Source organism: Rhodococcus sp. B50, from assembly GCF_013602415.1.
Lineage (GTDB): Bacteria > Actinomycetota > Actinomycetes > Mycobacteriales > Mycobacteriaceae > Rhodococcus.
Map to the genome: position 1 here is coordinate 2,985,531 of NZ_WPAG02000002.1, position 115,343 is coordinate 3,100,873.

98 protein-coding genes, 1 tRNA gene and 1 riboswitch (2 of these 100 cut by a window edge) are annotated in these 115,343 nt (G+C 68.5%); of the genes, 37 read left to right on the forward strand and 62 right to left on the reverse strand.

What is annotated here, in order from left to right; translation table 11 throughout:
- The 13 genes from GON09_RS14145 to GON09_RS14205 all read right to left on the reverse strand — a co-directional run.
- Positions 1 to 1,621, reverse strand: the 5' portion of a protein-coding gene (locus GON09_RS14145; protein ID WP_213932329.1) for an alpha/beta hydrolase. Its footprint begins 155 nt before the window's first position; only the first 1,621 of its 1,776 coding nucleotides appear in the window; its start codon is at positions 1,619 to 1,621; its stop codon lies beyond the left edge, outside the window.
- Positions 1,622 to 1,623: 2 nt separating this feature from the next.
- Positions 1,624 to 3,903 carry a phosphoribosylformylglycinamidine synthase subunit PurL gene (gene purL / locus GON09_RS14150; protein ID WP_213932330.1) on the reverse strand — a complete coding sequence of 760 codons (2,280 nt, stop codon included), beginning with the start codon at positions 3,901 to 3,903 and terminating at the stop codon, positions 1,624 to 1,626.
- A 67-nt stretch (positions 3,904 to 3,970) separates the two neighbouring features.
- Entirely contained in the window at positions 3,971 to 4,645 is a 675-nt protein-coding gene (locus GON09_RS14155) for a Uma2 family endonuclease (protein WP_307854377.1), read from the reverse strand.
- The gene (locus GON09_RS14160) at positions 4,642 to 5,937 is read right to left on the reverse strand and encodes a M18 family aminopeptidase (RefSeq protein WP_213932331.1); all 1,296 of its coding nucleotides are present in this window, start codon (positions 5,935 to 5,937) and stop codon (positions 4,642 to 4,644) included. Before GON09_RS14160 ends, GON09_RS14155 begins: the two co-directional genes overlap by 4 nt.
- 68 nt (positions 5,938 to 6,005) lie before the next feature.
- Entirely contained in the window at positions 6,006 to 6,356 is a 351-nt protein-coding gene (locus GON09_RS14165; RefSeq protein WP_213932332.1) for a VOC family protein, read from the reverse strand.
- A 240-nt stretch (positions 6,357 to 6,596) separates the two neighbouring features.
- Positions 6,597 to 7,193 (reverse strand): TetR/AcrR family transcriptional regulator, encoded by a 597-nt coding sequence (locus GON09_RS14170; RefSeq protein WP_213932333.1) that lies wholly within the window; start codon positions 7,191 to 7,193, stop codon positions 6,597 to 6,599.
- 73 nt (positions 7,194 to 7,266) lie between these two features.
- Positions 7,267 to 9,513: a cytochrome P450 gene (locus GON09_RS14175; RefSeq protein ID WP_213932334.1), complete on the reverse strand. Its 2,247-nt coding sequence runs from the start codon at positions 9,511 to 9,513 to the stop codon at positions 7,267 to 7,269.
- A gap of 49 nt (positions 9,514 to 9,562) precedes the next feature.
- Entirely contained in the window at positions 9,563 to 10,735 is a 1,173-nt protein-coding gene (locus tag GON09_RS14180) for a serine hydrolase domain-containing protein (protein WP_213932335.1), read from the reverse strand.
- Positions 10,736 to 10,784: 49 nt separating this feature from the next.
- Positions 10,785 to 11,594: an SDR family NAD(P)-dependent oxidoreductase gene (locus GON09_RS14185; RefSeq protein WP_213932336.1), complete on the reverse strand. Its 810-nt coding sequence runs from the start codon at positions 11,592 to 11,594 to the stop codon at positions 10,785 to 10,787.
- Between the two features lie 255 nt (positions 11,595 to 11,849).
- Entirely contained in the window at positions 11,850 to 12,527 is a 678-nt protein-coding gene (purQ, locus tag GON09_RS14190; RefSeq protein ID WP_213932337.1) for a phosphoribosylformylglycinamidine synthase subunit PurQ, read from the reverse strand.
- Positions 12,524 to 12,769, reverse strand: a complete 246-nt coding sequence (purS, locus tag GON09_RS14195) for a phosphoribosylformylglycinamidine synthase subunit PurS (RefSeq protein ID WP_006551824.1) — start codon at positions 12,767 to 12,769, stop codon at positions 12,524 to 12,526. Before purS ends, purQ begins: the two co-directional genes overlap by 4 nt.
- Positions 12,770 to 12,966: 197 nt before the next feature.
- The gene (locus GON09_RS14200) at positions 12,967 to 13,446 is read right to left on the reverse strand and encodes a carboxymuconolactone decarboxylase family protein (RefSeq protein ID WP_213932338.1); all 480 of its coding nucleotides are present in this window, start codon (positions 13,444 to 13,446) and stop codon (positions 12,967 to 12,969) included.
- Positions 13,443 to 13,796, reverse strand: coding sequence for a GNAT family N-acetyltransferase (locus tag GON09_RS14205; protein WP_307854378.1), 354 nt, complete (start codon positions 13,794 to 13,796; stop codon positions 13,443 to 13,445). Before GON09_RS14205 ends, GON09_RS14200 begins: the two co-directional genes overlap by 4 nt.
- A 118-nt stretch (positions 13,797 to 13,914) precedes the next feature.
- On the opposite strand from GON09_RS14205, the gene GON09_RS14210 reads away from it, so the two are divergent.
- A complete protein-coding gene (locus GON09_RS14210; RefSeq protein ID WP_213932340.1) occupies positions 13,915 to 14,559 on the forward strand; it encodes an MBL fold metallo-hydrolase in 645 nt (214 codons plus the stop codon).
- 13 nt (positions 14,560 to 14,572) lie between these two features.
- Here the strand turns inward: GON09_RS14210 and GON09_RS14215 are convergent, their stop codons facing one another.
- A complete protein-coding gene (locus GON09_RS14215) occupies positions 14,573 to 16,216 on the reverse strand; it encodes an FAD-binding dehydrogenase (protein WP_213932341.1) in 1,644 nt (547 codons plus the stop codon).
- Between the two features lie 58 nt (positions 16,217 to 16,274).
- Positions 16,275 to 16,979 carry a DUF2334 domain-containing protein gene (locus GON09_RS14220; RefSeq protein WP_213932342.1) on the reverse strand — a complete coding sequence of 235 codons (705 nt, stop codon included), beginning with the start codon at positions 16,977 to 16,979 and terminating at the stop codon, positions 16,275 to 16,277.
- 133 nt (positions 16,980 to 17,112) lie between these two features.
- Between GON09_RS14220 and GON09_RS14225 the strand changes: the two genes are divergently transcribed.
- Together GON09_RS14225 and GON09_RS14230 are read left to right on the forward strand one after the other, a co-directional pair.
- On the forward strand, positions 17,113 to 18,261 hold the full coding sequence (locus GON09_RS14225) for a cytochrome P450 (protein ID WP_213932343.1): 1,149 nt from the start codon (positions 17,113 to 17,115) through the stop codon (positions 18,259 to 18,261).
- A gap of 68 nt (positions 18,262 to 18,329) precedes the next feature.
- A complete protein-coding gene (locus GON09_RS14230; RefSeq protein WP_213932344.1) occupies positions 18,330 to 20,456 on the forward strand; it encodes an oxidoreductase in 2,127 nt (708 codons plus the stop codon).
- 52 nt (positions 20,457 to 20,508) lie between these two features.
- On the opposite strand, the gene bluB is transcribed toward GON09_RS14230, so the two are convergent.
- The 4 genes from bluB to GON09_RS14255 all read right to left on the reverse strand — a co-directional run bounded on the left by bluB (position 20,509) and on the right by GON09_RS14255 (position 24,003).
- Entirely contained in the window at positions 20,509 to 21,168 is a 660-nt protein-coding gene (gene bluB / locus GON09_RS14235; RefSeq protein ID WP_213932345.1) for a 5,6-dimethylbenzimidazole synthase, read from the reverse strand.
- 5 nt (positions 21,169 to 21,173) lie between these two features.
- The gene (locus GON09_RS14240; RefSeq protein WP_213932346.1) at positions 21,174 to 21,668 is read right to left on the reverse strand and encodes a glutathione peroxidase; all 495 of its coding nucleotides are present in this window, start codon (positions 21,666 to 21,668) and stop codon (positions 21,174 to 21,176) included.
- Positions 21,669 to 21,943: 275 nt separating this feature from the next.
- The gene (locus tag GON09_RS14250; RefSeq protein ID WP_244865511.1) at positions 21,944 to 22,531 is read right to left on the reverse strand and encodes an SRPBCC family protein; all 588 of its coding nucleotides are present in this window, start codon (positions 22,529 to 22,531) and stop codon (positions 21,944 to 21,946) included.
- A 107-nt stretch (positions 22,532 to 22,638) separates the two neighbouring features.
- Positions 22,639 to 24,003, reverse strand: coding sequence for a cation:dicarboxylate symporter family transporter (locus tag GON09_RS14255; RefSeq protein WP_213932348.1), 1,365 nt, complete (start codon positions 24,001 to 24,003; stop codon positions 22,639 to 22,641).
- Between the two features lie 261 nt (positions 24,004 to 24,264).
- On the opposite strand from GON09_RS14255, the gene GON09_RS14260 reads away from it, so the two are divergent.
- Entirely contained in the window at positions 24,265 to 25,821 is a 1,557-nt protein-coding gene (locus tag GON09_RS14260) for a sensor histidine kinase (RefSeq protein WP_213932349.1), read from the forward strand.
- Entirely contained in the window at positions 25,818 to 26,510 is a 693-nt protein-coding gene (locus GON09_RS14265) for a response regulator (protein ID WP_213932350.1), read from the forward strand. The genes GON09_RS14260 and GON09_RS14265 overlap by 4 nt, the downstream gene beginning before the upstream one ends.
- 93 nt (positions 26,511 to 26,603) lie before the next feature.
- Here GON09_RS14265 and GON09_RS14270 read toward each other — a convergent pair whose 3' ends face one another.
- The 3 genes from GON09_RS14270 to GON09_RS14280 form a co-directional block, all read right to left on the reverse strand.
- Positions 26,604 to 26,996, reverse strand: a complete 393-nt coding sequence (locus GON09_RS14270; protein ID WP_244866402.1) for a hypothetical protein — start codon at positions 26,994 to 26,996, stop codon at positions 26,604 to 26,606.
- A 100-nt stretch (positions 26,997 to 27,096) separates the two neighbouring features.
- Positions 27,097 to 29,244 carry a S9 family peptidase gene (locus GON09_RS14275; RefSeq protein ID WP_213932351.1) on the reverse strand — a complete coding sequence of 716 codons (2,148 nt, stop codon included), beginning with the start codon at positions 29,242 to 29,244 and terminating at the stop codon, positions 27,097 to 27,099.
- A 6-nt stretch (positions 29,245 to 29,250) separates the two neighbouring features.
- The gene (locus tag GON09_RS14280) at positions 29,251 to 30,138 is read right to left on the reverse strand and encodes a phosphoribosylaminoimidazolesuccinocarboxamide synthase (protein WP_213932352.1); all 888 of its coding nucleotides are present in this window, start codon (positions 30,136 to 30,138) and stop codon (positions 29,251 to 29,253) included.
- A gap of 107 nt (positions 30,139 to 30,245) precedes the next feature.
- Between GON09_RS14280 and GON09_RS14285 the strand changes: the two genes are divergently transcribed.
- Both GON09_RS14285 and GON09_RS14290 read left to right on the forward strand, forming a co-directional pair.
- Entirely contained in the window at positions 30,246 to 31,679 is a 1,434-nt protein-coding gene (locus GON09_RS14285; RefSeq protein WP_213932353.1) for an MDR family MFS transporter, read from the forward strand.
- A 74-nt stretch (positions 31,680 to 31,753) separates the two neighbouring features.
- On the forward strand, positions 31,754 to 32,152 hold the full coding sequence (locus GON09_RS14290; protein ID WP_213932354.1) for a hypothetical protein: 399 nt from the start codon (positions 31,754 to 31,756) through the stop codon (positions 32,150 to 32,152).
- A gap of 61 nt (positions 32,153 to 32,213) precedes the next feature.
- Here the strand turns inward: GON09_RS14290 and entS are convergent, their stop codons facing one another.
- From entS to GON09_RS14315, 5 genes are all read right to left on the reverse strand, one after another.
- Positions 32,214 to 33,464: an enterobactin transporter EntS gene (gene entS, locus GON09_RS14295; protein WP_213934448.1), complete on the reverse strand. Its 1,251-nt coding sequence runs from the start codon at positions 33,462 to 33,464 to the stop codon at positions 32,214 to 32,216.
- Positions 33,465 to 33,474: 10 nt separating this feature from the next.
- Complete coding sequence (locus GON09_RS14300; RefSeq protein WP_213932355.1) at positions 33,475 to 33,696, reverse strand: phosphopantetheine-binding protein; 222 nt, start codon at positions 33,694 to 33,696, stop codon at positions 33,475 to 33,477.
- 38 nt (positions 33,697 to 33,734) lie between these two features.
- Positions 33,735 to 43,010, reverse strand: coding sequence for a non-ribosomal peptide synthetase (locus tag GON09_RS14305; RefSeq protein WP_213932356.1), 9,276 nt, complete (start codon positions 43,008 to 43,010; stop codon positions 33,735 to 33,737).
- 110 nt (positions 43,011 to 43,120) lie between these two features.
- Positions 43,121 to 44,146: an ABC transporter substrate-binding protein gene (locus GON09_RS14310; protein WP_213932357.1), complete on the reverse strand. Its 1,026-nt coding sequence runs from the start codon at positions 44,144 to 44,146 to the stop codon at positions 43,121 to 43,123.
- 93 nt (positions 44,147 to 44,239) lie between these two features.
- Complete coding sequence (locus GON09_RS14315; RefSeq protein ID WP_213932358.1) at positions 44,240 to 52,015, reverse strand: non-ribosomal peptide synthetase; 7,776 nt, start codon at positions 52,013 to 52,015, stop codon at positions 44,240 to 44,242.
- Between the two features lie 177 nt (positions 52,016 to 52,192).
- On the opposite strand from GON09_RS14315, the gene GON09_RS14320 reads away from it, so the two are divergent.
- From GON09_RS14320 to GON09_RS14335, 4 genes are read left to right on the forward strand one after another with little or no spacing between them, the layout of a single operon-like run.
- Entirely contained in the window at positions 52,193 to 53,335 is a 1,143-nt protein-coding gene (locus tag GON09_RS14320) for an isochorismate synthase (protein ID WP_213932359.1), read from the forward strand.
- On the forward strand, positions 53,332 to 54,117 hold the full coding sequence (locus GON09_RS14325) for a 2,3-dihydro-2,3-dihydroxybenzoate dehydrogenase (protein WP_213932360.1): 786 nt from the start codon (positions 53,332 to 53,334) through the stop codon (positions 54,115 to 54,117). Before GON09_RS14320 ends, GON09_RS14325 begins: the two co-directional genes overlap by 4 nt.
- 39 nt (positions 54,118 to 54,156) lie before the next feature.
- A complete protein-coding gene (locus GON09_RS14330; RefSeq protein ID WP_213932361.1) occupies positions 54,157 to 55,803 on the forward strand; it encodes a (2,3-dihydroxybenzoyl)adenylate synthase in 1,647 nt (548 codons plus the stop codon).
- A 34-nt stretch (positions 55,804 to 55,837) separates the two neighbouring features.
- Positions 55,838 to 56,638, forward strand: coding sequence for a HugZ family pyridoxamine 5'-phosphate oxidase (locus GON09_RS14335; RefSeq protein ID WP_213932362.1), 801 nt, complete (start codon positions 55,838 to 55,840; stop codon positions 56,636 to 56,638).
- A 55-nt stretch (positions 56,639 to 56,693) separates the two neighbouring features.
- Here the strand turns inward: GON09_RS14335 and GON09_RS14340 are convergent, their stop codons facing one another.
- Entirely contained in the window at positions 56,694 to 58,526 is a 1,833-nt protein-coding gene (locus GON09_RS14340; RefSeq protein WP_213932363.1) for an ABC transporter ATP-binding protein, read from the reverse strand.
- Between the two features lie 89 nt (positions 58,527 to 58,615).
- On the opposite strand from GON09_RS14340, the gene GON09_RS14345 reads away from it, so the two are divergent.
- Entirely contained in the window at positions 58,616 to 59,044 is a 429-nt protein-coding gene (locus GON09_RS14345; protein WP_213932364.1) for a MarR family winged helix-turn-helix transcriptional regulator, read from the forward strand.
- 97 nt (positions 59,045 to 59,141) lie between these two features.
- Complete coding sequence (locus GON09_RS14350) at positions 59,142 to 59,858, forward strand: 2OG-Fe(II) oxygenase (RefSeq protein ID WP_213932365.1); 717 nt, start codon at positions 59,142 to 59,144, stop codon at positions 59,856 to 59,858.
- Positions 59,859 to 59,864: 6 nt separating this feature from the next.
- On the opposite strand, the gene GON09_RS14355 is transcribed toward GON09_RS14350, so the two are convergent.
- Together GON09_RS14355 and GON09_RS14360 are read right to left on the reverse strand one after the other, a co-directional pair.
- The gene (locus GON09_RS14355; protein WP_213932366.1) at positions 59,865 to 60,836 is read right to left on the reverse strand and encodes a phosphotriesterase family protein; all 972 of its coding nucleotides are present in this window, start codon (positions 60,834 to 60,836) and stop codon (positions 59,865 to 59,867) included.
- Between the two features lie 43 nt (positions 60,837 to 60,879).
- Entirely contained in the window at positions 60,880 to 61,710 is an 831-nt protein-coding gene (locus GON09_RS14360; protein ID WP_213932367.1) for an SDR family oxidoreductase, read from the reverse strand.
- Positions 61,711 to 61,813: 103 nt separating this feature from the next.
- Here GON09_RS14360 and GON09_RS14365 point away from each other — a divergent pair, with 103 nt between their 5' ends.
- Both GON09_RS14365 and GON09_RS14370 read left to right on the forward strand, forming a co-directional pair.
- A complete protein-coding gene (locus GON09_RS14365) occupies positions 61,814 to 62,476 on the forward strand; it encodes an alpha-ketoglutarate-dependent dioxygenase AlkB family protein (RefSeq protein WP_213932368.1) in 663 nt (220 codons plus the stop codon).
- 102 nt (positions 62,477 to 62,578) lie between these two features.
- Positions 62,579 to 63,058, forward strand: coding sequence for a MarR family winged helix-turn-helix transcriptional regulator (locus GON09_RS14370; RefSeq protein WP_213932369.1), 480 nt, complete (start codon positions 62,579 to 62,581; stop codon positions 63,056 to 63,058).
- Between the two features lie 54 nt (positions 63,059 to 63,112).
- Here the strand turns inward: GON09_RS14370 and GON09_RS14375 are convergent, their stop codons facing one another.
- The 9 genes from GON09_RS14375 to GON09_RS14415 all read right to left on the reverse strand — a co-directional run bounded on the left by GON09_RS14375 (position 63,113) and on the right by GON09_RS14415 (position 70,384).
- Positions 63,113 to 63,391, reverse strand: a complete 279-nt coding sequence (locus GON09_RS14375) for a type II toxin-antitoxin system RelE family toxin (protein ID WP_244865512.1) — start codon at positions 63,389 to 63,391, stop codon at positions 63,113 to 63,115.
- On the reverse strand, positions 63,388 to 63,657 hold the full coding sequence (locus tag GON09_RS14380; RefSeq protein ID WP_213932370.1) for a type II toxin-antitoxin system Phd/YefM family antitoxin: 270 nt from the start codon (positions 63,655 to 63,657) through the stop codon (positions 63,388 to 63,390). The genes GON09_RS14375 and GON09_RS14380 overlap by 4 nt, the downstream gene beginning before the upstream one ends.
- Before the next feature lie 16 nt (positions 63,658 to 63,673).
- Positions 63,674 to 64,492 (reverse strand): family 1 encapsulin nanocompartment shell protein, encoded by an 819-nt coding sequence (locus tag GON09_RS14385; protein WP_213932371.1) that lies wholly within the window; start codon positions 64,490 to 64,492, stop codon positions 63,674 to 63,676.
- A complete protein-coding gene (locus tag GON09_RS14390) occupies positions 64,489 to 65,517 on the reverse strand; it encodes a Dyp-type peroxidase (protein WP_307854379.1) in 1,029 nt (342 codons plus the stop codon). The genes GON09_RS14385 and GON09_RS14390 overlap by 4 nt, the downstream gene beginning before the upstream one ends.
- Positions 65,518 to 65,572: 55 nt before the next feature.
- The gene (locus GON09_RS14395) at positions 65,573 to 67,174 is read right to left on the reverse strand and encodes an L-lactate permease (RefSeq protein ID WP_213932373.1); all 1,602 of its coding nucleotides are present in this window, start codon (positions 67,172 to 67,174) and stop codon (positions 65,573 to 65,575) included.
- Between the two features lie 4 nt (positions 67,175 to 67,178).
- Entirely contained in the window at positions 67,179 to 67,607 is a 429-nt protein-coding gene (locus GON09_RS14400; protein ID WP_213932374.1) for an HIT family protein, read from the reverse strand.
- The gene (locus GON09_RS14405) at positions 67,604 to 68,206 is read right to left on the reverse strand and encodes a TetR/AcrR family transcriptional regulator (protein WP_213934450.1); all 603 of its coding nucleotides are present in this window, start codon (positions 68,204 to 68,206) and stop codon (positions 67,604 to 67,606) included. Before GON09_RS14405 ends, GON09_RS14400 begins: the two co-directional genes overlap by 4 nt.
- Before the next feature lie 97 nt (positions 68,207 to 68,303).
- On the reverse strand, positions 68,304 to 69,725 hold the full coding sequence (gene purB / locus GON09_RS14410; RefSeq protein ID WP_213932375.1) for an adenylosuccinate lyase: 1,422 nt from the start codon (positions 69,723 to 69,725) through the stop codon (positions 68,304 to 68,306).
- 44 nt (positions 69,726 to 69,769) lie between these two features.
- A complete protein-coding gene (locus GON09_RS14415; RefSeq protein WP_213932376.1) occupies positions 69,770 to 70,384 on the reverse strand; it encodes a TetR/AcrR family transcriptional regulator in 615 nt (204 codons plus the stop codon).
- 143 nt (positions 70,385 to 70,527) lie between these two features.
- Here GON09_RS14415 and GON09_RS14420 point away from each other — a divergent pair, with 143 nt between their 5' ends.
- Positions 70,528 to 72,180, forward strand: a complete 1,653-nt coding sequence (locus tag GON09_RS14420; RefSeq protein ID WP_213932377.1) for a GMC oxidoreductase — start codon at positions 70,528 to 70,530, stop codon at positions 72,178 to 72,180.
- Here GON09_RS14420 and GON09_RS14425 read toward each other — a convergent pair whose 3' ends face one another.
- The 4 genes from GON09_RS14425 to GON09_RS14440 all read right to left on the reverse strand — a co-directional run bounded on the left by GON09_RS14425 (position 72,181) and on the right by GON09_RS14440 (position 77,183).
- On the reverse strand, positions 72,181 to 73,356 hold the full coding sequence (locus tag GON09_RS14425) for a pyridoxal phosphate-dependent aminotransferase (RefSeq protein WP_213932378.1): 1,176 nt from the start codon (positions 73,354 to 73,356) through the stop codon (positions 72,181 to 72,183).
- Between the two features lie 31 nt (positions 73,357 to 73,387).
- On the reverse strand, positions 73,388 to 75,106 hold the full coding sequence (locus GON09_RS14430) for a CocE/NonD family hydrolase (RefSeq protein WP_213932379.1): 1,719 nt from the start codon (positions 75,104 to 75,106) through the stop codon (positions 73,388 to 73,390).
- Positions 75,107 to 75,253: 147 nt separating this feature from the next.
- Positions 75,254 to 76,507 carry a phosphoribosylamine--glycine ligase gene (gene purD, locus GON09_RS14435; protein ID WP_213932380.1) on the reverse strand — a complete coding sequence of 418 codons (1,254 nt, stop codon included), beginning with the start codon at positions 76,505 to 76,507 and terminating at the stop codon, positions 75,254 to 75,256.
- Between the two features lie 10 nt (positions 76,508 to 76,517).
- Complete coding sequence (locus GON09_RS14440) at positions 76,518 to 77,183, reverse strand: nucleoside/nucleotide kinase family protein (RefSeq protein WP_213932381.1); 666 nt, start codon at positions 77,181 to 77,183, stop codon at positions 76,518 to 76,520.
- Between the two features lie 40 nt (positions 77,184 to 77,223).
- On the opposite strand from GON09_RS14440, the gene GON09_RS14445 reads away from it, so the two are divergent.
- Both GON09_RS14445 and GON09_RS14450 read left to right on the forward strand, forming a co-directional pair.
- Complete coding sequence (locus GON09_RS14445) at positions 77,224 to 77,649, forward strand: HIT family protein (protein ID WP_213932382.1); 426 nt, start codon at positions 77,224 to 77,226, stop codon at positions 77,647 to 77,649.
- Between the two features lie 59 nt (positions 77,650 to 77,708).
- A complete protein-coding gene (locus tag GON09_RS14450; RefSeq protein WP_213932383.1) occupies positions 77,709 to 79,208 on the forward strand; it encodes an MDR family MFS transporter in 1,500 nt (499 codons plus the stop codon).
- 21 nt (positions 79,209 to 79,229) lie between these two features.
- Here the strand turns inward: GON09_RS14450 and GON09_RS14455 are convergent, their stop codons facing one another.
- On the reverse strand, positions 79,230 to 80,330 hold the full coding sequence (locus tag GON09_RS14455; protein WP_213932384.1) for an alpha/beta fold hydrolase: 1,101 nt from the start codon (positions 80,328 to 80,330) through the stop codon (positions 79,230 to 79,232).
- 147 nt (positions 80,331 to 80,477) lie between these two features.
- On the opposite strand from GON09_RS14455, the gene GON09_RS14460 reads away from it, so the two are divergent.
- The 3 genes from GON09_RS14460 to GON09_RS14470 all read left to right on the forward strand — a co-directional run bounded on the left by GON09_RS14460 (position 80,478) and on the right by GON09_RS14470 (position 81,982).
- Positions 80,478 to 80,684 carry a hypothetical protein gene (locus GON09_RS14460; protein WP_213932385.1) on the forward strand — a complete coding sequence of 69 codons (207 nt, stop codon included), beginning with the start codon at positions 80,478 to 80,480 and terminating at the stop codon, positions 80,682 to 80,684.
- Between the two features lie 40 nt (positions 80,685 to 80,724).
- A riboswitch (guanidine-III (ykkC-III) riboswitch) is annotated at positions 80,725 to 80,789 on the forward strand.
- Positions 80,790 to 80,802: 13 nt separating this feature from the next.
- Complete coding sequence (locus GON09_RS14465; protein ID WP_213932386.1) at positions 80,803 to 81,117, forward strand: DMT family transporter; 315 nt, start codon at positions 80,803 to 80,805, stop codon at positions 81,115 to 81,117.
- 34 nt (positions 81,118 to 81,151) lie between these two features.
- A complete protein-coding gene (locus GON09_RS14470) occupies positions 81,152 to 81,982 on the forward strand; it encodes an ABC transporter (protein WP_213932387.1) in 831 nt (276 codons plus the stop codon).
- Positions 81,983 to 82,003: 21 nt separating this feature from the next.
- Here the strand turns inward: GON09_RS14470 and GON09_RS14475 are convergent, their stop codons facing one another.
- Positions 82,004 to 82,873, reverse strand: coding sequence for a ribokinase (locus GON09_RS14475; protein WP_213932388.1), 870 nt, complete (start codon positions 82,871 to 82,873; stop codon positions 82,004 to 82,006).
- A 10-nt stretch (positions 82,874 to 82,883) separates the two neighbouring features.
- Positions 82,884 to 83,501, reverse strand: coding sequence for a TetR/AcrR family transcriptional regulator (locus GON09_RS14480; RefSeq protein WP_213932389.1), 618 nt, complete (start codon positions 83,499 to 83,501; stop codon positions 82,884 to 82,886).
- Between the two features lie 134 nt (positions 83,502 to 83,635).
- Between GON09_RS14480 and GON09_RS14485 the strand changes: the two genes are divergently transcribed.
- The 5 genes from GON09_RS14485 (at position 83,636) to efeB (ending at position 88,080) form a co-directional block, all read left to right on the forward strand.
- Positions 83,636 to 84,109 (forward strand): general stress protein, encoded by a 474-nt coding sequence (locus tag GON09_RS14485; protein WP_213932390.1) that lies wholly within the window; start codon positions 83,636 to 83,638, stop codon positions 84,107 to 84,109.
- Positions 84,110 to 84,286: 177 nt separating this feature from the next.
- A complete protein-coding gene (locus tag GON09_RS14490) occupies positions 84,287 to 84,529 on the forward strand; it encodes a hypothetical protein (protein WP_213932391.1) in 243 nt (80 codons plus the stop codon).
- Positions 84,530 to 84,757: 228 nt separating this feature from the next.
- Positions 84,758 to 85,639 carry an iron uptake transporter permease EfeU gene (gene efeU / locus GON09_RS14495; RefSeq protein WP_213932392.1) on the forward strand — a complete coding sequence of 294 codons (882 nt, stop codon included), beginning with the start codon at positions 84,758 to 84,760 and terminating at the stop codon, positions 85,637 to 85,639.
- 48 nt (positions 85,640 to 85,687) lie between these two features.
- Positions 85,688 to 86,827 carry an iron uptake system protein EfeO gene (efeO, locus tag GON09_RS14500; RefSeq protein ID WP_213932393.1) on the forward strand — a complete coding sequence of 380 codons (1,140 nt, stop codon included), beginning with the start codon at positions 85,688 to 85,690 and terminating at the stop codon, positions 86,825 to 86,827.
- Positions 86,824 to 88,080, forward strand: coding sequence for an iron uptake transporter deferrochelatase/peroxidase subunit (efeB, locus tag GON09_RS14505; RefSeq protein WP_213932394.1), 1,257 nt, complete (start codon positions 86,824 to 86,826; stop codon positions 88,078 to 88,080). Before efeO ends, efeB begins: the two co-directional genes overlap by 4 nt.
- Positions 88,081 to 88,186: 106 nt before the next feature.
- Here efeB and GON09_RS14510 read toward each other — a convergent pair.
- A tRNA-Thr gene (locus tag GON09_RS14510) sits at positions 88,187 to 88,261 on the reverse strand.
- Positions 88,262 to 88,405: 144 nt separating this feature from the next.
- Here GON09_RS14510 and GON09_RS14515 point away from each other — a divergent pair.
- Positions 88,406 to 90,112: a threonine/serine ThrE exporter family protein gene (locus GON09_RS14515; protein WP_213932395.1), complete on the forward strand. Its 1,707-nt coding sequence runs from the start codon at positions 88,406 to 88,408 to the stop codon at positions 90,110 to 90,112.
- Between the two features lie 9 nt (positions 90,113 to 90,121).
- Here GON09_RS14515 and GON09_RS14520 read toward each other — a convergent pair whose 3' ends face one another.
- From GON09_RS14520 to GON09_RS14530, 3 genes are all read right to left on the reverse strand, one after another.
- Complete coding sequence (locus tag GON09_RS14520) at positions 90,122 to 90,358, reverse strand: MbtH family protein (protein ID WP_006551884.1); 237 nt, start codon at positions 90,356 to 90,358, stop codon at positions 90,122 to 90,124.
- Complete coding sequence (locus tag GON09_RS14525) at positions 90,355 to 91,746, reverse strand: lysine N(6)-hydroxylase/L-ornithine N(5)-oxygenase family protein (RefSeq protein ID WP_213932396.1); 1,392 nt, start codon at positions 91,744 to 91,746, stop codon at positions 90,355 to 90,357. Before GON09_RS14525 ends, GON09_RS14520 begins: the two co-directional genes overlap by 4 nt.
- Positions 91,747 to 91,994: 248 nt before the next feature.
- Complete coding sequence (locus GON09_RS14530) at positions 91,995 to 92,795, reverse strand: alpha/beta fold hydrolase (RefSeq protein ID WP_213932397.1); 801 nt, start codon at positions 92,793 to 92,795, stop codon at positions 91,995 to 91,997.
- Positions 92,796 to 93,006: 211 nt separating this feature from the next.
- Here GON09_RS14530 and GON09_RS14535 point away from each other — a divergent pair, with 211 nt between their 5' ends.
- Positions 93,007 to 93,216 (forward strand): hypothetical protein, encoded by a 210-nt coding sequence (locus GON09_RS14535; protein WP_213934633.1) that lies wholly within the window; start codon positions 93,007 to 93,009, stop codon positions 93,214 to 93,216.
- Between the two features lie 38 nt (positions 93,217 to 93,254).
- On the forward strand, positions 93,255 to 94,766 hold the full coding sequence (locus tag GON09_RS14540; protein ID WP_213932398.1) for an alpha,alpha-trehalose-phosphate synthase (UDP-forming): 1,512 nt from the start codon (positions 93,255 to 93,257) through the stop codon (positions 94,764 to 94,766).
- A gap of 13 nt (positions 94,767 to 94,779) precedes the next feature.
- Here GON09_RS14540 and GON09_RS14545 read toward each other — a convergent pair whose 3' ends face one another.
- The 12 genes from GON09_RS14545 to GON09_RS14600 form a co-directional block, all read right to left on the reverse strand.
- The gene (locus GON09_RS14545; RefSeq protein ID WP_213932399.1) at positions 94,780 to 95,412 is read right to left on the reverse strand and encodes a twin-arginine translocation pathway signal; all 633 of its coding nucleotides are present in this window, start codon (positions 95,410 to 95,412) and stop codon (positions 94,780 to 94,782) included.
- Positions 95,409 to 95,918: a hypothetical protein gene (locus GON09_RS14550; RefSeq protein WP_213932400.1), complete on the reverse strand. Its 510-nt coding sequence runs from the start codon at positions 95,916 to 95,918 to the stop codon at positions 95,409 to 95,411. The genes GON09_RS14545 and GON09_RS14550 overlap by 4 nt, the downstream gene beginning before the upstream one ends.
- Positions 95,918 to 97,330 carry an MCE family protein gene (locus tag GON09_RS14555; RefSeq protein WP_213932401.1) on the reverse strand — a complete coding sequence of 471 codons (1,413 nt, stop codon included), beginning with the start codon at positions 97,328 to 97,330 and terminating at the stop codon, positions 95,918 to 95,920. Before GON09_RS14555 ends, GON09_RS14550 begins: the two co-directional genes overlap by 1 nt.
- Positions 97,327 to 98,544 (reverse strand): MCE family protein, encoded by a 1,218-nt coding sequence (locus GON09_RS14560; protein WP_213932402.1) that lies wholly within the window; start codon positions 98,542 to 98,544, stop codon positions 97,327 to 97,329. The genes GON09_RS14555 and GON09_RS14560 overlap by 4 nt, the downstream gene beginning before the upstream one ends.
- The gene (locus tag GON09_RS14565; protein WP_213932403.1) at positions 98,541 to 99,866 is read right to left on the reverse strand and encodes an MCE family protein; all 1,326 of its coding nucleotides are present in this window, start codon (positions 99,864 to 99,866) and stop codon (positions 98,541 to 98,543) included. The genes GON09_RS14560 and GON09_RS14565 overlap by 4 nt, the downstream gene beginning before the upstream one ends.
- A complete protein-coding gene (locus GON09_RS14570; RefSeq protein WP_213932404.1) occupies positions 99,863 to 100,921 on the reverse strand; it encodes an MCE family protein in 1,059 nt (352 codons plus the stop codon). The genes GON09_RS14565 and GON09_RS14570 overlap by 4 nt, the downstream gene beginning before the upstream one ends.
- Entirely contained in the window at positions 100,918 to 101,937 is a 1,020-nt protein-coding gene (locus GON09_RS14575; protein ID WP_213932405.1) for an MCE family protein, read from the reverse strand. The genes GON09_RS14570 and GON09_RS14575 overlap by 4 nt, the downstream gene beginning before the upstream one ends.
- A gap of 2 nt (positions 101,938 to 101,939) precedes the next feature.
- On the reverse strand, positions 101,940 to 103,118 hold the full coding sequence (locus GON09_RS14580) for an MCE family protein (protein WP_213932406.1): 1,179 nt from the start codon (positions 103,116 to 103,118) through the stop codon (positions 101,940 to 101,942).
- A gap of 10 nt (positions 103,119 to 103,128) precedes the next feature.
- Positions 103,129 to 103,977, reverse strand: coding sequence for an MlaE family ABC transporter permease (locus tag GON09_RS14585; protein ID WP_213932407.1), 849 nt, complete (start codon positions 103,975 to 103,977; stop codon positions 103,129 to 103,131).
- Between the two features lie 16 nt (positions 103,978 to 103,993).
- Positions 103,994 to 104,758, reverse strand: coding sequence for an MlaE family ABC transporter permease (locus GON09_RS14590; protein WP_016933360.1), 765 nt, complete (start codon positions 104,756 to 104,758; stop codon positions 103,994 to 103,996).
- A 469-nt stretch (positions 104,759 to 105,227) separates the two neighbouring features.
- Positions 105,228 to 106,154 carry a 3-oxoacyl-ACP reductase gene (locus GON09_RS14595; RefSeq protein WP_213932408.1) on the reverse strand — a complete coding sequence of 309 codons (927 nt, stop codon included), beginning with the start codon at positions 106,152 to 106,154 and terminating at the stop codon, positions 105,228 to 105,230.
- Between the two features lie 132 nt (positions 106,155 to 106,286).
- Complete coding sequence (locus GON09_RS14600) at positions 106,287 to 106,472, reverse strand: ferredoxin (protein ID WP_064063480.1); 186 nt, start codon at positions 106,470 to 106,472, stop codon at positions 106,287 to 106,289.
- Between the two features lie 132 nt (positions 106,473 to 106,604).
- Here GON09_RS14600 and GON09_RS14605 point away from each other — a divergent pair, with 132 nt between their 5' ends.
- The 8 genes from GON09_RS14605 to GON09_RS14640 form a co-directional block, all read left to right on the forward strand.
- On the forward strand, positions 106,605 to 107,789 hold the full coding sequence (locus tag GON09_RS14605) for an acyl-CoA dehydrogenase family protein (protein ID WP_213932409.1): 1,185 nt from the start codon (positions 106,605 to 106,607) through the stop codon (positions 107,787 to 107,789).
- 15 nt (positions 107,790 to 107,804) lie between these two features.
- The gene (locus GON09_RS14610) at positions 107,805 to 108,920 is read left to right on the forward strand and encodes an acyl-CoA dehydrogenase family protein (RefSeq protein WP_213932410.1); all 1,116 of its coding nucleotides are present in this window, start codon (positions 107,805 to 107,807) and stop codon (positions 108,918 to 108,920) included.
- A gap of 4 nt (positions 108,921 to 108,924) precedes the next feature.
- Complete coding sequence (locus GON09_RS14615) at positions 108,925 to 110,559, forward strand: long-chain-fatty-acid--CoA ligase (protein WP_213932411.1); 1,635 nt, start codon at positions 108,925 to 108,927, stop codon at positions 110,557 to 110,559.
- Between the two features lie 119 nt (positions 110,560 to 110,678).
- Positions 110,679 to 111,443 carry an MlaE family ABC transporter permease gene (locus GON09_RS14620; RefSeq protein ID WP_213932412.1) on the forward strand — a complete coding sequence of 255 codons (765 nt, stop codon included), beginning with the start codon at positions 110,679 to 110,681 and terminating at the stop codon, positions 111,441 to 111,443.
- Positions 111,440 to 112,300 (forward strand): MlaE family ABC transporter permease, encoded by an 861-nt coding sequence (locus GON09_RS14625; protein ID WP_244865514.1) that lies wholly within the window; start codon positions 111,440 to 111,442, stop codon positions 112,298 to 112,300. The genes GON09_RS14620 and GON09_RS14625 overlap by 4 nt, the downstream gene beginning before the upstream one ends.
- 5 nt (positions 112,301 to 112,305) lie before the next feature.
- Positions 112,306 to 113,463: an MCE family protein gene (locus tag GON09_RS14630; protein ID WP_307854381.1), complete on the forward strand. Its 1,158-nt coding sequence runs from the start codon at positions 112,306 to 112,308 to the stop codon at positions 113,461 to 113,463.
- Positions 113,460 to 114,476, forward strand: a complete 1,017-nt coding sequence (locus tag GON09_RS14635) for an MCE family protein (RefSeq protein ID WP_213932414.1) — start codon at positions 113,460 to 113,462, stop codon at positions 114,474 to 114,476. Before GON09_RS14630 ends, GON09_RS14635 begins: the two co-directional genes overlap by 4 nt.
- On the forward strand, positions 114,473 to 115,343 hold the 5' portion of the coding sequence (locus tag GON09_RS14640; protein ID WP_244865515.1) for an MCE family protein. The gene runs 149 nt beyond the window's last position; 871 of the gene's 1,020 nt are visible here — the first part of the coding sequence; it begins with the start codon at positions 114,473 to 114,475; the stop codon falls past the right edge of the window. The genes GON09_RS14635 and GON09_RS14640 overlap by 4 nt, the downstream gene beginning before the upstream one ends.

Consider the following 115,343-nt stretch of genomic DNA (forward strand, 5'->3'; position numbering starts at 1 on the left):
CAGCGTTGGTGAGATCGGCGGAGACCTGCCAGAAGGTGACGAAGGGGAACCACCGCATCTGCGGCAACCGGTCGTGTCCGGGCGGCTCCGACAGCCAGTCGGGGCGGGAGAACAGCAGGTCGGGCGACCACCAGACGACGGGATCGGAGGCGTGCTGGATGTACAGCACGCGAGGCGACAACCACGGTGTATCCGGTTCGTGAACCGCCTGGCGGCTGTCGGCGAAACGCACGACGAGTCCGTCCGCGTAGACCGGCCGCACCTCGGTCGTGCCGGGATCGCGGCGCTCGACGAGCTGCCGCCACAGTCGGTTGGAGTTGGGCGGGCCGACCCACAGCACCCCGTCCATCTGGGCGCGGATCTCGGCGAGACTGTCGAAGGCGCCCTCCCCGGACTGCGTCCCGAGGCTTTCGCCGTAGAGGAACAGGTCGGGGCGATCGTCCTCGGGCAGTTGCGACCAGCGCTCGTACACCCGCTCGACCAGCATCTTGCCTGCGGCAGCGGCCTTCTCGCGGTCGGCAAGGAACGAGATCCAGCTCGGGAGGTACGAATACTGCCAGGCCACCATCGCCAGGTCGCCGTTGTGGACGAGTTCCATCGCACGGGCCGCGGTGGGGTTGACCCAGCCGGTGCCGGTGGTGGGTACGAGCACGAGTGTCGAGCGGTCGAACGCGCCGGTCCGCTCGAGTTCGTCGAGGACGAGGTCGATGCGTTCTTCCGGCGTGGGGGCGGTGTCGAGACCGACGTACACCCGGATCGGTTCCGGGGCGGGGCTACCGTTGACCGCGGTCAGTTCATCGGCGTCCAGTCCACGCGCGACGAAGTTACGGCCCTCGAATCCGAGGGTCTCCCAGGCCGCGAGGGATTCGGGGCTGCCGGACTTGGCGGGATCGACCGGCTGGACGGCGCCGGGACGTGTGGTGTCGTCCTGCAGGCCGAACGCCTGATTGACGATGGCGTAGGTGCCGCGGATGAGCACACCGTCGATGAGCATGAACGTGGCGAGCACCACGACGAGCACGCCCAGTGTGCGGGCGAGACCGAGCGGCATCCGGGTACGCCGCATCAACAGCATCGACACCCAGCGGACGATGTCGCGCAACCCGCGCCACAGGGCGATGAGCGCGGCGGCCACCGCGACGCTCAGCACGATGGTGCGCAGATACCCGGAGGTCGTGGTGCCCTCGACACCCATCAGTGCCGCGAGCTGGCGTTGTTCACCGGCGGAGAGCACGAGCGCGACGAGGGACGCGAGAACGGCAGCGACCGGCACCGCGACCTTGATCGCGCGCAGCACCGGGAGCGGTGGCGGCCACCACCGCCGCCCGGGGAGCACGAACCGCGCCACGGCCCAGCCGGCGACGCACCCGACGCCGTAACCGACAGCGGCGTTGATGCCGCCGATGAGTCCCTGGAACAGCCAGTCGCGCGGCAGCAGAGAGGGCGTCAGCGACCAACAGAAGAACAGACCCGCGAACGCGATGCCGGCGAAATCCAGGCTCAGCCACCCCCACACCCGCGCGGTGAGGGGGTGACGGTCACCGAAGTCGGTGACCGCGGCGATGATCCGGCCCTGCCGGGCCTCGAACGCCGCCAGCCGATCGACCTGGGTGGTCGGCACGGTTATCCGAACAGGGCAGGCAGGGTCCCTTCCCACACCTCGCGCAGCTCGGTCATGGGGATCGAGAACTGTCCCTGGATCTCGACGGAGTCGGATCCCTCGTCGACGACACCGATGCGCACCCACGGCATGTTGCGGGCGGTGCACATGCCGGTGAACCGCGACTCCTCGGTGCGGGGAACCGCGACCAGCACGCGACCGGCCGACTCGGAGAACAGCGTCACGAACGGATCGGCGCCCTCGGGAAGGAGGATGCGGCAACCGGTCTCGCCCGCGAGCGCGGCCTCGACGACGGCCTGTGCGAGGCCACCCTCGGACAGATCGTGCGCGGCCGAGATCAGGCCGTCGCGCGAACCGGCGGTGAGGATCTCCGACAGCAGCCGCTCGCGATCGAGGTCGACCTGCGGCGGCACGCCACCGAGGTGGTCGTGCTCGACCTGCGCCCAAATGGAGCCGTCGAGCTCGTCGCGGGTCTCACCGAGCAGGATCAGCGTCTCGCCCGGCTCGAGGCCGATGCCGGTGGGGATGCGGCGGTGCACATCGTCGATCACGCCGAGCACCGCGACGACCGGGGTCGGCAGGATCGCCGTGGCACCGGTCTGGTTGTAGAAGCTGACGTTGCCGCCGGTGACCGGGATGCCGAGCTTCGCGCAGCCGTCGGCGAGGCCGCGCACGGCCTGCTGGAACTGCCACATCACGCCGGGATCCTCGGGCGAACCGAAGTTCAGGCAGTTCGAGACGGCCTTCGGCGTCGCGCCGGTGACGGCGACGTTGCGGTACGCCTCGGCGAGGGCGAGCTGGGCGCCCGCGTACGGATCGAGCTGCGTGTAGCGGCCCGAAGCGTCGGTCGCGAGCGCGATGCCGCGCCCGGTCTCCTCATCGATGCGGACCACACCGCCGTCGGCGTTCTCCGCAAGCACGGTGTTGCCGCGCACGTAACGGTCGTACTGCTCGGTGATCCACTTGCGGCTGCACAGCGCCGGCGACGCCAGCATCTTCAGCAGCGTCTCGCGCAGCTCGTCGGCGGTCTCGGGCCGCTTCAGGCCGGCCGTAGTGTTCGCGATCAGCGCGTCCTGCGAGGACGGGCGTTCCACGGGACGCTCGTAGACCGGGCCCTCGTGGGCGACCGTGCGGGGCGGCACGTCGACGACGGTCTCGCCGTGCCAGTCGATGACGAGGTGATCGCCGTCGGTGACCTCACCGATGACGGTCGCCAGGACGTCCCACCTCTTGCAGACGGCCATGAAGGCGTCGACGTTGTCGGGCGTGACGACCGCGCACATGCGTTCCTGAGACTCCGAGGACAGCACCTCGGCAGGGGTCATGCCCTTCGCGCGCGTCGGGACGCGCTCGAGGTTGATGTGCATGCCACCGTCACCGGCGGCGGCGAGCTCGGAGGTCGCGCAGGACAGTCCGGCACCGCCGAGGTCCTGGATGCCGACGACGAGCTTCTCGCGGTAGAGATCGAGGCAGCACTCGATGAGCACCTTCTCGGTGAAGGGATCGCCCACCTGCACGCTCGGGAGCTTCTTGGGACGGCCGCCCGCGCTGTCGTCGAACGTCTCGGACGCGAGGACGGACACGCCGCCGATGCCGTCGAGGCCGGTGCGGGCGCCGAACAGGATGACCTTGTTGCCGGTGCCGGAGGCGTGGGCGAGGTGCAGGTCCTCCACGCGCATCGCTCCGGCGCACAGCGCGTTCACGAGCGGATTGCCCTGGTAGGAGGCGTCGAAGACGGTCTCACCGCCGACGTTGGGCAGGCCGAGCGAGTTGCCGTAGCCGCCGACACCGCGCACGACACCGTCGACGACGCGACGGGTGTCGGGGTGGTCGGCCGCACCGAAGCGGAGCTGGTCCATCACGGCGATCGGACGGGCACCCATGGCCATGATGTCGCGGACGATGCCGCCCACGCCGGTCGCGGCGCCCTGATACGGCTCGATGTACGAGGGGTGGTTGTGCGACTCGACCTTGAAGGTGACGGCCCAGCCGTCGCCGATGTCGACGACACCGGCGTTCTCGCCGATACCGGCGAGCATCGACTCGCGCATCTCGTCGGTGGTGGTCTCGCCGAAGTAGCGCAGGTGCACCTTCGACGACTTGTACGAGCAGTGCTCGGACCACATCACCGAGTACATGGCGAGCTCGGCGTCGGTGGGGCGCCGGCCCAGGATCTCCTTGATCCGGGTGTACTCGTCTTCCTTCAGACCCAGCTCCCGATAGGGCTGAGCGGCATCGGGGGTTTCGGCGGCGTGGGAGACGGTATCCACGTGCGGTGACACTGGGCGTCGGGTCCCTTCACTCTGGGATCGAAAACGGCAGGCCGGGCGGGAGCTGCCGCGGATCAGTCTATCGCTGCGCAGGTGCGACGGGGTTCACCGGTGCGGGCACGAGGTCCGACGGTGTGACGGCCACCTCGGTTCCCAGCGCATCGAGGGTGACGGTGCCCGAGTGTTCGCCGTCGAATCGGTACCACCCGTCGACGAGAGTGAAGACGGCGATCACGGGCGGCCCGCCGAGATCGACGATCCAGTACTGCTCGATTCCGGCCTCCGCATACTCGGAGAACTTCGTGACCCGGTCGGTCCGGGCCGTGCCGTCGACAGTGACCTCCACGACCAGCTTCACCTCGGCGATCGGGGCCCGATCGGGATCGGCGTCGACGAGGGACCGTCCCACGACGATCACGTCGGGGCACCGCACCGTCAGCGGGTTCTCCGCGACCAGCACCTCGACGCCTCCGATCGCGCACCATTCGTCGGGCAGCTTCTCGTCGAGGAGCAACGCCAAGGTCACCGCGGCATGATCGTGTGCCGTCCCCGGCCGGGGCGCAGCGATCAGCACGCCTTCGCACACCTCGACGTGGTGCCCGTCGGATTCGGGGAGGGCCGACCACTCGTCGAGGGACAGCAGATGATCGGGGTAGGACGGGACGTCCACTGCATTCCCCCCTTCTCGCCGACCGGACACGACCGTCTTCAGTGTGTCACCGGTGGGCGTGGCGGGACGGGCGAACGCGGTCACGACGCCGGGGTCAGGAAGGCGGTCAAGGCCTGCGCGTAGCTCGTCACGTCGTCCGCGCCCATGAACTCGCGCGCCGAGTGCATGGCGAGTTGCGGGGCGCCGACGTCGACGGTCGTGATGCCGGTCCTCGACGCGGTGATGGGGCCGATCGTGGAACCGCACGGCAGGTCGGCGCGGTGCACGTACCGCTGCAGTGGGACCCCGGCCTGCTCGCAGGCCAGCGCGAAGGCGCCGGCGCCGGTCGCGTCGCTCGCGTAGCGCAGGTTCTGGTTCACCTTCAGGACCGGTCCGCCGTTCACGGCGATCCGGTGGGCGGGTTCGTGCCGTTCGGGATAGTTCGGGTGAGTGGCGTGCGCCATGTCGCCCGACCCGACGATCGAGCCGGCGCGGGAGCGGAGGAACTCCTCGCGTCCGCCGCCCCGGAGCAGGACGATCCGTTCGAGGACGGTGTTCAGCAGTTCCGAGAAGGCGCCGCGGTCGGACATGCTGCCGACCTCCTCGTGGTCGAACAATGCGAGCAACGGCATGGGGCCGCCGTGCGCAGCGACGTGGTCCGCGGCGTCGAGCAGCGCGTGCAGTCCGGCATAACAGGTGCCCTGGTTGTCGAGGCGTGGTGCGCTGACCAGGTCGCGGCCCGGCCCGACGACCGCGCTCGGAGCGAGGTCGTGGGTCATCAGTTCCCAGCCGAGCACCGAGCCCGGGTCGATACCGTGCTGCTCGGCGACCCACGCGATGAACGAGCGCGGTTCGGTGCCGACACCCCAGACGCCGTTGACGTGGCGCTGCGGGTCGAGTTGCACGCCCTTGCGGTCCTCGGACAGGTGGATGGCGAGCTGCGGAACCCGCAGGATCGGCGCGTCGACGCGGACGAGGACGTCCTCGGTGGTCTCACCCGAGCGCACCGTGAAGCGGCCGGAGATCCCGAGGTCGCGGTCGAGCCACGAGTTGAGCCACGCACCGCCGTAGGGTTCGAGACCCACGAGCCGCCAGCCCGCCGAGGTGAGGTCGGGATGCTGCTTGACGCGCAGATTGGGGCTGTCGGTGTGCCCACCGACGATGCGGAACGGCGCGGCCGGATCGTCGGCGACGCCCTCGTTGCTCCACGCCAGCAGCGACCCGCCGCGCACCAGGAAGAAGCGTCCCGGCTCGGAGGGCCAGGCCTGCTGCTCGTGCAGTTCGACGAATCCCGCCTCGGTCAGCGCCGCGGCGACGGTGGCGCAGACGTGGAACGGCGACGGCGACAGGTCGACGAAATTACAGAGACCCCGAGCATCGGCACGCGTGGAAGACATGACTGCATCTTCGCATCACGGACAGTGGGAGTGCCGACCGAAAGCGCCGGACCTCGGCCGAGACGGGCTCAGTGCCCTCCGGCGACGCAGAACAGGTTGCCCTCCGGATCGGCGAGCGTCACCCAGCGGAAGTCGTCGCCCATGTCCTCGCGGTGGACCTCCTTCGCGCCGGCCTGCACGAAGCGCTCGACCTCGGCATCGAGATCGGGCGCCGTGAGATCGAGGTGCACGCGGTTCTTCCCCGGTGTCGGATCGGACACCTTCTGGAAGCCCAGCCTGATGCCTTGCGGCAGAGCGACGATGAAGAACCAACCGTCGTTCTCCTGCTCGATACGCCCGTCCGTGCGATCGGCCCACCATCTCGCGAGCGGACCCGGGTCGGACGTGTCGAAGGTGATCATCGCGATGGTCGCTGTCATGGCGCGACGGTACCGCCGGGGACCGACAGGCGGTATCCGTCGTCGAGCGCGCCGATTTGGGTAGTCCTACTCAGGACATGCCGACGCGCCTCGGGCAGACTGATCCGCGATGTCGCGCATGGGGGATGACGACATCACGCCCGGGACTTGATCGGGGGGTCGAGCTCCGGGTTGCAGGACGAGGGATCTCGCAGCCGATCGGGACGGCCGCGGGGTCCCTCGTTCGTTCTCCGGACGACGTCAGCCCGCCCGCCGCAGGCAGAACAACCACTGCTCGGCGAGCACCGAGACGAGTTCCCGGAAGTTCTCGTCGTGCCCCTGCACGAGGGCGAAATGAAAGTTCCGGTCCGTCGACATCAGCATCGACGTCACGTGGAGCCGAGCGCGTCGCCGCGCATCCGGATCGGATTGCCGCCCGAGCAGATTCCGCATTCCCTCCGCGACGCGTCTCAACATCGCGAACCACTCGTCCGACACGAGCGCTTCGTGCGACAGCGCCTGCTCCATGCTCGCGAACTCCGGGCGGTGCTCACGCCAGAACCCGGCGTGTTCTTCGAGCCACGCGACGACGTCGTCGAGTGTCGGATCGACGATCGCGTCGAGTCGTGCGTAGGCCTCTGCGATGGGATCCTCGAGCGCCGCCATGTGCGACTGCACGATCTCGGCCTTCGACCGGAAGTGCAGATAGAAGGTCGCGCGGGAGACCCCGGCCGCCTTGGCGATCGCCTCGGCCGTCGTGGCCGTGTACCCCGACTCGACGAAGAGCACCCGTGCTGCTTCGACGAGCGCGTCACGAGTGGCCTGCTTCTGCTCGGCCCTCGTCAGCTTGACCCGCACCCGCACCTCCTGCGCCTCGCCCGACCGGGGAACCCTACCGTGAGTCGAGCACACGGCAGGGTCCCACCGCAGGTCAGGCGTCGAGTACGAGCTTCGGGCACCCCTGCTCCGCGCGCGACACGCAGATCATCATCGTCTCGTTCGCCTCCTGCTCGGTGGCGGTGAGGATCGAGTCCCGGTGATCGGCGCGACCGGCGACGATCCGTGTCTCGCACGTTCCGCAGGTGCCTTCGAGGCACGACGAGAGCGCGCGGACGCCCTGGTCTTCTGCGACCTCGAGGACGGTCCTGTCGGCCGGCACCGTCGCCGTGATCCCGGAGGCCGCGAACTCGACCTCGAACGCGACGTCGGGTTCGGTCCGGACGATCTGCTTGGCGGCGAATCGTTCGGTGACCAGCGACCCGACGGGCCAGTGCGCGCTCGCCGCCTCGATCGCCTGCAGCAGCGGTTCGGGACCGCAGCAGTAGATCAGGGTGTCGTCGGTGGGTTCGGCGAGCAGACCCGTGAGGTCGAGCAGCCCGTGCTCGTCCTGCGGACGCACTGTGACCTTGTCGCCGTACCGGTCGAGTTCGCCGAGGAACGCCATGGACTCACGGGTACGACCGCCGTACAGCAGCGACCACTGCGCTCCCTGCGCCTCGACCTGTTCGATCATGGGGAGGATCGGGGTGATGCCGATGCCACCGGCGACGAAGACGTACCGCTTCGCGGGCCGCAGCGGGAAGTTGTTGCGCGGCAGGCCGAGCGTGACGTCCGAACCCTCGTGCAGGTGGTCGTGGACGAACGTCGACCCGCCCCGCGAGGAGGGCTCGCGCAGCACACCGATCCGCCACCGCGTCGGATCCTGCGGCGACGAGCACAGCGAGTACTGGCGCACGAGGGCATCCGAGCCCTCGCCCAGGTGGATCTCGGCGTGCGCCCCCGGCTTCCACTGCGGCAGGGCCTGCCCGTCGGCGTGACCGAGGGTCAGCGAGACGACACCCTCCGCCTCGTCGCGCCGTTCGAGGACGGTGAGCGAGACCTGCCGTACGACGGTCTTCTTCGCGCGTTCGACGTCGGCGACGTCCCACATGACCGGGAGTGTGCGGCGCACCGGGAGCAGTGCGATCGGGAGGAAGTCGAGCGGCACCTCGTCGGCGGGCCGCAGCGAGGGCAGCCGTTCGAACAGCACCTTCAGCGCCGTCGCACCCTGGACGCGGGCGAGCGCCTGCCCGAGACAGGTGTGCCGGCCCTGGGTGAAGGCGAGGTGGTCCTCCGGATCGGGACGATGGATGTCGAAGTCGAACGGACGCGCCGTCCGGGCCGGATCGGTGTTGGCACTGGCGAGCGCCATCCACACCATGTCGCCCTTCTTGATCTGCGCGCCACCGAGTTCGATGTCCTGCTCGGCCTGCCGCGCCGCGAAGGTCGACGACGGACGTCGGCGCACGGTCTCCTCGAACACCCGCGACCACAGTTCCGGATCGGCGGTCGCTTCCTCGAGTACGTCCGGGTTCTGCGCGAGGAACAGCACCGCGTTCGACACCGCCTGCGTCGTCGAATCGACGCCGGCCATCGCGAATTCCGTGAGGTGCACGGCGATCTGGGCCGACGACAGCATCGGCTCGCCGTCCTTGCCGGTGACGATCGCCATGTCGGAGATGAGATCCGTGCCCGGGTTCTCGCGGCGCTCGTCGATGATGCCGCGCAGCACGAGCGTGGCGTCGACGTAGCGCTGCCACACCTGGGTGCGCATCGGCTCGGCCATCGGTTCGGCGGCCGAGGCGAGGATCATGGCGAAGTCGTCGCGGAGCTGCCGCATCATGGCGTCGTGCTCGTAGCCGAGTCCCATGTGCGCCATGATCGTTCCGGTGGTGAGCTCGAGGGCGTACTCGGTGACCAGGTTGGCCGAACCGTTCGCCTCGAACCGGTCGATGATGCGGTGCGCGCGGGCCTCGATCTCGGGCTGCAGCGCCTCCATGCGCGCCTTGGTGAAGCCGCGCTGCGCGACGAAGCGGTGGTCGGTGTGGCCCGGCGGGTCGGAACCGACCAGCATCTGGGTGATCAGGTCCGGCGGGACGATCGCGCGGAACTGTTCGGGCACGTCGATCGTGCCGGAGTTTCCACCGGAGGTGAACTTCTGCCAGTCGGCGAGCACGGTCTCGACGTCGTCGCGGCGGGTGACGATCCATGCGTTCAGGTGCGGGTAGAAGAAGACCGGCGTCTCGTCGCGGAACTTCGCGAAATGTGCTGCGGGATCGACGAAGTAGTCGTCACCGAGAGCATCGAAGCCGTGTGCCACCGGGCAGCGTGCCGCCGGGGCTTCAGGGGTCAGGGTCATGACGGGCTCCCATCCCGGCCGCAGCCGGAACGTTGCAGGGTCGTGTGGTTCAGACGGCCGCGGCGGCAGCCATGGTGGACAACTTCTGGAACCGGGCGACGTTGTCGCCCTCGTCCATGCAGCCGGCCGAGAGGAAGACGAAGGTCATGTCGAGTTCGGGATCGACCCAGAACAACGAGGAGCCGGCACCGTAGTTGCCGAAGGTGCGCGGGGAGGTGAACGGGCCGAAGAAGGACGCGTGGGATCCGGTGCCGGACAGGGAGAATCCGAGCCCGAAGTTTCCGGGCGGGGTCTCCCATCCACGAGCGGCGGCGATGCCCGCGTACAGATCGTTCGGCATCGCCCCGGTCTGCAGGGTGGTGGCCTGGTCCACGACGACGGGAGCGATGAGGTACTCGCCGTTCACCTCACCCTTGCGGCGGAACATCTCGGCGTACGCGAAGATGTCGTCGACGGTGCTCACCGCACCGACCCAGGGGATCTCCGATTCCTCGCTGATCGCGTCGTTGAGGTCCTCGATATCGGCGGGCGAGAGCCATCCGTTGTCGGGGACGTACGCCTTGAGCGGCACGGCGTCGGTGCGCCAGGCCTCGGGCAGGCCGAAGGCGGTGCGGGTCATGCCGATGGGTTCGAAGATCAGATCCCGCGCCAGATCCCGGAAGCGGTCGTATCCGTAGACGCGCCGGACCATCTCGCCCATGAGCGCGTGGTTGATCGACGGCGCATAGTTGAGATCGGTGCCGGGTTCGTTGACCACGTCCACCGAGCACAGTGCCTCGATGGCGTCCGCGAGCACACCGAAGCGGTCGGGACCGAGGCCGGGGTTCGGCGTGGCGGGCATGCCGGATCGGTGGGTCAGCAGGTGGTGCAGGTTGATCCGGTCCTTGCGCACGGAGCGGAAGACGTCGGTGCCGAAGAACTCGGGGATGATGTCGACCACGCGGGTCGACAGGGCCAGCTTGCCTTCGCCGAGCGCCCGATAGGCCAGTGCGTTGGTGAACGACTTCGTCATCGACAGGATGCGGAAGACGTTGTCGGGACGCATCGGGGTGTTCGTCGCGCGTTCGGCGTAGCCGATGGTCTCGTTCACGGCGATGTCGCCGTGGCGGGCGACGATGATGTTGACGCCGTCGTAGTCCCCGCGATCGATGTCGCGGCGGATCTCGTCGGTCAGGCGGGCGAGGACCTTACGGTCCAGGGCGGAGTGGGCGAGGGCGGTCATCGTCGACGTTCCTGTTCTCGGAGTACTGGCAGGACAACGGGTACGGATGTCACATGACGAGGCCGCCGGACGGCGAGAACGTCTGTCCGGTGTAGTACGCGCCTTCTTCACCGGCGAGGAACAGCACAGTCCGCGCGACCTCCTCGGGGGTCGCGGGCCGCTTGATCGGCTGCAGGGACACGAGGAACTCGTTGAACTCGGGATCGGTCTGCCGGAAGAGCGGGGTGTCGACGGCGCCGGGCGCGAGCGCGTTCACACGGATGCCGAATGGAGCGAGTTCGGTGGCGGTCTCGCGGGTGAGGCCGAGGACGCCGGCCTTCGATGCGGGGTAGTAGGCGGGCATCGCGACGGACATCAGCGCGGCCGCGGACGAGAAGTTGACGATCGCTCCCCCACCGGCCTTCTTCATCAGCGGCACGGCAGCGCGGGTGGTGTAGAACGGGCCGTACAGGTTGATCTTGAGGACGCGGTCGAAGTCCTCGTCGGTGACCGACTCGATGAACTCGGGGTGATGCGGCCGGCCTTCCTTGGCCGCGGTGAAGCCCTTGTAGTTCTCCTCGTTGAGCGCCTCGGCGGCGGCGCGGTTCGGGGTGTTGACCCCCGCGGCGTTCACGAGCACGTCGAGACGTCCCTGCTCGTCGGCGACCTTGGCGAAGGCTGCCCGCACGGCATCGGGATCGGCGATGTCGAGGGGAACGGGACGAGCTCCGGGCAGCGCCGTGAAGTCGCGCTCGAGATTCTCGGCGGAGATGTCCGCTCCGTACACGACGGCGCCCTGCGCGACGAACGCCGCAGCGGTGGCCAGACCCATGCCCGACGCCGCGCCGGTGACGAAGACGATCTTGTCCTGGAACTGCATTCGATACTCCTCGACGATCGCGGGCCCATGTGCGGCTGCCCGACGGGTCGAAGCATGGCATTTCGCTAGACGCATGTCTAGCGAAACTATATCCGAAAATCGTCAGCCCAGTTCGCGGCGGGTATTTTGCATATGAAATACCTGTAATTCACCTGTGAGGCATCACGATTGGAGCGTTGCTCACCCCTCTGGAACGAGCGAAGCCCCCACCGACCCGAGGTCGATGGGGGCTTGCCGGAAGGTCCGGTCGGGCGGTCAGGCGTTGACGACCGCGTCCAGCACGCTGTAGAACATGCCGAGTCCGTCGTCGCTGGGGCCGGTGAGCGCCTCGGTGGCGTGCTCGGGGTGCGGCATGAGACCGACGACCCGGCCGTTCGCCGACGAGATGCCGGCGATGCCACGCTGCGAACCGTTCGGGTTGTCGCCCGCGAAACGGAACACGACGCGACCCTCACCCTCGAGTTCGTCGAGCACCTTCTCCGATGCCTGGTAACGACCCTCACCCGACTTGAGCGGGATGAGGATCTCGGCGCCGGCCTCGTAACGCGAGGTCCACGAGGTGGTGTTCGACTCGACCTTCAGCCACTCGTCGCGGCAGATGAAGTGCAGTCCGGCATTGCGGGTGAGCGCGCCGGGCAGCAGACCCGCCTCGCACAGCACCTGGAAGCCGTTGCAGATGCCGAGGACGGGCATGCCCTTCTGGGCAGCCTCGACGACCTTGCCCATCACGGGCGAGAAACGGGCGATGGCACCGCAGCGCAGGTAGTCGCCGTAGGAGAAACCGCCGGGCACGATCACCGCGTCGACGTTCTTCAGGTCGGCGTCCCCGTGCCACAGGCTCACGGCCTCACCACCGGCGAGCTTCACCGCGCGGGAGGCGTCGACGTCGTCGAGCGTGCCCGGGAAGGTGATGACTCCGATGCGTGCGCTCATGCGTCACCGTCGATCCGCCGGATGGCCCAGTCCTCGATCACCGTGTTGGCGAGCAACGACTCGGCGATCTTCTCGAGCTCCTCGTCGCCGACGCTGCCGTCGACCTCGAGCTCGAAACGCTTGCCTTGACGGACGTCGGTCACGCCCGCGAAGCCCAGCCGCGACAGCGCCCCGGTGATGGCCTGACCCTGGGGGTCGAGAATCTCGGCTTTGGGCATGACTTCGACGACGACACGCGCCACGTGCTGCTCCTCGGTAGTAGTGCTGGCGCCCGGGGACGGACACCGGACATCCAGCAGTTTACCGGCCGTGGCCACCGGGACGGGCATCGGCCGAGGCCCCGCTCGTGCGAGACCTGCCACGCCCCTTCAACACCGCTCGGCAGCAACGAGTTCGCGCGGGGAGCGACCTCGGCAGTTCCTGCCCTCAGGCGGTCACCTCAGGAACCTTCGCGTGCCGGTCGCGGGCGATGACGGCTGACGATCGAGATGCGATTGAACGAGTTCATCGCGATGGCGACCCACACGACGGCCGACAACTGGTCGTCGTCGAGGTGTTGACGCGCTTCGGCGTAGTCGCGGTCCTGTTCGTAGGTGGACGGCAACAGTGTGACCGACTCGGCGAGCGTCAGTGCCGCCCGTTCCTGCTCGGTGAACAGGTCCGTCTCGCGCCACGCCGACAGCACCGCGAGCCGCTGCGTCGTCTCGCCACCCTTCAGGGCGTCGCGGACGTGGACGTCGAGACAGTACGCGCAGCCATTGATCTGCGAGACGCGGACGTTGAGAAGTTCGACGAGAGTGCGATCGAGGCCGGCCTTCTCCACCGCATCCCGGACGGCGACAGCCACCGCGACCTGCGCCCGGTAGACGGCCCGACTCTGCTTGTCGACGAGAACGCGCGGTGCGTCGGAGGTCGTCACTTCTGCTCCTCGGTCGACGAAGTCGCATGCGACGCGTCGGGCCAGTCGACGATCGCGTCGAATTCGGGGTGCTTGCGCACGTATTTCGCCACGTAGGGGCACACAGGGACGATCCGCTCACCGGATTCGGCAACGTCGGCGAGGGCGAATCCGACGAGACGACCTGCGAGTCCCAGGCCCCCGTAACCGGGGTCGACCTCGGTGTGGACGAAGACGCGTCGGGCACCGGACGGGCGGTACCGCGTGAATCCCACGACGGTGTCTCCGTCGAGGATCTCGTAGCGTCGCCGCTGCGGCGCGTGCACGACGGAGATGTTCTCGAGCCGCGGATCGGAGATGTCGGAATCCACCAGGCGCCCCTTTCGGACCGTTCCCAATTTAGTTGACGATGCAACGATATCAGTGTGCCCCGCTTCCGACCGGGAAACGGCCGCGCCGCTCACCCGGGGCAGCGGCATACTCGACGGTATGCAACTGACCCATTTCGGCCATTCCTGCATCCTCGTCGAGCACCTCGGCGTCAAGCTCCTTTTCGACCCCGGAAATTTCTCCCACGGGTTCGAGGGCATCACCGGCCTCGACGCGATCCTCGTGACCCACCAGCATCCCGACCACGCAGATACGAACCGGCTGCCCGCACTCCTCGAGGCCAATCCCGGCGCGCAGCTGTTCTCCGATCCGCAGTCGGCGACGCTGCTCGACGGTGCCTGGACTGCGGTGCGTCCCGGCGACTCGTTCTCCGTCGGATCGCTCACCGTACGCGGTACCGGTGGGCGGCACGCGGTGATCCACCCCGACATGCCGGTCATCGACAACACGGCCTTCCTCGTCGGCGACGACGAGAATCCGTCGCGCCTGCTGCACCCCGGCGACTCGCTGTACATCCCGCACGAACGCGTCGACGTGCTGGCCCTGCCGTCGACCGCGCCGTGGCTGAAGATCTGGGAGGCGATCGACTACCTGCGCGCCGTGAATCCGCGGGTCGCGGTGCCGATCCACCAGGGCATCGTCAACGACAACGGTCGCGGCATCTTCTACGGCCGGTACAGCGAGATGGCGCCGGAGGGCACCGAGTTCCGCGTGCTTCCACACGAGGACGGCGTCGAGGTCTGATCTCCCGGGAGCTTCAGCGGGCGGCGGCGCGACCGGCCGCCCGCCCCGAGAAGATGCATCCGCCGAGGAAGGTGCCCTCGAGCGACCGGTAGCCGTGCACGCCGCCACCACCGAATCCGGCGACCTCACCGGCGGCGAAGAGACCCTCGAAGACCGATCCGTCCGACCGCAGGACGCGCGACGACAGATCGGTCTCGAGCCCGCCGAGCGTCTTGCGGGTGAGCAGGTGCAGCTTGACGGCGATGAGCGGTCCGGCCTTCGGGTCGAGGATCCGGTGCGGCGCGGCGATGCGGACGACGCGGTCGGGGGCGTACGCCCGTGCCGCGCGCACCGCCGCGACCTGAAGATCCTTCGTGTACTTGTTGTCCATCTCGCGGTCGCGGGCCTCGACCACCGAACGCACCTGCTCGTAGTCGAGCGGTGCTTCGGGGGTGAGCTCGTTCATACCCGCGACGAGATCGGCGAGCGTGTCGCGGACTACGAAGTCGACGCCGTGCTGCTTGAAGGCCTCGACCGGCCCGGGTGCACCCGCCTTGACGCGCTGCAGCAGCAGCCGGACGCTGCGTCCGGTGAGATCGGGGTTCTGTTCGGAGCCGGACAGTCCGAACTCCTTCTCGATGATCTTCTGGTCGAGCACGAACCAGGTGTGGTCGTAGCCGGTGCTCACGATGTGCTCGAGGGTGCCGAGCGTGTCGAACCCGGGAAACAGCGGCACCGGCAGCCGCTTGCCCGTGGCGTCGAGCCACAGTGAGGAGGGACCGGGCAGGATGCGGATGCCGTGATCGGGCCACACCGGGTCGTAGTTGGTGATGCCCTCGGTGTAGTGCCACATGCGGTCGCGGTTGACGATGTTCCCGCCGGCCTTCTCGGTGATCTCGAGCATCCGGCCGTCGACGTGCGCGGGCACGCCGCAGAGCATGTGCTTCGGCGGCTCCCCCATCCGCTTCGGCCAGTTCTTCTTCACGAGGTCGTAGTTCCCGCCGATGCCACCGGAGGTGACGATCACGGCTCCGGCGGAGAACTCGAAGTCCCCGACGACGGTGCGGGAGGACGCCACGCCTCGCGCCGCGTCGGTGGGTTCGAGGATCGCCCCGCGCACGCCGGTGGCCGCACCGTCGGTGACGACGAGTTCGTCGACCCGGTGCCGGTGCTTCAACGTCACGAGTCCGCGTTCGACTCCCTCGCGGACCTTCTTCTCGAAGATCTCGACGAGTCCCGGACCGGTGCCCCAGGTGATGTGGAATCGCGGTACCGAGTTGCCGTGCCCCGCAGCATCGTAACCACCGCGTTCGGCCCAGTTGACCATCGGGAAGATCTTCAGGCCGCGCTGCTTCAGCCAGGCGTGCTTCTCCCCCGCCGCGAACTCGACGTAGGCCTGGGCCCACCGCCTCGGCCACCGGTCCTCGATCTCACGGTCGAAGCCGGCCGTGCCCATCCAGTCCTGAAGGGCGAGTTCGTAGGAATCCTTGATCCCGAGCCGCCGCTGTTCGGGACTGTCGACGAAGAACAGACCACCGAACGACCAGAAGGCTTGTCCGCCCAAGTTGTTCGAGTTCTCTTGGTCGACCAGGAGAACCTTGCGGCCGGCATCGATCAGTTCACCGACCGCCACGAGTCCCGCGAGTCCCGCCCCCACCACGATCACGTCAGCGTCCATGGCCGCAAACACTACCGAGCGGAAGTGACGACCGGGAGACCCGCCGAGGTCGACGGGATCACGCCGCGACGATGCTCGCGGAACGCCGCTGCCAGCTGTAGACGGTCGGTTCCGCACCGTGGTGCAGCGCGACGTCCACGGCGTCGAGGATCGCCTGCCGGGGTCCGGACTCGGCGAGCCGAGGAGCCGCGATCGCCAACCGGAGCAACTCGCCCCGCCGTGCCACCCGCGACGCGCCGATCACCATCGCCCGGCACCACCACGGCTCCGACTTCGCACCGTCACCGATGCCGTACACCCGCGACTTCGTCACGGTGCCCGCCGCGAGATCGCGGATCCCGGCGATGTCCGCCATCATCCGGAAACCGACCTGCGGAAGTGCGGCCACCGCTCCGGACGAGGCGAGCCATCGCGGAGGTGCGAACAGCCGCGTGCGGAGGCCCGTCTCCTCGAGCACGCGGTCGGCCGCGAGCAGGCGCAGTCGCGCCTCGTGCTCGGGCAGTGTGGCGAACTCGGCGCGACGACGCTTCGTCGCCGCCTGGTCGTATCCGTGCAACACGATCGCGTCGCCGGCCTCGCGTCGTTCGAGCAGCCATTCCTGCGTCGCCGGATCCCGCACGAGACGGTAATGGTCCTTCAGGCGGGGAGCGACGAGCAGCGACAACGGCACACCGCGCGCATCCATCTCTCGCGCGAAGCCGTCCACGACGTCGCGCGTGACATCCCGGATACCCGATACCGACACGATCATCCGTCCGTTCATGACTGCAAGCGTCCGGCATGCGGATGAACAGGAACCTGCCGAGTGGGCGAAGTCCCGGTGAAACCTTACGAGGACCGGTCCCGATCGGCACACTGGGACACACCCCCGCACCCTGCCCCTGACGAGGAGCGCCATGCCTGCCGACCCGCGTGTCGACTGGGACCCTCGCTCGCCGGCCGTTCAGGACGATCAGATCGCCGCCTACGACGACATGCGCCGCAGGTGCCCCGTCGCCCACAGTCGGTACGGCAACTGGACCGTGTTCCGTCACGCGGACGTCGTGCGCATCCTCGATAACCCTGCGACCTTCAGCAATCGGGTCTCTCGGCATCTGTCGGTCCCGAACGGCATGGATCCGCCCGAACACACGCCGTACCGGGCGGTCAACGACCGATACTTCACGCCCGAGCGGATGCGCGCCTTCGAACCACACTGCCGCGATGTGGCACGCGGACTGGTCGAGGAGCTCGGCGCCGGGGAGATCGAGATCATGTCCGCTCTCGCCGAGCCGTTCGCGAACCGGATCCAGTGCCGTTTCATGGGCTGGCCCGAGACGTTGCACGAACCGTTACGCAGGTGGGCACGCAAGAACCGGGAGGCCTCCCTCGCGCTCGACCGGGAGGCGATGGCTGCGGTCGCCATCGAGTTCGACACCTACATCCGCGAACAGCTCGCCGAGCGCCGCGTGGCCCCCACGCACGACGTCACGTCCGAACTGCTCGCCGAGCAGGTCGACGGAAGGACGTTGTCCGACGAAGAACTCGTCTCCCTGATCCGCAATTGGACGGTCGGTGAGCTGAGCACCATAGCCGCGTGCGTCGGAATCATCGTCTTCTTCCTGGCATCACGTCCCGGCGTCCAGAGTCATCTGAGAGCCGAACCGGACCGGATCCGCGCTGCCTGCGACGAAATCCTGCGTATCCATGCGCCGCTGATCGCCAACCGCCGCCGAACGACCTGCGACGTCGTTATCGCCGACCGCGAGATTCCCGCGGACGAACGCATCATGGTGTTGTGGGCGTCGGCCAACCGCGACGAGAGGGTGTTCGGCGATCCCGACGAATTCAGGCTCGACCGAGACCCCGGTGTCAACCTGCTCTACGGTCGCGGCATCCACGCGTGTCCCGGCGCGCCGCTCGCCCGACTCGAACTCACCGTGCTTGTCGAGGAACTGCTCGCCGCGATGACGTCCGTCACCGCGCCGACTGCTGTCCGGCCGGCCTACGCCGCGTATCCGGCCGGTGGATTCACGAAGGTTCCGGTATCGCTCCTACGTCGATGAGCCGCACCGATATCCCGCTCATCGGGATTGTGTCGACGGCCACACCGAGGCGGGCATAGCGTCCGGGCGTGGCAGTCCCGAACCAGACCTATGCGCACCTTCTCTCCCCCGGCACCATCGGGCCGATCACCCTGGACAACCGCGTGGTGATGCCCGCCATGGACATGAACCTCTGCGAAGACGGGGAGATCGAGCAGGGTGACATCGACCATTTCGTCGCCCGAGCGGCCGGAGGCACCGGTCTGATCGTCACCGGATGCTGCGCGGTCGCCTATCCGGCGGGATGCGCCAGCACGAAGGAACCCGGCCTGTCCGAGGACCGGTTCATCCCCGGCCTCCGTGCACTGGCAGACGCCGTCCACGAAGCCGGCAGCAAACTGTGCGTGCAGATGGTGCACCACGGCAAGGTCGCGCGCATCGACACCCTGCAGGGCCGGCCGCAACTCGTGCCGAGCATCCCGAAGCCGCCGAGCGACATGAGCGCGATGGCCGATTGCACCCCCGCGGAACTGCAGCGCATGGCGTCGGTCCAGGGTGGTGTGCAGGCCGGCTACAACGAGGCCACCGAGAGCGACATCGAGTGGCTGGTCCGGATGTTCGCCGAGGCCGCTGGTCGGGTCGCCGTCGCCGGAGCGGATGCCGTCGAGATCCACGCCGCCCACAATTACGTGCTCGGCGCCTTCCTCAGCCGCTACACGAACCAGCGCACCGACGAGTACGGCGGGTCGCTGGAGAACCGGGCCCGGCTGACCTGCGAGGTGATCCGCGCGGTCAAGGCCGAGGTGGGCGACCGCCTCGCCGTCATCGTGCGCCTGGCCGGCCAGGAGTACGGCGAGTCGGAGGGGCTGACCGTCGAGGAATCCGCCGCTGCCGCAGTGCTGTTCGAGCAGGCCGGTGCCGACGCCCTGCACGTCACGGGAACCGCGCTCAATGCGTTCGCGAACTTCACCGATGGTCCCCTGCCGGACAAGGTCGGCTTCTATACCGCGGACGCCGAGGTCATCAAGCGCGCGGTGTCGATCCCCGTCATCACCGTCGGCCGCATGCTGCCGGAGGTCGGCGAGCGGATGATCGCCGAGGGCGTCACCGACTTCGTCGCGATGGGCCGTCAGTTGCTGGCCGACCCCGCGCTCGTCGCCAAGCTGAAGCAGGGGCGCACGGAGCAGATCCGCCCGTGCATCAACTGCTACGTGTGCGTGCAGGAGAACTTCTGGGATGCCACGCCGATCTGCGCGGTCAATCCGGCGCTCGGCAACGAGACGCTCGTGCCGTTCGTCCGCAGCGCGGCGCCGAAGCACGTCGTCGTGGTGGGTGCCGGGCCCGGTGGCCTCGAGACGGCGCGCGTCGCCACCGAGCGAGGACACCGCGTCACCGTCCTGGACAAGACCGACCGGCTGGGCGGGACCTTGTGGTTCTCGACCCTCACCACCCCCGACAACGAACGGCTGCTGAAGTGGCTGACGGCCGAGGTCGCCCGCCTCGGCATCGACGTGCGGCTCGGAACCGAGGCCACCGCCGCATCGATCCGTGCCCTGAATCCGGACGTGGTGGTCGTCGCGACGGGCGCGGTGCGGGAGCGTCCCACCGTGCCGGGCGGAGACCTGCCGCACGTGCACACCGGCGACAGCATGCGTGCGCTCATGACGGGCGCGGGCGACGTCTCCGACCAGTCGTCTGTGCTGCGGGTGATGGGCCGGTTGGGCAAGCTCGCGGGTATCACCACGAGCCCGCGGAGGATCCGCGATCTGAGCCGACGGTTCCTGCGTTTCCTGCCGATGGCGAAGGACGTGGTCGTGATCGGCGGGTCGCTCGTCGGCCTCGAACTGGCCGAGTTCATGGCCGAACGCGGCAGCCGGGTGACCCTGCTCGCCGAGGGGCAGCAGCTCGGAGTGCCGATGGCGATGCCGCGCCGCTGGACCGCCGTCAAGCACGCGCGCGAGGTGGGTCTCGAGGTGCACCGCAACACGACCGTCGAGCGCATCACGCGGAAGACGGTGGAGTTCACCGTCGGCGGGGAGACGAAGTCGGTGCGCGCCCGGATGGTCGTCGTCGCGTCCGGGGTGTCGGCGGCGGCACCGCTCGCCGACGAGCTGGCCGGCTCGGGCATCGACGTCCGGGTCGTCGGGGACGCCGGTCGGGTCGACTACATCGAGGGCGCCATCCACAGTGCATGGAAGGTCGCGACCGAGCTGTGAGAGCGGGTGACGGCCGGCTCGTGCACTCGCGAACCGGCCGCCACCCGTCGGGTCAGGCTTCCTGGTTACCCGGTCCCACGAACCTGTCGCGGTGCACCGCCTCTTCGAGCGGGCGACCCTTGCGCCAGCCGAACCGTTCGAGATCGGGCACTTCCTGGAGCCGGGTGACCGGCCCCACGCACAGCCACGCGATGGGACGCGCGGGTGCGCTCACTCCGACGAAGTCGGCGAGGAAATCCTCTTCGTAGAACGACACCCAACCCACGCCGAGGCCCTCGGCGGTCGCGGCGAGCCACAGGTTCTGGATCGCCAGGACGGCCGAGAAGAGGCCGGATTCGTCGATGGTGTGCCGGCCGAGGATGTGCTTGCCGCCGCGCTCGGGGTCGTAGGTGACGACGACCCCGGTGCGGGACTCGACGATGCCTTCGATCTTGATGGGGTCGAAGGTGCTCTTCCGGTCCTCGGGGAGGGAGTCGGCGAACGCCTGCCGGCAACCGGCGACGTGCTCGGCGAACTCCTTCAGGCGCTGTTCGTCCTGGACGACGACGAAGTCCCAGGGCTGGGTGTTGCCGACGCTGGGTGCGTGGTGGGCGGCCCGCAGGATGCGCATCAGCGCATCCTCGTCGAGCCGTTCCCCGCTGAATTCGGCACGGACGTCGCGACGCATGCGGATGATGTCGTACAGCGCATCCCGCGCTTCGATGCTGAACATGGAGATCAGGCCGGCAGGATCTCTTCGAGGGCGTCGAGGATCTCGGGTGCATCCGGTTCCGTGCGGGGACGGAAGCGCGCGGCGACCGTGCCGTCGGGAGCGATGAGGAACTTCTCGAAGTTCCACTGGATGTCGCCGGCCTCCCCGGAAGCGTCCGGGTGCTTGGTGAGCTCGGCGTAGAGCGGATGTCGGTTCTCGCCGTTGACGTCGATCTTCTCGAACAGCGGGAAGGTCACCCCGTAGGTGGTGGAGCAGAACTCCTGGATCTCCTCCGGCGTGCCGGGTTCCTGTCCCATGAACTGGTTGCACGGCACGCCCACGACGAACAGTCCGCGGTCGCGGTACTCCTGAGCGAGCTTCTCGAGCGCCGTGTACTGCGGGGTCAGCCCGCACTTGGACGCGACGTTCACGACGAGAACCGCGTGGCCCTCGTACGCGCCGAGATTCGTGGGTTCACCCGAGAGGGTGTTGATCGGGATGTCCTGGAGAGGCGTGGTCATGCATCCAAACTATCGTGTGCCCGATCACTCCCCCGAACGTCGGCGTGCTACATCTTCTCCCCCAGGAGCTCGACGGCCTGCCCGACCCACCTCCGGAACCGCTCCTCATCGAGTTCCTCGAGCCGGCGGATGTCGTGATAGCGCATCTCCGATGTCGGGCTTCCACTCTGGCATCGCCGCGATGTAGGCCTCGACCGGTTCCCTGCCCATCCCCTTCGGGATCTGCGGATTCCCACCCGACAACAGCTTCGGTCCGGTCTCCTTCTCGGACTCGCTCACGAGGCCGCCCCTCCTTGCCCCGGCACGGGAGCACCCGCCGGGAACCCTTCTGCGATGTAGGACTCGTAGACCGGCCGCCATGCCGTCTCCGGGTCGGTCTTCTGCGACGGCGGTGCGCCCGCCAGTAATGCGTCGAACTCGTCGAGGCAGACCGTCCAGCCCGCGGCGACCATCGCGGCGGTCTCCCGGTCGCCGAGAACGTTGACGAAGACGAACAGGCAGCCCTGCGACGTCGGGTTCAGCGTGAACCACAGTTCGTCGCCCTCCCAGGTGTAGGCGAGACTGCCGCGCGGCTCGCACGCCAGGACGGTGCCCGTCGTGGGCTCGGCGGCGGGATCGTCGGTGAAGGTGATCGTGCCGCCTTCGCGCAGTTCGAGGTCGACGGCGGCGGGGAACCATCGCGCGAGTTCGGCCGGCTCTGTCACCGCGCTCCACAATCGTTCCTGCGGATACGGGTACTCCCGCTCGAAATGGAGGGCGGGACGTCCTCGGACATCGACGAATCGAGCTCGGTTCTTCACAGCGACCCCCGAAGATTTGCGGCTGGAGAGCGATGCGTGCTTCTTCCCGGAACTATGCCGCATCCCTCCGACGTGAGGGGCCCTTCCGCCCGTAGATTCGCTACGACGATGGCTGTCCGCCACGGAAATTTTCCGTAGCGGACAGCCATCGTCGTAGCGGAGGGATCGGGTCAGACGGAGACCTTCTCCAAGCTCGCCGGTTCGCGCTCGGGAGCGGGCACATGGTCGTCGACCATCATGCTCTCGTCGAACGGCAACCGTCCGCTGAGCACCTCGTCGACCCGTTCACGGTCCACCGACTTGGTCCACGTGCCGATGAGCAGGGTCGCGATGGCGTTGCCGGAGAAGTTGGTGACCGCACGCGCCTCGGACATGAACCGGTCGACACCGACGATCAGACCGACGCCGTCGAGCAGGTCGGGGCGGTGGCTCTGCAGACCGCCGGCCAGCGTCGCCAGACCGGCACCGGTGACCCCGGCCGCACCCTTCGAGGCGACGATCATGAACAGCAGGAGCGAGAGCTGCTCGCCCATGTTCAAGGGGCTGCCCATCGCGTCGGACACGAACAGGGCGGCCATCGTCAGGTAGATCGCGGTGCCGTCCAGGTTGAAGGAGTAACCGGTGGGCACGACCACGCCGACCGTGGTGCGCTGGACACCGAGGTGTTCCATCTTGGCGATCAGGCGCGGCAGCGCGGACTCCGACGACGACGTCGCGAAGATGAGCAGGTACTCGCGGGCGAGGTACTTGACGAGCTTGAACACCGAGACACCGGAGACCGCGCGCAGCAGCGATCCGAGAACACCGAAGACGAACACGACACACGTGAGGTAGAAGGCGATCATCAGTACACCGAGCTGCAGGACCGCGCTCAGTCCGGTCTGACCGACGACGTTGGCGATGGCGCCGAACGCACCGATCGGGGCGAGCCACAGGATCATCGTCAGGATGCGGAAGACCAGCTTCTGCAGGTGGCCGATGCCACGCAGGATCGGTTCACCCGACTTGCCGATGCCCTGGAGCGCGAAGCCGACGAGCAGCGCCACGAACAGGGTCTGCAGGACACTGCCCTCGGTCAGTGCGGACAACAGGGAGGTGGGGATGATCGACGCGATGAAGTCGACCGTGCCGCCGGCGGCATGCGCCTTCTCGGCGAGTTCGGCACCCGAACCGGCGTTGGCCGGATCGAGGGTGAGCCCCGAGCCCGGATCGAGCAGGTTGCCCACGCCGAGACCGATCGCGAGTGCCACGGTCGACATGCCCACGAAGTAGATCAGCGCGAGTCCACCGATCCGGCCGACACTCGCCGCTGCCCGGACCGACCCGATCCCGAGGACGATGGTGCAGAAGATCACCGGGCTGATCATCATCTTGATCAGGTCGACGAACATGGTGCCGAGGACACCGAGCGACTTGCCCGTCTCGGGGGCCAGCCATCCGACGGCGATACCGGCGACGACGGCGATGATGACGCCGATGTACAGCCAGTGGGTACGGTCGCGGCGTTTCTCGCCACGCACGGTTGTGGTGCTCATGGAGTGCCCTTCGATCATGCGCGGGCTCTTCGCGCGATGTTCACGGATAACGGGATGCGGTGACGCACCGGCGAGGACTCGGGAATCGACCGTGGTTCGGTCGGGTACTACGGGACCCTGGTAGGGCCGCTCCGCGCCCGGGTGGTGACCGGCATCACGTCCACATGAGGAAATGGTGGTCGTCCGGTCACCACGGGAGAAGTTTGTGTACATAGTGTTCACGGGAGGTGACCGGTGAACCGTCGCGAGGCGAGACCGCCGATGAGCGTGGCGGGCCAGCTGCTCATCCTTCAGTTGGTCGTGTTCACGGTGGTGGCGATCGTGGCGGGTGCGCTCATCGTCGTCGACGAACGCCGCGACGCCGACGACGCCACCCGTCGCAGCGTGACGGATATCGCAGTGACCACTGCGGTCTTCCCGGAGATCGCAGAGGGACTGCTCGCCCCCGACCCGACCGCTGCGCTCCAACCCCGCGCCGAACAGATCCGCGAGGCGACCGGCGTGGACTTCGTCGTGATCGTGGACCCGGACGGATTCCGCGTGACGCATCCGGTCCCGGAACAGAGCGGACTCCCGTACACCGGTCACATCGACGAGGCCCGGTCCGGGCAACCGTTCAGCGAGACGTACACGGGCAGCCTCGGACCGTCGATCCGCACCATCGCGCCGGTCTACGACGACGGCACGCTCGTCGGGTTCGTGTCGGTCGGGGTGACGCGAGAGAGGATCGCGGAGAACTTCGTGCGGAGCCTGCCGGGCATCGTCGGACTGGTGGCGGCCGGGCTCGTGGTCACCGCGGCGGGCGGATATCTGATCGCGCGGCGCCTGCGCCGTCAGACCCTCGGACTCGATCCCGACCAGCTGCGGCGCATGTACGAACACCACGACGCCGTCCTGCACTCGATCGGCGAAGGGCTGCTGGTGTTCGGCGGCGGAGCACCCGAGGCCTCACCACGGGTCGACGTCGTCAACGACGAGGCACGCCGCCTGCTCGGGCTTCCCCCGACCGGGCCGGTCCCCTTCGACAGCCTGCCCGAGACACTGCGCGAACTCGCGACCACCGGCGAGGCACGCGACGAGGTGCACCTGACGCGCGACCGTACCCTCGTCGTCAACAGCGACGCGGTGAACTGGAACGGGCGTCGCATCGGCACCGTCGTCACCCTCCGCGACCACACCGAGTTGCGCAGTGTCCTCGGTGAACTCGACTCGGTCCGCGGATTCGCCGAGTCGCTGCGGGCGCAAGCTCACGAGTCGGCAAACCGTCTGCACACCATCATCACGATGGTCGAACTCGGCCGGACGGAGGACGCGGTCGCATTCGCGACCCGGGAACTGGCGGTGTCCCAACACCTGATCGACAGGTTGACCGGCGCCGTCCACGAACCGGCGCTCTCGGCACTGCTGCTCGGCAAGATCGACGAGGCCGCCGAACGAGGTGTGGAACTGACCGTCACCGACGACACGGAACTGGGCCCCGTTCCGTCGATTCCGGCGCGCGATATCGTCACCCTCGTCGGGAATCTCATCGACAACGCCATCGACGCCTCCCATGCGTCGGACGATCCGTGGGTGGAGGTGACTGTGCGTCAGGATGATTCGTCGATGATCGTCGAGGTCGCCGACAGCGGGCCGGGGATGTCGCCGGAGGTGCTGGCCCGGGCCATGCAGCGCGGTTATTCCACCAAATCCGAGCAGCGCGGTCTCGGACTCGCACTCGTCGCGCAGGTCGTGACGCGTCACGGGGGAACCCTGCGCACCGAACCCTCACTGGGTTCGATGATCGTCGCCGAGATCCCCTTCGGGGACCGGCCGTGATCCGAGTACTGATCGTCGAGGACGAACCGCTCATCGCCGAGGCCCACCGCGAATATGTCGGCAGGGTGGACGGATTCGAGGTGGTGGGCGTCGCGCACACGGGCAGCGACGCCGTGCGGGCAGTCGCGTCGGCGGCGCGGGCGAGAACGCCGGTGGATCTGGTGTTGCTCGACATCGGACTCCCCGACACGAACGGACTCGAGGTCGCCGCGCGCCTGAGCGCCGGTCGCCCGAGCCCCGACATCATTGCCGTCACGTCGAACCGCGATCTGGAGGTCGTGCGAACGGCGGTCGCGCGGGGCGTCGTGTTGTATCTGCTCAAGCCGTTCACCTTCGCGGCACTGCAGGACAAGCTCGAACAGTACGTGGCCTACCGCTCGGCACTGCGCGACGCCGAGACCGCGGCGGGCCAGCACGATATCGATCGCGCGATGTCGGCCCTGCGCACGAGCAGTTCCCGTCCGTCCACTCCCAAAGGCATCTCCCCCGATACGCTGTCGAAGATCACCGATTATCTCCATCACGCCGACGGCCCGCAGACCGCGGCGGAAGTCGGATCGGCCGTGGGGGTCTCGCGCGTGACGGCGTGGCGTTATCTCGAACGGCTCGCCGACGACGGAGCCGCGACCCGCCTCACCGAATACGGCCGCGCCGGTCGCCCCCAGGTCCGATACGAACTGCGCAGGTGAGCGTGCCCCCATCCGCGACGAGTTCGGCCATCCGCTACGACAATTGACGAATTGCCGCGACGAACAGCGAAAACGCGAGCGGATACAGGCCGCTCACGGCAGGTAGTGCTTGCGGACGAGTCTGTGCCAGCGCCGCTGCCGATAGCGGAACAGGGCCCCGGCCACGGCGACCGCGACCGGCGTCAGACGCCCGGCGTCGATGTCGACGACGTCGCTGTACCGGCACCGGCCCTCGCCGAGGGGTTCGACGTGCAGGGTGTGGTTCCACTGCCGCAGCACGCCACCGTGTTCGTGGGTACGGACGGTGCGGGTCGCCGGATCGACCTCGACGACCTCGATCGTGTGGCGGTAGGCCGGGATCACATGGAGTACCCACAACCACCCGCTGCCGCGCTCACCCTCCCGTAGCGGCGTGGCGCGACCGGCCAGCGCCGGCATCCCGAGCAGGCCTCGGACCACGTACAGGAAGGTGACGGGAGAGAGCATCGCCTCCCACACCTGCTCCGCCGAGGTGGGCAGCTCCGTCCCGAGTCGGATCGACCGCACCGTCACCTCCCCCGCTCCACGACGTGGCTTCGGATGCAGGTTACTGCCCTGCAGCCTCCGCGCGGTAGGCACCGGACGTCTCGAGCACCCATGCGAACTCGAATGCGACCTCGCGCCACTTCTCGTATCGGCCCGACACACCGCCGTGCCCCGCGCTCATCTCCGTCTTGAGCAGCAACGGCGCATCGCCGGTCTTCGTGGCGCGCAGTTTGGCGACCCATTTCGCGGGTTCGACGTAGAGCACGCGCGTGTCGTTGATGCTGGTGATCGCGAGGATCGCCGGGTAATCCTTGGCCTCGACGTTCTCGTAGGGGCTGTACGAGCGCATGTACTCGTACACCTCGGGATTCGCGAGCGGGTTGCCCCACTCGTCCCATTCGATCACCGTGAGCGGCAACGAGGGATCGAGGATCGAGGTGAGCGGGTCGACGAACGGGACGTTCGCGAGGATGCCCGCGAACAGTTCGGGCGCGAGGTTGGCGACCGCCCCCATGAGCAGGCCACCCGCGCTACCGCCGTCGGCGACGAGCTTCTCCGGGCTCGTGACACCGGTGTCGATCAGATGCCGCGCGCACGCCACGAAATCGGTGAAGGTGTTCTTCTTCGTGAGCGACTTGCCGTTCTCGTACCAGTGCCGGCCCATCTCGCCGCCGCCGCGCACGTGCGCGACCGCGAACACCATGCCCCGGTCGAGCAGCGACAGCCGTGCGACGGAGAAGGCCGGGTCGATGCTGGCCTCGTACGAGCCGTAGCCGTACAGCAGCGTGGGCGCGTTCTCCGGGGTGCCCGTGCGCGCGACGATCGACAACGGGATCTTCGTGCCGTCCTCTGCGGTCGCCCAGTCGCGGCGCTGCTCGTAGAGCGACGGGTCGAAGTCGCCGAGCACCGGCTGCGACTTGAGCAGCGTGAGCTCGCCCGTGCTCACGGTGTAGTCGTAGACCCGGCTCGGGGTGATGAACGACGTGTAGCCCAGACGCAGGGTGGGCTGGGTCCATTCGGGGTTCGCGCCCGGCCCGACGGCGAAGAGTTCCTCGTCGAATTCGAGTTCGGTGAGCGTGCCGTAGCCCTTGTCGGTCAAGGGCCACACCGCGAGCCGGGTGAGGGCCTCGCGACGGTAACCGAGCACGAGGTGCCCTGCGAAGGCGTCGACGTCCTCGAGTCGCACGTCGTGCCGGTGTCCGATCAGGATGCGCAGCGCGGACGGGTCGTCGACGGGAGCTTCGGCGAGCACGAAGTTCTCGGCCTTCTCCCCCGTCTCGGGGTCGACATCGTTGTGCAGGACGAGGAATCGGTCCTCACCTGCGATCACCGCATGTTCCGCGCCGTACTCCACGCCTTCGCGACGTGGCAGGATCACACGGAATTCGCCTGTGGGGTTGTCGGATTCGAGTACCCACCCCTCGGTGGTGATCTTGGATCCGACCCAGATCATGAGGTACTTCTCGCTGCGGGTCGAGCCGATCGACACCCAGAACCGCTCGTCGGGTTCGTGGAAGACCTTCACGTCCTCGTCGACGGCGGTGCCGAGCTTGTGCCGCCAGACGGTGTCGGGCCGCCACGACTCGTCGACCGTCTGATAGAAGACGTGGCTGTGGTCGAGCGCCCAGGTCGCTCCCGGTGCGGTGCCGGGGATCTCGTCGGTCAGCAGTGTGCCCGTGGCCAGGTTCTTGAACCGCAGCGTGTACCGCTCGTCACCGACGACATCTGTCGAGTACGCGAGCAGCGTGCCGTCGTGGCTGATCGAGAACGCCCCGAGTGAGAAGAACTCGTGCCCTTCGGCCTCGACGTTGGCGTCGAGGAGCACCTGTTCGCCGGGGAGTTCGACTCCCGGGGTCACGTTCGGCGGTGTCCAGTCGTCGGCGTCGGCGATCGGGCAACGGCACTGGATCGCGTACTGCTTGCCTTCGACCGTGCGGGCGTAGTACCACCACTCACCCATCCGGGTGGGGACCGACATGTCGGTCTCCTGGGTGCGCGACCTGATCTCCTCGAAGATCGTTCCACGCAGCGGAGCGAGATGCTCCGTCTGCGCCTCGGTGTAGGAGTTCTCCGCTTCCAGATACGCGACGACCTCGGGGTCGTTCTTGTCGCGCAGCCATTCGTAGTCGTCGACGAAGGTGTGCCCGTGATGGGTGCGTTCGAGCGGCACCTTCTTCGCGACCGGCGGAGTGATCTTCGAGGAGGTCATATGCGGTCAGCCGATCCAATCGTCGAAGGACAGTCCCGAAATGCGTTCGTACGCCTCGATGTAGCGAGCTCGCGTCTTGTCGACGACGTGCTGCGGCAATGGCGGGGGCGGGGTGTCGGAGGCGCGGTCCCAGCCCGATTCGGGACCGGTGAGCCAGTTCCGGACGATCTGTTTGTCGAAGCTGGCCTGCACCTTGCCCTCCTCGTACTCGTTCGCGTCCCAGTAGCGGGACGAATCCGGGGTGAGGACCTCGTCGGCGAGCACCAGATTGCCGGCCTTGTCGAGACCGAACTCGAACTTGGTGTCGGCGAGCAGGATGCCGCGGTCGGACGCGTACATGGCGGCACGGTCGTAGATGTCGAGCGTGTCCTGGCGCAGCTTCATCGCCAGGTTCAGCCCGACCTTCTCGACGACGTCGTCGAAGGAGATGTTCTCGTCGTGGTCGCCGAGCGCGGCCTTGCTGGCCGGGGTGAAGATCGGCTCGGGCAGCCTGCTGGCCTCGACGAGACCCTCGGGCAGGGCGACGCCGCAGACGGAGCCGGTGCCCTGGTAGTCGAGCAGGCCGGAGCCGGTGAGGAAGCCGCGGGCGACGCACTCGACGGGCACCATCTCGAGGCGCTTGACCACGAGTGCGCGGCCGAGGACCTCCTCGGGGATACGCTCGTCGTCGGGTTCTCCCGCGAGGTGGTTGTTGGTGGCGTCGAGCAGCTTGAAGAAGAACACGCTCATCGCAGTGAGGACCCGCCCCTTGTCGGGGATCGGGGTCTCGAGCACGTGATCGTAGGCCGAGATCCGGTCACTGGCGACGAGGAGCAGGTGCTCGTCGTCGATCACGTACAGATCGCGCACCTTGCCGCCGGCGAGGTGTTGGTAGGACTCGAGTGAAGGACGCACGCTGACACCCTAGTGCTCATCGAGTGGCTGCACCGCACCCCGTGGCGGATATCCCACTCGCTCGCAGCCGGGTGGAACAGCGACGCACGAGTGGGAACAGGAGTGGCATGGCCGCATCGTCGCGAGTGGATGTCGGGTTCAGGTCCGAGCGGGGCCCGATCCTCGTCGCCTTGATGCTCGCCACCGCCCTGGTGGCGCTCGAGAGCACGATCCTGGCCACCGCGATCCCCACGATCGTCGCGGACCTCGGTGGCTTCACCCAGTTCCCGTGGTTGTTCTCCGCCTATCTGCTTACGCAGGCGGTGCTCGTCCCGGTGTACGGCAAGCTTTCCGACGTCTTCGGCCGCACCCCCATCCTGTTGTTCGGGATCGGGGTGTTCGCGGTGGGATCGGTGCTGTGTGCGCTGTCGTGGAGCATGCCGGCGCTGATCGCGTTCCGCGCGGTGCAGGGTCTGGGCGCCGGTGCCGTGCTGCCGATGGCGCAGACCATCGCCGGGGACATCTACACCGTCGCCGAGCGCGCCAAGGCGCAGGGCTATCTCGCCAGTGTGTGGGGCATGTCGGCGGTGGTAGGCCCGGCTGTGGGCGGTGTCTTCGCCGACTTCCTGTCGTGGCGGTGGATCTTCTGGATCAACGTGCCGTTGTGTGCCCTCGCGGCGTGGGTGCTCGTCCGTAACTTCCGCGAGGACACGCCGTCGGGACCGCGACCGCGCGTGGACTGGGCCGGCGCGGCGACACTCGCGGCGGGCGCCGCCCTGTTGATCCTCGGTCTGCTCGAGGGCGGGCAGTCGTGGGCGTGGACGTCGGCAACCGGTATCGGCATCTTCGCCGCCGGTGCAGCCCTGATCGCGGTGTTCGTGTGGATCGAGTCCCGCGCCGCCGAGCCGATCCTGCCGATCCGGGTGTTCACGCGACGTGTGCTCGTCACCACCAGCGCGGTCTCGTGCCTGGTGGGTGCGGTCGTATTGGGCCTGACCTCGTACGTGCCGTCGTTCGTGCAGGGTTCGCTGGGCACCACGGCGCTCGTTGCCGGATTCACGCTGGCGACGATGACGATCGGCTGGCCGATCGCGGCGGCGCAGTCGGGCCGGCTCTATCTGCGGATCGGTTTCCGCAACACCGGTCTGGTGGGTGCGGTGCCGCTGCTGTGCGGCGCGGTGCTGTTGACGCAGGTCGGGGTGGATTCGTCCCCCTGGCAGGTCGCGGTCTGCTGCGTGCTCGTGGGACTGGGGATGGGGTTGATCGCCAGTCCCGCGCTGATCGCGGCGCAGTCGAGCGTCGACTGGTCCGAGCGAGGCGTCGTCACGGGCGCGAACGCCTTCGCGCGTGCGATCGGCAGTGCGGTAGGGGTCGCGGTGTTCGGTGCGCTCGCCAACGCAGCCCTGGGTAGCGCAGCGGCGGACGGGACCACCATCGGGGCTCCCGATGCGGCGCAGTTGGCGGCGTCCGTAGCGCCGGTGTTCGTCGCCGTTCTGGTGTGCGCGGGGTTGCTCGTGTCGTGCGTGTGCCTGATCCCGAACCGTCCGGCAGCGGCCGGGTAGGCGACACGCCGCGTGCCTATACCGTTACCTACACGCTGTTTCGTATTCGCTCGAGATCGGGCACCATCTCTGCGGTGAGAACGACAAGCGGCGGCAAGGACACCATCGACGACGTGACGTACTTCCCCGTCGGGGCTGCGGAACATGCTCTGCAGCGACTGGCATACGCCACGGCGATGCAGGACACGACGGACTACGAGTCGCTGCGCTCGGCCATGGACGCGGAGTACTTCTGGCGCGGTGTCGCCGAGACCTTCCGGATCGCGGACGAGGCGTTCCGGATCGTGTCGTCCGCGACGCGCGACCGGCAGGACATCTCCGCGCACGTCATGGCGCGCGCTGCCGACTGGGTGGGCACCATCGAGCTCGCCACCGAGGGATCCCGGTTGTACGGGGCGCTCATCGCCTACACCCAGGGTGTCGGCGAAGGGTATTCGGCAGTGGAAGCGTGGGCGCGCGACGGACGAGCGTGACGCGAGGCGGGGCCGGGTTGTTCACCCGGCCCCGCTTCCTCTCGTCCTGTAGAGCCGTCTGTCAGGCGACAGCCTCGAGATCGCCCGCGTCCCGGAAACGCCGGAGCGTCGGGGTCGCGACGAACATCAGCGCGATGATGACCACACCGGCGACGCCGTAGACGATCAGGGCCATGGAGATCGGCACCAGAGAGGCCACGACGCCGGCCGCGACGGCTCCCACGGAGGTACCGGCCGTCACCTGTGCACCCCACACCGCCGCGATCCGTCCGCGGTACTCGTCGGAGGTGTTGCGCTGGACGGTGGCGTACCGCACGACGTCCGCGAGCGAGTCGCCGAATCCGTGTGCGGCGAGACCGAGCAGCACCACGGCGAGGATGCCGGTCGCGCCGGCACCCACCAGACCCGCGGCGGAGACCGCCATGAGCAGGTAGACCACCAGCCCGTACCGGCGGATCGACCCGGTCCAGCCGCTGGTCAGCGACCCCACGACGGCCCCGACGGCAGGCGCCGTGTAGAGCAGGCCCACCACCGACGGTCCGACGCCGAGCACTTCGTCGGCGAATTCCGGGATGAGCACGGCCCAGCCGGACAGCAGCATCGCCAGGAATCCGACGATCAGCACCTGCCCGACCACCCGGTTGTGTGCGGCGTACCGGAAGCCCGACACCACCGACTTCAGCGGTGATTCCTCCGCGACGTGCGTCGGGGGCAGCGACGGCAGCCGGGTGATACAGAAGGTGGTGATCGCCGTGGTGAACGCGGCCAGCGCGTACGCCACGCCCACGCCACCGGCGGCGATGACGACACCGCCGAGCGCCGGTCCGATCATGGATCCGAGGTCGGCCGTGAGCGCCATGAGCGCACCGGCCGCGGCGAGCTTGTCGCGCGGGATCAGGCTGGGGGTGACCGCCATGAGCGCGGTCGACGAGATCCCGCCCGCGATGCCGTCGACGACCGCGAGCACGTAGATCGCCCACATCTGCGGTACCGGAAGGATCGCATTGACCGCCAGCAGCGCGAAGGCGACACCCGCGGTGCCGCGTGCGATCGCGATGACGTTCCGCCGGTCGTACCGGTCGGCGAGCACCCCGCCGGCGAAGGTGGCCGCGAAGGTGGTGATACCGATCACCGCGGAGACCGCGGCGACCTGCGCCGTCGAGCCGGTGAGCTGGTACACCTGCACAGGCACTGCCACGATGAGGAAACCGAGACCGAACAGCGAGACGACGCGTGCGGTGAACAGGTACCGGAACTCGCGGCTGGTGCGCAGCGGGTCGATGTCGATGAAGAGCTTCTCGAAGACGGCCACGATCACCCGCTCATCCGCGGCTGAGCAGCGCGATCCACTGCTCCAGGTCGGGGGCCGAGGCGAGGTCCACGAAATCGACCTCGACTCCGGCGCTGCGCCACTGCTCCACGAGGGCCATCAACCTGACCGAGTCGAGTCCCTGGTCGACGAGGCTCGCCGACGGATCGAGTTCGTCGACGTCGATGTCCAGGATCCGGGCGGTGTCGGCGAGGACGGTAGTGCGGTCGAGCACGGTGTTCTCCTTCTTTCGATGTGTGCAAGATGCTTGTCCTATCGGACGGTGCCGGAGGCGCCCTGCAGTGTGGTGGCGGTGAGCTCTCTCGCGGCGACGACGACCTGCACCGTGTCCCGCCAGATCCGCGCGATCTCGGCGAGCGTGTCCGCGTCGACCACGTCCGCAGCGGCGGCGAACTCGCATTCCAGAACCGCGCCGTCCGGGGTGTCCTCGGTGATCGCGTCCACCTGCAGGACGTGGTCGAGGGGCATGTCCGGATCCACCGAGCCGCCGATCGCGGCGGCTCCCGGTGCGCCCGACCACGGGCTGCCGGACGCCTCGCCGAGTGTGAGCCGTCCGAGGTAGTTGAAGACGACGGCCGGCGGCACGTACCGGGCGAAGCGGTCGCCGAAGTCCGGGTTCAGTCGCCGCAGCATCCCGAAGCCGATGCCGTTGTCGGGTCGCTCCCGCGACGCGCGGGCCACCGCACGCAGCGCCGCGACCGCCGCCTCGGTGTCCCGGGACGCGGAGGCCACGTCGACCTCCGTCAGATCCACCGTCACCGGATACATCGACGTGAACCAGCCGACGGTGCGAGACAGGTCGGCACCCGGGACCACCTGTTCCTCCCGGCCGTGTCCTTCGAGGTCGATGCGGACGAGGTCGCCGCCCCGGACCGACGCCACCGCGACGGCGAGGGCCGAGAGCAGGATGTCGTCGACGACGTCCGCGGCCAGCACCCGTTCGGTGACGTCGACGGGCAACTGCACCCGGGTGGAGCGGGTCGAGAAGACGGTGTCGCGTGCCGGATCGAGGGGGCGCGAACCGAGCATCGGTTCGTCGGCGTCGACCGCCTGCTGCCAGGCCGACCGCGACGCGGTGACCCGTTCCGATCCGGCGGCCTTCGCGAGTTCGGCGGCCCATACCCGGAAGGGCGTGCCGCTCGACGGCAGGGTCACCGTCTCCCCACGCTCGGCCTGTTCGACGGCGTCGGCGAGGTCGGGGACGAGGATGCGCCACGACACGCCGTCCACCACGAGGTGGTTCACGACGATCAGGACGCGTCCGGCCTGCTGCGGCCCGACATCGAACCACACGACCTGCACCATGCGCCCGTTGGCGGGATCGAGTGCGGCGTACGCGTTCTCGCGATGTTCGTCGAACAGTTCGTCCCAGTTCCGTCCGGTGGCGTCCACTCGCCGCACTGATCCGGTGAGGTCCGGGACGCTCTCGGGGACGGCCCACGACGGCCGTCCCTCGTCGTCGACGCGGAAGACCGAACGCAGCATCGGGTGGGCGGCCACGAGCGCCTCGACCGCGGTCCGCAGGGTGCCGAGCGTGAGCCCGACCGGCGCGACGAGCAGTCGTGCCTGCGAGAACCGGGACAAACCCGTCCACTGTTCGAGGGTGTCCCACACGATCGGCGTGACGGTCACCTCCCCCGTCGCCTCGCCGACGGCCGCCGGGCGGGTGTCTCCCGTGTCGCTGTCCACCGCGGCCGCGAGCGCTTCCACGGTGCGCAGTTCGATCACCTGGCGGGTGGTGATCCACAGCCCGGCGGCCCGGACCTTCGACACGAGCTGGATCGAGACGATCGAATCGCCGCCGAGCGAGAAGAAGTCGTCGTCGATCCCCACCCGGTCGAGCCCGAGCACGTCCGCGACGAGATCGGCGAGGACCCGCTCGGTGTCGGTGCGTGGAGCACGCGCCCCCACCAGCGACGAGAAGTCCGGTTCGGGCAGGGCCTTGCGGTCGACCTTGCCGTTGGCGGTGACCGGGAAGGTGTCGAGCACGAGTATCACGGCGGGCACCATGTAGTCGGGCAGGCGCTCGGCGACCGAGGCACGGACCACCGCCGGATCGACGTCGCCGTCGGGGGTCACGTAGCCGACGAGGCGTGTCACGCCGCGGCTGTCGGTGTGCGCGTTCACCACCGCGTCCCGCACGCCGCGCACCGCGGTCAGTGCGGCCTCCACCTCGCCGAGCTCGACCCGGAAACCCCGGATCTTGACCTGGTCGTCGCCCCGGCCGAGGAATTCGAGCACGGGCCGGCCGTCACTGCCGCGCACCCGCCGGACGAGGTCGCCGGTGCGGTACATGCGGGAGCCGTCGTCTGCGAAGGGGTTCGGCAGGAACCGGACCGTCGTCAGGTCGGGCCGGCCGAGATATCCGCGGGCGACCCCCGCACCGGAGACGTACAGTTCGCCGACCACACCCATCGGGACAGGGCGGAGCATCGCGTCGAGGACATACGCGCCGGCGCCGTGCACAGCCCGGCCGAGGCACGGGGTGTCGGCGTCGGTGACCGCTCCGATGAGCGAGTCCACCGTGCATTCGGTGGGTCCGTAGAGGTTGAAGGCCCGCCCGTCCGTCAGCTCCCGCAGGCGCTGCCACGACCCCGGATTGACGGCCTCACCGCCGAATCCGACGGATGCCGGGCGGTGTCCGCTCTCGTACAGTCCGGCCGCGAGCATGCGGTCGAGGAAGGACGGGGTGACCTCGAGGAAGTCGAGTTCGTGCTCGAGCGTGTACGCGACCATCCGTTCGGGATCACGCATGGTGTCCTCGTCGAAGACGTGCACGGTGTGGCCGTCGAGCAGCCACAGGGTGGGCTGCCAGGACGCGTCGAAACCGAACGACCACGCGTGTCCGACGCCCACGGAGTCGCGTCCGGCAGCCCCGACGGTGGGGACGTAGAGATCCGCGCGGTGGCTCTCGAACAGATTGAGCAGATTCGCGTGCGTGACCGCGACACCCTTCGGCAGCCCCGTCGAACCGGAGGTGTAGATGACGTACACGCCGTTGTCGGGATGCAGCGCACCGCGCCGGTCGGCGTCCGTCAGCGGAGCGGTGGACAACCCGTCGAGCTGTCGCTGCAGGGCGGGATCGTCGAGCACCACGATCCGCGTGTCCCCCGCGATCGGTGCTATGCCGTCGACAACCGAGGCGACCGTGACGATCACCTGAGGTCGCGAGTCGGACACCATGTGCGCCAGCCGATCCTGCGGATACGACGGGTCCATCGGCACGTACACCCCACCCGACGAGATCGCCGCCGCGATCGCAACGACCATGTGCTCGGATCTGGGTAGCGCCAGTCCGACGACCGTCTCCGGTCCGACCCCGGTGTCGACGAGGAGTCGGGCGAGTCGCGCGGATCGCCGTCCGAGTTCCGCGAACGTCAGCGTCGTCCCTCCCGCGACCACCGCCGGCGCGTGCGGGGTACGCGCGATCTGCCGCGCCAGGAGGTCGGCGACGGTCGCTGCCCCGCTGGACGGCGCCGCGGGAGTCGTCGACCATTCGCTGCGCAGACCCGCCCGCTCGGCGCTCGTGAGCACGTCGAGTTGTGCCACCGTTCCGGGATTCTCGGCGGTGAGCCGGTCGAGGATGTGCACGAGCCGCTCCCCCAGCGCGGCCGCATCGTGCTCGGCGAACAGATCGGTCCGGTACTCGAGACCCAGGTGCAGTTCGTCCTCCAGCCCCGCGACCAGCACCAGCGGGAAGTTCGTGGCATCCGAACCCCCGACCCCTCCGACCCGCACGCCGCCGTCCCGCTGCGCCGCGTCGAGGGCGTCGCGGTCGACGGGATAGTTCTCGAAGACGAGGAGGGTGTCGAACAGTTCGCCGACCCCGACGGCGCGCTGGATGTCGGCGAGACCCACGTACTGGTGGTCCATCACGCGGTTCTGTGCGCCGTGGGTCCGCGTGACGAGATCGGTGATCGACTCCCCCGCCTCCGCGCGGACGCGCACCGGGACGGTATTGATGAACAGGCCGATCATCGATTCCACACCCGGCACGTCGGGGACGCGACCCGAGACGATCGCACCGAAGACGACATCGATTCTGCCGGTGAGCGATCCGATGAGAAGGCCCCAGGCGGTCTGGACGAGACCGTTGACGGTGACACCGTGCCTGCGGCTCGCCTCGACGAGGCGCCGCGACAGCCCGTCGGGCACCGCGACCGTCAGTTCGGCCGGAAATTCCGGTCGCAGTGCCGTACCGGACGGCGCGACCAGCGTGGGTTCGTCCACTCCGTCGAGCAGTTCGCGCCACACCTCGACGCCGGCCGCGACGTCCTGTGCGCCGAGCCACGCGAGATAGTCCGAGAACGGGGCCACCGGTGGGAGTCCGGCGGTGGATCCGCCGGCCGCGTAGAGCTGCAGGAGTTCCTGCACGAGCAGCGGTGTGGACCAGCCGTCGGAGACGAGATGATGCATCGTGAACAACAGTCGCGCCCGCGAGGGTCCCGCGAGCACCAGGGTGAATCGCACCAGGGGTGCGGCCGACAGGTCGAACCTGCGCGTGCGATCCGCGGCGAGGAGTTCCGCCACCCGCCTGTCGAGCCGGTCCGGATCGACGGTCCCGAGATCGACGACGGCCCACTGCGGTTCGGCCCTCCGGCGGACGACGCCGATCGGTTCGCCTGCCGCACCGGGGCGGTATCCGGTGCGCAGCACGGCGTGCCGGTCGACGAGCGCGCGCACCGCACGGTGCATCGTCTCCGCGTCGACGCGGCCGTCGAGAGCCAAGTCGGTCTGCATCGTGTACACGTCGACGCCCTCGGCGGCCTCCACGTCGCTGCCCGAGCCCGACGGTTCGTCGAGTCCGGCCAGGAAGTACATGCCGCGCTGCAGGGGCGTCAGCGGGACGACGTCCTCGATACCGCCGGGGTTCTCACCGTGCAGCGTGAGGACCTCGTCGACGGACAGACCGGGCGCCGTGAGCATCGACGGCACCGGGGCGCCGATAGCCCCGCTCGCCGCCGTGTCCGTGAGGAGGTGCAGCGCCGCGAGCCAACGCTGCCCGATCCGGTGGGCGCGATCGGCATCGAGCGCACCGGTGGCGTAGGTGAACACCGCCGACAGGGTGGGCCCGTCCGGCCCGTCCTCCGTGATCGCGTTGACGTCGAGAACGTGGTCGAGAGGCATGAACGGATCGACGGAACCGCCGAGGGCAGCCACCTCGGGTGCGGCCGACCACGCGGAGTCGGTGGTCTCGCCGAGGGTCATCCGGCCGAGATAGTTGAACATCACCTCCGGAGCACGGTAACCGTCGAATCGATCGCGGTCGTCTCCGAGGAAGCGCAGCAGGCCGAAGCCGATCCCGTTGTCGGGGATGCGCTTGCACGATTCGGTCGCGTGGGCGACGGCCCGGAGCGGATCCCCGGCGTCGAGCGCACGGTCTCCCCCCAATTCGACCGTCACGGGATACAGAGAGGTGAACCATCCGACGGTGCGCGACAGGTCCGCGTCCGGCACGATCTGTTCCTCGCGGCCATGGCCCTCGAGATGCACGCGCAGGGCGGATCCGCCGCAGACGTCGGTGACGGCGAGGGCCAGGGCCGCGAGCAGCACGTCGCCGGTGCCGATACCGAAGGCGGCCGGCACGGTGGTGAGGACGCGTTCGGTGACGTCGACCGGCACGTGGACCTCGACCGACGCCGAGGTCGACACGGTGTCGTGCTGCGGGTCCAGGGCACGGGTTCCCACAGCGGGGGTGTCGTCGACCGCGACGGCGGATTCCCAGGCCGGCCACGATCCGGTGATCCGTTCGGATACGGCCGCCTCGACGAGCGATTCCGCCCACTCCCGGAAGGACGTACCGGTGCTCTCCGGGGCGGGAGTCTCTCCGCGGACGGCCGCTTCGACGGCACCGGCGAGGTCGGGCACCAGGATCCGCCAGGACACCCCGTCGACGACGAGGTGGTGCGCGACGACGACGATCCGGCCCGCCTGCTGCGGTCCCGGATCGAGGAAGGCCACGCGCAGCATGATCCCGGCCTCGGGGTCGAGCGCGTCGACGGCCTCGGACAACGCCTCATCGATGAGGTCGTTCCACCGAGCCTGGTCCGACGCTGCGATATCCACCCGGCGAACAAGAGTCTCCGCGTGCGGGATGTCCTCGGGCACGATCCACGACGGACCCGAGTCGCCGACGGTGAACCGCGAGCGCAGCATCGGGTGGGCCGCGAGCAGTGCTCGCACGCCGGTGACCAGATCGTTCTCCCGCAGGCCGGCGGGGGCGACGAGCACCCGCGACTGGGTGAAGCGGCGGAGCGAGGCGAACGATCCGGACGCCAGGGATTCGTGGACGATCGGGGTGACGGGCACCGGGCCGGTCGCCGTCGTGCGAGGTCGCCGGGGTTCGGCGGCGGGTGCCTCGCACGCCGCGGCGAGCCCGGCCGCGGTGCGCAGTTCGAAGACCTGACGGGCCGTCACTCGCACCCCCGCGGCGCGCAGCCGCGACACCAGTTGGATGGACACGATCGAATCGCCACCGAGGGTGAAGAAGTCGTCGTGGACACCGACGCGGTCGAGGCCGAGAACGTCGGCGATGGTGGCGCACAGCGTCCGTTCGGTCTCGGTGCGCGGTTCTCCGGCACCGGCCAGTGCCGAGAAATCCGGTTCGGGCAACGTCTTCCGGTCGACCTTGCCGTTGGCCGTGAGCGGGAGGACAGGAAGTGCAACGACGACGGCGGGCACCATGTAGTCGGGCAATCGTTCGGCGAGCGCGGCCCGTATCGCGGCGGTGTCGGGTTCGTCGCCGACGATATAGCCGACGAGCCGAGTCGTTCCCCGGTCGTCGGTGTGCGCGACCACCACGGCGTTCCGCACGGACGGATGCGCGGTGAGTGCGGTTTCGATCTCGCCGAGTTCCACGCGGAAACCGCGGATCTTGACCTGGTCGTCGTCGCGGCCGACGTAGTCGAGTGCGCCCGTGCCGGTCCAGCGCACGACGTCGCCGGTGCGGTACATGCGGGCCCCGGCGGGCCCGTAGGGATCGGCGACGAAACGTCCCGCGGTCAGGTCGTGCCGACCGAGATAGCCCCGGGTGACGCCGTTTCCGGAGACGTACAGTTCACCGGCGACACCGGCGGGAACGGGTCGCAGCCAGTGGTCCAGTACGCGCACGCTCGTGCCGGGGGTGGGGCCACCGATCGTCACGGTGTCCCCGGTGATGCGCGCGGAGGTCGCGTCGACGGTGCACTCGGTGGGTCCGTAGCAGTTCGTCGCCACCACTTCGCCGGCGGCGAGTCGCCGCCACAGCGCTGTGCTCACCGCTTCGCCGCCCACGGTGACGGTCGCGGGGACGTGCCCGCCGGGTTCGAGGAGTCCGGCGTCGAGCAACCGGTTCATGAGGACGGGAACGGTGTCGACGTAGTCGATGCCGTGGGTACGCACGTAGTCGACGATGTGCTCGACGTCGGCGCGGTACTCGTCGGGAAGTACGTGCAGCACATGGCCTTCGAAGAGCCAGGTGAGGGCGGCGACCGCCGAGTCGAAGGCGAACGGGTAGGTGAGCAGGACGTGCCACTGCCCGTCACGTGGTGTGCGACCTGCGCACTGCATCGGACCGACGCGTTGCGCGGCGTGCAGGTCGGCGAGATTGGCGTGGGTGACGGCCACGCCCTTCGGAAGCCCCGTGGATCCGGAGGTGTAGACGACGTAGGCCAGATGGCCGGGGAGGAGTGGAGCGAGCCGGTCCGCATCGGTGAGTGGGGCGGCCGGCAACGCCGAGAGTGCGGACTCGACGTCCGGGTCGTCGAGCCTCAGCACATCGACGCCGTCGAGCACGTCTCCGAGACTCGCATGCACCGCCTCGGTGGTGATCACCAGTCGCGGTGCGGAGTCGGTGATCATGTGCCGCAGGCGGTCTGCGGGATAGGACGGATCGAGCGGCAGATAGGCGCCTCCAGCGGTGAGGACGGCGACGATCGCGTCGACCACGGCGCCGGTCCGGGGCAGAGCGAGGCCCACCCGGTCGTCGGGTCGCACACCGCGGTCGACGAGGAGCCTCGCCAGTCGCGCGGAGACGGCGCCGAGTTCACCGAACGACGATCGCTGCCCGTCGCACACCACCGCGGGGAGGTCGGCGTCGACGGTGAATCGCTGCGCGAGCAGGTCGGCGACGGTGCCGGTCGACGGTGCCGCAGGTGCGGTGGCCCAGGCTCCCAGTACCCGTCCCCGTTCCGCGGACGGCAGAACGTCGAGGTCGGCGACGCGGCCGTCGGGCCCGGCGCACAGCGCCTCGAGGATCGCGACGAGGCGGGCACCCAGCACGGCCGCCTCGTCCGAGTCGATCAGCGACGGGCGGTGATCGAGCTTGACGACGAGCCGGTCCGACATACCGGCCGTGAGGACCAGCGGATAGTTGGTGGCGTCGCGTCCGTCGACGCCGGTGATCGTCACTCCTCCGGCGCGCTGCGCCCGTTCGAGGGCGTCGCGGTCGACGGGATAGCTCTCGAACACGGTGAGGGTGTCGAACAGCTCGCCGATCCCGACGGCGCGCTGCACGTCGGACAGACCGAGATACTGGTGGTCGACGGTGCGCGACTGCTCGAGTTGCACGCGGCGCAGCAACTCGGCGACGGTCGCGGCGGGATCGAGCCGCACCCGTACCGGCACGGTGTTGATGAACAGCCCGACCATCGATTCCACGCCGGCGAGTTCCGGCGGGCGGCCCGAGACCGTCGCACCGAAGACGATGTCGTCGCGGCCGAGCAGACCGGACAGGAGCATCGCCCACGCGGTCTGCAGCACCGTGTTGAGGGTGACCCCGGTGGTGCGGGTGAGCTCCGACAGTGTCGCGCCGAGTTCCTCCGGGACCGCCACGTCGAGCTCGTCGCAGCGTTCGGACGAGCGGGTCGCGCCCGGCGGGGCCACGAGCGACGGTTCGCCGACGCCGTCGAGCGCCTCGCGCCACAGCGATCGGGCGGCCTCGTGGTCCTGCTGCCCGAGCCACGCGAGGTAGTCGCGGTAGGGACGCACGGACGGCAGCCCCGATGCCGATCCCCCGGCGGCGTAGATCTCGAGGAGCTCGCGCACCAGGATCGGGGACGACCACCCGTCGACGACGATGTGGTGAGCTGTGAGCAGCAGCCGTACCTCGTCGGGACCGAACCGCACGAAGGTCCAGCGCACGAGCGGCGGTTGCGTCAGATCGAACCACTCGTGCAGGTCGTCCTCGACGATCCGCTCGAGCCGGCGTTCGGCCGCGGCGCGTTCGAGGCCGGACAGATCCTCCGCGCGCCAGAGGTTTTCCACTCCCGACACGACGAGTCCCGCCGTGCGGCCGTCCTTGCGCGGGCGGAAGCAGGTACGCAGGGCCGAGTGGCGGTCGAGCAGTGCCTGGGCGGAGGCGGCCATCCGCGCCTCGTCGACCGTACCCGACAGACGAACCACCGATTGCACCGTGTAGGCGTCGGGGTCGGACGCATCCGTGTCGTCGGATGTCGAGTCGGACGGTGCCGCAACGGTGCTCAGATAGAGCAACCCTTGCTGCAGCGGCGAGAGCGGGACGATGTCTTCGAGCGCGGTGGAACGGGTCATCTGTCGCTTTCGGTATATACGGTCAATTCGGGCACGAACGACGAACGGCCCCCGCGTCGGGACGCCGGGGGCCGTTCGGTCGACGGTGCGGGGCGGGCCCGCAGCAGCGACTACTCCTGGTTCCGGTTGGCGGGCAACTTCTCCAACTCTGCATCGATGGAATCGAGTGCCAGCAGAGCGGTTTCGTAGGTCGCCGCACTGGAATGCTTGACGGCGACGAGGTTGCCGGCCTTCACGGCGGGCAGATCCTGCCACAGCGGGGAGGCGAACAGTTCCTCCAGCTCCGGCGGGAGGGAACCGTCGGCCTCGACACCGTAGACGATCACGTCGGCCTCGCCGAGGTTCTCGGGCAACTGCTCGACCGACAGGTACTCGGCATGGACGGACTCGGGATCGGTCGGCTCCCCGTAGAAGTCGAGCCCGAGATCGTCGAACAGGTTGGTGGTGTACGACGAGGCGTACTCACGGGAGAACTCACCGGGCTCGGTGCCGCACACACCGCATACGCCGGCGAACTTCAGGCCACCGAGCGAATCGGAGTACTTGTCTGCGATCTCGGCGGCGCGAGCCTCGTACTCCTCCTTGAACTCCCCGTAGGAGTCGGTGACGTTCGCGGCATCGGCGTACTGCTCGCCGAGTTCGCGCCATTCGCCCGGCACCGTGAGCCCGACGAAGACCACGGGGGCGAGCGCCTCGAGCTTGGCCACGTCGACCTGCTCCTGCACCCGAGCCGGAACGCCCATGATGATGAGGTCGGGATCGGCGGCGGTGACGGCCTCGTAGTTCAGCTCCGAGACGGCGCCGTCGGGGGCGACCTTCGGCAGCGCCTCGTAGGCGGCCAGGGTCTCCTCGTCCATATTGTCGAGCTCGCGGCTCCACTCGCACACCGCGGCGAGGTTCGCACCGGCCTGGATGAGCGGGAGGGTCGCGTAACCGCAGGAGACGATGCGCTGCGGGTCGGCCGGAATCTCGATGCTGCCGTTCTGCGCCTCGAAGGTGCGCGTCGCCGCGGAGTCGGTGCCGCTCTCCGCGCTGCCCTCGCTGTCGCTCGAGCATCCCACCAGTCCGACGGCCAGCAGAGCTGCCGCGCCGAGCGCCGCGGCGCCCCGCGCACGCTTGCGTTCCAGAACGCGCATCGTTGATCTCCCAGAGTCTCCCGCCGGAGCGCGTCGCCCCGGTCACGATTGGTTAGGCTAACCGAAACAGACCGTCCCGCCAAGCGCTTCGTTTCAGCCGAATTCGAGGGCGAAATCGTCGATCTCCGCTTGGTCCAGGTCGTCGAGCGTGAGGTCGGACGGCGTGAACCCTCCTGCGTCCTCGTTCGCCGAGTGCCCGGCGAGCGCACGCAACGCCGCGATCCACTCGTCGGCGAGCGCGGCGACCGTCGCCGCCGGAACGAGATCGGGGCTGTACCCGAACATTCCGCGCAGGACCGGCTCCGCACCGGAATCGTCGGTGAGCACGCCGATCTCGACGGCGTGTGCGACGGGCATATCGGCTTCGATGGCCCCGCCGAGAGCCGAACTCTCCGGGGCGCCGGCCCACGCCTGTCCCTCGGTCTCCCCCAGCGTGAACCGGCCGAGATAGTTGAACCCGATGTCGACGGCACCGACGGTCGCGAGCTTCGGACCACCGACCGGATCGAGATGCCGCAGCATACCGAATCCGATTCCGCTGTCCGGGATCTCCCGCAGCTGTTCCTTCACCCGTTTCAGCGCGTCCCCCGCACTCGTTCCCCCGGCGTACGCGTCGGCGACATCGAGCCCGCCGACGTCCAGACGCACCGGATAGAGCGTCGTGAACCAGCCCACCGTGCGCGACAGATCGGCCCCCGGTACGGCCTGTTCCTCGCGGCCGTGTCCTTCGAGATCGACCGCGATCGCCCCGGCGCCGCACACCCGCGCGGACGCCAGCGCCAGAGCCGTGAGCAGGACGTCCTCGACTCCGGCGTGGAACTGTTCGGGCACGGTGGTCAGCAGCGCATCCGTGATGTCGGCCGGAACCTCGACCTGCACCTTCGCCGTCTCCGCCATCGTGTGCCGCTCGGGATCCGGCTCGCCCGACGCCAGCCGGACACGTCCTGCCGGCGCGAGGATCCGCCGCCACAGGGACAGTTCGGATCTGCGTGCCGCCACTCCGTCGAGCAGTCCCCGAGCCCAGCGACGCAGCGACGTACCCGCACGCACCGGCGCGACACCGTCGACGGCACCGGCGAGATCGGGCACCAGAATGCGCCACGACACGCCGTCGACGACGAGATGATGTACCGCGACGAACACCCGCCCCGGTGCGTCGGGTCCCGCGTCGAAGAAGATCACGCGCACGAGCGCGCCCGCGGCGGGATCGAGTTCGGCGTACGCGGCCTCGGTCGCGGCGACGACCACCTCCTGCAGGTCGGCCGAGCCCGAGACGTCCACGCGGGTCACGATGTCCGCGGCGTCGACGCTACCGACCGGGCGGACGTCGAGCACCCGCGCCTGCGGGTCGAAGACGGCCCGCAGGGCGTCGTGCGTGTCGAGCAGGGCCTGGACGCCGCCGACCAGCCGATCGAGGGTGAGCCCCGCCGGCGCGAGGAGCAGCCGCGACTGCGCGTAGCGGGCGTAGGGTCCACCACGGTCGAGCATGTCGTGGACGATCGGTGTCGCCGGGACCTCGCCGAGTGCCGCCTCGACGTCCACCGTCCCCGGGCCGTCCTCGATCTCCGCGACCCGGGCGAGACCCGCGGGGCTCCGGTGCTCGAAGACGTGCCGCGCGGTGAACCGGATCCCGGTGGCGCGTGCCGCGGACACCAGCTGGATGGACACGATCGAATCGCCACCGAGAGCGAAGAAGTCGTCGTCGGGACCCACGGCGTCCAGTCCGAGCACACCCGCTGTCAGCTCGCACAGTCGTTGCTCGAGCTCGTCCGCGGGCAGGCGTGCCTCGGTGACCGGCGCGAAGACCGGCTCGGGAAGTGCTCTGCGATCGATCTTTCCGTTGCGGGTGACCGGCAGTTCGTCGAGCACGACCGTGACGGCGGGCACCATGTAGTCGGGCAGCCGCTCGGCAACGTACACCCGCAGGGTGTCGGGGTCGGTGGTTCCGGCCGCATAGGCCACGAGCCGTTTGCGGCCCGGCTCGTCCTCGCGGACCACGATCGCCGCGGCGGCCACCTCGGGATGACTGCCGAGAACGGTCTCGATCTCGCCGAGTTCGATGCGGAAGCCGCGGATCTTCACCTGGTCGTCGGTGCGGCCCAGATAGTCGAGAACCGCGCCGTTCGCTGCGGAGACCCTCCAACGCACCAGATCCCCGGTGCGGTACAGACGCCCACCGTCGGCGCCGAAGGGGTCGGCCACGAATCGCCCCGCGGTCTGCGCACACCGCCCGAGATAACCCCGCGTGACGTGCGGTCCGCCGACGTACAGTTCGCCGGCCACTCCCGGGGGCACCTGCCGCAGGTACCCGTCGAGGACGTACACCCGGCCGCCGGGGATCGGTCTCCCGATGTTCGGGGCGCTTCCCGGAGTGAGGACGACACCGGTCGCGTCCACGGTACATTCCGTCGGTCCGTACATGTTGCTCACGCGCACATCGGGATCCGCTGCGAGCTGCGACCACAGCTCACCTGGTACGGCTTCGCCCCCGAGCACCATCGACTCGGGACGATGCGGCGCTGCGGGGTCGAGGAGTCCCTCGGCGAGCAGGCGACCGGCGAGCACCGGACCGCAGTCGAGGGCATCGATACGGTGCGCCCGGACGTACCGGACGATCTCGCCGGCGTCCGCCATGAGGTCCTCGGCGAGCACGTGCACGGTGTGGCCGCCCAGCATCGCGAGAAGCGGCTCGACGGACGAGTCGAACGCGAAGGTGTAGCTCAGCAGCACGGCGCGGCGTCGCGTCGCCGGATCGCCGACGGTGCGGGTACGCACCGTCTCCCACAGGTTCACAACGCCGCAGTGCGGCACCATCACCCCCTTCGGGGTGCCGGTCGACCCGGAGGTGTAGACGAGATAGGCGGTGTTGTCCGGGTGCACGACCGGCATCCGCACGTCCGGGGCGGGATCGTCGACGGACTCGACCGAGTCGGCGTCGAGCACGACGCCCACACCGGCGTCGCGGATCATGTACTCGTTCCGGTCGGCGGGCTGTTCCGGGTCGAGCACCAGATATGCCGCTCCCGACTTCCACACGCCGAGGATCGCGGCGACCAGCACCGCCTCCCGCGGAAGGCTCAGTCCCACGACGTCTTCCGGGCCGATCCCGTTCGCGACGAGGTGCCGGGCGATCCGGTCGGACCACGCGTCGAGTTCCCGGAAGGTCAGGCGGGTCGACGGCGTGACCAGCGCCGTCTCGGCACCGTACCGCTCCACCGTGCGAGCGAACAGGGCGGGCAGGTTGTGCGGCGCAATCGGATCCGGGGGCGCGGTGGCGTCGCCGGCGCGCAGCACCTCGCGTTCGGATCCGGTGAGCAGATCGAGCTGCGAGAGCCGGGCGTCCGGATCGGCGCACACCGCGGCGAACGCCCGCTCGACCCGCGCGGCGAAGGCCTCGGCGGACGATTCGTCGAACAGGTCGCGGGCGTATTCGACGCGCACGCACAGATCGCCGCCGGATTCCTCGATGACGTCGAAGGTGAGGTCGAACATCGCGGTATCGTTCGCGACGAACGAGGGGGCCGGTGCGAGGTCGTCGAATCCCGTGATCGCCGGCGGGCTCTGGTACTGCACCATCACCTGGAACAGCGGGTGCCGGGCCGCACTGCGCTCGGGATTGAGTATCTCCACCACCCGGTCGAACGGGACGTCCTGGTGCGAGTACGCCGCGACGTCGGTGTCCTTGATCCGGCCGAGCAACTCCCGCACGGTGGGATCGCCCGACAGGTCGGTGCGCAGCACCACCATGTTGACGAAGAAGCCCACGAGGTCGTCGAGTTCGGGGGCCGGCCGTCCCGCCGTGGGTGAACCGAGCGGAATATCCTCGCCGGCGCCGCTGTGCGACAGCGCGACCGCGACCGCCGCGTGCACCATCATGAACATCGTGGTGCCGGTCGCGCGTGCGGCCTCCCTGATCCCCGCGGCACGATCGGCCGGGATCCGGTGTTCGACACCACCGCCCGCATAGGACGCCACGGCCGGACGCGGACGGTCGGCGGGAAGGCCGAGTTCGGCCGGGAGCCCGTCGAGTTCCTCGCGCCAGAATGCGAGCTGTCGCGCGGCGAGCGAGGACTCGTCGTCCTGGTCGCCGAGGAGTTCGCGTTGCCAGATCGCGTAGTCGGCGTACTGCACGGGCAGCGGAGCCGGATCGTGGGAGTCGCCGCGCACGTGCGCCGAGTAGAAGTTGCCGAGATCGCGCAGCAGCAGGGGCGTGGACAGTTCGTCGCTCGCGATGTGATGGGCGAGCACGAGCATCACATGCTCGTCGGGCGCAATCGTGAACAACCGGATCCGCAGCGGTATCTCGCGTTCGAGGTCGAATGCGTGCCGGGCCTCGGAATGCAGACGTCCGGCGAGCGCGTCCCGGTCGACGGCCTCGACCGCGAAGGGAACGGGCGCCTCGTCGAGCACCTGCTGCATCCCCGTGCCATCGCGTTCGACGAGAACGGTGCGCAGACTCTCGTGGCGCGCGAGCACGTCGGAGACCGCCTGCCGCAACGCATCCGGGTCGACCGGTCCGTGCAGGTCCACCGTGATGGGGACGTTGTAGGTCGGGCTCGGCCCTTCCATGCGGTACATGAACCACAGCCGCTGCTGCGCGTACGACAGTGGTGCAAGGGACAGGAGCGCGGGCCCGGTGTCGGCGCGGGGAACGAGCGCCGGCCGGGCCGCGGCGGCGGGATCGGCGGCGCCCCCGCGGGCGGCGTCCGCATCGTTGTCACAGTGGGCGGCGAGCGCGACGACCTGCGGGTGGTCGAAGACGGTCCGGATCGGCAGGTCCACACCGAGTTCGTCGCGGATGCGGGCGAGCAGTTTCGCGGCGCTGAGGGAGTGGCCACCGAGCGCGAAGAAATCGTCGTCCGCCCCCACAGTGTCGAGACCCAGGATGTCGGCGTAGATCCGGCACAGGGCCCGCTCGGTCTCGGTCTCCGCGGCGCGGGACGAGACCATCGCGGAGAAGTCCGGTCGGGGCAGTGCCTTTCGGTCGAGCTTGCCGTTGGAGGTCAGCGGCATCTCGTCGAGGACGACCAGCGCGGCGGGAACCATGTAGCCGGGCAGGAACTCGGCGGCGAGGCGGCGCGCCTCGACCGGTTCGGGCACGTCCTGCCCGACGAGATAGCCGACGAGCTGCGCGTCGCCGGAGGGATCGGTGCGCACCACCGTCGCCGCGCGGGACACGCCGGGGATACGCAGCAGGGCGGTGTCGACCTCACCGAGTTCGATCCGGAATCCGCGGACCTTGACCTGGTTGTCGATCCGGCCGCGGTAGACGATGCAGCCGTCCTCGGTCCACTGCACGAGGTCGCCGGTGCGGTACAGGCGGGCGTACGGACCCGAGGAGTCCTCCGAGTACGGATTCGCGACGAACCTGCTCGCGGTGAGGGCGGGCGCGTCGAGATATCCCCGGACCACGCCGGGGCCGGCCACGTACAGTTCGCCCTCGGTTCCCGCCGGCACGGGCGCGAGTCCCGAATCGAGGATGTACACGCGCAGGTTGGCGACGGGCCGACCGACCACTGGTGTCTCGGCGTCGGACACCTCCGCGACGAGGACGTCGACGCTGCACTCGGTGGGTCCGTAGAAGTTGAAGGCGGCACCCTTGCGCTCGCGCAGGCGGCTCCACAGCCGTTCGGAGACCGCGTCGCCGCCGAATCCGAGGGTGGGCACGGTGCCGTCCGGGAACAGACCGTCGTCGACGAACTGTTCGAGCCGGCTGGGCGAGAACTCGACGAAATCCCATCCCTCGTCGAGGGCGCGGCGTGCGAGCGACGCCGGGTCGCGCTGGGTGGCCTCGTCGACGATGTCGACGGTGTGGCCGGCCAGCATCCACAGCAGCGGCTGCCACGACGCGTCGAACGCGAGCGACCAGGCCAGTCCGAGGCGGAGGGACTCACGACCGGCCTCACGGGCGGCGCGGGTGAACACCTGGGCGCGGTGACTGTGGAACAGGTTGACCAGTCCGCGGTGGGGGACGACGACGCCCTTCGGTCTGCCCGTGGAGCCGGACGTGTGGATGACGTAGGCGATCGACTCGGGGGTCAGGGGGCCGCGCTCCGAGTCGTCGAGCGGAGCGTCGGACACGGAGTCCAGGTCGAGATCCTCGAGCACGACGCGGTGCGGTGCGCCCGGGACCTCACCGACCCGGTCGTCGGTCACGCGGGCGGTGAGGACGCAGACGGGATCGGTGGATCCGAGGATGTGGGCGAGGCGGTCGAGGGGCTGGTCGACGTCGAGCGGGACGTAGGCGGCGCCGGTCTCGAGGACGGCGTGGATGGCGACCAGCGCGTCGACGGTACGGGGCAGCGCGAGCGCGACCCGCGCGTGCGGCCGGCCGAGATCGAACCGGGAGACCAGATACCGGGCCAGCCGGTGCACGCGCGCGCCGAACTGGGCGTAGGTGAGCGTCGCGTGGGCGTCCGCCGCGGCCGGTGCGTCGGGAGCCGCCGCGATCCGCTCCTGCAGCAGATCGACGAGCGTCGACTCCGGGTCGAACGGGATGTCTGGGCTGTGGCTCCAGTCGTCGAGGATCACCCGTCGCTCGTCGGCGGTGACGACGGAGACCTGTGCGAGCGGGGTGTGCAGATCTCGCTCGGCCACCGAACCGAACAGCATGTCGAGGCGCTCGGCGTGGACCTTCAGATCCGCCTCGCTGTAGACGTCGGCGTCGACGTCGACGAACACCTCGAGTCCGGCGCTGCCGTCGAGCGGCCGCACGGTGACCATGAAGTCCTGCAGGGGTCCTCGGGCCACCGAGTGCACGGACGCGCGGATGTCGCCGAACCGGAGCGAGTCGCCGAACGGCTTGACGTTGACCGAGGGTCCGATGACCCCGCGCGAGCCTGTAGGCAGACGCAGGTCGCGCTGGATGTCCTCGGTCCGGTAGCGATAGTGGTTGCGGCACAGCGCCACTCCGTCACGCACTTGCGCGACGAGATCGACGAGCGTGGCCGATGCGGTGGGATTCAGGCGCAGCGGAACGACATTGACCGCCGTGACGGGCACCCGCAGCGCGGCCGTGCCGAGCCGGTTCATGACGGGGAACCCGAGCGTGAGGTCCTCACGCCCGGTGGCGCCGCGCAGATAGACCGCGACCAGTGCGGTGACCGCGTCGCCCCAACTCGCGCCGGCCTCCTTGCCGAGGGCCACCAGACCGCGGTGCTGCTCGGCGTCGAGGGTGAAGCGCGCCGCGCGGGAGCGACGCGCGATGCCACCCGGTCCGGGTCGCAGTGCGACCGCTTCGCCCACCCCGTCGAGGTACTCGCTCCAGAAACGACGGTCGGCGTCGAAGTCCGCCGAGTCGCGATGGTCCGATTCTTCCCGTATCACCGATTCGACCGAGTCGAACCGTGCGGCAGCAACTTCCGCGCCGGCGACCGCGGCGGTGTAGCGCTCGGCGATGCGCCGGTTGAACAGCGAGAAGCCGAAGGCGTCGAGGACGATGTGGTGGGCGCGGAGGTAGAGCAGGACGTGATCGTCCGCCAGTCGCAGGACGGCGGCCCGGACGCACGGATCGACCGCCAGGTCGACGGGTCGTTCGAGGTCGCGCGCCATCCACTCGTATGCCGCAGCCCAAGGATCAGCTGCGGACGTCAGGTCGACGGCCGGGGCGAGATCCAGTGCGCGAGCGCCGGGAATCTGGACGACCGTACCGTCGGCCAGGGTCTCGAATGCCGCGACCAGCACCTCGGCCTCGGATGCCGCCGCAGAAACGGCCGCGACCAGCGCTTCCTCGTCGATCGCACCCCGCAGTTCGACACACTCGGACGTGTTGAACAACGGGTTGTCGGGGTTCAGCTGCTGGGCGAACCATACGCCCGACTGCGCGCGCGACAGAGCGAGCCGTGAGGCGTCCGGACCGGCAAGGGGCACTGGAGATCTCTTTCCTTCGATCGAAACGATTGACTGGGAACGGAATCCGCTGATCTGCGCGCTGTGGCGCCGGAGGGGACAGTACCAAAGGTTAGGCTTACCGTATATGTTGCTCTGTGATCGTGTGCCCCGTGGCGCGGTCCTGCCAGCAGACCTCCTCAACCGGAAGGTACGAGAATGCAAGTGCCGGTCCTCGGCGCAACCGCTACCGACCGGGCCGAGCGGCCCGTCGCGCACCCGTTCGTCCTGTCCCGCCCGCACGGCACCGTCGTGGCCGAAGGCGTGACCGAGCGCTTCGACCGCCCCTCCGCCGCCGCCGAGGCTCTCCGCACCGGGCGGATCACCGCACTCGTCGGTGCGTTACCGTTCGAAGTCGGTCGCCCCGCCGCGCTGACCGCCCCGCATGTACTCCGCCACTCCCCCGCGCCCTACGACGCACCCGCCGGCGACCTGCCCCCTATCGCGATCACGGGGGCGTTGCCCTCCGAAGGCGAGCACATCGACCGGGTCGAGACCGCGCTGAGGCTGCTCCGTTCGGACGAGAACGAACTGCTCAAGGTGGTCCTGGCCCGCGCACTCGTCCTGCGCGCCGACCGACCCGTCGACCCGCACGATCTCCTGGCCGCGCTCGCACGGAACGACCCGCTGCACAACGGCTTCCTCGTCGACCTGAGCGCGGCCGGCAACGGCTGGACGGGGCGTCATCTGGTGGGGTCGAGCCCGGAGGTACTCGTCCGGCGCCGCGGCGATCGGGTCACCGCCCATCCCCTCGCAGGTTCCGCACCGCGCCACCGCGATCCCGAGATCGATCGCGGGACCGCCGAGAAACTCGCCGGTTCCGCGAAGAATCTCGCCGAGCACGCGCACGTGATCGATGCGATCCGCACCGCGCTCGAACCGGTGTGCGCCGACCTCGACATCCCCGATCGGCCGTCGGTGACGAGCACGCGGCAGCTGTGGCATCTCGGCACGCCCATCGAGGGACGACTGCGCGACCCGGACGTCACGGCACTCGATCTTGCACTCGCAGTGCATCCCACCCCTGCGATCTGCGGCACGCCGACCACCGCCGCCCGCGACCTGATCCTCGCCACCGAGGGCGATCGGGGCTTCTACGCGGGCGCCGTCGGATGGTGCGACGCACACGGCGACGGCGAATGGATGGTCACCATCCGCTGCGCCGTCCTCGAACCCGACGGCGTCGGGCTCACCGCCTACGCCGGGGGCGGTATCGTCGCCGACTCCGACCCCGCCGACGAACTGGCCGAGACGACCGTCAAGTTCGGCACCGTCCTCGATGCACTGGGAGTACTCCGTTGACCGAGACCGCACCCCTCTCCCCCGTCACGCTCGTCGTCGGAGCCGCGCAGGGCATCGGCCGCGCGACCGCCGAGACCCTCGCGCGTGCCGGGCACCGTCTCGTGCTCGTGGATCGCAACGCGGAGGGACTGCGCAAGACCGCCGCGCTGCTCGGCGACTCCGTCCCCACCTGTGCCGTCGACATCCGCGACCACGACGCCGTCGCCTACGTCGTCGACAGCATCGAATCCGAGCACGGACCGATCGAGCATCTCGCGCACGTCGCCGGCGTCTTCACCACGGGATCGGTCCTCGACTCCGATCCCGAGGACTGGCGGCACATGTTCGACGTCAACGTCACCGGCCTGCTGGCGGTCCTGCGTTCGGTGGGTCGGGCCATGCGGGGGCGGCGGTCGGGTTCGATCGTCGTGGTCGGGTCGAACTCCGCGGGCGTGCCCCGCATGGGCATGGGCGCCTACGGATCGTCCAAGGCCGCTGCCACCATGATCGTGCGGATCCTCGGACTCGAGCTGGGGCCGTACGGGATCCGCGCCAACATCGTCGCACCCGGCTCCACCGACACGGCCATGCAGCGCTCGCTGTGGGAGGACCCGAACGACGACGCAGGCGCGCGCGGTGCCATCGAAGGCGATCTGTCGCAGTTCAAGGTCGGCATCCCGCTCGGCCGCATCGCAGAGCCCACCGACATCGCCGAAGCCGTCGAATTCCTGCTGTCCGACCGCGCGCGTCACATCACCATGCAGGCGCTCTACGTCGACGGCGGCGCCACACTCCGTGCCTGACCGGCCCGGCCCGTCCCACCCCTCGAAAGGATCCGTTCCGTGACAACCGGTCTCGAGCGCTCACCGCTCGTCGACACCGCCCGCTACCCCGAGGAGTTCGCCGAGCGGTATCGCGCAGCCGGTTACTGGGCGAGCGAAACCTTCGGCGAATTCCTCCCGGCCCGCGCCGCCCGGTTCGCCGATCGCACCGCCGTCGTCGGACACGACGCGACGGGCACCTGGCGGCGCATCACCTACCGCGAACTCGACGACGCCTCGGCCCGCATCGCCGCCGGCCTCGCCGACCTCGGTGTCCGGAAGGGCGACCGCGTCGTCCTGCAACTTCCGAACATCGTCGAATACACCGAGGTGCTTTTCGCGGCCTTCCGCCTCGGCGCGCTCCCGGTCTTCTCCCTGCCCGCACATCGCGCCTCGGAGATCGGCTACTTCTGCCGGTTCAGTGACGCCGCGGCGTACGTGATCGCCGCCGAACACGGCGGGTTCGACTACCGTGCGCTCGCCCGGCAGGTCACCTCCGAGATGGAGAATCCGCCGGCGGTCGTGGTCGCCGGTGAGGCCGAGGAGTTCACCGCACTCGGGTCGCTGCGCGGCCGCGAACCGGCTCCGATCACCGAGAACGACGCCGAAAGCGTTGCGTTCCTGCAGTTGTCGGGTGGTACCACCGGAACCTCGAAGCTCATCCCCCGCACGCACGCCGACTATCTGTACTCCGTCCGCGAGTCCGCGATGATCTGCGGGGTGGACGAGACCACCCGCATGCTGGTCGCGCTGCCGGCGGCCCACAACTTCCCGATGAGTTCGCCGGGCATCCTCGGTGTGCTGCACGCCGGTGGCACCGTCGTCCTCGCCCCGGATCCGAGCCCGGACACCGCGTTCGCCCTGATCGAGAGCGAGGGCGTGACCATGGCGTCGCTCGTCCCGCCCCTCGCGCAGGCGTGGTTGTCGGCGCGGGCACGAACCGAGCGCGATCTGTCGTCGCTCGAGGTGCTGCAGGTCGGGGGCGCGAAGTTCCCCGCCGAGGCCGCCAAACGTGTTCGCCCCGAACTCGGGTGCACGCTGCAGCAGGTCTTCGGTATGGCCGAGGGCCTCGTCAACTACACCCGGCTCGACGACGACGAGGACACCATCGTCACCACCCAGGGCCGGCCGATCAGCCCCGACGACGAGGTCCGGATCGTCGACGATGCAGGCGATCCCGTACCCGTGGGCGCGACCGGGCACCTGCTCACCCGCGGCCCGTACACGATCCGGGGATACTACAACGCGCCCGAACACAATTCGACGGCGTTCACTCCCGACGGCTTCTACCGCACCGGCGACATCGTCCGGCTCACCGAGCACGGCTACATCGTCGTCGAGGGACGCGCGAAGGATCAGATCAATCGGGGCGGCGAGAAGATCGCGGCCGAAGAGGTCGAGAACCATCTGATCGCGCACCCGGCCGTGCTCGACGCGGCGGTGGTGTCGATGCCCGACAAGTATCTCGGTGAACGCACCTGCGCCTTCGTCGTCACCGAGGGTGAAGCCCCGAAGGCCTTTGCGCTCAAGAAGTTCCTGAGGGAGCGAGGGCTGGCCGACTACAAGATCCCCGACAAGGTGCGGTTCGTCGATGCCTTCCCGGTCACGGGGGTGGGCAAGATCAGCCGGAACGAACTGCGGCGCGCTCTGGCCGCAACCTTGACCTGATCGTTCGAGACCATCTGCAGGTACCGTCTCGTGCATGACGAACTCGGATCACGGCGACCCCGGTGACGCCCCCACCGTGCCGCCGCCGTTGACGGCGATCACGAACTCGACCCGGCCCTCCGCCGCCGAAGAAGCCCGAACGGTTGCGGCGTCGACGAACATCGGCACTCTTGCGACTCTCACGCAGGAGGGCGACCCGTGGGCATCGTTCGTGACGTACGGACTGGTCGGTGGTTCGCCGGTGCTGTGCGTGTCGCACATGGCAGAGCACGGCCGCAACCTTGCGCGCGATCCCCGCGCGAGCATCGCGGTCGTGGCGCCCGACCCGCAGTCCGACCCACTGGCCGGCACTCGCATCACTCTCGCCGGGTATGTCGAGCGTCCCGAAGGTGAGGAGTTGACAGCCGCGCGCGAAGCGCACCTGGCCGCTGTCCCCGCAGCCCGCATCTACATCGATTTCAGCGACTTCTCGCTCTGGGTTCTTCGGGTTCGGCGCGTGCGCTGGGTCGGCGGGTACGGGCGTATGGATTCGGCCACGGCCGAGGCCTACGCCGACGCGTCGCCGGATCCGGTCACTCCGTCGGCAGCCGCCGCGATCGCGCATCTCAACGACGATCACGCCGACGCGCTGCTGGCGATGGCCCGGAAACTCGGCGGATACCCGGACGCCACAGCGGCCACCTGCGTCGGAGCCGACCGCTACGGCCTGGACCTCGATGTCACCACGCCGCGCGGGCGAGCCATGACGCGCGCCGGATACCTGTCGCCGCTCGACTCCGCCGACGAGTTGCGCGCAGCAACAGTGGCTCTGGCTCGCGCGGCGCAGTCGACGTAGCCGGGTCCCCGAAGGCCGGTCAGCGCACCATCCACGGTCATCCGCACGCAGCTGCCTACGCCCCCACCAATTGTTCGGTGCGGGCGGCCAGGGCCGCGTACTTCCCGCCGCGCACAACGAGTTCGTCGTGTGTTCCGCGTTCGACGATGCGGCCCCCGTCGAGGACCACGATCTCGTCGGCGTTCCGCACGGTGGAGAGACGGTGGGCGATGGTGATGGTCGTGCGTCCGCTGCGCGCCGCGTCGAGAGCCTGCTGGACGGCGTGTTCGGTGTCGTTGTCGAGAGCGCTGGTCGCTTCGTCGAGCACGAGGACACGCGGGTCGCGCAGGAGGGTGCGTGCGATCGCCAGGCGCTGCTTCTCGCCACCGGAGAAGCGGTGTCCCCGGGCGCCGACGACGGTGTCGTAGCCCTCGGGCAACGAGACGATCAGGTCGTGGATGTGGGCGGCGCGGGCTGCGGTCTCGATCTCGTCGTCGGTCGCGTCCGGCTTCGCGTAGCGCAGATTCTCCCGGACGGTCGCGTGGAGGAGGTAGGTCTCCTGCGAGACCACGCCGACCAGTCCGGCGAGATCGGCGAGCCGCATGTCGCGCAGGTCGACTCCGTCGATGCTCACGTGTCCCTCGGTCGGGTCGTACAGTCGCGCGACGAGCGAGCCGAGGGAGGTCTTGCCCGAGCCGGTCTCGCCGACGAGCGCGACCTGGGTCCCGGCCGGGACGTCGAGGTCGATCCGGTCGAGCGCGTCGCGATGGGCGCCTTCGTAGCGGAAGCTCACGTTCTCGAACCGCACGCGACCCGCGACGGTCTCCGGGTCGACGGGCACCGGATCGTGCGGGTCGTCGATGTCGACGGGAAGGTCGAGGTATTCGAAGATGCGGCTGAACAGCGCGAGCGAACTGGTGACGGAGACGCCGACGTCGAGCAGGCTCATCAGCGGCCGGAACAATGCGCCCTGCAGGCCGGTGAACGCCACCAGGGTGCCGATCGTCATGCCGCCCGAGGTGGCCGGCAGGCCCGCGACCAGGTAGAGAACAGCGGGGATCGCCGCGAAGACGATGTTCATCGTGGCCATGCGCCAGCGTCCGGACAACTGCGCATGCACCTCGAGATCGGCCAGCTCCTCCGAGGTGCGGGCGAACTTGTCGGACAACGCCGGGCCGGTCCCCAGGGTCTTGACGAGCAGGACACCGCTGACCGACAGTCCTTCGTCGATCTGGGACTGCATGTCGGCGAGGCGGCGCTGCTGACGGGCGGTGACGGCGCGGCGCATGAGTGCGACCCGGCGGGTGAGCCAGATGGCCGGCGGGAGCACGATCAGCGAGAGCAAGGCCAGTCGCCAGCTGAGGACCGCCATCGCGATCGCGGTGCCGACGACGGTGGTGACGTTGGAGGCCAGCGAGGTCGCGGTGTTGGTGACCACGGACTGCATGCCGCCGATGTCGTTGGTCAGCCGTGATTGGATCTCTCCGCCACGGGTACGGGTGAAGAAGTTCAGCGACTGCCGCTGCAGGTGGGAGAAGACCCGGGTGCGCAGACCGTGCATGACCTTCTGGCCGACGGTCGTGGAGATCCAGGTCTGGACGACGGACAGGAGCGAGCTCGCGACGGTGACGGCCAGCATGCCGCCGACCGCCCACAGCAGCAGGCTCACGTTCTGGTGCGGGATGGCGTCGTCGATGACGGCGCGGACGAGGAAGGGCGTCGCGAGGGAGATCACCGACGACGCGACGATGAGCGCGACGACGAGGGTGATCTTCCATCGGTGGGGCGCGAACAGGGCGCCGATGCGGCGCAGACTCACCGGGGATTCGCGGAGCTGGTCGAGATCCTTCTTGTCGAGCTTGCCCCGGCGGCCGGGTCTGCCGCCGAGTGCGGGTGGGGGCTGCATCATGTGCGCCACCTCGATTCGTGGTTCGTGACTCGTACTTGTTGAGGTTGCCTCATTGAGTGGCAACCGTCAAGTGAGGTATTGTGACCACTATGTCGGATCCACCCGTCGCGCTGCGCGATCTCCTCCTCACCACCACACGTACGCTGCGCCGACGCTGGCACGACCTCCTCCAGCCGTGGGGATTGTCACCCCACGAGTACCGGGCCCTCGACGTCATCGGCCGCGCCGACGACCCGATCCGCCTCGGCGTCGTGGCAAAGGAGCTGCGTATCGCCCCCCGCTCGGCCACCGAGGTGGTCGACCGCCTCGAGTCGCGCGGCCTCACCGAGCGGCTCCCCGATCCCGCCGACCGGCGCGCGGTCTGCGTGCGACTGACCGACGAGGGTCGCAAGGTCCGAGCCGAACTCGCCTCCGCCCGCGACGCCGACGCCGTCGAGATGTTCGACCGGCTCGACGTCGAGGAGCGTGCGCGACTGTCCGATCTGCTGCACAAACTCGTCGACGACCGGCCGCACTGAATCCTCTCCGGTCCGGGTACTCACATTTCCGACGGCGACGACGTCTTCACTACGAGTGTGTCCGTGCCTGTGTGTCCGCACCGATCGAGGAGAACCCGTGGAGACCATCAACAGCCTGCAATCGCGCGTCGATGCGTCGAGTTGGCCCGAGCTGACGAACGAGCTCGACGAGAACGGCTGCGCACTCACCGGACCGCTGCTGAACGACGACGAATGCACCGCACTCGCTGCCCTGTGGGACGAAGCCCGCTTCCGCACCACGGTCGACATGAGTCGCTACCGGTACGGGCACGGCACCTACAAGTACTTCGGCGCGCCCGTCCCCGACGCCGTCGCACAATTGCGTTCGGCGTTCTACCGTCAACTGCTCGGCGTCGCGCGCTCGTGGGCCGAACGTCTCGGCGATCCCGCACCCTGGCCCGACCACTTCGACGACTGGCTCGACATGTGCCACGCGGCGGGCCAGACAGACCCCACCCCACTGATGCTGCGCTACACCGTCGGCGACTGGAACGCCCTGCACCGCGACCTCTACGGCGACCTCGTGTTCCCACTGCAGGTCGTGATCGGGCTCGACCGCGCAGGCGTCGACTACACCGGCGGCGAGTTCCTGCTGGTCGAACAACGACCCCGCGCGCAGTCGCGGGGCACCGTCACGGTGCTCGAACGAGGTCACGCGCTGATCTTCACCACCCGCGACCGCCCGATCCGTTCAGCGCGCGGATGGTCGCGGGCACCGGTCCGGCACGGCGTGAGCACCGTCCGCTCCGGTCTGCGCCGCACCCTCGGCCTGGTGCTGCACGACGCAGCCTGACCGCCTTCACCGCTCGAAGAACCGCCGCGGATTGTCCACGAGCATCGTGGTGATCTGCTCCTCGGTCACGCCCCGTTCGCGCAGGGCAGGCAGCACCTCGTCGCTGATGTGGTTGTAGTTCCAGTTGGGCACGGCGGCCTGCTTCACGTCGTGCGGGAACCAGTCGATGAAGCACGCCGCGTCGTGCGAGAGCACCATGCGCTCGGTGTAGCCGGCCTCCACGAGTGCGGCTACCGTGCCGACACGCTGCTCGAACGGCAACAGCAGGTCGAGGCCGAAGCGATCCATTCCGAGAATCGAACCGGCGTCGGCGATCCGGCGCAGATAGTCCAGATCGGTCGAATCACCGCTGTGCCCGATGACCACCTTGGTGACGTCGACGCCTTCCTCCGCGAGCACTCGCTGCGCCACCTCCCCCGATCCGGTGTGGGGGTTGGTGTGCACCGTGATCGGCACGCCGGTCTCGACGTGCGCCTGTCCCACCGCCCGCATCACGCGTTCGACTCCGGGCGTGAGGCCCGGAATCTCGATGGCGCACTTGAGCATTCCCGCACGCACGCCCGTGCCGGCGATGCCCTCGCGGATGTCCTTCACGAACAGCTCGGTGAGTGGCTCCGGTCCGTCCACCAGCAGTCCCGGCCCGACATTGTGGAACTGGAACGGCAGGTCGTTGTAGGTGTACAGGCCGGTCGCGACGACGATGGCGATGTCGGTCCGTGCGGCGACACGCTGAATGCGCGGGATGTACCGGCCGAGGCCGACCACCGTGGGATCGACGATCGTGTCGATGCCGCGGTCCGACAACGCCTGCAGTTTCGCGACGGCGTCCTCGACGCGTTCGTCCTCGTCCCATGGGCTCGGATAATCGGGAAAGTTGCTGCGAATCTCCTCGCCGAGCACGAAGACGTGCTCGTGCATGAGAACTCTCCCCAGACGGCCCGTATCGAGTGGGCCGCGAACTGTGTCGACGGATGTCATGACCGGTGACGTTAGGGCACCGTCCGCGGCGGGGACACCGATTTCACGAATCGGTAGGAGTCGACTCTTCGAGAGCCTGCCGGTAACGGCGCATGCCGCGCAGCCACCGGTCGTAGTCGGCGCCCTTGTTCCGGTACATCTCGAGGACCTCCGGGTGCGGGAGGATCAGGAAGTGTTCTTCCTCCATCGCGGCGAACACCGTCTCCGCGACGTCCGCGGGTTCGAGAACCGCGCCGGCGGTCGTGACGGCGCGGGTGGCGAGTTCGCCTAGTGCGTGCCCGGATGCGTCCCCCGAATACAACAGGGGCGTGTTCACCCCCATCGGGCACAGGCAGCTCACCCGTACGCCTTTGTCGCCGTAGGTCACCGACAGCCATTCGGCGAAACCGACGGCCGCGTGCTTGGTGACCGAGTAGGTGGCCGAGCCGATCTGCGTGAGCAGACCGGCCGCCGACGCCGTGCTGACGAAATAGCCTTCGCCGCGTTCGACCCATCGGGGTACCAGGAGTCGCGCCGCCCGGATGTGTGCGCGCAGGTTGACGTCGAAGGACTGCTCCCACACGGAGTCCTCGATCTCCAGGCCGGGCACACCGGTGACACCCGCGTTCGCAAAGTACAGGTCCACGGGACCGAACTCCGATTCGGCGCGCTCGACGAGCCCGCGGATGTGTTCGTCGTCGGAGACGTCGGCCGCCACCGCGACCGCACTACCCGGCGTCTTCTCCTCGAGCGTCGCGACGACGCGCTGCGCGGCATGTTCGTCGAGGTCGGCGACCACCACTCGCGCACCCCGCTCGACGAGGCCTGCAGCGATGGCGCCGCCGATTCCACCGCCCCCGCCGGTCACGACGGCCACTCTGCCTTCGACCTTCACCGCTGCTACCTCCCCGTCGAGTCGCAGTGCCGCCCCGTGCGGCACAGTTGGTACGGAACCTGTCTACACGTACCGCCCCACGCACGGAGGTCGAGCACCCGGGATGGACGAATTGTTCTCCGTCTCCCGGCCGCGGCGCACTGTCGCGCCGGGCGCCGTGCACGTGCCCGACTGGCTCGACCCGGACGAACAGCGCGAACTCGTCGAGTTGTGTCGTGAGTGGGCGCGCCCACCGGCGCCGATGCGGCACACGCTGCTTCCGGGCGGCGGACGGATGTCGGTGAGCACGGTGTGCCTCGGGTGGCACTGGTCGCCGTACCGTTACACCCGTACCGCCGTCGACGTCGACGACGCTCCCGTACCGCCGCTTCCCGACCGGCTCGCCGAGCTCGGACGGCGTGCCGTCGCCGATGCCTACGACGATCCGGCGGCCGGGAACGGGTACGAACCCGACACCGCCCTGATCAATTTCTACGACCGCGACGCGCGGATGGGCATGCATCAGGACAAGGACGAACGGGTCAGCGCGCCGATCGTGTCGCTCAGTCTCGGAGACGCGTGCCTGTTCCGGTTCGGCAACAGCGAGTCGCGCGGCCGGCCGTATACCGACGTGCGTCTCGAATCGGGCGACCTGTTCGTCTTCGGCGGGCCGTCGCGGTTCGCCTATCACGGGGTGCCCGTCGTGTACCCGGACACCGGCAGCGCTCGCTGCGGCCTCACTGCAGGACGCCTCAACATCACCCTGCGGAGCACGGGACTCGGCTGACGGCACTCCGAGAACGTCACCGACCACCTGAAGCTGCACCACCTACCCCGACTACCGGCCGTGAGGAGCGAGGTAGACGAACCGGTTGGGTATCGTCGATTCATGAGCGTCGAGTCCCCGGCTACCCACCTTGCTACTTCAGGCGATGATCCTCTCGCGCTGGAGCGGCAGGTGTGTTTCGCGCTCGCCGTGGCGAACCGCGCCGTGCTCGCGATCTACCGGCCGATCCTCGACAGGCTCGGTCTGACCCACCCGCAGTATCTGGTGATGCTCGCTCTGTGGGAGGAGTCGCCGCTGACGAGCAAGCAGGTCGGGCAGTTGCTCCAGCTCGACTCCCCCACCCTCTCTCCCCTGCTCAAGCGGCTCGAGACCCTGGGCTTGATCACCCGCGCGCGCAGCGCGGCCGACGAACGTCAGCTCGTCCTCGAGCTCACCGACGCCGGGCGGGCGCTGCGTGCCGAGGCCGAGTCGGTGCCGGGACAGGTCGTCGACGCCCTCGGTGTCGAAGTCGACGAACTCCAGGATCTGCACGCCGCGCTCGTCCGCGTCAACGCTGCGGCGCTGAAGGCCGGCGCGCTCTGACAGACCCGGACGGGCCGTGATCCCACGGCTGCGGCAGCAGTGTGCGACTGCTGCCTACCGATACGCATCGGCACGGTGTGAAATCGCGGTGACCTCGACCGTGCGATTCGCGTCGTCGATCAGATACAGGACGCGATATTCACCTCGCCGGGCGCTGTACGCCGGTGCAAGCAGTGGTTCCATCGGCTTCCCCACCCGCTTCGGGTTCTCGAGAAGCGATCCCGTGACGAACTCGTACACCGCGGTTGCGACCTTCTCGGGCAACGACGTCGTCGAGGCGCGTGCAGCCGACCTCGCCATCACCAGCCGATACGGGTGGTCCGGAGTGCTCATTCCTCGGACGGCCGAGCATCACGCATCAGCTGCGTCAATTCCTGCACATCGACGACGTCTCCCGACTCCACCTCGGTTCGGCCCGCGATGTGGGCTCTCAGCAGATCCGTATCCGACAACACCGCGATCGTCTCCTGCATCGCGTCGTAATCGTCGGCACCGAGAAGCACCGCGGCGCGGTGCCCGTTGCGGGTGATCTCGAATCGCTCATGTGTGCGCTCGGCCTCGTCGACCAGCCGTGACAGTCCCGGGCGCCGCACACGCACGCCCCGGGACCGTGGATCAGTGCGGAAGTTCCGGCGTCGTCGGCACCAGCGGAACCGATGCCTCGCCCGTGTAGACGAGGAAGGTGAACGACTCCTGGAAGTAGAGGTTCACGCTCTCGGCGTCGTGTGAGAGATAGCCGATCGACAGGTCCTGGCCGACCTGCAGGTCGTAGTCGCCGCCGCGGGTGGTCAGCACGAACGCGCCATCGATCGCGGGCGCCCAGATGAGGTCGCCGTCGATGAGGCGCCGTAGCTGTTCGCGGATCGGGTAGCCGTGGTCGGACGTCTCGCTGACCTTGGTGTATTCGTCGGCGCCGAGCAGGATCGAATAGGGGCCGCCCACACCCGCCAGTCGCAGCTGCGACAGTGCCTGGCTGATGATCTCCGGGAAGTCGCGGGGATCCTCGGGAAGCTGCAGGGACGGATTCGACGACGACGCCCGGATGCCCTCGATACCGGCGGCCGCGTAGCCCTCGAAGATCGCGCGGTCCTCGGCGAAGGCGATCTGGCGGGCCGCTTCCTTGACGGGATCGAGGTCGATGTCGCGCGACCCGCGCTCGACGCTGTCGATCTCCTCGCGCGACAGGGTGAACGGCACCCGCAGCTCGACAACCGATGCGACGCGGTGCTGGCGCGCCCGCACGCCGGCTGCCGGGGGCTCGATCTCGCGGGTACGGCCGAGACCCACCGCCGCGAAATCGGTGCCGTGCGGGCCGGAGAAATCGACCACGGTGCGCCCCGCGACGTGCCGCTTGAAGGTGCGCGCGGCTTCTTCCTCGATCTCGGTCCATGCGGCCTCGGAAATCGGGGCGAGATCGCGATACAGATTGTTCACAGCGTCGAACTCCTTCGCAGAGCGCCAATTCCGAGTGATCCGTCGGCAGGTCGGCCGCCGGTCGAGGCACTCGAATCTTCGTGGTAGGGAATATCCGCCGGTGACGGCGGAAGATCGTCGAGGAACTCCAGCGACGGGCAGAAGAACAGCGACCCCGTCACCGCGGTGGAGAAGTCCAGGATGCGGTCGGTGTTGCCGGGTGGGCTGCCCAGGAACATGTTGCGCAGCATCTGCTCGGTCACCTCCGGAGTGGCCGAGTAACCGATGAAGTAGGTGCCGAACTCGTCGGCGCCGAAGTTGCCGAACGGCATGTTCGCGCGCACGATCTGCCGCTCGACCCCGTTCTCGTCGACGATCACGTTCAGCGCGACATGCGAATTCGCGGGCTTCGTCTCCTCGTCGAGTTCGATGTCGTCGAGCTTCGTCCGGCCGATCGCCCGCTCCTGCTCCTCTACGGACAACGCGTTCCACGACGCGAGATCGTGCAGGTATTTCTGGACGATGACGTAGCTGCCGCCCGCGAAGTCGGGGTCCTCGTCGCCGACCAGGGCCGCCTCGACGGCTTCGTCGTCCTCGGGGTTCTCCGTGCCGTCGACGAAGCCGAGCAGGTCGCGACGTTCGAAATAGCGGAAGCCGTGGGTCTCGTCGACGACCCGCGCCGCTCCGCGCAGCCGGTCGTTGATCTTCGCGGCGAGCTCGAAGCACAGGTCCATCGTCGATGCGCGGAGATGGAACAGCAGGTCGCCGGGGGTCGAGGGCGCCCGGTGCCGACCGCCGTCGAGCGGGACGAACGGATGTAGTTCGGCGGGCCGGGAACCGGCGAACAGCCGGTCCCACATCTGCGAACCGATGCCGGTGACGACCGACAGGCCACCGGCCGGGATACGGAAACCGACCGAGCGGCGCAGACCCGAGAGGTCTTCGAGTAGATCCCGCACGGTGTCCTCGGCGCCCTCGTCGACGGTGACGACGAGGAAGATCGCTGCTTCGGTGAGCGGAGTCAGTATCGGTTGTGCGCGAACCACTCGGATCACGCTAGTACACCCCGACGAAACAGGCATTCGCGGCACGCCGACTGTGTCAGGGCACCATCCAGCCCAGTACCGAGGTGGACTGCAACCAGACCAGGACTGAGAGCACCACGAGACCCGCGATGCTGAGCGGCCAGATCCGGCGCATGAGGAGCCCGTCCTTGCCGGACAGTCCCTTCACCGACGACACCAGCGCAAGGTTCTGCAACGCGATGGGGGTACCGGTGGTGCCGCCGGCCATGTTCCCCGCGACCAGGACGGTCGGGTCGAGACCCGACTGCTGGGCCGCGGCGACCTGCAGGCTCCCGAACATCGCGTTCGAGGCGGTGTTCGATCCGGTGACCACCACACCGAGCCAGCCGAGGACCGGTGACAACAGCGCGAAGGCCACTCCGGCGCCGGCGAGGAATCCGCCGATCGTGGCGGTCTGCCCGGACAGGTTCATCACGTACGCCAGAGCGAGGACCGACGTGACCGTCGCGAACGACCACCGCAACTGCACGACCGCCGCGACGAAGCAGCGCGCCGCGTCGGCCACCGCGACCTTCAGCACCGGCATCGACAACAACGCGGCGACGAAGACGAGGCTGCCCGGGGCCGTGAGCAGATCGATGGTGAAGGTCTCCGCGGTGGGAACGTCTCCGTCGGCGGTCGTCACGTCCACACCGGGCCATGGGAACGACAGGCTCGCGTTCGACAGTAGCGACGCGACCGGCCCGAACCGGCTGACGAGGAAGACGATCACGATCAGCGCGTAGGGCGCGAAGGCCTCGACGACGCGTCGACGCGAATCGTGGATCCGTTCGGCCGCGGCCCGGCGGGCCTCGCGATGCGTGGGGTGCACCTTCACCGCGACCAGCAGCACGAGCAGACCCACCGCGGCGGCCGCGATGTTGCTCAGCCCCACCGTGAGGTAGCTCGCGCACACGAACTGGGCGGCGGCGAAGGCCAGTCCGACGGCGAGCGCGACCGGCCACGTCTCCCGGATGCCGCGCCACCCGCCGACCACCGCGACCAGCACGAGCGGGACGAAGACCGCGAGCAGGCAGACCTGCCGCGCGACGACCGGACCGATCTCGTCGATCGGTATCTCCGAGACGCGCGACATCGTCAGGATCGGAGTACCCATGACGCCGAGCGGTGTGACGACCGAATTGGCGAGCAGCGCCGCAGCGGCCGCACGCACCGGCGGCAGTCCGGCACCGATGAGCACGACGGTCGCGACGACGATGGGCGTGCCGAAGCCGGCGACCGCCTCGAGCAGCGCGCCGAACAGGAAGGCGATGACGATCGTGAGGATGCGCGGATCCGGGGAGATCCGTCCGAATGCGCGGGTGAGGACGTCGAAGTGCCCGGATTCGACGGTGAGCCGGTACACCCAGACGGCGTTGACCACCGTCCACATGATCGGGAAGAGGCCGAAGACGGCACCTTCGACACCGGCGCTGAGCGCCGACCCGATCGGCATGCCGTAGACGGCGGTGCCCACGACCAGTGCCACCACCACCGCGATCCCTGCCGCCGAATGCGACCGCAACCGGAAGACGGCGAGCAGGACGAGCATGGTCAGCAACGGGAGCACTGCCACGAGCGCCGACCACGCGAGCGACCCGCCGACCGGCGCGATCGGCTGGATGTATGCGCCTGTCACTGCATCACGACCGGCGCGACTCCACCGCGGTGCGGATCGTGGCAGCCGTGCCGTCGAGCACGGTCCGGTTCGGGGTCTGCCAATGGGCGCGGATGCCGAAGCCGTCCCCGGCCGTGCGCGGCACGAGGTGCAGGTGCACGTGGAAGACCTCCTGGCCGGCGGCGACGCCGTCGGCGAGGAACATGTTCACACCGTCGATCGGAAGGTCGCTCGCGCGCATCGCCGTGGCGATCCGTTGGCCGGCGGCGAACACCTTCGCGCCGTCCTCGGGATCGAGCTGCGCCAGTCCGGACGCGTGCCGCTTCGGGATCACGAGCAGGTGCCCCGGGGTGAACGGGCGGATGTCCATGAACGCGAGCACGTCGGGTTCGTCGAGCACGACACTGGCCGGCGACTGCCCGGCCACGATGGCGCAGAAGATGCAGTCCGTCACCGTGGGGTGGGCTCCTCCGCGTGCGCCGGACGCCGGACCGTTTCGAGGAGACGCAGCAGTTCGTCCTGCACCGCGGGCCGGTCGCGCACCGGATCGTCGCTGTGGGCGAGGCACAGCATCGCTTCCTCCACCGCCGCGATGAGCAGGTGGGCCAGCACCGACGTCCGGGTGGACGACACCTCGTAGGTGTCGGGGTCGAGAGTGACGAGCATCCGCTCGATCGCCTCCAGCGACGAATGTCGATGCGTCTCACGGACCTCGGACCAGCCGAGGACGGCGGGGGCCTCGATGAGCAACAGTCGCCGGGTCGCCGGGTCGTAGACCGCATCGAGCGACGCGAGCACGGCCTGCGTGAAGCCTTCCCAGGCGTCGTCGACGGGTTCCTCCGGAACCAGGGACTCTTCCGCTTCCTTCTGGAGACGCTCGATGACGCCGCGGAACAAATCCCGTTTGTCGGCGAAGTGGTGGTAGAGCGCACCGCGCGTCACCCCTGCGACCGATACGATCTCCTCGGTGGCCGCCGCCGCATACCCGTCGCGCAGGAACACCTCGCGCGCCGCGTCCAACAGCGCGGTGCGTGTCCGCGCTGCGTCCCGCACCCGTCCCGTATTACCCGGTTTCACCGACACTTCGTTCTCCCCTGCTGATACCGCTACCCCCATCGAACACTCCCCCCGGTAGTCGGTTTCGTGATTCCTACAGAATCGGTGCCGGCGTGTACTTCGCCGCCTCCGGATACTGCGCGACGAGATCCTGCACCGCTGCGACGACCGCCTCGACCTGCGCCACCGCCGCACCGGCGAAGACCTCCCGGTCGGCGAGTGCCGCGTCGAGCGCGGCGCGGTCGAGCGGAAGCCGGTCGTCGGCGGCGAGCCGGTCGAGCAGATCGGGTTCGCGGCCCTGCTCGCGCATCGCGAGCGCGACGGACACCGCGTGTTCCTTGATGGCTTCGTGCGCGGTCTCGCGACCCACCCCGGCCCGCACCGCGGCCATGAGCACCTTGGTGGTCGCCAGGAACGGCAGGTAGCGCACGAGTTCCTTCTCGATCACCGCCGGGTAGGCGCCGAACTCGGCGAGGACCGTCAGGAAGGTCTCCATCTGGCCGTCGATCGCGAAGAAGGCGTCGGGCAGGGCGACCCGCCGGACGACGGAGCAGAAGACGTCGCCTTCGTTCCACTGCGCACCGGCGAGTTCGGCGGCCATGGAGGCGTATCCACGCAGGACGACCTGCAGACCGTCGACGCGCTCGCACGAACGGGTGTTCATCTTGTGCGGCATCGCGGACGACCCCACCTGGCCGGGCTGGAAGCCTTCGGTGACGAGTTCGTGACCGGCCATGAGCCGGATGGTGTGGGCGAACGACGCGGGGCCGGCACCCACCTGCACGAGCGCGGAGAGCACGTCGTGGTCGAGCGAGCGCGGGTAGACCTGGCCCACGCTCGTGAAGACGTTCGCGAAACCGAGATGCTGCGCGACCTTCTGCTCGAGCTGCGCGAGCTTGGCAGCATCGCCGCCGAGCAGGTCGAGCATGTCCTGGGCGGTGCCCATGGGGCCCTTGATCCCCCGCAGCGGGTACCGGGCGATCAGCTCCCGGACACGCTGCAGAGCGATGAGCAACTCGTCGGCAGCCGAGGCGAAACGCTTGCCGAGGGTGGTGGCCTGCGCTGCGACGTTGTGCGAGCGACCGGCCATGACCAGCGAGGCGTACTCGGTCGCACGCTCGGCGAGCCGCGCGGCCACGGCGACACCGTGGGAGTGGACGTGTTCGAGCGACCGCAGGATCTGCAGCTGTTCGACATTCTCCGTGAGGTCGCGGCTGGTCATGCCCTTGTGGACGTGCTCGTGACCGGCGAGCGCGTTGAACTCCTCGATGCGAGCCTTGACGTCGTGGCGGGTGACGCGCTCTCGTGCCGCGATGGAGTCGAGATCGACCTGCTCGACGACGCGTTCGTAGTCGGCGATCGCCTCGGCCGGAACGTCGATCCCGAGTTCGGCCTGTGCCCGCAGCACCGCGAGCCACAGTTGCCGCTCGAGCACGATCTTGTACTCGGGCGACCACAGATCCCTGAGTTCGGGACTTGCGTAGCGGGTGGCGAGGACGTTGGGGATGTGGCTCACAGAAGTGAGTTTACGGTCCGGGCCTGCTCCCGCATTCTCCGACCTCACTCCTCGACCGGGGGTGCGACGGTCTCCACGACGTCGAGCAGGATTCCGCGCGCGAGCGAGCGCGGGTCGGGATCGAGCTCGCCCAGCCCGCCGAGGACCGCACCGTCCACCACCGCCACGAGGCGGCGCACCTCCCTGGGGCGCACCGATCGGCAGCAACGTTCGAGCAGTTCGGTGAGAAGGTCGTCAATCTGTTCACGCATCCGTACCTGCACGTCGTGCAGTTCCGGGTAGCGGGCCGTGGCGACGCACCGTTCGTACCGCGAGATCAGCCGTTCGCGGTCGATTCCGCCGTCACCCTCCCGGGGTCCGATCAGCAGGTCGACGATGAGGTCGGCCGTGCCTTCGAGGCTGCGCGGAAGCTGCTGGATATCGCGGACGCGCGCCCGCATCGCATCCAGTTCCCGTTCGCTGTTGTAGTCCACCGCGCACGCGACGAGATCGTCGAGCGATGCGAAATAGTAGGTCGTCGACGCGAGCGGAAGACCCGCGCGAGTGGCGACGGCGCGGTGACGGACGGCGTCGATACCCCCCTCCAGAATGAGGTCGGCTGCTGCCTCGACCAGCGCCTGACGGCGCCGTTCACCCTTCGGGGTTGCAGCAATCGACACACTCTCATGGTGACAGCTCGGGCGTCTCACCAGGGGAAAACGGAATTCGAGACCAACCGGTACCATTACGCCCGCCCGCGCGTGTCGAGTGTCGGCGGGTGCTGTCCCGCGCACAGGTCATCGAACGATCGGAGCCGTACCGGATGAGACGTCGACGCTTTCTGCAGGCATCCGTTCTCGGGGCTGCACTGGCCGGTACCGGCGCCGTCGGCTCCGGCCTGTCCGGCATCTCCGGCCTCGGACTCCCCCGGGCGAACGCCCTGCCCGTCGGGCTCGACGAGTACCGCCGTCTCGTGCCCGAGCTGTTCGTGCCGCCGCCCATCCCGCCGGAACACTCCGAGGTCGTCGTGGTGGGTTCCGGTTTCGGCGCGAGCGTCGCCGCACTGCGCCTGGCAGAGGCCGGGAATCGGGTCACGATGCTCGAACGTGGTATGCGCTGGCCTCGCGACCCGCACCGGGAGATCTTCACGACCGACCTGCTCGCCGACGGTCGCGGCTACCACCACCGCACCCGGTTCACCGGTCCGACCGGCATCCCGGTGGTGTGCGACGACTTCGCCGGCGTCCTCGACGTGGTCGACTACCCGAACATGTCGGTGTGGCGCGGTGCCGCCGTGGGCGGCGGATCGATCGTCTTCACCGGTGTGATGATCGCCCCCGAACGGCACTTCTTCGAGCACGTCTTCGGCGACCGCCTCTCCTACGACGAGATGACGTCCACCTGGTACCCGAAGGTGCGCTCGATGCTGCGCCTCGATCCGATGCCCGACGACATCTACAACGCCGCCGAGTTCACGCATTCGCGGCGCTGGGACGACGACGCTCGCGCCGCCGGCTACAGCCCGCACCGCATCGACGGCATCTGGGACTGGGACGTCGTGCGTGCCGAACTCGCCGGTTCGGTGCGCCGGTCGGCCGTCGCGGGCGAGAGCAATCTCGGCAATTCGAACGGCGCGAAGTTCGATCTCACCCGGAACTACATCCCGGCGGCCGAGGCGACCGGTCGTGCGCTGGTGTGCCACGGCCACCGGGTGCTCGCCATCGGCCAGGACGGCAACGGCCGCTACCGGCTCGACGTGCAGGCCGTCGACCCGACGGGTGCGGTGCTGCGCACCACCACGATCACGTGCGATCGCCTCGTCCTCGGCGCCGGATCGGTCGGCACCACCGAACTGCTCGTCAAGGCGCGGCACACCGGTTCTCTGGCGAACCTCGACGAGCGGGTGGGCCGGGGTTGGGGCACCAACGGCGATGCCGTGCTCGTGCGTTCGTTCGCGCTCACCGCCGGTTTCGGCGGCGATCAGGGAGCGCCGTCGGCGTCGCGGATCGTCGACGAGTCGGGCCTGCCCCTGAGCCTCGAGAACTGGTTCGTCGCGGGCACCGCGAAGGACGTCGGGATGCTCGCCTCGCTCGGAATGACCCTCGATCCGACCCGCGCCCACTTCACCTACGACGCGGGCGCCGACCGTGCCGTCCTGAACTGGCCCGCAGGCGGTGAGCGCGAGAGCGTCGACGCACTGCGGGCCGTGCACAACGCGATGGCGCAGGCCGGCGGCACGATTCCGGGCGCATCACCGATGGCCGAGGACATCAACGCGACGTTCACCGCGCACCCGCTCGGTGGTGCAGTACTCGGCGACGCGACCGACGGTTACGGCCGCGTGCACGGGCATCCCGGTCTCTACGTCGTCGACGGCGCACTGATCCCGGGCAGCACCGGCACCGCCAACCCCTCGCTGACCATCGCCGCGCTCGCCGAACGGAACATCGCGCGGATCATCGCCGACGGACGGTAGTTACGAGACGGGCAGCCATCCCGCCAGCCGGTCGAGCGCCGCGGTGACATCGGCGGTCGATCCGGCGAACGACAGTCGCACGGTGCCGTCACCGCGCACGGTGTCGAAGTCGACGCCCGGTGCGAGCGCGAGACCGGTGTCGTGGAGCAGTCGCGCGCACCACGCCGTCGAGTTCTCGCCGTCGAGCAGATGCCCGATGTCGGCGTAGACGTAGAAAGCGCCGTCGGCCGGTGCGAGTTTCGTGATGCCGAGATCCGGCAGTCCTTCGAGCAGCAGTTCCCGGTTCACGGCGTAACGGGAGACGTGCCCGTCGAGCTCGGTGCGGGCCTCGGTGCCGAACGCCTCGATCGCCGCGAACTGGGAGATCGACGGCGGGCACACCGTCATGTTCGATGCGAGTCGCTGCAGGGCCGGCCGCATCCTCTCGGGGGCGAGCATCCAGCCGAGCCGCCAGCCGGTCATCGAGAAGTACTTCGACACCGAGCCGATCACCACGGATTCGCGGGAGGTCGCCCAGGCCGTGGAGGTCGCAGGCGAGCCGGGAGTATCGAATTCGATGCCGTGATAGATCTCGTCGGAGATGAGGAGACTGCCGTGCTCGTCGCACCAGCGGGCGAGCGCCGCGAGCTCGGACGGCTCGATCATCGTGCCGGTGGGGTTCGCCGGACTGGCGACGACGACGCCCGCGGGCGGAGCGTCGAGTTCCTCGAGCATCGCGACGGTCGGCTGGTAGCGGGTCTGCGGGCCGCAGTCGAGTTCGACGACGCGACAGCCGAGCGCGGCGAGGGTGTTGCGGTAGGCCGGATAGCCGGGGCGGGCGACGACGACGGTGTCGCCGACATCGAAGGCCGCGAGGAACACCAGGGTGAAGGCGCCGGAGGAGCCGGTGGTGACGACAACGTCGTCCGGATCGACGTCGATGCCGTACTTGTGCCGGTGGTACGCCGCGATCTCCTCGCGCAACGGCAGGATGCCGAAGGTCTCCGTGTAACCCAGCAGTTCGGCGTCGATCGCGAGGTTCGCGGCGCGGAGCACGGGGGCGGGTGCGGGGGTCGAGGGTTGTCCGGCGGCGAGACTCAGGACGTCGCCGTGGGAGCGCTGCCGCTCGGCAGCCGCCTTCCACACATCCATGACATGGAACGTCTCGATAGCAGAGCGTTGGGATTCGGGGCGCACGTCGACGACGGTAGTACGCGCGCGTCGTTCGTCAGAGCCGGACGCGCTGAAGTCGGGTGAGGGCACCCCACGCGATCGGGTAGTCCGGACGCTGCGCGACCTGCGCGGGCGTGACCTCCGCGGCGGCGGCCGTCTCCTCGGGTTCCGGCGCCGGCTGCGGCACGATCGGCAGCAGCAGATGCGAGTCGAACTGCCCGCCCGCGTGCACGATGTGGAAGCCCTTGTTGATCGTGCGGTCATGGCCGACGCGCGGATTCTCGTCGAGGTCGTGGCCGGCGATGACGAGCACGAGGCTGGATCCGGCCTCGAAGAAGGTGCTGTGCGGCATGATCTCGATGTCGACCGGCACGATCTGGTCCGGCAGCAGCGGCCAGTATTTCTTCTGGTCGTGGACGGGCCGGTAGGCGGTGGAGGCTTCCGGGTCCAGGGCCCGGCGGGAGACCCGCATCCAGCCGTGGGCGACGAATCCCTTCTCGTATCCGCCGTGGCCTTCGAACCACACATCGCGGCCGTGCTCGTCGCGCTTGGTCAGGCCCACGAACAGGTCCATGTCGTTGGCGTCCTTCGCCTGCACCCACAGGCGCAGCGCCGCGTGCCCGGTGATCTCGGTGTCCTCGGCGAAGGTGTGGGTGAAGACGAGTTCGTCACCCGCGACGGGGAAGGTGCGCCGGAACTGGCGGCTCTCGCACGGCGTGGTGCTCAGATCGGCGTTCGCGTGGTCGAGGTGGAGTGAGACGTAGCGGGTGCCGGGCACGGGCCACTCGGGCTCGAGGCGTTCGGAATAGGTACGCAGGTCGTGGCGGGTCTCGAGGCGCACGCGCGGGGTGTCCTCGAAGCCGTTGTCCTCGCCCTTGAGGAAGTGGTCGAAGAAGCGTCGCTGGTAGTCGAGCGCTTCGGTGCCGTAGAACGTCTGCCACATCTTCCGCCCGTGGGTGTAGAGCCACTTGTGCTCCGATCCGATGCGGCGGTAGCCCTCGACCGATCCGCGGGCGCGGGGGCCCTGGTCCGACCAGGAGACTCCGACCAGCGCGGGCACGGTGACGTCTTCGAGCCGGGGAGGCGGGGCGAGGTGACGGAAGAAGTCGGGGAACCGGCGCAGCAGCCACGGGGTGAACCGCCGGAGGGATGCGGCGCCGCAGCGCGCCCCGGTGTTCATCGCGCTGTACCAGAACTCGCTGTAGCGGGTCTCGGGGATGCCGCCCTGCGTGAGGATGTCGCGGCAGGGATCGCTCACGCCCTCCCAGGGCGCGATGGCCGCGAGGTGAGGCGGGTTCAGCGCGGCGGTGTACCACTGCAAGGTGGCGAGATAATCGGCGCCGGCGAGACCGACCCGGCCGTTGCTCCACTCCTGGCCACCGGCCCATTCCACGACGGCCGCGCAGTCGAGCGCGGCCCGGCCGAGCAGCAGGCGCGGCCGGCCGCCGCTGGCGTGGTAGCCGCGCATGTCGGCGACGACGAGGACGTAGCCTCGAGGAACCCAGTAGGCGGGATCGGGCGCCTCGAAGGAGGTGCATTCGCTGAGTTCGAGGTCGCCGATGTGGTTGCCGGATTCGGCGAGCTCGTCGAAGTCGACGGGGTACCGGTCCACGCCGGCGTTCTTTCCGTAGGGGGTGACTGCGACCAGTACGGGGCACCGGTCCTGTTCACCGGCACTCGCGGGGCGGTAGACGTCGGCTCGCAGGACGGTGCCGTCGGCCGTGCGGACGGGCACGTCGCGCTCGACGACAACGTCGTCCGGCAGCTCGTTCACGACGACGTTGTGGTGCCGTAGCGGTGTCGGGTCCGGCGTCGGCGTTCGTCCTCGAAAGACCATCCTGTCACCCCTGCTGGCATCAAAGATGCACCGAGTGTGCAACATGCACCCGGTAGGTGCAAGGTGAAGGACGAGGGTGAAAGGCTAGACCGAGATCCGGCCCTCGACGGCCGCCATACCGATGTCGCGGCGGAAGTGACCGCCCGGCAGTTTCACGGTGGCGAGCCGATCATAAGCGGCATCGCGCGCGGCCGCGAGATCGGCGCCCACGCCGATCACATTGAGCACGCGTCCACCCGCGGAGACCAGCGCTCCGTCGTCGCGACGCTTGGTACCCGCGTGCAGCACCGTCTCGCCTTCGGCGCCGGTGATCACGTCGCCGGTGCGCGGGGTGGACGGGTAGTGCTCGGCGGCGAGCACCACGGTCACCGCGGCGCCGTCCTTCCAGCGAAGCGGCGGGAGGTCGGCGAGCGTGCCGGTGGCCACCGCGTTCAGAGCCTCACCCAGCGGCGACTCGAGCAGTGCGAGCACGGCCTGGGTCTCCGGATCGCCGAAGCGGCAGTTGAATTCGACCACGGCCGGGCCCTCGGCGCCCATCGCCAGACCCGCGTAGAGCAGTCCGGAGAAGCCGCATCCGCGTCGCACCATCTCGGCCGCGACCGGTTCGACGACCTCGGAGACGATCCGCTCGACGCTGCCCTCGGGCAGCCACGGCAACGGGGTGTAGGCACCCATTCCGCCGGTGTTGGGACCGGTGTCGCCCTCACCCACGCGCTTGTGGTCCTGCGCCGGGAGCAGCGGCACGACCGTCTCACCGTCCACGAGGCAGAACAGGGAGACCTCGGGACCGTCGAGGAAGGACTCCAGCAGGACGGGGTGTCCGTTCTCGAGGATCTCGACAGCATGATCGCGGGCGGCGTCGCGGTCGGCGGTGACGACGACACCCTTGCCGGCGGCGAGACCGTCGTCCTTGACCACCCAGGTCGGTCCGAAGCGATCGAGCGCCTCGTCGATGGTCGCGGGGCTGTCGACGACCTCGCTGTGGGCGGTGCGCACGCCGGCGGCGGCCATGACGTCCTTCGCGAACGCCTTCGACCCCTCGATGCGGGCGGCGGCGGCGGACGGACCGAAGCAGGGGATGCCCGCGGTGCGGACGGCGTCGGCGACACCGAGGACGAGCGGGACCTCGGGGCCGATCACCACGAGGTCGGCCTTCTGCTCGGTGGCGAGGGCGACGACGCTCTCGGCGGAGGCGGCGTCGACGGGGAACAGCTCGGCGATGTTCGCGATACCGGGGTTGCCGGGCGCCGCCAGCACGGCGGTCACGCCGGGGTCGCGGGACAGGGCGAGAGCAAGAGCATGTTCACGGGCACCGGAGCCGATAACGAGTACGCGCACGCAGGACAGACTACGGGACCGGTCTCCACACGAGATCGGCGCGGGAGCGGGTGCGCTGGACGGCTTCCGCATTCGGCAGATCGACGGTGCGCACCCATTCGCGTGCCCCGTCGTCGTCCCGTCCGTGGTGACGGTGTCTGCGGACGAGACGTCGCGTGAGCGTGCGGCGGGGCGCGTCGATATAAATGACGAGGTCGAGCAGCGGGCGGATGTGTTCCCATCCCCCGGTCTCGAACATCAGATAGTTGCCCTCGGTGACGATCACCTGCGCATCGGGCGGCACGGCGTGCACCGCCGCGATCGGTTCGTCGAGCGGCCGGGAGAAGTCGGGGGCGTAGATCGTCTCGCCGCGGCACTGCCGCACCCGGCTCAACATGTCGCGGAAACCTGCGACATCGAAGGTGTCGGGCGCCCCCTTCCGGTCGCGCGCGCCGAAGGTGTCGAGCTGCCGGTTGGACAGGTGGTAGCCGTCCATCGGCACCTGGCCGGTGGACACGCCCGCGCACCGCAGCGCGTAGACGAGCAGGGCCGTGGCACGACTCTTCCCGGCACCCGGAGGCCCGCACAGCCCGACGACCGTGCGCCGGTCCGCGGGAAGCCCCACGAGGACGTGCGTGACGAGTTCGTCGACGAGCACACGCAGCGGCGCCTCTCGCACGTTTCCCTCGCCTCCCATGAGCCCGACGATACGACCGTCGTCACCTATCCTCCCCGGTATGGCTTCCGTATTCAGCAAGATCATCGCCGGTGAACTGCCGGGCCGCTTCGTCTGGCAGGACGACGACGTCGTCTCGTTCCTGACCATCAACCCCTTCACCGAAGGACACGTGCTGGTCGTGCCGCGGCAGGAGGTCGACCACTGGCAGAACGTGGACGACGACCTCTCGGCGAAGGTGAACGACGTCGCCCGCATCCTGGGTCGCGCCGTGACCGCCGCCTTCGACGCCCCGCGCGCCGGCCTGATGATCGCGGGTCTGGAAGTCCCTCACCTGCATGTGCACGTCTTCCCTGCCTACTCCCTCGGCGACTTCGACTTCGCGACGGCCGACAAGGATCCGTCGCCCGAATCGCTCGACCGCGCGCAGCAGAAGATCAAGGACGCCCTTCGCGAACAGGGTCACGGCGCGCACGTCCCGGACTGATCTTCCTGTCGACGGGATGCCGGCGGAACAATTCCGACCGGTATCCCGTTGACTTCCTCGTGTCTTCCACTCCACCGAGTCCTCCTGCCCCGGCCGGTGCGCCCCAGCCGCAGGCCGCTGTCGCACCGCGAGCCGGTCTGCTGATCGCCGTCCTCGTCGGGGCCGCGTTCGTGGTCATCCTCAACGAGACGATCATGAGCGTCGCGCTGCCGAAGCTGATGGTCGAGTTCGACGTCGGCGCGGCCACCGCCCAATGGCTCACCACGGCGTTCATGCTGACCATGGCCGTCGTCATTCCCATCACGGGTTATCTGCTCACCCGCCTGTCGCTGCGCACGGTCTTCGCGATCGCGATGGGCAGCTTCCTGATCGGCACCCTGATCGCCGCGATCGCGCCGATCTTCCCTGTCCTCGTGCTGGGCCGTGTCGTCCAGGCCGTGGGCACCGCGGTGATGCTTCCGCTGCTGTTCACGACGGTGCTCAACCTGGTGCCCGCCGAGCGCCGCGGGCGCACGATGGGCGTGATCTCGATCGTCATCGCCGTCGCCCCCGCGGTCGGCCCGACCATCGGTGGCGTCGTGCTCGACCAGCTGAGCTGGCGGTGGATGTTCTGGCTGGTGCTGCCGATCGCGGTCGTCGCGACGACGCTCGGCCTGAGCTGGATCCGCAACGTCACCGAACCGGTTCCGGTGCCGCTCGACGCACCGTCGGTGGTGCTGTCCGCCCTCGGCTTCAGCGGTCTCGTCTTCGGTCTGAGCAGCCTCGGTGAAGCCGCCGAAGGCGATCCGCTGCTGCCGCCGTGGTTGCCGCTGGTCGTCGGACTCGCCTCACTCGCGATCTTCGTCCTGCGTCAGCTCCGACTCGGCGACGGCGCCCTGCTCGACCTGCGTGCGTTCCGCACCCCGGCGTTCTCGCTCGCGGTGGCGCTCGTGTCGGTGAGCATGATGTCGCTGTTCGGCACCCTCATCCTGCTGCCGATCTACCTGCAGAACGTGCTGGGGCAGTCGACGCTGGCCACCGGCCTGATGTTGCTGCCCGGCGGCCTGGCGATGGGTCTGCTCGGCTACATCGTCGGACGGCTGTTCGACCGCTTCGGTCCGCGGCCGCTGGTCGCACCGGGCGCGTTGATCGCCTGCGTCGCGATGTGGGGCATGACGACCTTCGACGCGGCCACCACGACCGGCACGGTCATCGCCTGGCACGTGCTGCTCAACATCGGCCTCGCGCTGATGTTCTCGCCGCTGCTGACCTCGGCACTCGGTGCGTTGCCACGTCGGCTGTACTCGCACGGCAGTGCCATCGTGAGCACGATGCAGCAGGTCGCCGGTGCGGCCGGTACGGCGCTGTTCATCACGGTGCTGACCCGCACGACGGTCGCGGGCGCCGAGAGCGCCGACGATCCCGCAGGCGCGCTCGCGGACGGTGTCCACCAAGCGTTCACGTGGGGCGCGGTGATCGCCGTGGTCGCCGTCGTCGGATCGCTGTTCGTCCGGCGGGCCGCGGAGCCCGAGCCGGACGAAGTGGAGACGTCGGTCCCCGAAGTCGCCGGAACGCACTAGCCGACCGGGCGACGCAACGATTCACGCGCCGGTCGTCACGATGTCCTGTTCGACGGGAAGCGTGGCGGCCGGCGCGTTGCTGTTCGTGTGGGGTTCGCGCAGGAAGACGTCCAGTTCTACCCATGAGGTGTCGCGGGCGGCGCTGCCGGTGAGCATGCCGAGGTGCGTTCCCGGGACGCGGACGAAGCGCACCTGTGTGCCGCTGAGCAGCCTCGTGACGGGCTCGACCGCAGGGATCGGGGCGAGCACGTCGTCCTTGCCGCCGAGCGCGAGCACCGGCACCGCGACATCGGCGAGGTCGACGACCCGGTCGCCGAGCTGCAGACGTCCGGTGGCGAGTTCGTTGTCGATGGTGACGCTCGTCGCGAGCTGACGGAACACACGCCCGGCGTAGCCGTGGATCTCGTCCTGGAACCGGTCGACGCGTTCCATCCGCGCGAGCGTCTCGGCATCGGTGAGATGTGTCGCCACGAACCACGGGCGGTGGATCTCGCGTTCGATCGCGGTGAGGCGGTAGGCAGTGCGCACGATGGGTGCGGGTACCCCGCCGAAGACCGCGTCGAGCAGACCGAGTGCGGGCTCGGCGACGAACCGGCCGACGAGCCGAGGCAGCGCCATCACCGGGATCGCGGAGTAGTCGAGCGGACTGCCGAAGGCGGTGAGCGATCGCATCGGCAGGTCGGGATGTGCCGCCGCGGTGAGCATCGCCAGCGTGCCGCCGATACTCCACGCCACCACGTCCACCTCGCGGTTCCCGCACAGTTCGGACGTGCGGGCGATCGCTTCGGGGATCACGTCGTCGATCCAGAATTCGAGCCCCAGGTCGCGGTCGTCGGAGGTCATCTCGCCGTACTCGACGAGGAAGACGCTGCGGCCGAGATCGAGCAGGTGCTCGACGAGGCTCTGCCCCGGCATCAGGTCGAAGCAGGTGGGCGACGCGGCGAGCGGGGTCACGAGCAGCACTGGAGGACCGACGTTCTCCGGTCCGAAACGTCGCAGTGTCCGGTGGCGGCCGTTTCCGACGATCACCGAGGGAGTGCGATGGGGAGGCGCGATGCCGTCGGCGACGAACAACGACCACGCGTTCCGCGCAGCCTTCCCGACCACATCCGTGATCCCCATATGTGACTCCTCCCCGAGTCGCCGGCACCCGTTCGTTGTGCGTGCTCACGATAGTCGTGGGACGTCGAGACTCGCTCACCGGACGAACCGGACGGCACCACGCCCCGCGCCCACACGCCGTCCGGCCGCGGTGCTATCAAGGGGGTCATGACGTGCTCACGATGCAATCACGATCTCGACCATTGCCACGGCACCCTCGTGATCCACGCCGACACGCAGGGGGACTGCACCGATCCCGACTGCGTCGACCTCGAGATCGTGCGGCACACCCTCGTTATCGAATGCACCGAACTGGACGGCGGATGCTCGTGCACGGTGGTTGCGCAGGAATCGCAGCTGCTGCGCGTGTCCTGAGCAATTTGCCAATCCTCGTCCGGAATTCCTAACCTCGATGGAGGCGGCCGTAGTCGGCCTCCCGGACGAGCGCACCGTACCCGGCCAGCGACAAGACGGTGCAGGAGCGTTGTACGTCATGGCCTGGATCGTTCTCGTCCTGTCGGGTGTCCTCGAAGCCGTATGGGCCACCGCCCTCGGCAGATCGGCCGGCTTCAGCCGGCTCACTCCGACGCTGGTATTTCTCGTCGCCCTCGTCCTGAGCATGGCCGGACTCGCGTATGCCTTGCGCACCTTGCCGGTCGGGACGTCCTATGCGATCTGGGTGGGTATCGGCGCCGCGCTCACGGTCGGCTACGCGATGGTCACCGGCACCGAGACGGCGTCACTGCTGAAGATCGTCCTGATCGCGGGCATCGTGCTGTGCGTCGTCGGACTCAAACTCGTGCACTGACCGTTCGCGTGCACCGACCGTTACAGTCGGTTCCATGAACCTCGGGTCCGTACTCGTGTTGCCGGTGCGTGTGGGTCTGACCGCCGCCGAGACCGCCCTGAGCGTCGCCGAGACGGTCGTCGGCACCGTGCGGGTCGCGGTGTCGCCCACGACCTACTCCGCGCTCGGCGCGGTCGGCCTGCCCGACACCCGCAGTTCGGTGGGCCTGCTGCAGCAGATCTCGAAGCTCACCTCCGAGGACCGCGGACTCGGCCATGCCCTGCGTCCCGGCGGTCCGCTCGACCGCCTGCTCGCACCGGGCGGAACCGTGGATCGGCTCACCGAGCCGGGCGGACTGCTCGACCGGCTGCTCGAACCGGGCGGCCCCGTCGACCGGCTCACCGCACCGGGTGGCCCGCTCGACCGGATCCTTGCCGACGACGGCGCCCTCGACCGTCTCGTGTCCGAAGGTGGTCTGCTCGATCGCCTCACGGCACACGACGGTCCGCTCGAACGACTGCTCGCCCAGGACGGTGCCGTCGAACGGCTCACCGCACCGGGCGGCATCGTCGACGTGGCGATCCGGCCCGGCGGGGTCGTCGAGCGCGCCCTCGCCGAGGGGGGCGTGCTCGACGTGCTGCTCTCCGAACGGGGAGCCCTCGAACGGCTGCTCGCCGAAGGCGGTCCACTCGATCAGATCGTCTCGCTCTCGGAGACACTCGCGCACCTCACGCCCGGTATCTCGCAGATGAACGCGAGCATCGACATGTTGCAGGAAACGGTCGAGCTGCTGCGCGGGGCCGTCGGTCCGCTCGGCGATCTCGCGGGCCGGCTCCCCGGGCGGTGGCTGCGCAGCAGCAAGGGCGAACTGCTTCCACCACCCTGAGGTGGGCGTTCCGCTGCTGCTTCAGCGGTCGGCACGCCGGGATGCGACCAGCCTGGCAGCGTCGGCCGACGCCCGGCGCGCTGCCGCGAGCAGGTCCTCACCGGTGCCGAGCAGGGCGGCGAGAGTGCCGGCGAAATGGTCGCCGGCCCCAGTCGTGTCGACGACGTCGACCTGCGGGACCCGCAGGTGTTCGATCGCGTCCTCGGTTCCGACGACGACGTCCTCCCCGCCACGGGTGATCACCACGGTTCGCACCTGCTCGAGCAGGCGGGTGACGACGTCGTCGAAGGGGGTGCCGGCGGGAAGGTTCGCGTAGTGCAGGGCTTCCTGCTCGTTGAGCACGAGCGGGTCGGCGCCGGCGAGGACGTGGTCGTCCAGGTCGACGACCGGGCTCGGATTGAGCACGAACCGGCGGTCGTGATCGTGCGCCCATCGGGCAGCGGCCCAGGTCACCGCGGGGAGCAGTTCGAGTTGGGTGAGCACCACCGCGGGATCGAGGGCATCGAGGGCGGTGATGACGTCCTCGGCCTTCAGAAGCGAGTTGGCCTCCGGAACGACGATGATCCGGTTCTGCCCGTCGTCGGAGACGACGATGACGGCCCGGCCGGTCGGTCCCGGCATGGTGCGGAGGTGAGAAGTATCGACCCCGGCCTTCTGCTGAACGCCCCGCAGCACGTCGGCGGCGTGATCGCTGCCGACGGCCCCCACGATGGCGGTGGAAGCGAGTCGTGCCGCACCGACGGCCTGATTGGCGCCCTTGCCACCCGGATAGGTTCTCAGGTGCCGGCCGAGCACCGTCTCCCCTTCTTCGGGAGCGCGCGCCACGACGACCGTCAGGTCGAGGTTGAGGGATCCCACGACCGCCACGACGCATCGACTCGACCCGGTCACGTGGTCGAGCCTACGGCCGATGCACCTTCGTGTCCGGTTCGAGTTCGGGACAGACGATGTGGACGACTTCGTCCGCCCAGGACTCTCCCACCTCACCGTGACGCAGGTAGGCGCCGAGGTACGCACCGACGAGCATCGAGACGGCGGTGTCGACGTCGATGTCCTTGCGGAGCGCGCCCGAGTCGATCGCGGTGCGGAGCACGTCGGCGACGACCTCGCTCCGGGCGTTGATGATCTCGCGGATCGATTCCGTGAAGCCCGGTTCCTGGTCGGTGAGCAGCGCGCTGACGCTCCCCATGCCCACCTCGTTCGACAGCCCACGGCGGATCAGTTCGAGGGTCCACTTGACACGGTCGTAGACGCACAGCCCGTCGGGAACGCATGGCGAGGCCACCTGCGAATGCAGTGCCGCGTCGAGAATCTCCTCGCGATTGGCATAGCGCCGGTAGATCGTCGTCTTCGCGACCCCCGACAACGCCGCGACCGCTTCCACGGTGACGCGGTTGGGTCCGTGCAGACGCAGGATCTCGAGCGCAGCCTTCACGATGCGTGCGTCCGTCCCGGCGCGCTCCTTGACGGGACGTCGCGACGTCACTGCCACGGACTCCGTCTCGGCCTCGCCCACCATGTCTACATCCTCCTCGCGCGGGCATATACCCGCAGGATTCCCGAGTCTCCCGAAAAGGCGACCCCGAATCAAACACTACGAAACGATACGCTACGATGAGCGTATCGTTCCAATTGTCGACGATAGGGGAACGCATGACAGATATCTACGCACCGGCACCCGCGCACGACGCCGAATCCGAAACCCTCCTCGAGAGCTATCGCACCTACGACGCGGTCGAACGGGCCATCGACCACCTGTCCGATGAAGGCTTTCCGGTCGAATACCTGCGCGTTGTCGGGCAGGGAGTCACCACCGTCGAACACATCGAAGGCCGGATGACCACCGGCAAGGCAGCGCTCCGCGGCGCCGCGGCGGGCATCTGGACGGGATTGCTCTTCGGCCTGCTCCTGGCGCTGTTCCTTCCGGCGGCCGGCATGGCCGCCGTGATCCTCGCCGCCGTCGTATTCGGCGCCGTATGGGGAGGATCACTCGGCTTCGTCACCCACTGGAGCACCGGCGGGCGCCGCGACTTCGTCTCGCGGAAGAGCATCGAGGCCACCCGCTACGACCTCATGGTCGATTCCGAGTTCGCCGATCAGGCACACGCGAAGCTCGCGCTGCGCTGACGGTCATTTCTCCGATTCGAGACGGTTTCGCCCACGCCACCCGGCGTGGGCGAAGTCGTTTCGGCACGACCCAAGGGGTGCGAATCGGATATTTCGCCCGGGATGCCGAGGAGGGTTCGGCGCGAATAATCCGCGTTTACACGGTCGTTTCTTTACAGGAATGGCATGATTCGAGTTATGGCCGGATCGTCGAATACTCCCCCGAAGCCTGCTGTGGGCTCGAAAGTCGTCGTACGCGCGGGTATCGCGGGCGACGACGCCTGTCCCGGCACGATCGTCGAAGACTTCGGTCCTGCACAGGAAGCCGTGGGCGACAAGCTGGGTCGCGACTGGGCCCCGGTGCGCCGCTGGGCTGTGGCACTGGACGACGGACGCCTGATATTCGTCGATATGGACGCATTCGAGTCCTCGAAGTCCTGAAATACGATCCATCTCGTCACTTCCGCATTCACATGCGCGACGCGCGCGAGGCTCCGCGCACCCTCGCGCCGGTGATCGACCTGCCGGAACACAGTGCGAAGGGCACTTCACCCGAAAGCCGACGACGATCGTGAAGTGACCGCCGAAAGCCCCTCCCGCAGCAGCATCTTCCGGGTGTATGTTGGCGTTCCAGGATCGAAGGTTCGCCTAACCTGAGTAGGTGCGTTCATGACGCTGCTCGCCGCCGATGTGCCCTCCGTAGCCACTCAGCTGGCCGGCTCCGGCCTGATCGGTCTACGTGAAGGCCTCGAAGCCGGCATCGTCGTGACGATCCTCGTCGCTTTTCTCGTCCGCGCGGGGCGCCGGGACGCACTCACATGGGTGTGGTGCGGAGTCTGCGCTGCAGTCGCCCTGGTGGCCGCGACCTTTCTGATCATCCATTTCGGCACCAGCACCCTCGACGGCCTCGCCGCCGAGATCGCCGCCGGGATCGCGTCCGTTGTCGCGGTCGTCATCATCACGGTGATGGTGTTGTGGATGCGGACCGCGGCTCGTTCCATCTCCGGCGACCTGCGGTCCGGAATGGAGAAGGCCCTGATCGTGGGCCCGTCCGCAGTGCTCTCGCTCGCCTTCTTCGCGGTCGGCCGCGAAGGACTCGAGACAGCTCTGCTGATGGTCGGATACGCCGAGAACACCGCAGGAAGCCCGTGGCCGCTCGTCGGCCTCCTGCTCGGCATCGCCCTCGCGGTCGTGCTGTCCGTGATGCTGTATTTCGGCGCGGTCCGGATCGACATGGCGAAGTTCTTCAAGCTCACCGGGATATGTCTCGTGGTCGTGGCCGCAGGAATCCTCGGATACGGGGTGCGGGCCCTGCAGATCGGCGGCGTCCTGCCGGGTGCCTCGGCGACCGTCTTCGATGTCTCCGATCACTACGATTCCGGCAGCTGGTACGGCACCGTTCTCGGCGGCATCCTCAACCTGCGCCCCGACCCGACCGTCCTCCAGTTCGCCGCATGGCTCACCTATCTGGTGATCGTCCTGTTCCTCTTCCTCCGGCCCGTCTCGGCCGACCGGCACGCGCGATCGGTGCAGCAACCCGCCGGCACCTGATCCCCACCCGTCCCGACCTCACGATCTCGCCTTCGAAAGGTTCCGTAGATGCGCCGAACCATCAGCTTCCTCGCTGCGGCCGCCGTCCTTCCGTTCGCCGTTGCGGGCTGCACCGAGAAGGCGACCTCCGACGCAGAGGCCGTGTCGGTCACCGCGACGGATTCGTCCTGCGAGGTCTCCGCCGCCGAGGGCGTCACGGGACATTCGACGTTCGCCGTCACCAACAACGGTTCGAAGGTCACCGAGTTCTATGTCTTCGCCGCCGGCGACCGGGCTCTGGGCGAAGTCGAGAACATCGGTCCGGGACTGACCCGGCAACTCATCGTGAACATCCCCGAACCCGGCGACTACGAACTGTCGTGCCGGCCGGGCATGGTGGGCGACGGTATCCGTCGACCGTTCACCGTGACCGGCGACTCGCAGGCCGCGACGAACGCCGACGGGAAGCTCGCGGAGGCAGCGGACGGGTACCGCCGCTACATCAGGAGCCAGGCCGATGCGCTGGTCGTCACCACCGGCGAGTTCGTGGCGGCGGTCCGCGCGAACGATGTCGACGAGGCGAAGCGGTTGTTCCCGCTCTCCCGCACCTACTTCGAACGGATCGAACCCGAAGCCGAGAGCTTCGGTGACCTGGATCCGCGCTTGGACCTGCGCGAGGCCGACCTGGAACCGGGGCAGGAATGGACAGGCTTCCATCGCCTCGAGAAGGACCTGTGGGTGACCGGTCCGCAGCCCGATACCGGTGTGATCTCCGACCTGCTCGTCGCCGACGTCGCCGAGCTGGCCGGTCTGGTGAACGCGGAGGACTATGTCATCGATCCCACCCGGATCGCGGGCGACGCACAAGGGCTGCTCGACGAGATCTCCACGTCGAAGATCACCGGCGAGGAGGACATCTTCTCGCACACCGATCTGTACGACTTCCAGGCGAACGTCGACGGTTCGCAGGCCGCGATCGCGGCATTGCGGCCCATCCTCGACGAACAGGACCCGTCGCTCGGTCCTGCCATCGACGCCCGGTTCGCGGATCTCGATGCAGCGCTGGCCCAGTACCGGGAGGGTGAAGGTTTCGTCTCGTACGACGCCGTCACCGAACCGCAGCGTCAGGAACTGTCACGGCTGATCGACGCCTTGTCCGCCGAGGTCAGCAAGGTACAGGGGATCGTGGCGGAAGCCGCAGGACTATGACCCGACCGGACTCCTCCCCCAGCATCTCGCGCCGCCGGTTGCTCGGCGCCGCGGGTGCGGGAGCGGTTCTCGCCGGTACCGGCGCGGTGGTCGGTCGTGTCACCGCTCCCTCGTCCGAGGACGTCGCCGCCGGCACCGTGGTCCCGTTCCGCGGCGAACACCAGGCCGGGATCGTCACTCCCGCACAAGATCGCATGCACTTCGTCACCTTCGACGTGACCACACGCGACCGCAACGAGCTGATCGCATTGTTGACGGCATGGACCGCGATGGCCGAACGCATGACGACAGGTCTCGAGGCCACCGAGAACGGCGCGACCGGCGACGGCGGATACCGACCGCCGAGCGACACCGGTGAAGCACTGGACCTGGCGGCATCCCGGCTGACCCTCACCATCGGCTTCGGACCGTCGTTGTTCGACGACCGCTTCGGTCTCGCCCACCTCAGGCCCGCTGCGCTGGTGGACCTCCCGCACTTTCCCGCCGACAACCTCGATCCGGCTCGCAGCGGCGGCGACATCGCCATCCAGGCGTGCGCCGACGACCCGCAGGTCGCGGTCCACGCGATCCGCAATCTCGCGCGGGTCGCCTTCGGCACGGCATCGGTGCGCTGGTCGCAACTGGGATTCGGCCGCACCTCCTCGACCTCGACGTCACAGGCCACACCCCGGAACCTGTTCGGCTTCAAGGACGGCACCAACAACCTCAAGGCGGAGGATCCCCGGGCACTCACCGAATCGGTGTGGGTGGCGTCCGGCGACGACCGGCCGTGGCTGGCAGGGGGTACCTATCTGGTGGCGCGGCGCATCCGGATGCTCATCGAACAGTGGGACCGCACGGTGCTGGGCGAGCAGGAAGCAGTCATCGGACGTGACAAGCGGGAAGGCGCACCGCTCGGCAGGACGAACGAATTCGACGAACTGGACCTCGAGTCGAGCGGCCCGGACGGCCCGTTCGTTCCCACCACCGCCCATGTGCGGCTCGCGTCCGCTCAGCATCTCGGGGGCATCCGTATCCTGCGACGTGGCTACAACTTCACCGACGGATCCGACGGGTTCGGCCACCTCGACGCGGGACTGTTCTTCGTCGCCTTCTGCCGCAACCCGCTCGAACAGTTCGTGCCGATGCAACTCGAACTCGCACGGCACGACGGACTCAACGAGTACATCCAGCACGTCGGGTCGGCCGTGTTCGCGTGCCCGCCCGGAGCGGCGGGTGAAGACTATTGGGGTCGGTCGCTGTTCGAGGCCTGACAGTGCGTCTCCCTGGTCTTCGCAGCGGTTCACAGCACCACCACATGAGACAGGCCCGTGCGCTGTCTGCGACGGGCCTTCCGTGCCGAGCACGAGGAAACCTCGGTGGAGCCCCCTGTCAGGATTGAACTGACGACCGCTCGCTTACAAGGCGAGTGCTCTACCACTGAGCTAAGGAGGCACTGAACTCGATGGTCGCGGACGACCGTGAGCGACGCCATCATATAGCGCGTCACACTCCCGGCGCGCACCCACCCGCCTTCGTTACGGTGGATTGCATGCCCGCCTTCTCCGTTTCCCTCAGCCGTACCGGAGGCCGCGGACGGTGAGCCGCTTCGACGACTTCCTCGATCGGGTTCTCGGTACCCGCCGCGCGACCATCGACGCGGTCACCGAAGCACCGGCGCCACTGCAGCCGATCGATCTGACCGACGACGCGGTGGTCGCCGAGGCACTCGACGTCGCCGTGCGCGTCGGTGAGGTTCTTCTCGCGTCGGGTACGGGTGCGATCGACACTGCCGAGCAGGTGCGGTTCGTCGCTGCCACCTACGGCCTGGCGCAGTGCGACGTCGACGTCACCTACAACTCCATCGTGTTGTCGGCCTATCGCGGACCGACGATGCCGCCGTCGAGCACGATGCGGGTGGTGCACTACCGCTCGATGGACTTCACGCGACTCGCGGCCGTCGACCGCCTGACCCGCCGCATCCGCCGCGACGCGATCTCGCCCGCGCAGGCGCACGAGGAACTGCTCGCCATCACCACCAAGGCGCATCCGTACAACCGCTGGGTGGCGACGATCGCATGGTCGGCCATGGCCGCGTCGATCGCCGTGCTCCTCGGCGGCGACGCGCTCGTCGCTCTCGTCGCCTTCGGCTCGACGTTCGTCATCGACCGCGTCAACCGCAAACTGAATGCGGCCGGACTGCCGTTCTTCTTCCAGCATCTGGTGGGCGGGATCATCGCCACGGCCCCCGCGATCACGCTGTACGGGATACGGGAGACCATCGGCGTCGAAGTATCCCCCGGACTGATCATCGCGGCCGGGGTGACGGTGCTGTTGTCCGGGCTGTCGCTCGTCGGTTCGGTGCAGGACGCCATCACCGGTGCTCCCATCACGGCGTCGGCGCGCTTCTTCGAGGTGCTGATGATGACGGGCGGGATCATCGCGGGCGTCGCGACGACGCTGCGGGTCGCCTCGGTGTTCGGCGCCGAACTTCCCCTCATCAGCTACGAGGCGCTACCCGATCTCACCCAGTTGCCGACGAAGATCCTGGCCGGTGCCGCCGCGGCGTTGTTCTACGCCCTCGCCTGCTACGCCGAGCGTCGTGCCCTCACAGTCGCCGCGCTCGCCGGCGCCACCGGCAGCCTGGGCTACCAGCTCGCGCTCGGGCTGTCGCTCGGCCCGATCATCTCGTCCGCCCTCGCCGCGACCGTGATCGGTTTCGCAGGTGGTCTGATGGCCCGCCGCGCGCTCACGCCGCCGCTGGTCGTCGCCGTCGCCGGCATCACGCCGCTGCTGCCCGGTCTCGCCCTCTACCGCGGCCTCTACGCGATGCTCCGCAACCAGATGGCTACCGGCATGACGGCGCTGTTCTCGGCGTTCGGCATCGGTTGTGCGCTCGCTGCCGGTGTCACGCTCGGCGAATGGCTCGCCCGCCGCACCCGGAACCCGCGGGGTGTCCTTCGCGTCGGCGCGCTGCGCCGCCCGCAGCTGCGGCGGATCCCCCGGATCCGGCTGGACAAGAACCGCCCGGTGTGGCGGCCGGCGCCCGGACCCGTCACAGGCCCGATACCGGTGGGGTCGCTGCACACCGGACCGATACCCACCGCTCCCGGAACCGGGCCGATCGCGACAGGACCGATCGCCACCGGACCGATACCCACCGGCCCGATCGGGTCGGGCCCGCTGGCGACGGGACCGATCCCCGTCACCTCGCAGGGGTCGTCGGGCCGGGAGGCCGGATCGTCCGTACAAACGACGAGAGCCACGCTGCGCTTTCGGCGCGGGCGTGACTCTCGGCGGATCTGACGGAAGCGTTCAGCTGCCTTGACGGGCCTTCTCGTCGGCTTCCATTGCGTCGCGAAGGCTCTTCGGACGCATGTCGGTCCAATTCTGCTCGACGTACTCGACGCAAGCGGCGCGCGACTCTTCGCCGAATACCACCCGCCACCCCTGCGGAACCTCGGCGAAGGTCGGCCACAGCGAGTACTGCTCCTCATCGTTGATGAGGACGTAGAAGCGGCCGTCTTCGTCGTCAAATGGATTCGTGCTCATCTCGCCTCACTTGTTGCGTAGGTGTGATGGTCCGATATCCTACCAAGCTCGTCGATTCCACCCCCGGCTCCGGGCAGGCGAAGCTCCCGGCGTTCGACGATCGAGGTCAGGATCTCCCCCGCGCGGATCGCTGCGTTGGACAGCAACGACGCGGTCAGACCGTGTGTCTTCTCGGTGCCGCCCTGCAAGTAGATATCGGCCGTGATGCTCTCGGGCAGCGGCAGACGGTAGTCGCGGGCGACGGACAGGATGGGAGATTCGGGCGCGAGATCGCCGAGCAGCGGCTGCAGCGATGTCGGTTCGAAGCCGGTCGCGAGGACCACCGCGTCGCATTCGAGCGTCTCGGTGTCTCCTTCGAGATTGTTGCGGACCTCGACGGTGATTCCACCGTCGTTCTCGATCACCGACACGACCTCCGCGGCACGACGCATGAACAGGCGGCGGCGACCGCTGACCCGCTCGCGGTACTCGGTCGCGTACAGGGCCTCGATGAGTTCCGGGGACACCACCGAATAGTTGGTGCTGCGGTGCAGCGCGAGCAGACGCTCTCGCTCCGACAGCGGTGCCGCATGCAGCTCGTCGACGACCTGCGGGTCGAAGATGCGGTTCGCGTACGGGCTGTCGTCTGCGGGGCTGTATCCGAAGCGGTTGAAGATGTTGTGGACCTCGGCCTGCGGGTAGTGCGTGTGCAGGTACTGCACGACCTCGGCGGCGCTCTGTCCGGCACCGACCACCACGAAGCGCTGGTGCTGCGGCTCCGGCATGCCCTCGATGTGAAAGAGGAAGTGGTGGTTGTGGAAGCAGCGGGCCGACTCGGTCGCCCACTTCGGGAGGCGGGCCCGCAATCCGACCCCGACCACGACGCTGTGCGCGTACACGACGTTCCCGTCGGCGGTCTGCACGGCGAAGAGGTCGGCGACCCCGTTGTGGTTGTGGACGGTCTCGACCGAGACCACCTCGGTCCCGTAGCGGACGTCGGCGGCGACACGCGTGGCCGCCCACTGCAGGTAGTCCTGGAACTCGTGGCGTGTGGGAAAGAACGTCTGGTGATTGACGAAGTCCACGAGACGGCCACGATCGTGCAGGTAGGAGAAGAAGCTGTAGGAGCTCGTGGGGTTCCGGAAGGTGACCAGATCCTTGGGGAACGCGATCTGCATCGTGGCGCCTTCGAGCAACATGCCCGGGTGCCAGGCGAAGGCCGACTGCCGTTCGAAGAAGCGTGCCCGGATCGCCGCGGAGGGATTGTCGGTGTTGTGCTCCTCGACGGCGATCGCGAGCGCCAGGTTCGAGGGGCCGAAACCGATACCGACGAGGTCGAAGACGTCCCCTTGCGAGTTGCCCTCCGACCTCCCCGCGTCATCGGCGACAAGGCTGGAACGGTCGGTCATCACTCAACTTCCGTACTAGGGGGCCGGAGCGGCCCGTGATCGGTTCGTACGAGACTCGAAGGTAGCTCAGGCTAACCTTTGTTCGGTGAGCGTACCAGCGCCCGACGGTCCGCGGGGCCGTCCCGACTTCCGCGATCACGAGGACCTTCGTCGCCTTCCGCAGACGGGTGCACGCCACAGACGACGGGCGCGGTGGATCGTCGCCGATTCCACCGCGCCCGCTTGCAGATTTCCCCTGCGGAGGCCCCTTACGAAGCCAGGAAGTCCACCAGGATCTTGTTGACCGCTTCGGGCCGCTCGAGATAGCCGTAGTGCCCGGCGTCCGGGATCTCCTCGTAACGCGCACCCGGGACAGCGTCCGCCACCTCGCGCGACAGGTAGGCCGGGATCATCCGGTCGTCGGCGAACCCGACGGCCAGGCACGGCACCGTGATGTCGCGGTAGGCCGCGCGCCGATCGAACTCCCGGTCCATGCCGAGCTGCGCGCGCACACCCGCTGACACCTTTCCGCCGCTGAACTCGAAAACGTCCAGCCAGTCCCGTGCGGTGTGCTCGTCGGCCAGCGATGCCGGCGACAGATTCATCACGGCCGTCACGGCGGCCTGATACTTCGGCGGCAACTCGACGCCGCTGTCGTAGAGCTGCCGCTCACCCTCGGTGAGCGTCAGCTGGAACTGGTCCATGCGGGCGTGCCCGGCGAGGAAGGCGGCCTTGCGGACCAGGTCCGGGCGGGCGAGCGCCAGCTCCTGCGCGACGCGCGCACCCATCGACGTGCCGATCACGTGGGCGGGACCGCCGAGCAGTTCGATCAACCCGGCTGTGTCCTTCACCAGGTCGTCGATGGTCATCCCGCCGAGGCTCTCACCCGACGGCGCGATGCCGCGGTTGTCGAAGGTGGCGACCCGGTAGCCGGCCTTCACGAGCGCGGGCACCTGGTGCAGGTCCCACACGCGCCCCGGACTGCCCGTGCCCATGATGAGGACGACGAGATCACCCGTCCCCTTGACCTGGTAGTTCAGCGGGATGCCGTTCACGGTGGCGATGGGCATGAATACCTTCCTCGACGAGAGCGCGGTGGTGCGCCGCGGGTCGGCGCCGTGACGTCGTGCCCTGTGAGCACACACTGCACATACACGGGAGCGCTGCGCTCACAGCACGACCGTCCTACGGTACCGCGACGAAGAACTGCAGGACCGCGCCAGGACGGCCACGGAAGGCGGGTGGCGGCGAGCTGTCCGATTCTCCTAGAGTCGAAGGACGATGCGTGCTCGCACAGAGCAGCGACCCCGGGAGGACATCATGGCCGCGGACCCGACCACCGCGAACGACATCGCCGACGAGGATCTCGAACCCGTCGCCGACGAGACCGCACGACAGGCGCAACGAGTCGTCGCCGCCTACGCAGAGAACGCGGACGAGTGCCGCATGCTGCTGTCGATGCTCGGCATCAGTCCCAGCGACAAGCACTGACGAGCACCACACCCACCCCGCCGAAAGAGGACCAGAACGTGACAGCAGGCGAAGCGGACGCAGCGGGGAACCACGACTCGCACGCCGGGTCGGACTTCGTGGTCGTCGCCAATCGCCTGCCGGTCGACCTCGAACGGCTTCCCGACGGCACCACCCGCTGGAAGCGCAGCCCCGGCGGGCTCGTCACCGCGCTCGAGCCGATCCTGCGGTCGAACAACGGTGCCTGGGTCGGCTGGGCCGGCGTGGCCGACGCCGAGTCCGGCATCATCGTCGAGGACGGACTGACCCTGCATTCGGTGCGGTTGAGTACCGAGGACATCGCCGACTACTACGAGGGGTTCTCCAACGCCACCCTGTGGCCGCTCTACCACGACGTGATCGTCCGGCCGGAGTACCGGCGCGAATGGTGGAACTCCTACGTCGAGATCAACCGGCGTTTCGCCGAGGAGACCGCGAAGGCCGCCGCCGAGGGTGCGACCGTCTGGATCCAGGACTATCAGCTGCAGCTGGTGCCGAAGATGCTGCGGATGCTCCGTCCCGACCTGACGATCGGGTTCTTCCTGCACATCCCGTTCCCGCCGATCGAACTGTTCATGCAGCTGCCGTGGCGGACGGAGATCGTCGAGGGCCTCCTCGGCGCCGACCTCATCGGCTTCCACCTTCCGGGAGGCGCACAGAACTTCCTGTATCTCGCACGACGTCTTGCGGGAGCGCAGACCTCGCGCGGCAACATCGGTATCCGGTCGAAGCTCGGCGTGGTCCAGGTCGGCTTCCGGTCGGTGCGCGTCGGCGCGTTTCCCATCTCCATCGAGTCGGGCCGGCTCGACCAGCAGTCGCGGAGCAGGGCGATCCGGGACCGCGCCAAAGCGCTGCGCAAGGAACTCGGGAATCCGAAGAAGATCCTGCTCGGTGTCGACCGGCTCGACTACACCAAGGGCATCGACGTGCGGCTCGACGCGGTGCACGAACTTCTCGCCGAGGGCCGCATGGACCCGAAGGACACCGTCATGGTGCAGCTCGCCACCCCGAGCCGGGAGCGGGTCGATTCCTACGTCCACATGCGCGGCGAGATCGAACGGACGGTCAGCCGTATCAACGGCGAGTACGCCGAGGTGGGCCGTCCGGTGGTGCACTACATCCACCGCCCGGTCCCCCGCGACGAACTCATCGCGTTCTTCGTCGCCGCCGACGTCATGTTGGTGACCCCGCTGCGCGACGGCATGAATCTCGTCGCCAAGGAGTACATCGCGTGCCGCAGCGATCTCGGCGGGGCGCTGGTGCTCAGCGAATTCACCGGTGCAGCAGCAGAACTACGGCATGCGTTCCTGTGCAATCCGCACGATCTCGACGACGTCAAGGACAAGATCCACGCCGCGATCGAGGTGCCGCGCGAGGACGGCCGGAAGAGAATGCGGGCCCTGCGCCGTCAGGTGCTCACCCACGACGTCGACCGCTGGGCCCGGTCGTTCCTCGACACCCTCGCCAACACCGGCGGCGCCGGCCGCGCGTTGATCGCGCCCGACGAGGTCGGCGAACCCGACCCCGCCTGACAGCCACCTGCTCCTAGATCGGGGTCAACCGGCTGACGAGCCAACGCCCGTCCTGCTTGTCGAGTTCGACGCGCACCCGGCTGCCGCTGCTCACTGCTTCGGGGTTCTCCGAACTCGTCGTGATCTGGTTGAGGAACAGCAAGGTCACGGCGTGGTCGGCGTCGGCGGAGACCACCGAGGACGCCTGCACGCTCACCTGGACGCTGATCGCTTTCTCCTTGGCACCCGGCGCGATGATGTTCTTCATCAGATTCGTGTACTCGTCGCGGAAGTCGCCGGTGAGGCCTTCCGCGGCGGCCTCGGTCTGCGCGTCCACCTGGTCGTGGGTGTAGGCGAGCATCGCGACCGCTTGTTCCTCCGCCGCGACACGCGCCTCGGTCCGCGCCGTCTCGGCGGCGGACTGCTGGACGGCGCCGTAGGCGAGCCAGCCCACCAGGATCGCGAAAACCAGTGCCACGATCGACAATCCGATCGCGATGTGCGGAAGATACGAAACCTGCGAATCCGATGTGGTGTCCGAGGCAGGGGCGTCGGCGGTGGGAGTCTCCGCAGTGGTGGATCCGCCGTCCGTGTCCACAGCCCGACTCGGCACAGCTTCGTCGGTCGTCTTGTCGAGCGTCACGCGTTCGCCCTTCTCGTCGGTCACGGCACGAACTCCACTTTCGACGCCAGCAATTTCCCGTTCTCGTCGCAGATCGTCACCCGCAGACGGAAGTCGCGGGCTTCCGGTTCGGCCTGATCGGCGTTACTCACCATCGCGCGCGACGCGACGAGCGACGACGCGCACGTGCCGTCCTCGTTCTGGATGCCCGCTTCGAGGACCTCACCGGTGGTGTCGACGCCGGCCTGCTGCACGACCTCCACGAAAGGCCCTTCGCGCCCTTCGAACTCGGCCTTGAAATCACCCGTCGCTCCCTCGAGCAGACGCGCGACGTCGGCGTCGGCGGAGTCCGCGCTGATGGTGGTCAGGTTGAGGACCGTCTGCCGCGCGGCCTGCAGGAAGGCCTCCCGCCGCTCGTCGCGCTCGTTCGCGGACTGCCGGTCGACGATGAGCCAGGCACCGACCGCCACGAGTGCGATCACCAGCACGGACGCGATGATCGTGACCAACCTGGCCCACATCGGTTTCTTCTTGTCGCTCTCGTCTGCCATCAGCCCTGCTGCGCCTTCATGTAACTCTCCAAGCTCCGATCTCCACCGAGGTCGGCGTGTGTGTACACGGTGCCGTCGGGACCAATGTACGTCCCGGTCTGCGGATCGATCCGTCGCGCGGCAACCCCTGCGGGAGGCGTGTCGTCTCCCCCACCGTACGAGGCGGGTGTGGGTGCGACGTTCTCCGAGGCCACCGGCGTAGGCGGCCCGGTCCACGGATTGTCCGAGTAGGTGGGGCTGTATCCGGTGCGGCACGTGTCGGGCGTCGGTGCGCGACGGCCCGGGTACTCCATGCACGGCAAGTTCCGCGCACCGCGTACCGCGTTCGGATAGTCCTGCGGCAGTTGGCAGAACACGTCTCCGGGAGTATCGACCATGGATGTGTCGGCGGGGCTGCGCCACTGTTCCGGCGGCACGAAACCGGCCAGGCACGGCGGCGGATCGTGCAGCTGCAGATGGAAGTCCACCACGGCACCGTCCTCGGGCGGGCCGTCGCCGGCGGCGGTGATCAGGGCCGTCGTCATCGGCGGATACAGCACCAGGATCTGTTCGATACCCGCGTTGTAGACGACACCCACCTCGCCGACACTCACCAGATTCGAGAGCAGCAGAGGCAGGGTCGGTTTCAGATCCTGCAACAGCGCCTCGGCTTCCGCGGCGGCGCCCGGGCCGGTGTCGAGGAGGGCCCGCAGGTCGGGGTCGCTCTCGCGGAGGCGATCGGTGAAGGTCACCATGTCGCGTGTCCACGACCGGATCGCGTCGCTCGTGACCACCTGCGTGTCGAGCAACGGACCGATCTGATCGATCAACTGACGTGTCTCGGCGCTGTTCGCGGAGGCTTCCTGCACGAACAGGCGCGTGGAGTCGATCAGTTCCTGCAGTTCGGGGCCGGACCCGTTGAAAGCGTCGAACGCCTCGTCGACCACGGTCTGCAGCCGCGTGTCGCTGATCGAGGCGAGCAGCACGTCGGCTTGGTCGAGCAGGGCACCGACTTCCTGCGGCACGATCGTGCGGTCGGCCGGGATCACGTCGCCGTCGGCGAGACGCTCACCGTCGGCGCCGTCGGCCCGGGGCACGAGGTCGACGTACTGCTCGCCGACGGCCGACACACTGCGCACCGCCGCATCCACATCGGCCGGGATCTTCGCGTCGCTGTCGATGGACAGCAACGCCTCGACCCCCGTCGGCGACAGGCTGACGCTGCGGACGGTACCGACGGTGTTGCCGCGGTAGGTGACGTTCGAATGCGGATACAGACCACCGGTCGACTGGAGTTCGACGACGACCTCGTACCGCCCGACCCCGAACAGCGACGGCAGCCGCACGTACATCAGCGACATCACGACGAGTCCGACGACCGTGAGGATCGCGAAGATCGTGAGCTGGATGCGGACGAACCGCGTGAGCATCATGGCGCGGGCACCCCCAGGGGAAGTCCGGGAATGGTGATCTCACCGATGCCGGGGATCGTCAGTTTCCCTTCGGGACCCGGCGGTGGCGGCGGAGGCGGTTCGAGGGGTGCGCGGAACGGGTCCGTCGCCTGCGCAGCGAGTCCCGCGTCGCGGCCGAGGATCCCCTCCGGACCGGCGAGGCGCCCCGCGAGCGGCGTTCCGGACAGGAAGTTCAGGTCGAGACGTTCGAGACTGAGATCGATGGTCATCGCGAGGTTCGCGTAGTCGCCGCGGATGATGTTGTTGATACCTGCCTGCGGGAAGGGGTAGGTGAGCAGCACTCCGAGCACCTCGGTCAAGGCGCTGCCCGAATCGGCCAGGGCCCTCAGTGTGGGTGCGAGCCCTTCGAGGTTCGCCTTCAGGTCGTCGTTCGAGGTCTCGACGATCCGGCCGGCCACGGTACTCAGTTCGCCGAGCGAACTCATCGCGGCGGTGAGATTCGAACGCTGGTCCGAGAGCACCTCCAGCGCGGGCGGCAACTCCTCGAGGGCGCGCACGAGTGTCACGTTCTGGTCGTCGACGGTCGCGGCCAGCCGGTCCATGCCCTCCAGCGCCGCGATGATGTCGCCGCGTTGCGTGTCGAGGGTGGAGACCAGTTCGTCCAGCCGCGGCAGCAGGTTCCGGATCGAGTTCTCCCGGCCCACGAGCGCCGCGTTCAGTTCGGTGGTGATGTCGTTGATCTGCGCGAGCCCACCGCCGTTGAGCACCACCGACAGCGACGACAGCGTCTGCTCGGTTGTCGGATACGCACCGGCGCGTTCGAGCGGGATGACGTCGCCGTCCTCGAGACGGCCCTGCGGGGGTTCGTCGGCAGGCGGCACGAGTTCGAGATGCTGGGATCCGAGCAGGCTCGTCTGGCCGATCCGCGCGAGCGAGTTCGCCGGGACGACGACGTCCTCGTCGAGCGAGATCGTGACGAGCGCATGCCAGCCCTCGAGTTCGATTGCCGAGATCGAACCGACGGTGACGTCGTCGATCCGCACGGGTGAATTCTGGGTCAGGGTGGTCACGTTGGGCATCTGGATCTGCACCTCGTAGGCACCCTCCCCGCGTCCGGCGGTGCCGGGCATGGGAATCGAGTTGAGTCCGTCCCACTCGCAGGCGGTGAGTGTCGTGCTCACCGCGACCGCGGTGGCCGCGATGCCGAGACGGCGGAACATCGATCGGCCGGTCATCGTCCTCCTCCCGGCTGCAGCAGAGAACCGAGATCTTGCGGGACCTGCAGCGACGGCATACCGCCGAGAATTCCGTCGAGCGGCGCCGCCGTCTCCGAGAGCGACGGCCCGGGCGCGGTGCCGCGACCTGCCGACGCCCCTTCCAACCAGGGTTCGGTGTAGACGATGTCGCCATCGAAGGCCTGCACACCGGCAAGCGGATTGACCAGCAGTGGAAGGTAGTTGGCGTTGATGGACGACAGCACAGGGCCGAGTTGCTGGCGGCACAGCTCCTCACTGCGCTCGGAGGTCGCGTTTGCGGCGGCCGCGACCGAACCGCACATCCACTCGACGGGATTGGCGAGGTTGTTGATCGCGAGTGCGCCCGTGAGCGAACCCTGCGCCGGCTTGTAGATGTTGTAGAAGTTCGCGAGGGAGGTCGGGCCGGAGTGCAGCACCCGCTCGATCTCGGGACGTTTGCGGGCCAGCACCTCGGTCGCATCCGCCAGTCGCTGCACCGATTCGGTGAGTCCGGCCCGGTTGTCCTGCACGAACCGCTGCACGTCGCCGACGGCGATGTTCAACTCGGACAGGGAGACCCCGAGCTGGTCGGAGCTCTGCGCGAGCACGTCCGAGACCGACGCGAGTCGACCGCCGAACTGCACGATCTGTTCGTTGCTCGACGAGAGGACCGAGACGAAGGTCTGCAGGTTGCGGATCGTCGAGAACAGATCGGTGCGCCCCTCCGAGAGCGTGCGCATCGTGTCCGACAACTCGCGCAGGGCCGCACGAACGGTCTGCCCGTTGCCCTCGAGATTCTCGGCCGCGGTGTCGATGAACCGGCCGAGGGATCCCTGCGGATCGAGCTCTTCGGGACCGAGCGCTTCGGACAACCGCATCAGTTCGGTCTTGATCTGGTCCCACTCGACCGGAGAGGCCGTGCGCTGCATCGGGATCGTCGCGCCGTCCTCGATCGTCGAGCCGCCCGAGTACACGGGGGTGAGCTGGACGAAGCGCGCCGAGACCAGGCTCTGAGCGATGACGACGGCACTCGCGTCGGACGGGATCTCGACGCCGTCGTCGACCTTCATCGTCACCCGTACGAGATCGTCGCGGGGTTCGATGACGCTGATGCGCCCCACCGAGACCCCGAGCACCCGTACGTCGTCGCCTTCGTACAGGCCGCTGGTGGAGGCGAATTCGGCGTGGATCGTGCGCTTGCCGAAGTCCGGCAGGACGAACACGGCGAGGGCGCCGAGCACGAGCACGACGACGGCGCCGATGATCGCCGGCACCAGCAGGGGTGGGCGTCGGCGGGTCGTTGCGGCGGAATCGGTACTCATTCGCCGTCCCTCTTGATCGTCGGGGGCTCGTCCGGGATCACGTCCTGAAGATCCTCGGGGAGAAGATCGGGCGCAACCTGACTGTCCACCACTGCCTTCCACCACGGAGCCGGAAGGATGTTGGACACGTAGGCGTTGAAGAACGGGCCGCTGGCCACGGATTCACCGAGCGCGCTGATGTACGGGCCCAGGCCGTCGAGTGCTCCGGCGATGTTCTCCTTGTTCGCCTGCAGATTCGCCGTCACGAGGTTGAGCTTCTCGAGTGTCGGTGCCATCTGCGCCTGGTTGTCCTGCACGAGTCCGGTGAGCTGGCGCGAGACGGACGAGATGTTCGCGATCAGTTCGGTGATGGCGTCGCGGCGCAGGCTCAGTTCGCCGAACAGTGCGTTCGCGTCGACGATGAGCGCGTTGACCTGGTCGCTGCGCTCGGCCAGGATGCCCGTCACGCTCTCGGCACGCTCGAGCAGTTGCTGCAGTGACTCGTCGCGGGCGTTGATCGACTGCGACAGGCGGGTCATGCCCTCCAGGGCGCCCTGGATCTCGGGTGGGGTGTTCTCGAGGGACTGCGACAGCGCGTCGAGCGAGTCGTTGATCCGGTCGGTGTCGAGTTCGGAGACGGTCGTCGTGAGGTCGCCGAGGGCGTCGGTCAGCGAGTACGGCGAATTGGTGCGCTCGATCGCGATCACCGTGCCGGGACGCATCACTCCGTCGCCACCGGGCCGCAGCGCCAACGACTTCCGGCCGAGCACGGTATTCGTCTTGAGGTCGGCGCCGGTGGTGTCGCCGAGCCCGATGCCGTCCTGGATGCGGAAGCTCACCAGCACGGCCTGACCGTCGAGGCGTACATCGGTGACGTCGCCGACGTTCACCCCTGCAAGCATGACGTCGTCACCGGGTACGAGCCCGCCGGCGTCCTGGAACCGTGCCGAATAGCTCAGGCCACCGGAGAGGAACTGCAGCTGGTCGTACTGCAGACCGGCCAGCACGATCGTGGTAGACACTGCCAGACCGATGATTCCGGTCCGGATGTAGTCGGGGTCGCGGTGTGCACTCATTCGACCTTCGCACACCTTCCCGTGTCGTGGTTCGCCGTGGTGTACCGGATGGTGGTGCCGTCCGGACCGGAGAACTTGAAAGTATTGGCGCAGAGGAAGAATTGGAAGAAGTTACCGTATGCACCCACGCGGATGAGTTTCTTGTAGTCGGAGGGCAGTCGTTCGAGTGTGCGGTTGATGTCGTCCTTGCCGAGGTCGAGTTGGGTCATGGTGCGGTTCGTCTCGGCGATGACGGACTGCAGATCGGGCCGGTTGTTCTGCAGCAACGCGGCCAGATCGGCGGTGCCGGCTGCGATCTGGGGGATCGACGCGCCGATCGGGTCGCGGTCGGCCGCCAATCCGCCGACCAGCGTGCTCAATTGCTCGATCGTGTTCTCGAACTCGCGGTCGTGGTCGTCGATCGTGCCGAGGACGGCATTGAGATTGTCGATGACGTCGCCGATCAGCTGGTCGCGGTCGGCGAGGGAGTTGGTGAACGAGTTGGTGTTGCCCAGCAGCGACACCAGGGTGTCGCCCTGGCCCTGGAAGACCTGCAGCAGTGCGCCGGAGAGATCGTTGACCTGCTGCGCGTCGAGTCCTTGCAGCAGCGGCTTGAATCCGCCGAGAAGCAGATCGAGGTCGAGTGCCGGTTCCGTTTGTTCGATCGGGATGCTCCCCCCCGCCGGCAGGACGTCGACGCTGCCGGCGCCTTCGAGCAGTTCGAGATAGCGGTCGCCGACGAGGTTCTCGTACCGCACGGTGGCGCGGGTACCGGTGAACAGCGTGTGCTTCGCATCCACGTCGAATTCGATCTCGGCGGTGTTGTCGCGGCCGATGTCGACCTTCTTCACCGATCCGACCTGCACGCCGGCGATGCGGACCTTGTCGCCGGTGCCGAGCCCGGACACGTCCGTGAATGTCGCCCGGTAGTTCTCGGTGCCCGTGAACCGGGCCTGGCTGAACACGACGGCCAGCCCGGCGAAGATCAGCGCCATCGTGACCGCGAAGATCAGGAACTTGACGGTGGTCGCTCTCATGGTCACCGCCCGCCCGCGAGATGATCGCCGAACAGGTACTGGAAGATCGTCGGGTACCGGATCCAGGCTTCCGTGGCAGGCTTGTACGGCGTTTCGCCGGTGTTCGACACGACGAACGGCGCATGACCGTCGCGCCGCGGATCGAAGTTCGGCAGTCCCCAGCAGTTGGGTCCGCCGGTCGCGCCGACCACGGGCAGATCCTGGGCGTCGTTGTACGGTGTGGCACCGCCCATGAAGCTCGTGCTCAGTGTCAGGGCCGCGTACTCCCCGGTGCCGGCCATCGGCTCGAACGCCACCCGGGCGTCGTTGAGACCGACGATGAAGCAGGTCAGTTCGGGCGAGTATTCACCGAGCAGGCCGGTGGTGTGACTCAGGCTGTCGAGTGCGGTGGTCAACTGTGCTTCGTTCTCCCCCAGGACATCTCGTCCGGTGTTTGCGAGACCGGTGAGGTTCATCAGCAGCAGGTCGAGTTGCTGCTGTTCGTCGACGACGGTATTGCCGACATCGGTGGAATTGCCGATCGTGGTCATGAGGTCGGGCGCCGTGTCGGCGTAGAGATCGGTGACCTGTGCGGCCGAGACGAGGTCGGCCTGCAGTTGCGGGAGCGACGGGTTCATCTCGGCGAGGTACGCGTCGGCCTCGACCAGGGCTGCGCCGAGGGCATCGCCGCGCCCGTTGAGCGCCTCCGACAGCGCACCGAGGGTGGCGTTGAGCTTCTCGGGCTGGATCTGGGCGAGCACGTCGGACAGGTGCTCGAAGACCGTGTTGAACTCGACGGTGACGTTGTCGGCCGCGATCACGGCCCCTTCCTGCATCGGCACGGACGACGGATCGTCGGGGACGACGATGTCGACGAACTTGGCGCCGAAGACCGTGGTGGATTCGATCGCCACCCGCGCGTTCGACGGGATGAGCTGCATCTGCCCGGGCTGCATGTCGAGGTGCAGGACGGCGCCGGCGGGCGTGTGCTCGATCGAGGCCACCCGCCCCACCTCGACGCCACGCATCTTCACCTTGGCATCGGGTTCCATCACCAGACCGGACCGCGGTGAGGTGACGGTGAGCGGGACCGTCGAGGTGAAACCCCCCGCGAACATCGTCAGTGCCACCGCGACGATCGCGGCGAGTCCGCCCACGAGACCGAAGGCGGCGAGCTTCTTCTTCCACGAAGGAGTGTCCATGTCGCGCGCCCTATCCCGACAGGTTGAAGTTGCCGGTCGCACCGTAGACGGCGAGCGAGATGAGCAGGGTGACGGTGACGACCGCGACGAGCGAGGCACGCACCGCGTTGCCCACCGCGACGCCGACACCGACGGGGCCGCCGCCTGCGGTGAACCCGTAGTAGGTGTGGATGAGCATCACGGCGATCGCCATCACGATGGCCTGGACGAACGACCACAGGATGTCGGTGGGTATCAGGAAGGTCGTGAAGTAATGGTCGTACACGCCCGCCGACTGACCGTAGAGCACCACGGTCGCGAAACGGCTCGCGACGAACGAGGCGATCACGGCGAGCGAGTACAGCGGGATGATCGCGATCATCCCGGCGAGCACGCGTGTGGACACCAGATACGGAATGGACGGGATCGCCATGGTCTCGAGTGCGTCGATCTCCTCCGAGACACGCATGGCGCCGAGCTGGGCGGTGGAGCCGGCGCCGATGGTGGCGGCCAGCCCGATCCCGGCGATCGTCGGGGCGGCGATGCGCACGTTGATGAAGGCCGCGAAGAAGCCGGTGAGCGCCTCGACACCGATGTTGCCGAGGGAGCTGAACCCCTGCACGGCGATGATGCCGCCGGTGAACAGCGTGAGGAAGCCGACGATCACGACGGTGCCGCCGATGACGGCGAGTGCGCCGGTGCCCATACTGATCTCGGCGACGAGCCGCACCGTCTCCTTGGGGTAGTGCATCAGCGCCCGGGGGACGGTCGCGAGCGCGCGCGCGAAGAACAGCGCCTGCTCCCCCACCCGGTCCACCGTGGACGACACACGTGTCACGCGCCGAACCGCACGGGGGAAGCGCCAGGACATCACTGCCATGAATTCTCCGCTCCCCTCATCCCGCGGTCAGCTTGATGCCGACGGCCGTGACGAGGAGGTTGACCACGAACAGTGCCATGAACGCGAACACGACCGTCTGATTGACGGCGTCGCCGACACTCTTCGCTCCACCTTTGACATTGAGGCCGAGGTAGGACGCGACCAGGCCCGCGATCATGCCGAACAACCCCGCCTTCACCTGGGAGATCATCAGTTCTCCGAAACCGGTGAGCAGGGTGATGCCGTTGATGAACGCGCCTGGGTTGACGTCCTGGAGGAAGACCGAGAAGGCGAATCCGCCGAGGATGCCGATCGTGCACACGAGACCGTTGAGCAGCAGCGCGACGACGGTGGACGCGAGCACCCGGGGTACGACGAGACGCTGGATCGGATCGATGCCGAGCACTCGCATCGCGTCGATTTCCTCGCGGATGGTGCGTGCGGCGAGATCGGCGCAGATCGCGGTGGCGCCGGCACCGGCGACGATGAGCACAGTGACCATGGGCCCCACCTGCGTCACCGCGCCGAGGGCCGCGCCCGCACCGCTGAGGTCGGCAGCGCCGATCTCCCGGAGCAGGATGTTGAGGGTGAAGCTCACCAGGACCGTGAACGGAACCGCGACGAGAACGGTGGGCACCAACGAGACCCGGGCGACGAACCATGCCTGATCGACGAATTCGCGTCGCTGGAAGGGGCGGCGGAAGGCCGCCCGGGCGGTCTCGCCGGTCATGGCGAACAGTCCGCCGACTGCCCGTAAGGGAACCTCGAGGAGGTCTACCATCGTGTGCCCCCTTCGATCCTCACGTCGTCGGCGCGCGGCCGATCGATGGCGTGTGCTGTGACCCGGGTCATAGTAACTAGAACGTGTTCACCTGTCAAAGATCCGCCGAGAGGCATCTCGATCCATTTCCGTCCGAACGGACATGTGGGCGCCGACAGACGCGCATCGATACGCTCGTAAGTGGCTTTACGCTGGAATTTTGGTGCGGCTTCCGACGCGGAGCTCGGGCTCGATCACGCCGGCACGAGACGCCGTCGGCATCGGCTCAGGCGTCGGAGCGGGATTGAAACTAGAACACGTACCAGGCCTGATCGCGGGCCCTGACGAGAGCCGGAGAAACGACCCGAGTGGGCGTGAGGCTACCGGAATTCCCCGGTGCCCGTCACCCTTGGTTGCAGGATCCCGGCCCGGGACGAAAGACGCGGCGTCCCCGCCGTTCCCGGACAGGCAACGGCGAGGCACCCGGAGACTAGAGATCGAGGGCCGACGACGCCGAGAACGTTCGGCTCGGATCGCGGTCGGCGAAGTATCCGCCGAGCTCGGTGGCGAGCGTCTCGGGCGTCCACTGCCCGTCGGCGTCGAAGCGTTGCTCGACCACCGGTGCCGCCATCACCGCCACCATCGGGCCGTAGACGATGAAGACCTGCCCATTGACGCGTTCGGCGGCCGGGGAGGCGAGATAGGCGACCAGATTCGCGACATGATCGGGCGAGAGCGGATCGATGCCGTCGTCCGGCGCGTCACCGAAGACCGCCTCGGTCATCGACGTCCGCGCTCGCGGGCAGATCACGTTGGCGCGGACACCGTACCGCTCGAGACCACGGGCGGCCGAGAGGGTGAGCGCGGTGATGCCTGCCTTGGCGGCGCCGTAGTTGGGCTGTCCGGGCGGCCCGAGCAGACCGGCCTCCGACGAGGTGTTGACGAGGCGCCCGTAGACGGGACCACCCTCCTGCTTCGATCGGTCGCGCCAGTAGGCCGCGGCATTACGGGACAACAGGAAGTGGCCGCGCAGGTGCACGGCGACCACGGAATCCCATTCGTCATCGGACATGTTGGGCAGCATCCGATCCCGCGTTATGCCCGCATTGTTGACGACGATATCGAGGCCGCCGAACTTACCCTGGGCCGCAGCGAGCATCGCGTCGGCCGTCTCACGCTCGGCCACACTGCCCGGCACGAATTCCGCGTCGACCCCGAGATCGCGGATGCACGTGAGGGTGTCCTCCACCGCGTCGTTCACCGCCAGATCGTTGACGACCACCCGCGCTCCGGCGCGCGCCAGCGCGAGCGCCTCGGCACGGCCGAGACCCGCCCCGGCTCCCGTGACGACGGCGACCCGCCCTTCGAGAGACACCCGACCGTCGTTCTCCACGCCACCGTTGGCGTCCGCACTCATCCACGCACTCCTCGAGATTCGGGCCGATCTCCGGCCGCACGCCGGTACTCTCCCCATAGGACCCGGGGGCACCGAAAATGTAGAACTTGTTACTTTTCCCGGCAAGGGCCGGTGCCGGTCACGCCACGTGGCTCACGCCTCGGCGAGCGCCGCACGCGGGCACTGGGCGACGGCCTCGCGAACGGCGCCCTCACTCCCTTCGGGCACGGGACGCGTGACGATCAACTCGTCGTCATCGTTGAGATCGAACACGTCGGGGGCCAGCCCTACACACACGCCGTTGGCTTCACAGCGGTCGAAGTCGACCTTGACATCCATCCGAGGACCTCGCTTCACATTCGCGCCGACCGATCGAGTTCAGACTAGAACGCGTTCCAATTCTGTGCAATGATTCGCGAGGATCCCACAGAGACGATTCGCGGGGACCCGCAGCGACGAAACGGAGCGTTCGTGGACATCTCCTACACCCCCGGGCAACAAGCCCTCCGCGAGGAATTGCGAGCCTATTTCGCACAGATCATGACACCCGAACGCCGCGAGGCGCTCGCCGCCACGACCGGCGAGTACGGCGTCGGCAACGTGTACCGCGAGGTCGTGCAGCAGATGGGCAAGGACGGATGGCTGACCCTCGGCTGGCCCGAGGAGTACGGCGGCCAGAACCGTTCCGCGATGGACCAATTGATCTTCACCGACGAGGCGGCCATCGCCGGCGCGCCCGTCCCGTTCCTCACGATCGACTCCGTTGCGCCGACGATCATGCACTACGGCACGGACGAGCAGAAGGAGTTCTTCCTCCCCCGCATCTCCGCGGGCGAACTGCACTTCTCCATCGGCTATTCCGAGCCGGGCGCGGGCACCGACCTCGCTTCCCTGCGCACCACCGCGGTGCGCGACGGCGACGAGTGGGTCATCAACGGTCAGAAGATGTGGACGAGCCTGATCGCCTACGCCGATTACGTGTGGCTCGCCGCCCGAACGAACCCGGATGTCCGGAAGCACAAGGGGATCAGCGTCTTCATCGTGCCGACCGACACTCCCGGATTCTCGTACACCCCTGTGCACACCATGGCCGGTCCGGACACCAGCGCCACCTACTACCAGGACGTGCGTGTCCCGGCGTCCGCGCTCGTCGGCGAGGTCGACGGTGGCTGGGCCCTCATCACCAACCAACTCAACCACGAACGGGTCGCGCTCACCTCCGCCGGTCCCGTGCGTACCGCGCTGACGGAGGTCCGGCGCTGGGCGCAGGAGACACATCTGCCGGACGGACGGCGGGTGATCGACCAGGAGTGGGTGCAGATCAACCTGGCACGCGTCCACGCCAAGGCCGAGTACCTGCAACTGATGAACTGGGACATCGCCTCGAGTTCCGGCACGACCCCCCTCGGTCCGGAAGCCGCCTCGGCGAACAAGGTCTTCGGAACCGAATTCGCGACCGAGGCCTACCGGTTGCTCATGGAGGTCCTCGGACCGGCGGCGACGGTACGGCAGAACTCGACCGGCGCGTTGCTCCGCGGACGGATCGAACGCATGCACCGCAGTTCCCTCATCCTCACCTTCGGCGGCGGCACCAACGAGGTCCAGCGCGACATCATCGCGATGACCGCCCTCGGCCAGCCGCCCGCCAAGCGTTAGAAAAGGACGCGCACCGTGGATTTCACCCTCACCGAGGCCCAGAACGATCTCGCCGAACTCACCCGCACCATCGTTACGGACATCGTCACCAACGAGCACCTGCGCACCATCGACGCCGCCGAGGACCGTACCGACCGCACCCTGTGGGACACGCTCGCGTCGTCGGGTGTGCTCGGTGCCGCTCTTCCCGAGTCCGTGGGTGGCGACGGATACGGCCCACTCGAGCAGGCGAGCATCCTGCGCGAACTCGGCCGCGGCGTCGCAGCCGTCCCGTATCTCACGTCGATCGTCGCGTGCGCGTCGGCGATCGCGGAGTTCGGCACCGCCGAACAGCAGGCCGAATGGGGACGTCCCGCCGCGGCCGGCGAGCAGATCCTCTCCGCCGCACTCGCGGAGGACCTGAACCCGGATCCCACGGCACCGACCACCCGGGCGCACGCATCGGGAGACGGCCATGTGCTCGACGGCGTCAAGATCGTCGTCGATGGGGCACCGATCGCCGACGGTTTCCTCGTCCCGGCCACCATCGGCGGCTCGGTGGCGGTCTTCCTCGTGCGTCCCGACGATGCGGGTGTCTCCGTCACCCGGCAGCAGACCACCGACTTCGGCAGTCGCGGCATCCTCACCCTCGAGCAGGTCGCTCTCCCCGCCGACCGCGTTCTCGGCACCGAGGGTGCCGCCGTGGCGGCGTGGTTGCGCGACCGCAGCCTGCTCGGATCGGTCGCCTACCAGTGCGGTGTCCTCGAGCAGGCACTCGAACTCACCGCGCAGTACGCACGCGAACGCGTCCAGTTCGACCGTCCCATCGGCAGTTTCCAGGCCGTCTCCCAACGACTCGCCGACGCCTACATCGACGTCAAGGCGGTGCGACTGACGTTGTGGCAGGCCGCTTTCCGCATGTCCTCGGAAGAGCGTCACGACGACGCCCTGCGCACCGCGGCCTTCTGGGCGGCCGACGCCGGGCACCGTGTCGCGCACACCGCCGTGCACGTGCACGGCGGTGTCGGACTCGACGAGGATCACCCGGTGCACCGCTACTTCCTGGCGGCCAAGCACCACGAGTTCCTGCTCGGCTCGGCCACCGATCAGTTGCGCGCACTCGGGCGCGAACTCGCCGACGTCCCGGTCTGATCACATGGCCACTCCCACCGTCACCGAACTTCTCGAGCGACTCGCCGACGTCGACGATCGAGGTCTGCGTTTCGAAGAGACCGCGCTGTCGTGGCGCGCGCACGTCGCACTGTCCCGACAGCGGGCCGCCCTGCTGCGGGACATGCTCGACGGCCCGGCACCGAAGCACATCGGGATCCTCATGGACAACATCCCGGAGTTCTCGTTGCTGCTCGGTGCCGCGGCCCTCTCCGGTTCGGTGGTGGTGGGCCTGAACACGACCCGGCGGGGCGCGGCGCTCGCGCGCGATATCGCGCTCGCCGACTGCCGGGTCGTGTTCACAGAGGCCGTGCACGCGTCGCTGCTCGACGGCGTCGATCTCGGCGACGTGCAGGTGATCGACGTCGATTCCCCCGAGTGGGCGGCGATGCTCGTCCCGTTCGCCGACACCGTCGTGGAGACCACGGCACCGTCTCCCGACGACCTGTTCATGCTGATCTTCACCTCGGGTACGAGTGGCGATCCGAAGGCCGTGCGGTGTACGCATCGCAAGTTCACCGAGCCGGCGGCGATGCTCGCCACCCGGTTCGGACTCGGACCCGACGACACCGTGTACGTGGCGATGCCGCTGTTCCATTCCAACGCGATGATCGCCGGTTGGTCGATCGGGCTGGCCACGCACGGGAGCATCGCTCTGCGGCGCCGCTTCTCGGCGTCCGGTTTCCTTCCCGACGTCCGCCGCTACGGGGTGACCTTCGCGAACTACGTCGGCAAACCGTTGTCGTACATCGTGGCGACCCCCGAGCGACTCGACGATCACGACAACCCGCTGCGCATCGTGTACGGCAACGAGGCGTCGGCCGCCGACGTCGCCGAGTTCACCCGCCGCTTCGGGGCACGAGTGGTCGACGGATTCGGCTCGACCGAGGGCGGCATCGCGATCGCCTCGGCCCCCGACGCCCCGACCGGCGCCCTCGGACGGCTACCCGAGGGCATCGAGATCCTCGACCCCGAGACGGGGCAGCCCTGCCCGCCGGCGGTGTTCGACGCGAACGGCAGGATCACCAACGCCGACGCCGCGACGGGCGAACTCGTCAACGTGCGCGGTCGCGGCTTGTTCGACGGCTACTACAACAATCCCGAGGCCGATGCCGAGCGACTCCGTGCCGGGCGCTATCACAGCGGCGACCTCGCCTACCGGGATGCGGACGGTTTCGTGTACTTCGCCGGACGCAGCTCCGGCTGGCTCCGGGTGGACGGGGAGAATCTCGGTGCGGCGCCCATCGAGCGCATCCTGATGCGGTACGAGGGTTTCGCTCAGGTCGCGGTGTACGGAGTGCCCGACCGCAACGTCGGCGACCGCGTGATGGCCGCGGTGATCCCCGCGGCCGGCTCCGACTTCGATCCGGTCGCATTCCCGCGTTTCCTCGATGCGCAGACCGATCTCGGCCCTAAACAAATACCCACCCTCATCCGTGTCTGCAGCGAGTTCCCCCGCACGGCGACCTTCAAGGTCCTGACCCGTTCCCTGGCCGCCGAACGCTGGTGCTGCACCGATCCGGTGTGGTTTCGGGAACGTGGCCATTCCGAATTCCGGCTGTTGTCAGACGAACTGGTGCAGCTTCTCGAACCCGCCTCCGTCGGCACTCCTGCGCGATAGCGTCGTCCCGAGACCCGGGATCGCTCCCTTGCCGCTGTACATACCCTGGGGTACGTTCGGCGCACCCGAGAGGTCGGGACGCGGTTCCGTCGATGCGACCGTGGAAGAAGCGAGGATTCATGGGATCGGTGCCACGCGCGACCGCACACGCACTCGGCGGTTTCTACGCGCTGTCCCTCGACGCCTTCACCGCCCTGTTCCGCTCTCGCTTCCACTGGCGCGAATTCCTCACCCAGTTCTGGTTCATCGCCCGGGTGTCGCTCGTGCCCACGATCCTGATGTCCGTCCCGTTCACCGTCCTCGTCGTGTTCACGCTCAACTCTCTGCTGCTCGAGATCGGCGCCGGCGATCTGAGCGGGGCGGGCGCCGGTCTCGGCGCCATCACGCAGATCGGTCCGCTCGTGACGGTGCTGGTCGTCGCCGGGGCGGGTGCCACCGCGATCGCCGCCGATCTCGGCTCGCGCACCATCCGCGACGAGATCGCCGCGCTCGAGGTACTCGGCATCGATCCCGCCGCCCGGCTCGTACTGCCGCGGGCGCTGGCGTCGACCGCCGTCGCGGTCACGCTCAACGGAGCGGTGTGCGCGATCGGCCTCATCGGCGGGTTCTTCTTCTCGGTGACACTCCAGAACGTCGATCCCGGCGCCTACGCTGCGGGGGTCACCTTGCTCGTCGGCCCCGGCGAGCTGCTGCTGTCGGAGATCAAGGCGGCAGTCTTCGGCCTGCTCGCGGGCCTGATCGCGTGTCATCGCGGCCTCTCGGTCAGCGGCGGCCCGAAGAGTGTCGGCGAGGCGGTCAACGAGACCGTCGTCTTCGCGTTCGTCGCGTTGTTCCTCGCCAACATGCTGCTCACATCGATCGGTATCGCGGTGATGGGCAGATGAGCGTCACGGGGGCCGCCACCGGGCGGACGGCGCAGGTGGTGCGCCGCGTCGGCCACGGGATCTCACGCGGCATCGACAACCTGGGACGCCAGGTCGTCTTCCTCGTCGGCGCGCTGCTCTCGACGGTGCGGGCGGCCCGGCACTATCCGCGCGAGACGCTACGCGTGGTCTCCGAGATCGGCCTCGGCACCGGCGTACTCGCGATGGTGGGCGGCAGCGTCGCCATCATGGGTTTCCTCACCCTGTTCGCGGGCGCGACCGTCGCAGTGCAGGGCTTCACCTCGCTCGGCAACATCGGTGTCGAAGCGCTCACCGGCTTCCTGTCCGCCTACGTCAACGTCCGGGTCGTCGCACCCGTGACTGCCGGCGTCGGCCTCGCCGCGACCATCGGTGCCGGCACCACGGCGCAACTCGGCGCGATGCGCATCAGCGAGGAGATCGACGCGCTCGAGGTCATGGCCGTCAAGTCGGTGCCGTATCTCGTCGGCACCCGCATCCTGGCGGGGTTGATCGCCGTCGTGCCCCTGTACTCGCTGTCGGTCCTGGCGTCGTTCCTGTCGAGCCGCATCGCGACCGTCGTGGTGCTCGGCCAGTCGCCCGGCGTCTACGACCACTATTTCGCGACCTTCCTGCGCCCCACCGACGTGCTGTGGTCCTTCGGGCAGGCGATCACCATGGCCGTGGTCGTCATGACGGTGCACAGCTATTACGGCTACACCGCCACGGGCGGACCGTCCGGCGTCGGTGTCGCGACCGGTCGCGCGGTCCGGATGTCGCTCATCGCGGTGGTGACGGTGACCCTGCTGATCTCCCTCGTCCTCTACGGCAGCAGCCGCCAACTTCATCTGGCGGGGTGAGGATCGTGCCCGCCTGGATGCCGAAGGTCGCCGCGACGTGCTTCGTCGTCGTCTCCGTGCTCGTTCTCGTATTCGTCTACCACGGCTTCCGCGGCTCGTTCACGCCCGGCGTGACGGTGACGGTCGAGAGCGGCCGCTCCGGCCTGATGCTCGACCACGGCGCCATGGTCAAGGCACACGGCGTGCACGTCGGCAGCGTCACGGCTGTGCATCACACCCCGTCCGGCACGGTGATCGAACTGCGCCTCGATCCGGACGCCGCCGCCCGACTGCCCGCCGACGCCGGAGCCGACATCCGCGCGACGACGGTCTTCGGCGCCAAGTACGTCACCCTCACCGACCCACCCTTGCCCGGCCCGGTCGGCCTGGCCGAGGGCACGGTGCTGCGCGCCTCGAGCGTGACGGTGGAGACGAACACCGTCTTCGAATCGCTGTCCGACGTCCTGCAGGCGGTCGACCCGGCGAAGCTGAACCGCACGCTCGGCGCGTTGTCGTCGGCGTTGCGCGGGCAAGGCGAGTCGCTCGGCCGTGCGCTCGTCGACACCGACGCCGTCCTCACCCGGATCGAGCCGCGCACGGAGACACTGCGACGCGATCTCGCTGCCACCGAGGCGACCGCCGATATCTACACCGCGGTGACCGACGATGTGGTGGCCTCGCTCGACAACCTCGCCGTCACCGGCACGACCCTCGTCGACCACGTCGACGACCTCGACCGCGTCCTGCTCGCCGCGATCGGTATGGGCGACGCCGGTCGCCGCGTGGTCGAGCCGAACAGCGAGCAGATCGTCGACGTGCTCGACCTCCTGCGCCCGACGGCCTCTCTCCTCGAGGAGTACTCGCCGGTCCTCCCCTGTTTCCTGCAGGGCGCCGACCGTGCCCGGCAACTCGCCGAACCGGCCTCGGGCGGCAACGGATCGTCGATGATGCTGAAGTCGACCTTTCTGCTCGGTACCGACCCGTACGAATATCCGCGCAATCTTCCGGTGGTCGAGGCCACCGGCGGGCCTCGCTGCGGTCCCCTGCCGATCGTGACGCCCGACGAGACCCCCGCCCCGTACGTCGTCGCGAACACCGGCGCCAACCCCTTCGAAGCCGGCAACACCTCGCCGGTCTTCGTCCCCGACTCGCTGTTCGAACTGCTCACCGGAGGCGCCGGATGACACGCACCGCGATCGCCGCGGGCATCTACGCTCTCGTCATGCTCCTGATCCTCGCCGGACTGTTCGTGGTGTTCGGCCAGGTCCGGTTCGGTGAACACACGCGCTATCACGCGATCTTCGACGAGGTCTCCGGACTCGAGGAGGGCCAGTTCGTCCGCGTCTCCGGCGTCGAGGTCGGCAGGGTCACGGCCGTGGAGTTCGGCGAGAACAACCGCATCGACGTCACCTTCCAGGTCGACTCGTCGTACACCCCGACCCGCGCGAGCGTCGCCACCGTGCGCTATCTCAACCTCGTCGGCGACCGGTATCTCGAATTGTCCGACGGCCCCGGCGATCCCCTGCCCATGGGACCCGGGGAGACGATCGGCACCGACCGGACCCGGCCGGCTCTCGATCTCGACGTGCTCATCGGCAGCTTCACGCCGCTGTTCCGTGCTCTCGAACCCGAGCAGGTCGATCGGTTGTCGGCCGATCTCATCACTGTGCTGCAGGGACAGGGCGGTACCGTCGAATCCGTCCTCGCCCAGGCGGCTTCGCTCACCTCGCACATCGCCGACCGCGACGTCCTCGTCGGCCAGGTGATCACGAACCTCGACTCGGTGCTCGCGAACCTCGCCGCGCACCGCGACACCTTCGACACCGCGCTCGTGCGCGCCCACGAGGTGGCCGCCCGGCTCGCGCAGGACGCCACGATCGTGGGCGACGCCGTCACCCACATCGATGCGGCCGGTGGATCCCTCTCCGACCTGCTCGCGCAATCCCGCACCTCGCTCGCCGGCACGATCCGCGAAACAGGCACCGTCGCAGCGCAGGTGGAGTCGCGCAGCGACACCGTCGAACAGCTGACGACCGAACTCCCCGACGCCTACAAGGCCCTCACGCGGCTCGGCGCCTACGGCGGATTCTTCAACTACTACCTGTGCGGCATGCTCATCGAGATCAACGACCTGTCCGGGAACACGGTCACCTCACCGCTGTTCGGGCAGACGACGGGCAGGTGCGCTCCGGCATGACCCAGTTCCGCGAGAAGAACCCCGTACGTGTCGGCATCGTCGGCACGATCGTGCTCGTCGTGCTCGTGCTCGGCGCCCTGAACATCCGCTCCCTGCCGTTCTTCGACGGCGGCACGACCTATCGGGCGCGATTCGTCGACGCCGGCGGCCTGACCACCGGCGACATCGTGCAGGTCGCGGGCAAGGACGCCGGACGGGTGACCGACATCGACATCGACCACGACGCCGTGGCCGTCACGTTCACCGTCGACCGGGCGGTCGTCGTGGGAACCGACACCACCGTCGAGATCGCGACTGCGACCGCACTCGGTGCGCGGAACCTGCGTGTGCGCCCCGCCGGTCCGGGACGTCTCGAGGACGGCGCCACCATCGACGTCGACCGCACGGTCGCGCCCTACCAGTTGACCGACGCTCTCGGCGATCTCACCGACACCGCAGCGGCCGTCGACACCGAGCAGCTCCGCGAATCGATGCAGGTATTGTCCGACACCCTGCGCGAGACCCCTGACGACGTCGGCGCAGCACTCGACGGCGTGATGCGGCTGTCCGAGACCGTCGCGTCGCGGGACGAATCCCTGCGGGCGCTGCTCGCGCACGCCGAACAGGTCACCGCGGTGCTCGCCGAGCGCAGCGATGCGATCGACGCCCTGATCGTCGACGTCGACCGCATCCTCGGCGAACTGCACCGCCGCCGTGCCGCTCTCGACACGCTGTTCGCGAACATCGATGCCCTGTCGGTCCAGATCTCGAATCTCGTCGCCGACAACGAGGCACAGCTCGAACCCACATTGGGCACGCTGAACGCCGTTCTCGGGATCCTCGAACGCAACCGCGATAACATCGCCCTCGCCATCGAGCGGCTGGGCC

Coding starts and splice junctions, on each gene's coding strand:
- GON09_RS14160 (WP_213932331.1), bottom strand. CDS start 5,937: ATGTCTTCCACGCGTGCCGATGCTCGGGGTCTCTGTAATTTCGTCGAC.
- GON09_RS14165 (WP_213932332.1), bottom strand. CDS start 6,356: ATGACAGCGACCATCGCGATGATCACCTTCGACACGTCCGACCCGGGT.
- GON09_RS14175 (WP_213932334.1), bottom strand. CDS start 9,513: ATGACCCTGACCCCTGAAGCCCCGGCGGCACGCTGCCCGGTGGCACAC.
- GON09_RS14180 (WP_213932335.1), bottom strand. CDS start 10,735: ATGACCGCCCTCGCCCACTCCGCCCTGGACCGTAAGGTCCTCGCCCGC.
- GON09_RS14185 (WP_213932336.1), bottom strand. CDS start 11,594: ATGCAGTTCCAGGACAAGATCGTCTTCGTCACCGGCGCGGCGTCGGGC.
- purQ (WP_213932337.1), bottom strand. CDS start 12,527: ATGAGCGCACGCATCGGAGTCATCACCTTCCCGGGCACGCTCGACGAC.
- GON09_RS14210 (WP_213932340.1), top strand. CDS start 13,915: ATGCAACTGACCCATTTCGGCCATTCCTGCATCCTCGTCGAGCACCTC.
- GON09_RS14215 (WP_213932341.1), bottom strand. CDS start 16,216: ATGGACGCTGACGTGATCGTGGTGGGGGCGGGACTCGCGGGACTCGTG.
- GON09_RS14220 (WP_213932342.1), bottom strand. CDS start 16,979: ATGAACGGACGGATGATCGTGTCGGTATCGGGTATCCGGGATGTCACG.
- GON09_RS14225 (WP_213932343.1), top strand. CDS start 17,113: ATGCCTGCCGACCCGCGTGTCGACTGGGACCCTCGCTCGCCGGCCGTT.
- bluB (WP_213932345.1), bottom strand. CDS start 21,168: ATGTTCAGCATCGAAGCGCGGGATGCGCTGTACGACATCATCCGCATG.
- GON09_RS14240 (WP_213932346.1), bottom strand. CDS start 21,668: ATGACCACGCCTCTCCAGGACATCCCGATCAACACCCTCTCGGGTGAA.
- GON09_RS14250 (WP_244865511.1), bottom strand. CDS start 22,531: ATGCGGCATAGTTCCGGGAAGAAGCACGCATCGCTCTCCAGCCGCAAA.
- GON09_RS14255 (WP_213932348.1), bottom strand. CDS start 24,003: ATGAGCACCACAACCGTGCGTGGCGAGAAACGCCGCGACCGTACCCAC.
- GON09_RS14260 (WP_213932349.1), top strand. CDS start 24,265: ATGAGCGTGGCGGGCCAGCTGCTCATCCTTCAGTTGGTCGTGTTCACG.
- GON09_RS14270 (WP_244866402.1), bottom strand. CDS start 26,996: ATGCTCTCTCCCGTCACCTTCCTGTACGTGGTCCGAGGCCTGCTCGGG.
- GON09_RS14275 (WP_213932351.1), bottom strand. CDS start 29,244: ATGACCTCCTCGAAGATCACTCCGCCGGTCGCGAAGAAGGTGCCGCTC.
- GON09_RS14285 (WP_213932353.1), top strand. CDS start 30,246: ATGGCCGCATCGTCGCGAGTGGATGTCGGGTTCAGGTCCGAGCGGGGC.
- GON09_RS14305 (WP_213932356.1), bottom strand. CDS start 43,010: ATGACCCGTTCCACCGCGCTCGAAGACATCGTCCCGCTCTCGCCGCTG.
- GON09_RS14310 (WP_213932357.1), bottom strand. CDS start 44,146: ATGCGCGTTCTGGAACGCAAGCGTGCGCGGGGCGCCGCGGCGCTCGGC.
- GON09_RS14320 (WP_213932359.1), top strand. CDS start 52,193: ATGCAAGTGCCGGTCCTCGGCGCAACCGCTACCGACCGGGCCGAGCGG.
- GON09_RS14335 (WP_213932362.1), top strand. CDS start 55,838: ATGACGAACTCGGATCACGGCGACCCCGGTGACGCCCCCACCGTGCCG.
- GON09_RS14340 (WP_213932363.1), bottom strand. CDS start 58,526: ATGATGCAGCCCCCACCCGCACTCGGCGGCAGACCCGGCCGCCGGGGC.
- GON09_RS14345 (WP_213932364.1), top strand. CDS start 58,616: ATGTCGGATCCACCCGTCGCGCTGCGCGATCTCCTCCTCACCACCACA.
- GON09_RS14355 (WP_213932366.1), bottom strand. CDS start 60,836: ATGACATCCGTCGACACAGTTCGCGGCCCACTCGATACGGGCCGTCTG.
- GON09_RS14365 (WP_213932368.1), top strand. CDS start 61,814: ATGGACGAATTGTTCTCCGTCTCCCGGCCGCGGCGCACTGTCGCGCCG.
- GON09_RS14370 (WP_213932369.1), top strand. CDS start 62,579: ATGAGCGTCGAGTCCCCGGCTACCCACCTTGCTACTTCAGGCGATGAT.
- GON09_RS14375 (WP_244865512.1), bottom strand. CDS start 63,391: ATGAGCACTCCGGACCACCCGTATCGGCTGGTGATGGCGAGGTCGGCT.
- GON09_RS14420 (WP_213932377.1), top strand. CDS start 70,528: ATGAGACGTCGACGCTTTCTGCAGGCATCCGTTCTCGGGGCTGCACTG.
- GON09_RS14440 (WP_213932381.1), bottom strand. CDS start 77,183: ATGGGAGGCGAGGGAAACGTGCGAGAGGCGCCGCTGCGTGTGCTCGTC.
- GON09_RS14445 (WP_213932382.1), top strand. CDS start 77,224: ATGGCTTCCGTATTCAGCAAGATCATCGCCGGTGAACTGCCGGGCCGC.
- GON09_RS14455 (WP_213932384.1), bottom strand. CDS start 80,330: ATGGGGATCACGGATGTGGTCGGGAAGGCTGCGCGGAACGCGTGGTCG.
- GON09_RS14460 (WP_213932385.1), top strand. CDS start 80,478: ATGACGTGCTCACGATGCAATCACGATCTCGACCATTGCCACGGCACC.
- GON09_RS14465 (WP_213932386.1), top strand. CDS start 80,803: ATGGCCTGGATCGTTCTCGTCCTGTCGGGTGTCCTCGAAGCCGTATGG.
- GON09_RS14470 (WP_213932387.1), top strand. CDS start 81,152: ATGAACCTCGGGTCCGTACTCGTGTTGCCGGTGCGTGTGGGTCTGACC.
- GON09_RS14480 (WP_213932389.1), bottom strand. CDS start 83,501: ATGGTGGGCGAGGCCGAGACGGAGTCCGTGGCAGTGACGTCGCGACGT.
- GON09_RS14485 (WP_213932390.1), top strand. CDS start 83,636: ATGACAGATATCTACGCACCGGCACCCGCGCACGACGCCGAATCCGAA.
- GON09_RS14490 (WP_213932391.1), top strand. CDS start 84,287: ATGGCCGGATCGTCGAATACTCCCCCGAAGCCTGCTGTGGGCTCGAAA.
- efeU (WP_213932392.1), top strand. CDS start 84,758: ATGACGCTGCTCGCCGCCGATGTGCCCTCCGTAGCCACTCAGCTGGCC.
- efeO (WP_213932393.1), top strand. CDS start 85,688: ATGCGCCGAACCATCAGCTTCCTCGCTGCGGCCGCCGTCCTTCCGTTC.
- efeB (WP_213932394.1), top strand. CDS start 86,824: ATGACCCGACCGGACTCCTCCCCCAGCATCTCGCGCCGCCGGTTGCTC.
- GON09_RS14520 (WP_006551884.1), bottom strand. CDS start 90,358: ATGAGCACGAATCCATTTGACGACGAAGACGGCCGCTTCTACGTCCTC.
- GON09_RS14525 (WP_213932396.1), bottom strand. CDS start 91,746: ATGACCGACCGTTCCAGCCTTGTCGCCGATGACGCGGGGAGGTCGGAG.
- GON09_RS14530 (WP_213932397.1), bottom strand. CDS start 92,795: ATGCCCATCGCCACCGTGAACGGCATCCCGCTGAACTACCAGGTCAAG.
- GON09_RS14535 (WP_213934633.1), top strand. CDS start 93,007: ATGCGTGCTCGCACAGAGCAGCGACCCCGGGAGGACATCATGGCCGCG.
- GON09_RS14550 (WP_213932400.1), bottom strand. CDS start 95,918: ATGGCAGACGAGAGCGACAAGAAGAAACCGATGTGGGCCAGGTTGGTC.
- GON09_RS14555 (WP_213932401.1), bottom strand. CDS start 97,330: ATGATGCTCACGCGGTTCGTCCGCATCCAGCTCACGATCTTCGCGATC.
- GON09_RS14560 (WP_213932402.1), bottom strand. CDS start 98,544: ATGACCGGCCGATCGATGTTCCGCCGTCTCGGCATCGCGGCCACCGCG.
- GON09_RS14565 (WP_213932403.1), bottom strand. CDS start 99,866: ATGAGTACCGATTCCGCCGCAACGACCCGCCGACGCCCACCCCTGCTG.
- GON09_RS14570 (WP_213932404.1), bottom strand. CDS start 100,921: ATGAGTGCACACCGCGACCCCGACTACATCCGGACCGGAATCATCGGT.
- GON09_RS14575 (WP_213932405.1), bottom strand. CDS start 101,937: ATGAGAGCGACCACCGTCAAGTTCCTGATCTTCGCGGTCACGATGGCG.
- GON09_RS14580 (WP_213932406.1), bottom strand. CDS start 103,118: ATGGACACTCCTTCGTGGAAGAAGAAGCTCGCCGCCTTCGGTCTCGTG.
- GON09_RS14585 (WP_213932407.1), bottom strand. CDS start 103,977: ATGGCAGTGATGTCCTGGCGCTTCCCCCGTGCGGTTCGGCGCGTGACA.
- GON09_RS14590 (WP_016933360.1), bottom strand. CDS start 104,758: ATGGTAGACCTCCTCGAGGTTCCCTTACGGGCAGTCGGCGGACTGTTC.
- GON09_RS14595 (WP_213932408.1), bottom strand. CDS start 106,154: ATGAGTGCGGACGCCAACGGTGGCGTGGAGAACGACGGTCGGGTGTCT.
- GON09_RS14600 (WP_064063480.1), bottom strand. CDS start 106,472: ATGGATGTCAAGGTCGACTTCGACCGCTGTGAAGCCAACGGCGTGTGT.
- GON09_RS14615 (WP_213932411.1), top strand. CDS start 108,925: ATGGCCACTCCCACCGTCACCGAACTTCTCGAGCGACTCGCCGACGTC.
- GON09_RS14620 (WP_213932412.1), top strand. CDS start 110,679: ATGGGATCGGTGCCACGCGCGACCGCACACGCACTCGGCGGTTTCTAC.
- GON09_RS14625 (WP_244865514.1), top strand. CDS start 111,440: ATGAGCGTCACGGGGGCCGCCACCGGGCGGACGGCGCAGGTGGTGCGC.
- GON09_RS14635 (WP_213932414.1), top strand. CDS start 113,460: ATGACACGCACCGCGATCGCCGCGGGCATCTACGCTCTCGTCATGCTC.